Raw genomic sequence first — 115,343 nt, 5'->3', positions numbered from 1 at the left:
CGGCGTGGGCAAGGCCTCTGGCGCCCGTCCGGAAGAGCGCGTGGCGATGACCCGCGTGCGCAAGACCATCGCCAAGCGCCTGATGGAGTCCAAGAACTCCACCGCGATGCTGACCACCTTCAACGAGGTCAATCTCGCCAAGGTGTCGGCCGCGCGCAAGGAGCTACAGGACGAATTCCAGAAGGCGCACGGCATCAAGCTCGGTTTCATGAGCTTCTTCGTTAAGGCCGCTGCCAACGCGCTGCAGCGCTTCCCGCTGGTCAATGCCTCGATCGACGGCGACGACATCATCTATCACGGCTACAGCGACATCTCGATCGCGGTATCGACCGAGAAGGGCCTGGTCACGCCGGTGTTGCGTAACGTCGAGCGCCAGTCGTTCGCTGAAGTGGAACAGGGCATCGCCGACTACGCCGCCAAGGCGCGCGCCGGCAAGCTGGGCCTGGACGACCTGCAGGGCGGTACCTTCACCATCACCAACGGCGGCACCTTCGGCTCGCTGCTGTCCACCCCGATCATCAACCCGCCGCAGAGCGCCATCCTGGGCATGCACGCGATCAAGGAACGTCCGATCGCCGAGAACGGCCAGGTCGTGATCGCGCCGATGATGTATCTGGCGCTGTCCTACGACCACCGCATCATCGACGGCAAGGATTCGGTGCAGTTCCTGGTGGACATCAAGAACCAGCTGGAAAACCCGGGCCGGATGTTGTTCGGCCTGTAAGCCTTGCAGCCCCTCTCCCATCGGGAGGGGGGTTGGTTTGAGGGGACGGCCGCACTTGCATCGCACGGTGTCCGCCCCAAACCCAAGCAGCACCAGTCGGCAGCGCCATCTCCGCTCCGCCGCACCCTCATCCGGCGCTACGCGCCACCTTCTCCCGACGGGAGAAGGGAAAGGCAAAGGACTTTAGAAATGGCTGAAAACTACGACGTCGTCGTCATCGGTGCCGGTCCGGCCGGTTATCACGCCGCCATCCGTGCGGCCCAGCTGGGCATGAAGGTCGCCTGCATCGACGCGGCACTCGGCAAGGACGGCAAGCCCGCCCTTGGCGGTACCTGCCTGCGCGTGGGCTGCATTCCGTCCAAGGCGCTGCTGGATTCCTCGCGCCAGTTCTGGAACATGGGCCATCTGTTCGGCGACCACGGCATCAGCTTCAACGACGCCAAGATGGACGTGCCCACCATGATCGGCCGCAAGGACAAGATCGTGAAGCAGTTCACCGGCGGCATCGCGATGCTGTTCAAGGCGAACAAGATCACCCCGTACTACGGCTTCGGCCAGCTGCTGCCGGGCAACATCGTCAAGGTCGCCCAGCACGAAGGCGGCGAGATCGAGCTCAAGGGCACCAACGTGATCCTGGCCCCGGGCTCGGAGTCGATCGAGCTGCCGTTCGCCAAGTTCGAAGGCGACACCATCGTCGACAACGTCGGCGGCCTGGACTTCACCGCCGTGCCCAAGCGCATGGCAGTGATCGGCGCCGGCGTGATCGGCCTGGAACTGGGCAGCGTGTGGAAGCGTCTGGGCGCCGAGGTCACGATCCTCGAAGCGCTGCCTGACTTCCTGGCCCTGGCCGATGCCGAAGTGGCAAAGACCGCACTGAAGGAATTCAAGAAGCAGGGCCTGGATATCAAGCTCGGCGCCAAGGTCAGCAAGACCGAAATCACCGGCAGCGGCGATGCCAAGCAGGTGGTGGTCAGCTACACCGACGGCGCTGGCGAACAGACCCTCACCGTGGACAAGTTGCTGGTGGCAGTGGGCCGCAAGGCTGCGACCAAGAACCTGCTGGCCGACGGTACTGGCGTCAAGCTCAACGAGCGTGGCCAGATCGAAGTGGACGCGCATTGCCACACCGGCGTCGATGGCGTGTGGGCGGTCGGCGACTGCGTGCGCGGCCCGATGCTGGCGCACAAGGGCTTCGAGGAAGGCATTTCGGTGGCCGAACTGATCGCCGGCCTGCCCGGTCACGTCAACTTCGACACCATTCCGTGGGTCATCTACACCGAGCCGGAGATTGCCTGGGTCGGCAAGACCGAGCAGCAGTTGAAGGCCGAGGGCGTCGCCTACAAGGCCGGCAGCTTCCCGTTCGCGGCGATCGGCCGTGCGGTGGCCATGGGCGAGCCGGCCGGCTTCGTCAAGGTGATCGCCGATGCCGAAACCGACCGCGTGCTGGGCATGCACCTGGTGGGCGTGGGCGTGTCCGAGCTGGTGCACGAAGGTGTGCTGACAATGGAGTTCAACGGCTCGGCCGACGATCTGGCCCGCATCTGCCATGCGCACCCGACGCTGTCCGAAGCGATCCACGATGCCGCAATGGCAGTGAGCAAGCGCGCGATTCATAAGGCGAACTGATCGGGAGTGGTGGATTCGGGATTGGGGATTCGCAACGGCGGCTCCCGGTCCCGACCCCTTCCGGCAATGACATGGCGCCGGGTGAAAACCCGGCGTTATGTTTTTCAAGCCTGGCAAGAACTTCAGACACATCAGCGCGGGCCTGTGCCGACAGCACCACGTGCAATCAGCGCAACGCCGCCCTCGCTTCAACCAATCCCCAATCAACTCCCGAATCCCATGAAATCCATCTGCGTCTACTGCGGTTCCAATGCCGGCAACAAACCCGCCTACGCCGAGCGCGCCACCGCGCTGGGTCAGCGCATCGCCGAGCAGGGCTTGCGCCTGGTCTATGGCGGCGGCAACGTGGGCCTGATGGGCACGGTGGCCAATGCGGTGCTGGCGGCGGGCGGCGAAGTCACCGGGGTGATTCCGCAGCAGTTGGCCGATTGGGAAGTGGCGCATCGCGGGCTGACCACGCTGGAAATCGTCGGCTCCATGCATGAGCGCAAGATGCGCATGTTCGAGCTGTCCGATGCCTTCGTCGCCCTGCCCGGCGGCTTCGGCACCATGGAAGAGATCTTCGAGATGCTGACCTGGCGCCAGCTTGGCATCGGCAACAAGCCCTGCGCGTTTCTGGATATCGAGGGCTTTTACGCACCGCTGATCGGCATGATCGATCGCATGGTCGAAGAGCGCTTCCTGCATCCGGACCAGCGCACCGACCTGTGGTACGGCAACGATCTGGCGCAGATGCTGGAGTGGATGCAGCACTACACGCCGGCGCAGGCATCCAAGTGGATCGACGAGAAGCGCCGCTCCACACTGGTGTAATCGACTGCTGTCCTTGACCGATGTGATCGGGCTGCACGAGGTGCGCCGTGCAACCGCATGTGCGCGCAAGCTGCCAGCTTGCAACCGTAGTCACACTGGCCGCAGCGATAGGCATCACCGGCTCGCATAGAATGGCGACGATGCTCGATACCCTTGCCGCTGACGCGCACCACAGCCTGGACATCAAGCACAGTCGCTTTCTGGCCAACGCTGCTGCATTGGATGCTCCTGCGCATGCGCTGGAGATCGTGCAGCGCGTGTCTGTTGCAGATGCCACCCACAACTGCTGGGCGTACCGGTTTGGGCAGGAGTACCGCTCCAGCGACGACGGCGAGCCTAGCGGCACTGCCGGGCGGCCGATCCTGGCCGCCATCGATGGTCAGGGCTTTGATCGCGTCGTGGTGGTGGTCACACGCTGGTACGGCGGCATCAAACTGGGCGCCGGTGGGCTGGTACGCGCCTACGGCGGCGCGGCGGCCGAATGCCTGCGGCTGGCGACACGACAGCCATTGATCGCGTTGTCGCTGCTCGAACTGCAGTGCCAGTTCGACGACCTGGGCCTGGTGCATGCCGCACTGAGTGCGTTCCATGCCGACAAGCTGGATGAACATTTCGACGCCAATGGCGCCGCGCTACGCGTGCAATTGCCTGCCGATCAACTGGCCGGCTTGAAAACCCGCCTGTGCGACGCCACTCGCAACCGTGTCCACCTCTTAACACCGGAAGCCGCATGAACCAGCCAGCCGCCAGGCCCAACCCATTGCGGAAGCTCGGCAGCCTGCGCACCTTGTGGCCGTTCGTACAACGCCAGCGCGGGTTGTTCGCCGCCTGGCTGATCGCGCTGGCAGTGTCTTCGGCCGCCACGCTGAGCCTACCGGCAGCGGTCAAGCAGATGATCGACCACGGTTTCTCCGGCGGTTCGCAGATCAATCAGGCCTTCGCGCTGTTGTTTGCGGTGGCGGTGGTGCTGGCATTGGCCACGGCCGCGCGCTTTTACTTCGTCGCGTTGCTAGGCGAAAAAGTCGTCGCCGATCTGCGCGGCCGGTTGTATGCGCATCTGATCGGGCTGGACGCGGGCTTTCATGATCGCAGCCGCAGCGGCGAGCTGGTCTCGCGCCTGTCGGCCGACAGCGAGCTGCTGCGTGGGGTGATCGGCACCACCATGTCGGTAGCCTTGCGCAGCTCGGTAACGGTGATCGGCAGCATGGTGATGCTGTTCGTCACCAGCCCGCGGCTGGCCGGGTTCACGCTGATCGGCATCCCGCTGGCGGTGCTGCCGATCGTGCTGGGCGCACGCCGCCTGCAGAAGATCTCGCGCGCGAGCCAGGACCGTGTGGCCGACGCCAACACGCTGGCCGCCGAAACGCTGGGCGCCGTGCGCACCGTGCAGGCGCATGCGCGCGAAGGCTACGAAAGCCACCGTTTCAGCCAGGCCTTGTTGGCGGCGATCGAAACCGCGCGGCTGCGCATCCGCACCCAGGCCACCGTGACTGCGGTGGCGATCATGCTGATCTTCGGGGCGATCGTCGGGGTGCTGTGGCTGGGTGCGCACGATGTGATCGGCGGGCGCATGACGCCCGGTACGCTGGGGCAATTCGTGTTGTACGCGTTGATCGGCGGTGGTTCGGTCGGCGCATTGGCCGAGGTCTGGAACGAGTTGCAGCGCGCGGCCGGCGGCATGGGCCGCGTTGGCGAATTGCTCGACGAGCAACCGGCCATCCTCGCACCGGCCACGCCGCAGCCATTGCCGCAGCCGCTGCGCGGCGCGATCCATTTCGATCAGGTGGTGTTTCATTATCCGCAGCGCCCCGATGCGCCTGCCCTGGATCACTTCGATCTGCATGTCCTTCCGGGCGAAACCGTGGCGCTGGTCGGGCCCTCCGGTGCCGGCAAGAGCACGGTGCTGTCGATGTTGCTGCGTTTCCACGACCCGGTCAGCGGCAAGCTGCGCATCGACGATGTGGATCTGCGCGACACCGATCCGGTGCTGCTGCGCGAACGCATTGCCTTGGTGCCGCAGCAACCCACGCTGTTTGCCGCAAGCGCTGCCGACAACATCCGTTATGGGCGCCTGGAAGCGAGCGATGCGCAAGTGGAAGCCGCTGCCGTTGCCGCCGAAGCCGATGTCTTCATCCGCGCCCTGCCGCAGGGCTATGCCAGCGAACTGGGCGAACGCGGCGCACGCCTGTCCGGCGGCCAGCAGCAGCGTGTGGCGATCGCGCGTGCATTGCTCAAGGACGCGCCGATCCTGCTGCTGGACGAGGCCACCAGCGCACTGGACGCGCAGAGCGAGCGTGCCGTGCAGCAAGCGCTGGACCGGTTGATGGAAGGCCGCACCACGCTGGTCATCGCCCATCGCCTGGCCACCGTGCTCAAGGCCGACCGCATCGTTGTGATGGATGCCGGCCGCATCGTTGCGCAGGGCACGCATGCGCAATTGATTGCCGAAGGCGGCCTGTATGCAGAGCTGGCGCGGCTACAGTTCATCGATCAGTGACGCCTGGATGCGCTGTTGCCTGAGTGACATGGCGGTACGTTTCGCTCACCGGCGCATTGCCGGTGGTGCGCTCCGAGCACTCCCGAAGTAACGCTGTGACGGTAACGAAGTGACGCATGCCCCGCCCTAGAACCACCATTCGCCAGCTCAGTTATTTCGTCGCGCTCGCCGACACCGGAAGCTTCACCCGCGCCGCCGAGCAGATGGGCGTGTCGCAACCCTCGCTGTCGCAGCAGATTCGCGCCTTCGAAACCATCATCGGTGCAGCGCTGTTCGAACGCGGCGTGCCGGCGATATTGACACCGCTGGGACGCGATCTGCTCGACCGCGCGCGCAGCATCCTGCTCGACATCACCGACCTGGAAGAAGTGCGCGCCACCTCGGCCGACACGCTGATCGGCACCATCCGGCTCGGCGTGTCGCCCACGCTCGGCGCGTATTTGATGCCTAGCCTGGTCGCGCGCCTGCACCGCGAGCACCCTGCGCTGCGCGTGCATGTGCGCGAAGGCTTGCCGACGGTGCTGGCCGCAGGCCTGGCCAGCGGTCTGCATGACGTGATCCTTGCGCAATTGCCGGTCGCCGGGCGCGGCCTGCATAGCGAGCGGCTGTTTCGCGAACCGCTGCACGTGACCATGGCCGCCGATCACCCGTTGCGTGCCAAAACCTTCATCACACCGGTCGATCTGCGCGGCGCCAATCTGCTGACCCTGATGCCGGAATACCGCCTGGCCGAACAGATTGCCGCGATTGCCATGGACGTCGGCGCCACCGTCCTGCGCGATTACGAAGGCACCAGCCTGGATGCGATCCGTCAGATGGCAGGGATGGGCATGGGTCTTGCACTATTGCCAGACCTGTATGTGCGCCAGGAAATCCGCGAGGGCGACGACGTCGTCGTTCGGCCGATCAAAGGCGGACGCTACTATAGGGAGATCGGGCTGTTGTGGCGGCAAGGCGCAGGACGCGCGCCGGCCTTCGGGTTGATCGCCGATCTGCTGCGTGCGGTGGCCGCATAGGAAAATCCTATGCGTCAAATAAGCGCTGCGGCCTTGTTCGTTACCTGCAACTCGTCAATGCTTCATTGAACTCATCAACGGAAATCGAATGGCGGGCAAGCAGATCGGATGGCGGGAAGCGGGAGCCTGGCTGGCGGAGATCGTCGGGCCGGACATGCCGTATGTGCGTCTGGCCATGGTGTATGGCGTGGCGATCAGCCTGCTGTCGCTGGCCACGCCGATCTCGGTGCAGTTGCTGATCAACAGCGTAGCCAACACCGCGCTGCCCGCGCCGCTGTGGACGCTGTCGAGCCTGCTACTGGGGCTGTTGCTGCTGGTGGCCGGCCTGAGCGCGATGCGGGTGTGGGTCATGGCGCTGTTCGAGCGCCGCCTGTTTGCGCGCGTGGTCTCGGAGATCACGGTGCGCGCGGTGCATGCGCAAAATCCGTTCTTCGCCGATCAGAACCGCGGCGACATGTTCAATCGTTACTTCGATCTGGTGGTGGTGCAGAAAGCCGTGCCCAGTCTGGCGATCGGCGCTTTCACCATCGTGCTGCAATCGGCGGTCGGGCTGATACTCACCAGTTTCTACCATCCGTTTTTCCTCGGCTTCAACGCATTGTTGCTGCTGGTCATCTTCGGCATCTGGATGATCTGGTCGCGCGGTTCGATCCGCACCGCGGTCGATCTGAGCCATGCCAAGCACGAGGCCGCACGCTGGCTGGAAAGTGTCGGCGGCTCGAACGGTTTCTATAAATCCAGCCGCCATCTCAATTTCGCGATGGACCGCTCCGAAGCCGTCACTGCAGCTTATGTCGACCGGCACCGGCGCCATTTCCGCTACAGCTTCACGCAGACGGTGGCGTTTTTGCTGGTCTACGCGGTAGCCAGCGCAGCGTTGCTGGCGCTGGGCGGCAACCTGATCCTGCGCGGCGAGCTGTCGATCGGCCAGCTGGTCGCGGCCGAACTGATCCTCAGCGCGGTCTTTTACGGCATCTCGCAACTCGGTGGTTATCTGGACGCGTTTTACGACCTGGTGGCGAGCTCGGAAGAGCTGTCGCTGCTGTTTGCAATCCCGCAGGAACGCGCCGTGGTTGCGCGCGGCAAAACGCCCGGCAACAGCGCGGTGCGCCTGGATGGCGTGGTGATCGACGGCGCACGTTTCGATTTTTCGCTGGCCGCTGGCGAGCAGCTGGTGACGATCGCCGATGGCGGTGCGGAGCGGCTGTTGGCGATGATCCTCAAGCGCCACGTGGTGCCCGATCGTGGGCTGGTGATGGTGGGCGGCGCAGACATGGCCACTTTCGACATGTATCTGCTGCGCTCGGAAGTGACGGTGCTCGACCGGCCGACCATTGTCGAGGTCACCATCCGCGAATATCTGGCGCTGGCGTCTGCCGATGTAACCTCCGAAGCGATGCTGGAAGCGATCGATGCGGTGGGGCTGCGCAGCCGCATCGCCGCACTTCCGCACGGTCTGGATACGCGCCTGGCCGCATCGGGCTACCCGTTGTGGATCGGCGAAGTGATGGCGTTGAAGCTGGCCAATGCGCTGCTGGTGCGCCCGCGCGTGCTGATGCTGGCGCAGTTGTACGATCTGATTCCCGCCGATCGGCTGACCGATGTCTTGCGTCGCCTGAAAGAGGCCGGCACCACGGTGCTGCTGTGCACCGGCAGGCCGGAAGACATCACCCTGGATGGCTGGTTCCACCTGCAACCCGAGCGGCAGCAGCGCTTCGCCACGCGCGCCGAATTGATCGCATCGACGCAGGAGGCGAACGATGCAGCACGCTCCTGATCGCAACACGCACTTCCCCACCCTGGCGGCGATGCGCCCACCCAGCATCGCCAAGGCGCTGGCATGGATGCTGCTGATCGGCATTGCCATTGCCAGCGCGATCCTGGCGCTGGCGCCGTGGGTGCAGACCGCCAGCGGCAAGGGCCAGGTGGTGGCGCTGGATCCGGGCGACCGCCAGCAACAGGTCACCGCCTTCGTGCCCGGCCGGGTCGAGCGTTGGTATGTGCACGACGGCCAGCATGTCTCGCGCGGCGATCCGATCGCGCGCGTCGGCGATCTGGATCCGGACCTGCTCACTCGCCTGGCCAGCGAACGTGCGCAGGTGCAGGCCGAAATCGCCGCGATCCAGCAATCGCGCGCGGTTGCCAGCATCGACGTGGCACGTAGCAGGCAATTGCTCGCCGAAGGGCTGGCCGGCCGCCGCGACTTCGAGCTGACCCAGATCAAGGTCGCCGAGGCCGACGCCAAGCTGGCCGAATCGCGTGCCAAGCTGACCCGCATCGATATCCAGTTGAATCGTCAGTCCGCGCAATTGGTGCGCGCACCGCGCGACGGCCGCGTGCAGCAGCTCAACGCCGCCAGCGGCAGCGCGATGGTCTCGCCCGGCACGGTGCTGGCGGTGATCGCGCCGGAGCGGGTGGAGCGCGCGGTCGAGCTGTACATCGACGGCCGCGACGTGCCGTTGATCCGCCCCGGCCGCCCGGTGCGGCTGGAGTTCGAAGGCTGGCCGGCGATCCAGTTCAGCGGCTGGCCGTCGGTGGCGCATGGCATGTTCGACGGCCGCGTGCGCGCGATCGACCCCAACGCCGCGCCCGATGGCTTGTTCCGCATCCTGGTCGAACCGCAGCCGGGCAAGCCGGCCTGGCCGGCGCGCGAGTTCGCCCGCCAGGGCGGCAAGGTGCGCGGCTGGGTGCAGGGCGAAACGGTGAAGGTCGGCTACGAATTGTGGCGCCAGCTCAACAACTTCCCGCTAGAATTCGGCCGGCGCCCGGCAGCGGCGACGCAGGATGAGGGCAAAGCCAAACAGGCAGCGTCCAAGGCCGAAGACGACGAGACCGGCAAAAAATGATCCGCCGTCTTGTCTTCTTGCTGATCGCGTTCGCGCCGGGCGCGGCGGCGGCCCAAACCACTGCGCTGACCCTGGACGAAGTGCTGCGGTCCTCGGCCCGATCTGCGCCGCAGATTGTCGAATCGCTGGCCAAGGTCCGTCAGGCCGAAGGCAAGGGCATCTCGGCCGATGGCGCGTTCGATACCGTGTTCGATATCGACGGCCGTTCGCGCGAGGCTGGCTATTACGACGGCAGCGCGATCGAAAGCACGGTCAAGCGGCCGTTCGATAACAACGGCGGCTATTACTACGGCGGTTACCGCTCTTCGCGTGGTTCGTTCCCGGTCTACGAAGACAAGTCATACACCGACCGCGGCGGCGAAGTGAAAGTGGGCGCGCTGTATGCGCTGCTGCGCGATCGCGTGGTCGACGAGCGCCGCACCAAGCGCAGCGTTGCCAGCGCCGACATCAATGTCGCCCAGTACGAAGCCGAAATGGTGGCCATTGGCGTGCAGCGACGCGCGGTGGACGCGTACCAGAGCTGGGTCGCTGCGGGCCTGAAACTGCGCGCGTACAACGACCTGCTGCAACTGGCCGAGCAACGCCGCAACGCGATTTCGCGGCAGGTGACGCTGGGCGCGCGGCCGACCATCCTGCTGACCGAAAACGACCAGAACCTGGTACGCCGACGTGCGCTGGTGGTGCGTTCGGAGCAGGACTTCGCCAATGCGGCCAATGCCTTGTCGCTGTATCTGCGCGACGACACCGGCATGCCACTGATCGTCTCCAGCGAGCGCCTGCCGGCCGATACCTCCGCACTGGAAGGCCTGGCCGGCGCCAGCAAGATCACCGCACCGGTGGAGCGCCCAGATTACCGCGCCGTGCTGACCCGCATCGACCAGGCCACCGCGCGGCTGATGCTGGCGCAGAACGACCTGAAACCGCGCCTGGATGTGAGCCTGGAAGTCAGCAAGGATCTGGGCGAACCCGGTGTGGGTGGCCCGAACCGCTCGCCCACCGATGCCATCATCGGCTTCCGTTTCAGCGTGCCGTTGGAAAACCGTGCCGCCAAGGGCCGCGTTGCCGAAGCGCGCGCCGAGATCGAAGCGCTGGATCAACGCAGCCGTTACCTGCGCGACCAGATCTCGGTGGAGGTCGAGTCGGTGGTCATCTCGCTCAACGCCGCCGAGCGCCTGGCCAAGATCGCCGACGAAGAACGCAGCCTGGCCGACCGTCTCGCTGCCGCCGAGCGGCGCCGCTTCGAGTTGGGATCGGGCGACTTCTTCCTGGTCAATCAGCGCGAAGAAACCGCCAACGACGCACGCGTGCGTTTGATCGATGCACAGGCGCGGATTGCCTCGGCCCGCGCGGAGCTGGCAGCGGCCACGGCTGATCGGGATGCATTGCAGCTGAGTCGTTGAGCCGGCGTCGTTCGAACTTTTCCGCATCGCGCAATGACGCCCGGGTAACACGTGCCTGCGCATGCTCGCCTCCACCGGCCCGGCGCCGGTCGTGCGGTCCCTGGCGGTTCGCACTGCGACCTTGGAATCTTTCGGAGGTGCGTATGTCTTTTCGGCAATTTCCCGCAGTCGGTGCAGATGGCGAGTCTTACGTCATCATCGAATTCCGCGACGAGCTCGAATCCCCCGACGCGCAGCAATCCCGCACGAACGCGCACGCTGCGCCACGTTACGAACTTCCCGATGGCCGCCACCTGCAACGGCAAGGCCAACGCTTCGTCACCCAGGGTGGCGAGTTGCGGCTTTCGACGTCCTGAGATGGCACTGGTCATTTTTTGACCACCCAAGCCGCAGCCGTTGCAGCGCAATGGCTGCGCGCAGTTATCCACATGCTTGTGCAGATTTCATCCACACCCTGTGTGGATGAAATGTATGTTGTGGGTGCGCGGCATTGCGCCAAGCGCCAATCAACCAAGCGACAATCACTCGCGACGTCGACTCCTCGCCTACGGCTGCAGTCAAACAGCACGTAGTTGCTGCTGACACATCTGCAGCCTGCTACCACATCGACACCGGCCAACCACCGCACGCCTACCCTGCACTACCGCTACCCCACACTACCCAACGCGATCGGAGCGCTCCAGCACACGCCCGATCCCGCTGCGATCGATCTCGCTGGCAGCGTGCGCCAACGCCGCACGATCGCTGTTCGGCTCGAAGCCGATCCGGAAATGCAGCTCGCCCACCGGCGTGCGCGAGGAGTGGATCGACGACAGATTCACCCCATGCTGCTCGAACACGTGCAGCAGTGCGCGCAGCGAACCGGGTTGATCTTCCGGCAGATAAACGCTCAAGGTCAGCGGCTCGGTGAGATCGGCCAACAGATAACCCACGCGCTCATAGGTGTAGTTGCCCGCTGCAAGCGACGCGCTTTGCAGTGCCTGTGCGTTGTCGTCCAGAAATCGACTGCGAAATTGCATACGCGCGGCGTCGTCGCCTTGCGCGACCAGGGTGCGCAATTCCTGTAGTTGCAGCAGCAGGCGATCGAGCATCTCGCCCACGTACGGATTACCGAACTGGATGTCTTCGTAGATCGACGGATTGAGCGAGAGAATGCGCGCGATCACTGCAGTATCCAGCTCGAACGAGGCCGAGCGATACGGCATCAGCGCGCGCAGTTCGCCGAGCAGCGGCGCGTAGTCGCGCAAGGTGCCGGCCTGCGCCAGATGGGTGGCGTGCACCATTGCCTGCACCAGGGCCATCACACGGTCATGGTGCTCGGGGCTGGCGTACACGCACTCGGCCTGCAGCGCGCTATAGAGCGTCTGCACCCACGTAGACCAACGCTGCAAACGCGCCTCGCAAACCACCATCACCCGCCCCTTCAAGGTCGGCGACTTGGGCGGTGCGGTCATCGGATGCAGGCCGACGACCTCAGCCTGCGAGGCCAGCATGGCGGCCACCGGCGCCTGCTTGATCGAGGTGACATCCATCCACAGCTGCAACGTCGCGCGGCGCCCAGCGAGTTCGACATAGCGCTCGATCAACGCAGCGGTATGGCGAATCGGCGCGGAAAAAATCAGCACATCCGCACGCTGTGCCAGGGTAGCCTCGTCCATGCCGCCGACCTCGGCCGGATCGAAGCCGATCACCTCCAGCTGCATGCGCGTGCGCAGAAACTGCGCCAGCCAGCGACCGTAAGCGCCGGCGATGCCGACAATGCCGATCACCGGCTGCGCGATCATGCCAAGCGCTCGACGGCAAAGCGCGGTGCACCCGCCAGCGCGGCCGGAGCGGCGGCCAACACATCGAACTCCTCAAAGCCTGCAGCCAGTGTCGCTTCCAATGCGCTATGCACACCGCTGAGCGCATGCCCCACTGCCTGCTCGAACGGCACATCGCGCAACAGGAAACCGATCAGCAACGCCATCAGCACATCGCCGGTGCCGGCCACATCCACCGGCAAATGCGGTGTGGCCCAGCGATACACCGCCGCATTGCTGACCGCCAACGTCACCAGCTCGCCGGCCGCGCCGGCCACGCTGTGCGCAAGCACCCATTGCGGGCCGCGTGCCAGCAATGCACGCGCGGCGACGATGGCATCGTCCTGTTCCAGACTCGGCAAACCGGTCAATCGCCCAAGCTCGAAGGCATTCGGCGTCACCAGCCAGGCATGCGGCAATAGCCGCTCGGCGAATACGCGTTCCAGTCCGGGTTCGACATACGGGCCGGTGTGCGTGTCGCCGATGACCGGATCCAGGCAATAACGCAGCTGCGGCGCCTGCGGCAAGGTCTGCTCCAGCCAGTCGGCAAAGACTTCGCCATTGGCCAGACTGCCGAAATAGCCCGATACCAGGATGCGCGCGCGTTGCGGCAGCCCACGTTCGCTCGCACCCAGCAACAGATCGGCCAGCCAATCGGCCGGCAGAATGCGCCCGCGCAAGGTGGCGTAAAACGGCGCATTGCTCAGCAGCGTGGTGGGCACTTCCGCCACCCGTAGCCCGAGCGCGCGCAACGGCGGCACTGCCGCGCTGTTGCCGGCATGCCCATAGACCAGTTGCGATTGCACCGAGATCACATCGATCGGCGAAGGACCATCCGGGCGCTGGCGGCGACCGTGGACGAGGTGGCTGTCGGGGGCATTGTTCATCGCCGCATTTTACGCCAGCGCCACCGCGCGCCCAGCGTCGATCGATGCGACCGTCGTCCGCTCGCCACTGCGCGCACCGCCGCCAGATCGGTCTGTGCGCTGGCAGCAGTCGCTATCGCCCTTACCTCTGTGGGCTCCCGCCGCACAAACGTAAATGCCGGCCCCTAGGGCCGGCATTCATAGGGAGAACCTCGCTCAGCCGTGCAGGTCTCCGGGCATTCGGAAGCGGGCATCCGCTCCCACGAATCCCGAATCGCCACACTGGCGCACTACCCCGGCAGGCCGGGCCACACCGCCCTTACGATTCCCCAATCCCGACTCCCGACTCCCGGCCTCAGGACGTCATCCGATCCCAGAACCCCTTGACGCCATCGATGAACGTGGCCGACTTGGGCGAATGCTTGCGTGCATCCTCACCGGTAAAGGTGGACTCGAACTGCTGCAGCAACTCGCGCTGATCGGCGGTCAGATTGACCGGCGTTTCGACCACCACGCGGCAGTACAGATCGCCTTCGGTGCGACTACGCACCGAACGCACGCCCTTGCCGCGCAGACGGAACAGCTTACCGGTCTGGGTCTCGGCCGGAATACGGATTTCTGCCTCGCCCCCCAGCGTTGCCACACGCACGGTGTCGCCGAGCGCCGCCTGCGAAATGCGGATCGGCACTTCGCAATGCAGGTCGTCGCCATCGCGCTGGAAGATCGCATGCTCGCGCACGCGCACTTCCACATACAGATCGCCCGGCGGTGTACCGGCGGGGCCGGCTTCGCCCTCGCCTGCCAGACGGATGCGGTCGCCGGTATCCACACCGGCAGGCACCTTGATCGACAGCACCTTGTCTTCTTCCACACGGCCGGCGCCGTGGCAGACCTTGCACGGATTCTGGATCAGCGTGCCACGCCCATCGCAATGCGGGCAGCTCTGCTGCATTGCAAAGATGCCGCGCTGGATGCGCACCTGGCCACGTCCGTGACAGGTACCGCACACCTCCACCTTGCCGTCTTCCGACCCGCTGCCGTGGCAGGGATCGCATTCGATCAGGGTTGGAATCTCGATGCGTCGCTCGATGCCGGCGACGGCTTCTTCCAGATCCAGTTCCAGCACGTAACCGACGTCGGCGCCACGTCGCGCAGCGCGCGGACCAGCGGCGCCACCGCCGAAAATATTGCCGAAGATATCGCCAAAGATATCTCCCATGTCCGGGCCACCCGGCCCACCGCCACCACCGCCCATGCCGTGCTCGAACGCAGCGTGGCCATGCGCATCGTAGGCGCGGCGCTTGTTGCCGTCCGACAACACTTCGTAGGCTTCCTTGCAGTCCTTGAAGGTCGCCTCGGCCGCGGCATCGCCAGGATTACGGTCCGGGTGATACTTCATCGCACAGCGCCGATACGCCTTCTTCAGCTCCTCGTCGCTGGCGCCACGGGCAACGCCCAGCACTTCGTAGTAATCGCGTTTGCTCATGACAGGGAATCGGGAATCGGGAGACGGGAATCGTTCAAAGCGCACATCCTCAGTAAATCGCAATCGAAAGTGGAAGGGTCAGACAACGGGAAGGAGCGATGCCGTAGCACCGCTCCTCCCATTCTCGATTCCCTATTCCCCACTCACGCCTTCTTGTCGTCCTTGACCTCGGTGAACTCGGCGTCCACCACGTCATCGGCCGCCTTGGACGCCTGCGCATTGCCGCTGGCTGCATCGGCGTTGCCGCCCTGCTCTGCCGCGGCGGCTGCCGCGTACAGCGACTGGCCAGCTTCTTCCAAGGTCTTGCTGCGCGCTTCGATCTGCGCCTTGTCGTCGCCCTTCATGGCCTTTTCCAGATCCGACAGCGCCGCTTCCACCTTGCCGATCACATCGCCGCCAACCTTGCTGCCATGCTCGGTGATCGCGGTGCGGGTGGCGTGGATCAGGCCATCGGCCTGGTTGCGGGTCTGCACCAGCTCCTGGAACTTCTTGTCTTCTTCGCGGTTGGCTTCCGCGTCGGCGACCATGCGCTGGATCTCTTCGTCCGACAGGCCCGAACCGGCCTTGATCTCGACCTTCTGTTCCTTGTTGGTCTTCTTGTCCTTGGCCGACACGTGCAGGATGCCGTTGGCGTCGATGTCGAAGGACACCTCCACCTGCGGCATGCCGCGCGGCGCCGGCTCGATGCCGGACAGGTCGAACTTGGCCAGCGACTTGTTGAAGCGGGCCTGCTCGCGCTCACCCTGCAACACGTGCACGGTCACGGCCGACTGGTTGTCTTCGGCGGTGGAGAAGGTCTGCGAGGCCTTGGTCGGGATGGTGGTGTTCTTTTCGATGATCTTGGTGAACACGCCGCCCATGGTTTCAATACCCAGCGACAGCGGGGTCACGTCCAGCAGCAGTACGTCCTTGACGTCGCCGGCCAGCACGCCGCCCTGGATCGCAGCGCCCACGGCCACGGCTTCGTCCGGGTTGACGTCCTTGCGCGGTTCCTTGCCGAAGAAATCGGCAACCGCCTGCTGCACCTTCGGCATACGGGTCTGACCGCCGACCAGGATCACCTCATTGACGTCGCTGGCACGCAGGCCGGCGTCGTTCAACGCGGTGCGGCACGGCTCGATCGACTTCTTGACCAGGTCTTCCACCAGCGCTTCGAGCTTGGCACGGGTCAACTTGATGTTGAGGTGCTTCGGGCCCGAGGCATCGGCGGTGACGTATGGCAGGTTCACTTCGGTCTGCTGGCTGGTCGACAGCTCGATCTTGGCGCGCTCTGCGGCATCTTTCAGGCGCTGCAGCGCCAACGGATCCTTACGCAGATCGATGCCCTGATCCTTGTTGAATTCGTCGACCAGATACTCGATGACGCGGTTGTCGAAGTCTTCGCCGCCGAGGAAGGTGTCGCCATTGGTGGCCAGCACTTCGAACTGCTTTTCGCCATCGACTTCGGCGATTTCGATGATCGACACGTCGAAGGTGCCGCCGCCCAGGTCGTACACGGCAATCTTGCGGTCGCCGCCGTTCTTGTCCAGGCCATAGGCCAGGGCTGCAGCGGTCGGCTCGTTGATGATGCGCTTGACGTCCAGACCGGCGATGCGGCCGGCGTCCTTGGTGGCCTGACGCTGGCTGTCGTTGAAGTACGCCGGCACCGTGATCACGGCCTCGGTGACCTTCTCGCCCAGGAAATCCTCGGCGGTCTTCTTCATCTTTTCCAGCACGCGCGCAGAGATTTCCTGCGGCGCCATACGCTTGCCATCGCTGGTCTGCACCCAGGCATCGCCATTGTCGTGGGCGAGGATGCCGTACGGCACGTGCGAGATGTCCTTCTGCACTTCGGCGTCGGTGAACTTGCGGCCGATCAGGCGCTTCACCGCGTAGAAGGTGTTCTTCGGGTTGGTGACCGCCTGGCGCTTGGCCGAGGCACCGACCAGCACTTCGCCGTCCTTGGTGTAGGCGACGATCGAAGGCGTGGTGCGATCGCCCTCGGAATTTTCGATGACGCGGGCCTTGCCGCCGTCCATGATCGACACGCACGAGTTCGTGGTGCCGAGGTCAATACCAATGATCTTGCCCATGGATACGCTCCTGATGATTCTGTAGCTGTTTCCGGCGACGCCGGGTCTGGCTGAGATGTGGGGGTGGTGCGCAGGTGTTCAAGCCACCTGTACGAATCTGCGTTCCGCGTCCGCGCCGGCCAGTTCAGCCGGCAGCAGCCTTCAGTCGTGCTTGGCCACGACCACCAGGGCCGGGCGCAGCAGGCGATCGTTGAGCAGATAGCCTTTCTGGAACACCTGCACCACGTGGCCCGGTGCGATGCCCTCGGCCTCGCCCTGGCTGATCGCCTGGTGCTGGTCCGGGTTGAACGGCTGGCCGACCGGATCTAGCAGGGTCAAACCATTGTCCGCAGCGACCTTGAGCAACTGCTTGTAGGTCATGTCCAGACCGTCGCGCAGCGGGCTGGGCTGGCTGCCGGCGGCGGTCAGGCCCGCATCCAGGCTGTCGAACACCGGCAGCAGCTCGCCCAGCAGCTTCTCGTTGGCGAACTTGCGTGCATTGTCGACATCGCGGGCGATGCGCTTGCGCTGGTTTTCCAGATCGGCGCGCTCGCGCAGGGCGTCGGCCTTGACCAGCGCGATCTCGCTGCGCAGCGATTCGATCTCGGCCTTGAGCGGATCGGTCTCGGGTGGGTTCTGGGACAGGTCTTCGGAGTCGAATTCGGAGTGGTCTTGGTTCATGTGCACAGTTCCCGGGCCGGCGGAACGCCCGCCCCAACGTCACCCCGTATGTGGGCGCCTGCGCGCGTTTCAAGCAAAACGATTGCCCCGATCGACTCCGGTTATCGCGATGCGGGCGGTTCCATGGCCGCGCCCAGCACCTGGGCGGCGGTCTGCACCAGCGGAATCAGGCGGTCGTAGGCCATGCGTTTGGGCCCGATCACCCCCAGCACGCCCAGCACCTGGCCATTGGCGGCATACGGTGCGGTGACCAGCGAGACGTCTTCCAGCGACACCATGCCGGTCTCCTCGCCGATGAAGATGCGCACGCCAGGGGCCTGGATGGTGCGCTCGAGCAGCTGCAGTATCTCGCGCTTGCTGGCGAAGGCTTCGAACAGCTCGCGCAGGCGATCCAGGTCGGACAGGTCCTGCACACCCATCAGCCGGGTCTGCCCGGCCATCACCATGTCGTCCGCCTCGGCCGGCACCAGCGCCTCGTTGGCCAGATCCACGCTGTGCGCCAGCAGCTGCTCCATCTCGTTCTTGGCCACGCGCAGCTCGCGCAGCAGCGAGGCGCGGATATCCGATAGCGCGCGCCCGGCAAACTGCGCATTGAGGTAATTGGCCACCCGCTCCAGCTCGGCGGGCTCGTAGGCGCGGCGCGGCTCGATCACCCGGTTCTGCACCTCGTTGTCGGCAAACACCAGAATCGCCAGTACCCGCCGCGCATCCAGCGGCACGAAGTCGATATGCCGGAAGGCGAACTGCTCGCGCCGCGGCGCGCTGACCACGCCGACGAAGTGGCTCATCGCCGACAGCATCTGCGAGGCGCTGCCCAGCAACGATTGAGTCCCGTTGCCGCTGGCAAGCTCGGCGCGCAGGCGGCGCACTTCTTCCTCGCCCGGCGGCTGCATCTGCACCAGGCTATCGACGAACACGCGGTAGCCGTGTGCGGTAGGAATACGCCCGGCCGAGGTATGCGGAGAGCTGAGCAGCCCCACATCTTCCAGGTCGGCCAGAATATTGCGGATGGTAGCCGGGCTGACATCCAGCCCCGCATGCTGGGCCAGCGTCTTGGAGCCCACCGGCTCGCCGTCGCGGATGTAGCGGGCAATCAGCGTCCGTAGCAACTGGCGTGCGCGGGGGTCGAGCGTTGGGGACTGTGACGCGCGCATGGGATCATCCGGTGAGACTGGGCATAGATAATCTCTGGCCCCGTGATTGGCAAGGGTCTCATTCCCTCGCCGCCCCTCCCACCCTAAGCTTGCCCAAAGCGTTCACACTCGATCCCATGCTAAGACACCTCTCCATCAAGGATTTCGCCGTCGTCCGCGCCACCGAACTGGAATTCGGGCCGGGCATGACCGTGGTCTCCGGCGAAACCGGCGCCGGCAAGTCGCTGATGGTGGATGCGCTGGGCTTTCTGTCCGGCCTGCGCGCCGACAGCGGCGTGGTGCGCCACGGCGCCGACCGCGCCGAGCTCTCGGCCGAATTCCAGCTGCCCAGCGAACACCCCGGCCTGACCTGGCTGGCCGACAACGAGCTGGACGACGACGCGCAATGCCAGCTGCGCCGCATCATCCGCGCCGATGGCGGCTCGCGCGCCTGGATCAACGGCCGCCCGGTCACCTCTTCGCAACTGTCCGAGCTGGCGTCACGGCTGGTGGAAATCCACGGCCAGCACGAGCACCAGGCCTTGATGGCCCGCCACAGCCAGCTCACCCTGCTCGATGCCTATGCGCGCAACAGCGCGCAGCGCGAACAGGTGCGCCAGGCAAGCCGGCAGTGGCAGGCGTTGCTGGACGAGCGCGATGCGCTCTCGGCGCAGGGCGACGTCTCCGACCGCATCGGCTTTCTCGAACACCAGTTGGGCGAACTCGAACGCGAAGACCTGGACCCGGCCGCAATTGCCGCGCTGGACGTCAATCATCGTCGTCAGGCGCACGCCACCGCGCTGATCGGCGCCTGTGAAAGCGTCGTCCAGCAGCTCAACGGCGACGATGGCGCATCGGCGCTGGGCCTGCTGCAAGGCAGCCGCCACGACCTGGCCCGCGTCGCCGAACACGAGCCGCGCCTTGGGGAGGTGGACGCACTGCTGGACAGTGCCGCAATCCAGATCGACGAAGCGCTGGCCCTGCTCGACCGCGTACGCGACGACCTGGATGCCGACCCGGCCCAGTTCGAAGCCATGGAACGCCGGCTCGGCCGTCTGCACGATCTGGCGCGCAAGCACCGCGTGACCCCGGACGAACTGGCCGCGCAGCGCGACCGCATGAGCCAGGAAGTGGAAAGCCTGCGCGGCGCAGACGAACGCCTGCAGCAGCTGGACAAGCACATCGCCACCGCAACCGACGTCTGGCGCAACGCCGCCGCCGCCCTCAGCGCCAGCCGTACCACCGCGGCAGACTCCTTGTCGGCCGCCACCACCACGCTGATCGGCGAGCTGGGCATGGGCGGCGGGCAGTTCCTGATCCAGTTGCAGCCGCAGGACACCCTGCGCCCGGACCCGAACGGCGCCGAGCGGGTGGAATTCCTGGTCGCCGCCAATGCCGGGCAACCGCCGCGCGCGTTGCGCAAGGTCGCCTCCGGCGGCGAGCTGTCGCGGATTTCGCTGGCGATCGAAGTCGCCGCACTCGGGCTGGACAGCGTGCCGACCATGGTCTTCGACGAAGTCGATTCCGGTATCGGCGGCGCGGTAGCCGACATCGTCGGGCAAAAGCTGCGCGCTCTGGGCGAAGAGCGCCAGGTGCTATGCGTCACCCACTTGCCGCAGGTCGCCGCCAAGGGCCACGCCCATTACCGGGTCAGCAAGGCGCCGGTGGACGGCATGACCCAGAGCGCGGTCGAACTGCTCGGCCCGCAGGCCCGTCAGGAAGAACTGGCGCGCATGCTGGGCGGCGTGGAAGTGAGCAAAGAGGCTCGCGCGGCCGCACGCAAGCTGCTGCAGAGCGCGTAATCGGCTGGATTGCCGGGCGACACGTTCGGCGTTGTCGAGGCGGCTACCGTCTACAAACGCACAAGGCGGCCGAAGCCGCCTTGTCGTTGCCGCCGTGCTGCGCGCCGGGTTTAGCGCACGCGCTTCTTGCGCACGTACAGCACCAACGAATGCTCTTCCAGCTCGTAACCGTGCTGGGCGGCGATCTGGCGCTGCAACGCCTCGATCTCTTCGCTTTCGAACTCGATCACGTGGCCGGTGTCCACATCGACCATATGGTCGTGGTGGCCACCGCGATCCAGCTCATAGACGGCCTGGCCGCCTTCGAAATTGTGCTTCAGCACCAGGCCGGCAGCCTCGAACTGGGTCAGCACCCGATACACGGTGGCCAGACCGATTTCGTCGCCGTGGTCGAGTAGCTGGCGATAGATGTCTTCTGCGCTGAGGTGATGGTGATTGCTCTTTTGTTCGAGCAATTCCAGTATCCGCATCCGCGGATGGGTCACCTTGAGCCCGACTTTGCGCAGGTCGTGGGTTTCCATACGTTCTCCGTTCATTGGCGATTTAGCGCCAGCTGCCTTCAAACGGGTCGCGGCGACCGGGGGGAGTGTATCATCGGCGTGATTTCCTCAGCACTTAATCCCCGATGCGCAATCTCCTGCTGGTCGCCGCCGTTGCTCTTTCCACCGCTGGCTGCGGCATCATCTACAAGCAGCCGATCTACCAGGGCAATCTGATCAAACAGAATGCCGTGGAGCAACTCCAGGTCGGCCAGAGCAAGCAGCAGGTCAGCGCGTTGCTGGGCACTCCTTCGATCCCCGACCCGTTCCATGCGCAGCGCTGGGACTACACGTCCACCCAGCGCGTAGACCGTCTGGCGCACACCGAGGTCAAGAACTTCGTCGTGTACTTCGAAAACGAGCAGGTTACCCGTTGGGAGGGCGATTATTTCCCGGCCCAGGACGAGCAGCTCGCCAAGTCGGCACCCAAGCAGTTCGGCCGCAATCTGGCGCGCGACAAGAAGAAGCAGCGCGGCCGTTGATGCGGCTGCTCGGCGATTTTGCGATCGTCTGAGTGTTGGCAGGACCAGAGAACGCATCCCTTTGAACGGATGCGTTTTTTAGTTTTGACTGGTCGGAAAGACGTGTTCGATCAAGGACCGCAGCGCGGGCCCTGACAGCGACTGCGCGTTTTCTGTCGGCTGCGTCGTGTCCACAGGCGCTTGTCCGAACCAACGGCTACGTTCGGCTTCTCGGGACAGTTACCGGAAGAGTTCGCTGTGCCGCACCGCGCACGTGCGTCGCAGCGCTGGCAAACGACTAGGCGTTGGGGCCGGCTTTTTTGCTGGGTCCGGCACGGCGGCGACGCGCCTCTTTCGGATCCAGCAACAGCGGCCTGAGCAATTCGACCCGGTCGCCATCGCGCAGCACCTGATCCGGTCGCGCAATTACCCCGTGAATCGCCTGTGCTGCGATTGACTGATCCACCGCCAGACCAGAGGCGGCAATCGCCTCGGCTACCGTGGCGCCGTCAGGCAGATCCAGTTGCATCGAGCTGTAGCGATCCGGCCAGGCCAGCACCACTTCGACCTGCATGGCTTACACGTCGCCGCGATCGGCGACCCGCACGAAATCGTTGACCATGCGATCGGCCAGCCCCTGAAAGCCCAGCGCCAGCGCCGGACCCAGCAGCCGCGAGCTGGTCTCCACTTCCATCGTCAAACTGACCTTGCAGGCGTTTTCGCCGAGCGACTGAAATTCCCACAGGCCTTCCAGACGCTTGAACGGGCCGTCGCGCAGATGCATGACGATGCGTTCCGGGCGCTCAAGCCGATTTTCGGTGGTGAACCAGGTGCGGAACGACCCCAGCCCCAGATCCAGGCGCGCCACGATATGCGCCTGGTCCTGCTCAAGCACATGGGCAGCATCGCACCAGCCGAAACGGCGCGGATAAGCGGCGACATCATTGACCAGATCGAACATGCGGGTGGCGCTGTGTTCGACCAGTGCGCTGCGACGGATGGTAGGCATTCTCTAACTTGTGAAAGACAGAAGATCGTTTGAAGACACCGAATCGGCGACAATAGCGGCATGAGCAAGAAACCAGCCAAGGATAAAGCAAACGGCGCGACGGCCACGAAAACCATCGCGTTGAACAAGCGTGCGCGCCACGAATACCACCTGGAAGAGCGCTACGAAGCCGGCCTGGCCCTGCAGGGCTGGGAGGTCAAGGCGATTCGCGCCGGCCGCGCCAATATCATCGACGGCTACGCGTATGTGCGCTCCGGCGAGATTTTCCTGATCGGCGCGCAGATCACACCGCTGATCCAGGCCTCCAGTCACACCGTGCCGGTGGAACGCCGCGACCGCAAGCTGCTGCTGCATCGTCGGGAAATCGACAAGGTGCTGAGCAGCGTCGAACGCGACGGCTACACCCTGGTGCCCACTGCGCTGTACTGGAGCAACAACAAGGTCAAGCTGGAAATCGCACTGGCCAAGGGCAAGCAGAATCACGACAAGCGCGACGCCGCCAAAGACCGCGACTGGCAGCGCGACAAGCAGCGCGTGATGCGGCGGCATAATCGCGATGCGTGAGGGGCCGGGATTGGAGAGTCGGCATTGGGGATTCGTAACCGCAGATGCTGCTTGCTGATTCAGATGTAGCGCCCCCTTTGCGCCATCCACACGACGCGAGCCACCAGCGTTCTGACGTGCTTTTGCCAATCCCGACTCCCGACTCACGTCTTCCCAAGCATCCGCATCAGATTAGGCACCCCCCTGCCCTGCACATAGCGATCGCGTTGCAGGTCGGTACTGGTCTCCAGCAGCAGTTGCTTGACCCGATCCGGAAAGCCGATGAACTCGCGGCGTGCGGAAAGAAATCCGGCCAGCACGCCGGAGACATGCGGTGCGGCCATACTGGTACCGCTCATCTCCACCATCAGGCTGGCCGCATCGTTCGGGTCGAAGTCGTAATAGGCCGACAGGATCTTTTCGCCTGGTGCGACCACATCGGGCTTGCCGCGACCATCGGCGGTCGGCCCGCGCGACGAAAAATACGACACGCCGTAATTGTGCGGGCTGCTCTTGTGCACCGAGCCGACCACGATGGCGTCCTCCAGATTGCCCGGGTCGCTGATCGACAGATCCATGTTGGCCGGATACGCATCGCCATCGTTACGCATCAGCCAGGCCATGCCCTCGTTGCCAGCGGCAACGACAACCAGTACGCCTTGCCGCCATAGCCGGCGCAACTCGTTGCACAACGGCGTAAAACCGCAGCCGTAACTCTCCGGGTCGAAGTAGCCGCCCAGGCTCAGATTGACCCCGTGGATGACCAACTCACCTGCGCGCTCGTTGATCGCCGCCACTTGCTGCACCGCCTTGATCATCCACGAATCGCGGCCGTTTCCGGCATCATCCAGCACCTTGAATCCATATAACTGCGTGTCGGGCGCCATGCCGGCGAACTCCTGTGGTTTACCGGGATTGCCCTCCACGTCCGCGATCACCGCGCGAGATTGGCCGGCGATGATGCCGGCGATATGGGTGCCGTGCCCATGCCGATCGAGCCTGGTAAATGCATCGCCATCTGCGCGCGTCAATCGTTTAGGCGCGCCACGCCGCGTGCAATCCCATTGCGCCACCACACTGTCACGCTCGCCCTTCACGAAGAAATGCGGATGACTGGCCGCGATGCCGGTGTCTAGCACCGCCCAGCCGATCTGCTGACCGCGCGCGCGATACGCGGTGCGCGCAGCATCGGCATGCAAGACGTTGCCGGAGACGTTGATCAGCGCGCGCTTGCCGGCATCGCGCCACACGCGCCGGAATCCGAGTGCACGGTAGCGATCCTGCAATGACTCGATCTCGAAGCGCGTCAGCCGCGCCGAGACGAAACGCTGCAAGCCGTCTTCCAGTTCGATCGCCTCATCCAATGCGTCGCCCCTCAAGCCAGTGCTGCGTGCCGCGGTCTCGCGCAACTGCGCCAGCAGCAGCGCACGCGTGGCAGCCGGGTCGTTGCCGAGCAGGCGACGATCCAGTTCGATCAGCACTTCGTGCCGATGCTCGGACCCATGCGCTTCCAGCTGCTCGCTGAGATCCTTGATCAGCACCGCGTTGGACACCGGCTGATCGAAGCCCATGCCGACGGCCTCACGCACCGCCGCACGCACTTGCGGAATCGACAGATAGCCCGAGCCCGAATGCGGGTTGTGCTGCCAATCCGGATTTAAGCGTGCGTCCGAGAGGTTTTCGAAACGTCCCTTGGCATTGGCGATGTCGTCGGTGAGATCCGGGTCCAGCGCGATCGGGTCGCGTGTTTCGGCCACGTTGATCCAGCGCCGCACGCACTCGGGAAACGGCAGCTTGCGCGTGCCGGTCCAGCGTTTGAACATGCTGCGTACTTGCGGCAAGCCCAGCGGCGAGCCCAGGGTCAGGAACAAGCTGACCTCGCACTCGGCGGCTTGCAGCTGGCGCAGCACATCGAAGGCGATCATCGAGCCCTGGCTGTGCGCCACCACCACGAACGGCCCGCCGCCCGAGCGCAAGCGCTGCGCCAGGCTTTCGCGCATCAACGCCGCACGCTCGGGCACGAAGAACAGATCGTGCACGTCCTGCAGCAACGCGGCAGAGATCAAGCGCAGCAGCACGCGGTTGATCGCATCGATCGGGCCTTTCGCCTGCACGTCACCAACGGCAGGCGTGGCGGACGCCGTGTCCAGTTCGTCCAGCAAGCGATGCAGATCGCTGCGTTCCTGCTCGCTCTGCGCCAACGCATCGGCCAACAGATGCAGATCCTGCTCGCCTGGCACCAACCCAAGCGTACTCAAGGCGCGCTGCACACTCTGATTGAGCGCGGGGCCGACATCGCGCGCCTCGCAACTGCCGGGCTCGGCGACCGGATACCGCTCGCGATTGACCCAGTACGCCAGGCGCGTGCGCTCGCCCATCGGCCGTCCGAACAAGGCCTTGTCCCATTGGCAGCGCAACACCTCGGCCGGCGGCTTGTTGCCGATGCCATGGATGTAGATCACCGTGCGCGCCTTGTCCTGCACGCGGCTCTTCGCCGTGGTCTGCGGCTGCGCGCTGCGCGCTGCACGTTTGCGCGCGGGTCGATCGGCAGTGACCGCTGGTTTGCGGGGCGCTGCACGCGCCGGCCGTGGACGTGGGGGCTTGCTGGTCGCCATCGCTTCGCTCCTTCGTTTACAGATTGTTCCGTTCGGTACGGGACTGAAGCCACTGTAAGCGCTGCGTATCTCACCACTTGTGACAGGGCGCGCCGATCCCTACACTGGGCATGTCAGCGTTTTGATGCTTTCCCCGGGGGTGCACTGGTTTCGACGGGGGTCGCGAAGTCGCTTGGCGCATGCCGAGGGGGCAGCTTTCCTCGTTAATCCAGCAGCAAACTTTTAGTTGCCAACGATGACAACTACGGTTCGGACTACGCTATCGCCGCTTAACTGGCTTTAGTTTTAGTTCTACAGCCGCCTAAGGCGAACCCCCGAACCTACTTGTGCCCGTGCTCGTAGATGTAGGGTCATTATCACGGAACCGTCGGTAGTGGCTGCCTGTCAGCTACCGGTTAGATAAAGCAGGCTGGTTTCCAGGTGCGCTTTGCCAACCGTGCTGCCTGGAAATGAGATCTAACGGAGGGCTAAGCATGTAGTGCTGGGGATGGAGTGCTTCCGGACGGCGGTTCGATTCCGCCCACCTCCACCAAACAACGGTCCTAAGACGACCGACTAAGGCCGGGACTCTCGATGCAGAGGGTTCCCGGCCTTTTTCATGGGCGCTGCAAAGTCGTCGGATCGATGGCCCATCCAATGAAGCACGGCTGTCTACGCTGCGTATTGCGTCAGATAGTGACGTGACCTGTCTGTTCGGAGGCCATGGTCGGCGCGACCGCGATCTGTGGCGAGCTCGCCTCTGCGGGCAAGGCATCGCCGCGCAATCGATCGAAAAGCTGCAGTAATTCGGTGGCTTCTTGCTGCAGCAGGACCAGGGCGCTCTTGTTGGGCTCTTCCATCTCACGCTCCTCTGGAGACACTCCCCAGCATCTGATGCAGTGAGAGCAAACCTCGTGCCAGCGTCGTGGCTGCAGGCATCCGTGAGCTGTAGTTGCACCACACAGAATCCGTGACATAAGCGCGGCGCGCCGAGCACAAGCACAATCGACGGGCAGCAGCATCCAACGAGTGACCAAGACGTGTTGGCGGCGCCAACGTGCCACGCGATATCGACGCACCGTTCTCGGCACGCGCCTCACTGTCACTACCGGAATTCTGAACGAACGGCCAAACGAGGTGAAGCGTAGGCACGCGCTTTGCATCAGCCTCTACCAGACGATCAGTGTTGGGGAACACGGTGTTGACCAAAAAAGCAAAACGCCATGCTGCCGGGGCTTTACTGCTCGGTGGGGTGATCTTCGTGCTGATCGGTGTGGGCGGTTATTTCACCACGCAGCGTTCGCTCTCCGACGCCGGCTGGGTAACGCATACGCAGGAAGTGATCGCCGCCATCGATGAAATCCAGGCCGGCATGCTGTCGGCGGAGTCGTCTGTGCGTGGCTATGTGCTAACCGATAACGAGGCATTTCTGGGCGTGTATGCCGATGCGATCGGACGCCTGCCCGAACGCATCGTGCGGCTGGAAGCGCTGGTACAGGACAACGTGGCGCAGGAGCGCAATGTCGTGCTGCTGCGGCGGTTGATGGACACGCGCCTGGTGCAGATCAACGACTTGCTGCACAGCTACCGCGCAAGCGGTCTGGATGGCGCGCGCGCATCGATTGCGCGCGGGGTGTTTCAGACCTCCTCCACGCTGCGTCGCCAGGTGCAGACCATGACCGAGCTGGAACGCCGCCAGTTGGTGACGCGTACAGAGACCAACCAGACCAGCGCGCAGTGGGTGCTGCGTAGCACCGTGATCGGCATCATCAGCGGACTGTTGGTGATGTTGCTTGCCTACCGCCTGCTGTCGCGCGAACTGGAACGACGCGTGCGTGCCGAGGACGAGGCCAGCAGCACCAGCGAGCGACTGGTGGAGTCGTTCGCCGCACTCGAACGCACTTCCGCCGGACTGGAGGCGCTGTCGCGCTATTCGGGGCTGCTGCAGAACTGTCGCGATGCCGAAGAAGCGCTGGAAATCACCGCGCGCACGATTGCGCCGTTGATCCCCGGTGCCTCTGGCGCGGTCTACCTGCTGCGCGCCTCGCGTGATCGCGCCGAGCCGGTGGTCACCTGGGGCGCGATGGCCGACGACCACAGTGCCAGCATTGCGCCGCATGACTGTTGGGCGCTGCGTCGCGATCGCACGCATGTGGTGGAGGACACCAGCCAGGGCATGGTCTGCCAACATGCCGGCGCCAATCTTCCGGCGCATGCGAGCACGGTCTGCATTCCGTTGTCGGCGCAGGGCACGCAATTGGGCATGCTGGCGTTGCGCAGCGAGGATCCGCGCGAACTGACCTCGTTAACCGTGGCCGAAGCGGCCGCAGAACAACTGTCGCTGGCGCTGCACAACCTGCGTTTGCGCGAGACGCTGCGTCAGCAATCCATCCGCGATCCGCTGACCGGTCTGTACAACCGCCGCTATCTGGAAGAGGCGCTCAACCACGAACTGGCGCGCTGCACGCGCCGGGCGCTGCCGTTGTCGGTATTGATGCTGGACGTGGACCATTTCAAACAGTTCAACGATCTGCATGGGCACAGTGGTGGCGATCGCGTGCTGGCGGCGATTGGCGAATTCCTGCTGACGCAGATGCGCGGCGAAGACATCTGCTGCCGCTATGGTGGCGAAGAATTGACCATCATCCTGCCGGAAGTGGATCTCCCCACCGCCAGCAAGATGGCCGAGAAGTTGCGCGTGGGCATCGAGGCCTTGCAAGTCATGGCCGATGGCGTGTCGCTACCCAAGATCACCGCATCGTTTGGTGCGGCCAGCTTCCCCGAGCATGCGGGCAATGCAACGCAGCTGCTGCGGCGTGCGGACGAGGCGCTGTACCGGGCCAAACAGGCTGGGCGCAATCAGGTGGTGAGCGCGGGCGCTTCGACTGCCGCAGTGTAATCGTCGATCAGCTGCAACAAGGCGCACTGTCGCCAGGAATGCGATCTGCAGATGCTGCCTCGCGGTCGGGTCGCGCCTACCTGGCTGCCGTACCCTCGTATTGCCAATCATGCAGAGCAAGACTCAAACGCAGGCCTGTCCGTCGTCGTCGGTTGGAATCAGGCCGGCGCCGGCCAGCATGCCATCGACGCGGGTCCGCACGTAGGCGGCCTCTTCGGGCTCGACGCTGCTCAGCAGGGCTTCCGCGCGTGCCTGGAAATCGAGATAGTCGAAATCCGCATCTTCATCGGCCGACAGCTGCGGCAATGCATCCTGCAACGCATCCAGGCGCGTCTCGAGTTCTTCGCGGGTAGGCATGGCAGACTCCAATGGCAAAGCGGACACGGTTGCGGCAAGGCCGTCAACAAGGTGCGAAGTCCTGCCCTGCAATGCTTCATCTTCCTACCCGATGCAGCGGCGCTGCACGCTCAATTTCCACAGTGCGCAGCCGATAATGATGCCGACTCCTATAGAACCTTCCCTGTGATCCTCCACCTGCGGCGGGATTTCCGCCTCGGCATCGTCAAGATGCTTGGGCCAATCACCGCGCTGTTGCTCTGCCTCTATGCGGTGTACCTGGCCATGACCGGTCAGGTCGTCGCCTGCCTGATCACCGCAACGCTCGGTGTGCTTGCGGTATGGCGCGGCTGGCAGATGCGCAGCGCCGACCGCACCGGTGTGGGCGGGGTGTGGCTGGCATCGATCAATGTGAGCGGGTGTCTGGTGGCGTGCTGGACAGGCGGCGATGGCGCGCTGCCCTGGCTGTTTCCGGTGCTGGCGACCAATTATTTTCTATGCGGGCCGCAACGTGCGGTGCTGCTCAGCCTGCCGCTGTTGGCGGCCCTGCTGTTGTTGCCCGGTTTGATCGTCAGCCCTGGTCAAGGCGTGTCGACGGTCGTGGTGACCTTGGTGACGCTGACGGTGGGGTATGCGTTTTCGCTGCGCATGCAGGACGACCGCGTGCATCTGGAAGAGCTGGCCTCGCTGGATGCGCTCACTGGCTTGCCCAATCGACGCATGCTCGAACGTGCGCTCACCCATCAGATCGATCAACGGCAACCGCACGATCGGCTCAACAGCCTGATCATCCTGGATCTGGATCATTTCAAGGAGGTCAACGATCTGTACGGGCATGCCGCAGGCGATGCCGCACTCTCGGATCTGGCCACCATCCTGCGCTACGAGGTACGCGATCCGCATCAGGTGTTCCGCTTCGGCGGCGAAGAATTCGTGGTGTTGTTGCGCGCCGGCTCGCTGCAGGAACTGGAAGCGGCGACCGAGCGCCTGCGCAAGGTCATTCGCAATGGCCTGCGCGGCCCGGGTGGACGTATCACGGTGTCGCTGGGTGCGGCCCGCCACGATGGCGAGACGCATTGGCAGGACTGGTTTTCACGCGCCGATGCGGCGCTGTATCTGGCCAAGAACGGCGGCCGCGATAGCGTGCGGGTTGCCGACTGACCCACCGGTTGCGGGGCGACACCTTGGCCGCCCCGCATGCCTGCTTCAACGATTGACTACAGCCACCGGTACCGCAGGCGCTTCGCCCTGCTTCCAGCCGCCCAGCGCTTTGTAGACACCGACCACACCAACATTCACTGCCGCTTCGGCCTGTGCCAACGCATCGTCTGCGGCCAGTTGGGTGCGTTGTGCATCCAGCAGCGTGAGGAAGTCTTCCGAGCCCTCGCGGTAGCGGATCTGCGCCAACTGTTCGGCACGCCGTGCGGCGTTGGCCTGCTCTACCACGATCGCCAGACGCGCCTGCTGGCGGCCGTAGCCGATCAGTGCGTTCTCGGTGTCTTCCAACGCCAGCAACACGGCCTGCTGGTATTGCGCCAACGCGCCTTCGGCCTGCGCCTTGCTGGCACGCAGGCGCGCACGCACGGTGCCGAAGTCGAACGCCGCCCAGCTGATCGACGGGGTGATCGACCAGGCCTTGCCACTGCCCTCGGTCAGCCTGGCCGCATCGCCGGACAGGAAGCCGACAAAGCCGCTCACGCTGATGCGCGGGAAAAGGTCGGCAGTCGCAACGCCAACCTGCGCGGTGGCTGCCGCCAGGCGACGTTCTGCACTGCGCACGTCCGGTCGCTGACGCAGCAGCCCGGCGGTGTCGCCCAGCGGCAACGCACGTGCGAACGCGGGCGTGGTGCGAGGTACCAGGGTGGCATCCAGCGCGTCCGGCGCCTGGCCGAGCAACACGGCCAGACGGTGGCGGTATTGCGCCTCGGCGGTTTCCAGCAACGGAATATCCGCCTCGATCGCCTTCAGCCGCGCCAGGCTGCTCTGCACTTCCAGCTCGCTGCCGGCGCCTAGGTCCCAACGCGTCTGCGTCAGTTTCTGGGTGTCGTGCAGGTTGATCAGCGTGCGCTTGGAGACATCCAGCTGCTTCTGCGTACCGCGCAACTCGAAATAGTTGCGGGCCACTTCGGCTGCGACCGTGACCTGCACGTCGAGCAAACCGGCTTGCTCGGCTTCCAGATCGGCACGCGCCGCTTCCGACGCACGTCGCTGACGACCGAATAGATCCAGCTCCCAGGCCGCATCCAGACCCAGGGTGGTCTGTTCGGTGAGGAAACGCTGATTGCCGGCAATCACCTGCTGTTGTTCGCGCCGATCGAAGCTGCCCTGCGCGGTGATATGCGGGGCCTGGTCCAGACGACGTTCGACGAACACCGCACGCGCCTGCTTGACGCGCGAGACGGCGATGCGCAGATCGTGGTTGGCAAACAAGCCATCGCGTACCAGTTGCTCCAGCACCGGGTCGTCGAACTGCGACCACCAGTTGCCGACTGGCGACTCGGCACTGTAGGCCGCGTCCTGCGCGCCCTGCAGCGTTACCGCGGCGGGCGGGTCGGGCCGGTAATCCGGGCCGACCGCACAACCGCTGAGCACCAGCGCGGCCAGTGCCACGCTCAAGAATGTCCTTACCATGGCAACACGTCTCCCAAATACGTAAAGCTGCCGGTGGCGCCGTGCGCGTCGAGCAGCGCCATCTGCACGCTGCTGTGCGCGCCCTGCTCCACTTCGATCTCACCGTTACCAGCGTTCATATCGGTTTTGACATAGCCCGGATGCACGCTGTTGACCTTGATGGCGGTGTCGCGCAGCTCATAGGCCAGATGCACGGTCCAGCTGTTCAGCGCGCTCTTGGAGGCGTTGTACGCGGGAACCTTGGCGTCGTAGATCGGCGAGCCCGGTTGGCTGTGCAAGGTCAGCGAGCCGAGCTGGCTCGATACGTTGACGATGCGCCCGGCCAGCGAGCGACGCAGCAGCGGCAGAAAGGCCTTGGTCACGCCGACCACGGCGAACAGATTGGTGTCGAAGGTGCGCTTCCACACCTCCAGACTCTGCTGCGACGGCGTGCGCTGCATGTCGTCGATCATGATGCCGGCGTTGTTGATCAGGATGTCCAGGTGGCCATGACGCTGTTCCACCGTGCCCACGGCTGCGGCGATGCTGATGTCGTCGTTGACGTCGAGCTGGATGGCTTCCACCGGCAGGCCCTCGCCCTGCAGCTTGAGTGCGGCAGCGACCGCGTCATCGCGCTTGCGGCCGGCCAGCAGCGTGTGCACGCCGGCCTGGGCCAATTGCCGAACGGTTTCCAGGCCGATGCCGCGGGTGGCACCGGTGACCAGTGCAATTTTGCTGTTGCTCATTTCAAATTCCTTCGAATGGATGGAATGCACCGCGGCGCTTACGCCTTGACGGGTTCATGCGAGACGGCAGCCGGCGCGGCGGGTTGTTCGCCACGGGTCACCCACTTGCGCAGGGCCACGTAGAACACCGGAGTCAGGAACAGGCCGAACAGGGTCACACCGAGCATGCCGGCGAACACGGTGATGCCGGTGACCGAGCGCACTTCGGCGCCAGCGCCATGGCCGAACACCAACGGCACGGTGCCGGCGATGAAGGCGATGGAGGTCATCACGATCGGGCGCAGACGCAGGCGGCAGGCTTCCAGCGCGGCTTCGACGATGCCCTTGCCGTGCATTTCGAGTTCGCGGGCGAACTCCACGATCAGGATCGCGTTCTTGCACGCCAGGCCCATCAGCACTACCAACCCCACCTGCACGAACACGTTGTTGTCGCCACCGGTGAGCCACACGCCGAACAAGGCGGATAGCAAGGTCATCGGCACGATCAGGATCACCGCCAACGGCAAGGTCCAGCTCTCGTACAAGGCGGCCAGCACCAGGAACGCCAGCAACACCGCCATCGGGAACACGATCAACGCCGAGTTGCCCTGGATCGACTGCTGATAGCTCAGATCGGTCCATTCGATGTTCATGCCGTTGGGCAACACCTTCGGCGCCATGCCGGCCAGCGTCTGCATCGCCTGTGTGGACGAGAGCACACGCGGATCGGCTTCACCGATCAGATCGGCGGCCGGATAGCCGTTGTAGCGGATCACCGGATCCGGGCCGTAGGTCTGGCCCAGCGTGACCATGCTGCCGATCGGCACCATCTGCCCGCGATCGTTGCGGGTGCGCAGGTTGGCGATGTCTTCGACGCTGTCGCGGAACTGTCCATCGGCCTGGGCGATCACCTGGTAGGTGCGACCGAAGCGATTGAAGTCGTTGATGTACGACGAACCCAGATAAGTCTGCAGCGTGTCGAACAGATTGGTCAGCGGCACGCCCTGCGCCTTGGCCTTGTCGCGATCGACCTTGGCGTCGAGCTGCGGCACGTTGGCCTGATACGTGCCGATCGGGAACTGCATGCCCGGCGTCTGCGAGATCGCACCGGACATCGCATTGACCGCACTCTGCAACTGGCCATAGCCCAGACCGGCACGGTCCTGGATATACAGCGAGTAGCCCGAGCCCTGCCCCAGACCCAGAATCGGCGGCGGCATGAACGCAAACGCAAAGCCCTGCTGGATCTGGCTGATGCGTGCGTTGATCTCCGCATTGATCTGCTCGGCCGTGCGGCTGCGCTGGCTAAACGGCTTGAGGGTGAGGAACACCGTGCCGGTGTTGGGCGTGTTGGTGAACTGCAGCGGATTCAGGCCCGGGAACGCAATCGCGTGGTCCACGCCTTCGGTCTGCAGCGCGATCTGGGTGATCTGACGGATCACCTCGTTGGTGCGCTCCAGCGAGGCGCCTTCCGGCAATTTGGTACCGGCGATCAGGTACAGCTTGTCCTGAGTCGGAATGAAGCCGCCCGGCACCACCTTGAACATGAAACCGGTGGCCACCAGCAGCAGCAGATACACCATGAACACCGCACCGCGCTTGCCCAGCGCACGCGACACCGCGCCCTGATACTTGTTGGAGCTGGTGTTGAAGAAGCGATTGAACGGACGGAACAACCAGCCGAACAAACGATCGATCAATCGCGTCGGGCCATCCTTGGGTGCGTCGTGGGCCTTGAGCAACATGGCCGCCAATGCCGGCGACAGCGTCAACGAGTTGATCGCCGAGATCACCGTGGAGATCGCGATGGTCACCGCGAACTGCTTGTAGAACTGGCCGGTCACGCCCGACAGGAACGCCATCGGCACGAACACCGCGCACAGCACCAGCGCGATGGCGATGATCGGCCCGGACACTTCGCGCATCGCCTGATGCGCAGCGGCCAACGGGCTCAGGCCTTCTTCGATATTGCGCTCGACGTTTTCCACCACCACGATCGCGTCGTCGACCACGATGCCGATCGCCAGCACCAGCCCGAACAGGCTCAGCGTGTTGATCGAAAAACCCAGCAGATACAGTGCGGCAAACGTACCGACCACCGACACCGGCACCGCCAGCAACGGGATGATCGAAGCACGCCAGGTCTGCAGGAACAGGATCACCACCAGCACCACCAGCAGCACCGCTTCCAGCAGCGTGCTGACCACCGCACTGATCGAGTCGCGCACGAACACGGTCGGGTCATACGCAGCCGACCACGCCATGTCCTGCGGGAACTGCTTTTCCAGCTCCGCCATCTTGGCGCGCACCGCATCGGACAATTCGATCGCGTTGGCACCCGGCGACTGGAACACGCCCATGCCCACCGCGTTCTGGTTGTCCAGCTGCGAGCGCAAGGTGTAGTTGCCGGCACCCAGTTCCAGACGCGCCACATCCGACAGGCGCACGATCTCGCCGCTGTTGCCGCTGCGGATCACGATGTTGCCGAACTCTTCTTCGGTGGTGAGGCGGCCCTGCGCGTTGATCGAGAGCAGGAAATCGCTCTTGTTGGGCATCGGCTCGGCACCGAGCTGACCGGCGGAGACCTGCACGTTCTGCTCGCGGATCGCGGCGACCACGTCGCTGGCAGTGAGCCCGCGTGCGGCGACCTTGTCCGGATCCAGCCAGATGCGCATGGCGTAATCGCCCGCACCGAAGATCTGGATCTGGCCCACGCCCGGCAGGCGCGACAGCTCGTCCTTGACCTTCAGCAACGCGTAGTTGCTCAGGTACAACGAGTTGTACTTGCCTTTGGGCGAGGTCAGATGCACGACCATGGTCAGCGTCGGCGACTGCTTCTGGGTGGTGACACCCTGGCGCCGTACGTCCTCGGGCAGACGCGCCTGCGCCTGGCTGACGCGGTTCTGCACCTGCACCTGCGCCTGGTCCGGATCGGTGCCCGGCTTGAAGGTCACGGTGACCACCAGCACGCCATCGGAGCCGGCGACCGACTTCATGTACATCATGTCTTCCACGCCGTTGATGGCTTCCTCAAGCGGCGTGGCGACGGTCTCGGCGATGACCTTGGGATTGGCGCCCGGATACACCGCACGCACCTGCACGCTCGGCGGCACCACTTCCGGGTACTCGCTGATGGGCAATAGCGGCATGGCGATCAGGCCGGCAGCGAAAATGATGATCGACAGCACCGCGGCAAAGATCGGCCGGTCGATGAAAAAACGGGAAAAGTCCATTGGGGTGGTCCTGAAAGAGGTTGCCGCCAGGTGGCGGCGCGGCACAGCGGCCCCGAACCGGCCTTTTAGAAAGACCGGTGCTCATGGGTGCGATGCAGCGATGAATCAGTTCGACGCGGTGCGCTTGTCCGAGGTGGGCACCATCGCCACGGCCTTGGCATCGACCGGCATGCCAGGCATGAAGATCTTCTGCACGCCGTCGACCACCACGCGGTCGCCAACGACCAGTCCCTTGCGCACGATGCGCAGACCATCGGCAGTGCGGCCGAGCTCCACATCGCGCCGCTGCGCCTTGCCGTCCTTCTCGACCACATACACGTACTTGCGGTCCTGGTCGGTCAGCACCGCCTTTTCGTCGACCAGCATGGCCTTGAACTGGCCGCTGCCCAGCAATTGCACGTGGGCATACAGGCCAGGCGTGAACTGCCGCTGCGCGTTGTCCAGCACCGCGCGCACGCGGATGGTGCCGGTGCTGCGGGTGACCTGGTTATCCAGGAAATCCACGCGCCCGGCATGCGGGAAACCCTGCTCGCCGACCAGGCCGATGCGCACCGGCAACTCGCCGCCACGCGCGTCCGGACGCTCGCCATCGCGGGTCATCTGCGAGTAGCGCAGGAAGGTGCCTTCGTCGGCATCGAAGTAGACGAACATCTTGTCCAGCGACACCAACGTGGTCAGCACACTGGCGCTGTCGCTGGCCGTAACCAGGTTGCCGGCAGTGACCAGTGCACGCCCGGCGCGGCCGTCGATCGGTGCGCGCACGCGGGTCCAGTCAAGATTGAGCTTGGCGGTATCCACCGCAGCCTGCGCGGCCAGCACCTCGGCATCGGCCTGGTCGCCAGCGGCGCGACGCTGCTCCCAGGTTTCGGTGGAAATGGCCTGCTGCTCAGACAACTTGCGCGCACGTGCCGCTTCGCTGCGGGCCAGGTTGGCCTGCGTGCGGGCACGCACCAGCGCCGCATTGGCGCGTGCGAATTCGGCACGGTAACTGCGGTCATCGATGCTGAAGAGCACATCGCCCTTCTTCACTTCGGCGCCTTCGACATAGTTGACCTTGTCGATATAGCCGGACACGCGCGGGCGCAGCTCGACGCTTTCCACCGGCTCGATGCGGCCGCTGAATTCGTCCCACTGGCTGATTTCCTTGCTCAGCACCGGGGCGACGCTGACGCTGGGCGGCGGCGGTGCACCGGTCTCGGCGGCCTGGCTGCCGCAACCGGCCAACACGATCGCCAGTACGGCGCCCGTCAATACGGTACGCAAGGGAAAACGGAACGGGGTGGCGTTCGTAGTCATGGGGAAATCTCTCGGGTGGGGATGGGGAAATGCAGACCAGCCAGCCGGTCCGCCGACGGAGCGGCATGCAGGCGACGACTGACGGTCACGACAGGTTGTCCGGGCTGGCCAGGCCCGACGATCAACGACACGGCGGCGCGACCGACATCCACGGCGCGGATCCACTCCGGACACGCATCCTTGGCACGGCCGGGCGTACACACCGGTTGCTCGATCGACAGCAGGTGGACACGCACGCCCAGCGGCTTGGCTTCTTCGTGCAGCACCTGGGCGAGCATGCGGGTGGCCGCAGCGGCAATGGAAATATCGCCATGCGCGGCCCAAGCGCGCAGCGGGCTGCCGAGCAAGAGATAGCGGCCGCCGCCATCGGCCTCGCTCAGCAGCGGCAACAGATGGCGGGCAGCAGCCAGATGCGGCAGCACGTCGCGCTCCAGGCGGCGACGCAACGCGGTGACCGGGCGGTCCAGCAAGCGGCCGGCCTTGAGCGGGCTGCCCAGGCTGGCGATCACTGCCGTCAACGGATGTGGGCGTTGCGCCAGTTCGGTCGCCAGCGCCTGCGCGGAGGTGTCATCGGCCACCGAGCCTTGCAGGGTGTCCAACAGGGGAGAGTTGCCATGCTCCGCGCGTAGCGCATCGAGCTTGGCAGCATCGCGTCCAATCACGAGTACCCGCATGCCGGCGTCGAGCAGCGCGGCGACGATACCGGCGCCCACGTTGCCCGCGCCACCGATGACAGCCGTCTCGGATTGAACCATCCCATTCATGGGACTTTCACTCCCGACATCGGGACAATTCCGCTCTGCATCCAGCGCTCGGGCAGTCCAGCCCGTTTGGCCGGCGCACCGCCGGCCTGACGCTTCGGCGACGCTGCGAATGTGCGCGAAACACCGGCACGCGGGCTTTTCGCCGACGAAATCACTGGATCGAAGGCACCTTCAATCGCGTTGCGTGAGGTGGAGGACAAACCGAAAACGTCGCACAACCACATGGCCGTGCTCCTGCATGGAGGGGATGACGTACAAGTTAGGCCTCAAAGCAGGACTTGATTAGTCCTGATTTAGGGGAATAATCGTCCCGTAAGCGGTCCAATCCTCCTGACCCCCTGGAAGGCACCCCCATGATCCACGATCTCAACGACACCCTGATCTTCGTCAAGGTGGTCGAGCAAGGTAGTTTCATCGCCGCCGCCAACGCGCTCGGTCTGCCCAAGACCACCGTCAGTCGCAAGGTGCAGGAACTCGAAACCCGGCTCGGCGCGCGCCTGCTGCATCGAACCACGCGCCGGATCGGCCTGACCGAAGCCGGCTCGGTGTATCACGAACATTGCCAACGCATCGCCCGCGAACTGGAAGAAGCCGAAAGCGCGGTCGGGCAATTGCAGTCAGGCCCGCGCGGCTGGTTGCGCTTTACCGTGCCCTACTCGCTCGGCATCACCTGGATCGCACCGTTGCTGGGCGAATTCCATGCGCAATATCCCGAGATCCAGCTGGACATGCACCTGGGCAACGAAAAGCTGGACCTGATCGGCGGCGAAGCCGATCTGGCGCTGCGTGTCGGTGCGCTGCCGGATTCGAATCTGGTCGCACGCAAACTCGGCAGTCTGCGCACGCAGGTCTTCGCCAGCCCGTCCTATATCGAACGCTATGGCGAACCGCTGCATCCGGACGAGCTGCAGTTCCATCGCACGCTGGCACTGCGCAAGAACCGCAACGTGCACAACAACCGCTTTTTCTGGTCGCTCAGCGACGGCAGCGACGTGCGCGACTTCCCGGTCAATCCGCTGATGGTGGCCAACGATCCGGCCGCGCTCAACGGTGCAGTACTCTGCGGCGAAGGCCTGCTATTGACTGGCGATGTAATGGCCAAACCGTTCGTGCAATCGGGCCTGGTACGCCGCGTGCTCGCTGGTTGGACAGGCCCGGAGGTCGACTTCAACGCAGTGTTTGCCGGCGGCCGCTTGGTCTCGCCAAAAGTGCGCGCCTTCGTGGACTTTCTGGTCACACGGATGAACTTCGACGCCGACTACATGATGGCGCAGTGCCCGGCACGGTTGGCAGCGCAGAAAGCAGACAACGATGCGAAAGTGGAGGTGGTCACAGAGGCGAAATTGCGCGCCGAAGGCAAGCGCATCCTGGAAAACGTCACCGCGTAATACCGAATCAAGCAGCCGCCCAACGGAGTAACCCTTCTCCCTCCGGGAGAAGGTGCCCGAAGGGCGGATGAGGGTACGGTTGCACGTTTAGACGCAGTCAACATTTAGGTCAAAAGCCTAGCTACAGGTCAAAAGCCGAGTTAGTCGAGGGCGCGGTGCCCTCACCGCTCGCGGGACACGCCGCAAGTACGTCCGTGTAGGCTCGGTGGCGGCATCCATGCCGCCACACGGTCCCGCAATCGGTGAGGACACCGCACCAGAGAGTCTGCAGGCTATTTCGTTGAAAGCCTGCCTGTGGTTTGGCTTGCGCTGAGAAGCTGATCGGACACGCAGTCATTCAATCAACGCACGTCATATCCTGCTTGCAACCATATACACCGGCAATCTCGACAGGCCTTGCCCGCCCACCGTCGCGGGACCTTACGCGGCATGGATGCCGCGTAAGAGCCTACACGGACGTACTTGCGGCGTGTCCCGCGATGATGGGCGGGCAAGGGCCCTGCAGCAAACCCGCAGATCAGCCGCTCTGCAATTGATCTATCCGCACTGTCCAGTCACTACAAGACAATCGAGATGTCGATTCGTAGCGTCGTTTAGATGCAATCAAATTCTAAGTCACAAGCCGAGTCGGTTGAGGGTGCGGCACCCTCGCCAGACAGTTGGCAAGTTGCTTTATTGAAAACATGCACACCGACCATCTCGACCGGTCCTTGCCCGCCCACCGTCGCGGGACCTTACGCGGCATGGATGCCGCGTAAGAGCCTACACGGACGTACTTGCGGCGTGTCCCGCGACGGTGGGCGGGCAAGGGCCCTGCAGCCAAGTCTCAGATCAGCCGCACTTAACCAACAAAATCCGTAGCGCAAAAAAAACAGGCCGCTTTCGCGACGTGTTTTTTTTGACATCGCGGTTTCGTCAATCGACTCGCCGCGATCCACTGCGTCAAACTCAACGCATACCCGTGTTGTTACCAGTGCCCTCAGAGCGCAGCGGAATCAAACGGATTTCCACGCGACGGTTCTGTGCGCGACCGGCATCGGTGTTGTTGTCGGCGATCGGGTAACGCTTGCCGGCACCCATCGTTTCCATGCGCTCGCGCTGCACGCCTTGCGCGGTCAGATATTGCGCAACTGCGCCGGCACGCTCTTCGGACAGACGCTGGTTCACCGCATCGCTGCCGACGCTGTCGGTATGACCCACCACTTCCACCATGGTCTGGTTGTACTCGCGCAACGTAGACGCCACACCATTGAGCGCGCTGTAAAACTGCGGCTTCAATGCCGACTTGCCGAAGTCGAAGGTGATGCCATCGGGCAGGTTCAAGGTGATGTTGTCGCCCTGGCGCTGCACTTCGATACCGGTGTTGGCAGTACGCTCGCGCAGCGCACGCTCCTGACGATCCTGGTACTGGCCCACGGCCGCGCCACTCAACGCGCCGATACCTGCGCCGACCATCGCGTGCTGACGGCGTTCGGTGGCGCTGTCGCCGGTGAGCAACCCTGCAGCGACACCAATGGCGGTACCGATCAGCGCATTGCGGCCGGTGCGGTTCTGCTGTTGGGTCTGATCGCCGTACTGGTCGCGCTGCACATACGAGCCGCCGGTCGCGCAAGCGGACAGCGCAATGGCGCTGGCCAGGGCAACGGCCAGACTCTTGGTAGCTGCTGGGGACATGGTGTTCTCCTGTGGCCGGACCATCCGGCACTCAATCGTGTCGGCGAGGATAAACAGACCAACGCGACTGGCACATGATGAAAGCGGCCGCAGATTGCCTGCGACAGGTACTGCATTCAGGAAAACGGTTCCGGTTATCCCCGCGTCTTCGCATACGCCGCCAACGCCGCGTCGCGGCCTTCGGCCAAGCCAATGATCGGCGTGCGCGGGTACTCCGGTGCGAATCGCGCCAACGATAATGGAGACAACCACGGCGCGAAACGCTCCTTCACCGCAAGCTTGCCCAGCTCCGGCACCCAGCGTGTGATGTAAGCCGCCTGGGGATCGAATTTCTCCGCCTGCGTCACCGGATTGAACACGCGAAAATACGGCGCCGCATCGGCACCGGTACCAGCGACCCATTGCCAACCCAAGGTGTTGTTGGCCAGGTCCGCATCCACCAGCGTGTCCCAGAACCAGCGCGCCCCTTCGATCCAGTGGATGCGCAAATGCTTGCACAACAGACTCGCCACGATCATACGCACACGGTTGTGCATCCAGCCGGTGTGCCAGAGCTGACGCATGCCGGCATCGACGATCGGAATGCCGGTGCGGCCGCGCTGCCAGGCCTGCAACGCGACCGGGTCGACCTTGGCCCAATCGAAGCCTTCGAAGCGCGGATTGAGATTCTGGTTGGTTGTATCGGGAAAGTGATGCAACAAGTGGTACGCAAAATCGCGCCAGCCCAACTGGCGGATGTAACCATCGATCTCTGCGCTGTTGCGCGCGTTGCGGTTGGCTTCCAGCGTGCTGGCGATCCGCCATGGCGCGATCTCGCCGAAATGCAGATGCGGCGACAGCTGCGAGGTGCCGACCCGATCGGGCCGATCGCGGTTTTCGCGATAGCCCGACAGCGCGCCGTCGATGAAAATCTCCAGCATCTCGTGCGCCCCGGCCTCGCCAGGCTGCCAGTGCTCCCAGAAACCCTGATCCCAGTCCAGCTTCGGCACTAACTCCAGCGTCTCCAGCGCAGCGCTTTTCAACGTCGCAGGCAGCGCTGGCAGGCTGCGTGGCGCAGCAACTGCAGCGGGCAACTGCAGTTGCGTGAGTGCGTTGCGCCAGTACGGAGTGAAGACCTTGTACGGGCCGCCCTGCTGCGTCGACAACTGCCACGGCTCCATCAACAGCGCGGCATTGCAGCTCTGCACCTCGACGCCGCGCTCGCGCAAGCTGCGCTTGATCTGCGCATCGCGCGGTTGGGTGGCCGGTTCGTACTTGCGGTTCCAATACACCGCCACCGCACCGGTCTGGGCGATCACCTCATCCAGCACCTGGGCGCTGTCGCCCGCGCGAATCACCAGGCCGCTGCCGAGCGCGCGCAATGCAGCGTCCAAGGCAGCCAACGAGCGATGCCGCCAACTGCGCGAAGCGGCACCGGGCGTCCACTCGCCTTCTTCGTGCGGCGCATCGATATACAGCGGAATCGGGGCATGCCCGGCATCCAGCGCAGCGCGCAAAGCCGGGTTGTCCTGAAGGCGCAGATCGCGACGGAACCAGACGATGGCGTAGGACATACGAACTCGGCAGCGACGATAGGGCTGCGCAGCATAAGCCAGCAGGTGCAACGATGGCGCGATGCAGAGGCGAGCCCCCCCTCGCCCGTCTGAGAGCAGCCAACAAACCCTCTCGAACGCTGTAGCGATGGCGGTAACGTGTTGGCCACGCTCGCCTTCGTTGACGAGTGAACTGATGTCGGGAATGGCAGCGACATCGATCGGATCGAAAGGCGCCGATCAGACCGCACCGCATCGACCGGCCGCATGCACTGCTGGCAACCATGCACACCGATGCTCTTGACTGGTCCTTGCCCGCCCACCGTCGCGGGACCTTACGCGGCATGGATGCCGCGTAAGAGCTTACAAGGATGTACTTGCAGCGTGTCCCGCGATGGTGGGCGGGCAAGGGCCCTGCAGCCAAGCCACAGATCAACCGCTCCACACCTGATCTATCCGCGCTGTCTGACTACTCAAGACAACCGAGTTATCGAGTCATCGTGTCGTGTGGATGCAGTCAAAAGCTGAGTCGGTCGAGGGCGCGATGGCCTTACCGTCCCTGGGGGCTCGGTGGCGGCATCCATGCCGCCACACGGTCCCGCAAGCGGTAAGGCCATTGCGCCTGCCAACATTGTCGTGGACTGACGGGAACCACAAAGCCGGCCGCACCCGCCTTACAGTGAACGTGGTCGGTTCTGTCAGCGACACTAAACGCAGATCCGCTTACTCGAAACTGCCCACCGAATCGTGCGCCAGATTGTCGAAACGGGTGTATTCGCCGAAGAATTTGAGCTTGCACGAGCCGGTAGGACCACCGCGGTGCTTGCCGATGATGATCTCGGCCAGGCCCTTGTCCGGCGAGTTTTCCTTGTTGTAATAATCGTCGCGGTAGATGAACACGATCATGTCGGCGTCCTGCTCGATTGCGCCGGATTCGCGCAAGTCGGCCATCACCGGGCGCTTGTCGGTCCGCGTTTCCAGCGAGCGATTGAGCTGCGACAACGCAATCACCGGCACATTGAGTTCTTTGGCCAGTCCCTTGAGACCACGCGAAATCTCCGAGATTTCGGTCGCGCGGTTTTCGCTGTTGCCCGGCACCGACATCAGCTGCAGATAGTCGATGACGATCAGGCCCAGATCGTGCTCGCGCTTGAGCCGGCGGCACTTGGAGCGCAGCACTTCCGGCGACACGCCCGGCGTGTCGTCGATGAAGATCTTAGTTTCCTTCAACATCTTGATCGCACCGGTCACGCGCGCCCAATCCTCGTCTTCCAGCGCACCGGTACGCAGGCGCTGAGCGTTGATGCGGCCATTGGACGAGATCAAGCGCATCGCCAGCTGCGAGGCCGACATTTCCATCGAAAACACCGCAACGCCTTTCTTGGACTTGATCGCGGCGTATTCGGCAATGTTCAACGCCAGCGTGGTCTTGCCCATCGCAGGACGTGCGGCCAGGATGATCAGATCGGTCGGCTGCAGGCCGGCGGTCATCGCATCGAAATCGGTGTAACCGGTCGGCAGGCCAGTGATGTTGCCGCCGTTTTCGAAACGGTTACGCAGCTCTTCGAACGCATCTTTCAAGGCGCCCGGCATCGCCACGAAGTCGGTGCGCCCGCGTGCGCCGGCTTCGGCGATCTTGAACACCGCTTTTTCCGCCGACGCCAACAGCTCCACGCTTTCGCGGCCTTCCGGCTGGAAGCCATCGTTGACGATGGTGGTGCCGACCTCGATCAGCTGCCGCAACACCGCCTTGTCGCGCACGATTTCGGCATAGGCGGCGATGTTGGCCGCCGACGGCGTGGTGCTGGCCAGCTCGATCAGATAGGCGCCATCGGCCACCTGCTCCAGCTTGCCTTGCGATTCGAACCATTCGCCCAGCGTCACCGCATCGAACGGGCGGTCTTTCTCGTTCAACTCGCGAATCGCGCGGTAGATCAGCCGGTGGTCGCGGCGGTAGAAATCGTTGTCGGTGAGCTGGTCGTTGACCCGGTCGAACGCCTCCGGCGCCAGCATCAACCCGCCAAGCACAGCCTGCTCGGCCTCGACCGAATGCGGCGGCACACGCAGCTGGTCCAGCCGCGGCTCGGGACGATCGTAATCGTCGTCGTCGCGATCGCGATTGCGTTTGGAACGGAAACCAGGACGAGCGGACATGGACAAACAGACCTGACGCTAGGGAGACGAGGGCAGGAAGCATAGTCATCGACGGCGTCGACGACCATGCACAACTCTGTGGATAACCGGTGCACAGCCGGTGCATCACGTTCTACGCGCCGGCTGTCGCAGCAGCCGCGACCCCTGCCCCGCCTGCGTTTTGGCCGCGTGGCCGGGTCCGCCCGGCGCAGTGCGTCAGGCGGACCACATCACCTACGACTCAGCGCTTGAGCTGCTCGATCAAGCCCAGGAACGAGTCGATAAAGCCCTGCAGAAACGCGCGGCTGTCGGCGTTGGCGATCTGATCGTCGGCACCGAACAAGCCTTCCTTGTACTGCAGGAACACTTCCGGCTGGCCGAGCACATGCATGTTCAGATACGACAGCACATTGCGCAGATGCTGCTGCGCGGTCGCCGTACCGATCGCTCCGACCGAGATGCCGACCACCGCCGCCGGCTTGCCGGAGAACGCGCTATCGCCATACGGCCGCGAGCCGGTGTCGATGGCATTCTTGAGCACGCCGGGGATCGAACGGTTGTATTCGGGGGTCACGAACAACACCGCGTCGGCGGCACGCACCTGCTGCTTGAAACGGGTGCCCTGAGCCGGGAAATCCGCATCGTTGTCCTGGTTGTACAGCGGAATATCGCCGATCTCCAGATACTCGAACACCGCCTTGTCGCCGGCCAGGTGCTCCAGCGCGCGCGCCAACTGGCGGTTGTAGGACGCTGCGCGCAGGCTGCCGACCAGGACGGCGATGGTGATCTTGCTCATGGGGGACGCTCCGTGGAAACAGGGCCCCACCCTACCCAGCGCGATGCTCAGAGTCGGTGAAGTGCCGCCCGGCACCGGGCGATCAACCGCAGATGCATGCACACGGCGGCGTCTCAATCTGCAAGGCGTTAACGCCCCTACCCGGCCTGATGTCCGAGCGGCAGCTTCAAGCGTCAGAAACAACTCGGCAACGGCAGCGCGGTCTCGAACACCGCGCAATGGTTGGTCGCCGCGCGCAAGATCAACACGTTGACCGAGATCAGCGCGTCATCGCCGCCCGCTGCGCACGCCAGTGCGCCTGCCAGGCCTGGAACATCAGCACTGTCCACAGATGCGTATGCCATTTGCGCTCGCCGCGGTTGAAGTCGCGCCACAGCCCGGCCACGGTGTCGGCAGCGAACACACCCTCGCGCTCCAGCGTGCCGTGCGCCAGCAGATCGTCGGCCCAGCCGTTCAGATCGCCGCGCAGCCACGCGCTGACCGGCGCGCCAAAGCCGCGCTTGCCGCGGTAGACCATCGGGTCGGGCAGATAGCGGCACAGCACGCGCTTGAGCAGGTATTTGCTGACCCCGTCGCGGTACTTCAACGACAACGGCAGCGACCAGGCGAACTCTGCCACGCGCCAATCCAGCAACGGCGCACGCGCTTCCAGCCCCACCGCCATGGTGGTGCGGTCCACCTTGCACAGCAGATCGTCGGGCAGATAGGCGGCGAAGTCGGCCAGCATCATCGCGTCGGCCGGTGTGCCGGAGCCATGCAACGGGTCGGCCAGGCTGTAGAAACTGTCGGGTTCGGTCGCGCCCAGCACCACCGCGGCCGGGTCGCGCCAGCGCGAAATGCGATTGCGATAAATATCCCCGATGCCGCGTGCGCCGGCTTCGGCTACCAGCGCGGCCAGACCACCGGTGCGCGAGGATTCGCCATTGCGACGCGCCGCCAACGCCATCAGCTTTCGCAGCGGGCCCGGCACCAGCCCATGCATGCGCCAATTGCGCAGCGCGCGCTGGTAACGCCCGTAGCCGAAGAACAACTCGTCGCCACCGTCGCCGGACAGCGCCACCGTTACCCGGCCACGCGCCAGCCGTGCGACCAGTGCAGTGGGCACCTGCGAGGCATCGGCAAACGGCTCGTCGAACATGTCCGGCAAGCTCGGCACCACCGCCAAGGCGTCGGCACCGCTAACGTAGAGCTCGGTGTGGTCGGTGTGCAGGTGCGTGGCCACTTCGCGCGCCAGCGGTGCTTCGTCGTGGTGCGAGCCTTCGAATCCGATGCTGAAGGTGTGCACCGGCTGGCTGCTCTGCGCCTGCATCATCGCGGTGACGATCGACGAGTCGGTGCCGCCGGACAGGAATACGCCCACCGGCACATCCGCCACCATGCGCAGCGCCACCGCATCGCGCAGCACCGCATCGAGTTGTTCTTCGGCCTGCGCGTCGCTGCCGGTGAACGGCGCAGCCAGGGCGCGCTGCATCGCTTCGCGCGCGTTCCAGAACGGTTGCTGCGCCTGATCCGGCCGATGTGCCGCCGCGCCGGCCGCCACCGCCTGCGCATCCAGCCGAAGCACCCGGCCGGGCATCAGCTTGAAGGTGCGCTCATGGATGCAGGCCGGCGCCGGGATGTAACCCAGCCGCAGCAGCAAGGTCAGCGCATCGCGGTCCACGCCGTTGTCGAAATCGGGGTGCTGCCACAGCGCCTTGAGTTCAGACCCGAACACCAGCGTGTCGCCGGCCCAGCCGTAGTACAGCGGCTTCTTGCCGACGCGGTCGCGCGCCAGCGACAGGCAGGTGTCGCGTTCGTCCCACAGGGCGAGTGCGAACATGCCGTTGCAGCGGGTCAGGGTGTCGTCCAAGCCCCACTCCACCACCGCAGCCAACAGCACTTCGGTATCGGAGTGGCCACGGAAACGATGCCCGAGCGCCGACAGGGCCGCACGCAGCTGCGCGAAGTTGTAGATCTCGCCGTTGTAGGCCAGTACGTAACGGCCGTCGGCCGAGCGCATCGGCTGATGGCCGAGCGGCGACAGATCCAGAATGCTCAGCCGCTGATGCGCCAGCGCCACGCCCGCCTGTGCATCGCACCAGGTGCCAGCATCGTCGGGCCCGCGATGGCGCAAGGCCGCACCCATCGGCCGCACCAGCGCGTCGAGCTGTTCGCCATGCAGGCGCGGCGACGCCAGCAGCAGTCCTGCCAATCCGCACATCGTCAGTGCTCCTGCAGCTTGCGCATCGCGCGCGCGCCGCTCATGCCGGCACCGAGGCGGATGCAGGCGCCGGCATCGCGATGAAACCGGGCAAGGCCTGCACGCGCTGCAGCCAGGCGCCGATCGCCGGCCAGCGTTCCAGATCGAAGCCGCCGTCTTCGGCGCAATGGGTGTAGGCGAACAGCGCGATATCGGCGATGCCGTACTCGCCACCGGTAAACCAGGCGTGCTGCTGCAGATGCTGTTCCATCACCGCCAGCGCCTGCTCGCCACGTGCGCGCAGCTGCGGCAGTTCGGCCCGGCGCGCCGCATCGCGCGGCGTCCACAGGCTGATGAAACGCGCCACCGCCACATATGGCTCATGGCTGTACTGCTCGAAGAACATCCAGCTCAAGGCCTGCGCGCGCTGCCACGCGTCGGTGGGCAGGTAGGGCGTGCCTTCGGCCAGCCAGAACAGGATCGCATTGGATTCGGTCAGCACACGGCCGTCGTTGCGCTCCACCATCGGCACCTTGCCGTTAGGATTTTTGGCCAGATACTCGGGCGTGCGGGTCTGCCCCGCGGCGCTGTCGACCTCGACCCAGTGATAGCGGCTGCCCAGTTGCTCCAGCAACAGCCGCACCTTGTAGCAGTTGCCGGAACTGGACATGCCATGGACGGTCAACGGGGGACGCACGGTCGACATCAAGCTGGCTCCGCGGCAACAACGAGGGGGCTGGCAGTGTCACAGCCCGGCGCATCTTTGCAAAGCCCTGCCGGATTGCGCGACACAGCCGCACAACGGTTACCTGGACCGATGCATCTACTGGCGGGCGCGCCAGCGCTGACGAGTACGCAACGCAGACCATGCCGACACGTCCGCAGTGTGACCAGGGCATCCGATTGCCGCATGCCGAAGCCGCAGACGGCTCGGCACACCGCCGCCGACACGATGGGATGCAAGCGCAACGTGTCAGTACATCGCCACCAAGGCTACCGGCACACCCAGCACCGCAATCAGCACGCCCAGCGCCGACAGCGTCAATGCCACTGCGCCGAATGCGCGTGCACGCCCGCAGCCGGCCGCACCCGCCACCGCCTGCACCGCGCACACCGACCACCACAGCACGCCCAGCATCAGCAACAGCGCGCACATCGCCAGCTGCGCCACGCCGGCCGGATCGCTTGCGCCGGTATGCAGCAACGCAATATTGCCGGCGAGTGCGACCAACGCCGCGAGCAGGCAGACCAGCCACGGCAAGGCGCAGCCCAGCACGGCCGGCAACAACCGCCCGACCTGCGCCACGCACCCCATCCAGCGCAGCACCTGCCTGAGCAACACGCAGCTCAGCACGGCGATCGCCACCACCGCCAAGACACCTAGCCCCTTCGCCCACCACGGCAAGGCATGCAGCCCCATCCATGCCGACAACAGCGTGGCCAGCGCAAACACGCTCCAGGCGCTCCAGCGCAAACCGGCCTGCTGCGGCATGCGCTGCGCGGTGGCGTATGGATCGAACACCATCCCGCCCAGTCCGCCGCCGCGCCACCACACCAGGCACGCCAGCAGCAACACGATCAACACCAGCAGCCCGGCCGCCGGATAGCTCAGCGCACTCCAGTCGGCCTCAGGCCTGCGCCGCTGCGGCTTGAAATCGTGATTGAAGTACAGCAGGTCGCGCGCACGCTCCATGTCGGCCGCTGCGCGCGCCACGCCATCGGCGGGGATGCGGTCGGTGAACCGCTGCCATTCGCCCACGATGACGATGCGCCCATCGTGCATGGAGACCGTGCGCGAGAACCGGAACCACGGGTTGGCGACGATCTGTTCTTCCGGTTTCACCCGTATCACCGGATCGGTCTGCACCCGTACGGTCTGCCGCGCCCGTTGCGGCCCGCCCAGCGCCAATGGCCGCTTGCGCGCCTGTTTCGGCAAGGCATCCATCCACTCGCCGAGCTGAAACAGCGGGAAGCCGACCTCGTCGCCCTCCTCTGCCGGCCACTCCAGGCGATAGGTTTCGTGCGTGCGCACATCGAGCGCATCGGCATCGTCGATGCTGGGTAAGTCGACCTGGGTCAGCGCGGTGTAGTACTTCTGCATGAACTCCAGATAGTGCTCACCAACCGTTTCTGCGCCATGGTCTTCGAAGCTGGCAGACACGCGATCGCCGCGGCCTTGGCGATAACGCGTGTCCACGGTAAAGCTCGCCACGCGCTGCGGTTTGCGCAGTGAGATCGCCACCTCCTCGTTCACTTCGATCTGCGGCAGCGTCGGCATCGGCGATGGCACTGCGACCAATCCGCTCTGCCCGGCCAGCACCGGCAACCCGCGCACGAACGGCAATGGCCGGCGCTGGGCCAGCGCGCCGTCTTCGCGATCGCGCGTGGCATCCACCCAGACCTCGCCCTGCGGCAGATGCGCGCGCACCACCACATGATCGAACGCGTAGGGACTGGGCAGCCGTGCATCCAGGCCATGGCCCTGGTCGCTGTTGACCAGCACCGGTTCGGCGCGAATGCCGGCCAGTTGCAGCAGCGCGATCAACAGCGTCGCCTTGTCCTTGCAGTCGCCATAGCGATTGCGCAGCGTCACTTCCGGTGCGTGTGGCGCGTGCGAGTTCTCGCCCATGTCCAGGCCGACGTAGCGGATCTCGCCCTGCACGAACGCCACCGCGCGCAACAACGCATCCTGCGGGTCGTCGCTGCGCAGTTGCAGACTGCGCACCATGCTGGCGGCAACCTGCGCATCCTTGAACGCGCGCGGATACAGCTGCGCTGCCCATGCCGCCACCGCTTCCCAATTGCCGGCGGTGGAGAGTTCGATCAAGCCATAGGCATCGACATCGTCCGGCGCGTCTTTTTCTTCCTGCACTGCTGCGATATTGCGTGCGGCGATCTCCAGCGAGGCCACCTCACCGGCGCGGCTGACGTTGCGGCTGAAGCCCGGCGCGCTCACCCGCCACTGCAACGGCATGGCGGCGGGATACCGCACGCGCACGCGGCGCTCGCCCAGCGCCACGCCATAGCGCGCCTCGAACACGTCGTAATAGCCCTTGCCGAACACCGGATTGCTGCCGGTGGTGGTCACGGCATAGTCGACCCGGTCGCCGACGCGCAGGTCCGGCAAGGTAATCGACAGCGTCAGCGCGCCATCGATCAAGCCTTGTTCCAGCCCGCTCTCGCGACGCAACCTGGCGTAGTGCGCCCGACTGCGCATGTCGATGCGCTTGCCGTCGCGCCAGACATCCAGGCTGTTGAGTTCCAGGCGCTGGTATTGCGGCTGGTAATCGATGGAAATCTGCCCGGCTTCGTCCAGGCTTTTGGCGCGCTGCACGCTGTAGCTGAGCCGGCGATACGCCTGCGGCGCGGCGCCGGTGAGATCGATCTGATCGGACACCAGCTCATAACGCATGCCATTGGCGCCAGGCACCTTGTCGGGCACTGCATCGGCCACCACCCAGGCCGGCGGCGGCGCCATGTTCGGCGCCTCGTTGGCCTGCACCGGCGCGACCATCGCGATGGCAGCGATCACACACAGCATCCAGAACACGCCTCGCAGGCGTCGCCTCACATCCTTGCTGATCAACATCCACTCCTTGTCAGAACGCATTGAGTCCGGTCAGCGCACGCCCCACCACCAACTGATGCACGGTTTCGGTGCCCTCGTAGGTGATCACCGATTCCAGGTTCAGCGCATGCCGGATCGCCACATGCTCGGTGGTGATGCCGGCCGCGCCCAGCAGATCGCGGCACTCGCGTGCCACGTCCAGCGCCATGCGGCAATTATTCCATTTTGCCAGCGAGATCTGTTCCGGCCGCAGCGTACCGGCTTCTTTCAGGCGCCCCAGCTGCAACGCCAGCAATTGCGCGGTGGAAATCCGCCGGGCCATGTCGGCCAGTTTGATCTGCGCGCTTTGCGTGGCCGCCAGCGGCCGGCCGAACAGAATGCGCTGCCCGCTATAAGCCAGTGCTTCGCGCAGACAAGCCACCGCCGCACCGATCGCGCCCCAGGCAATGCCGTAACGCGCCTGATTGAGGCAACCCAGCGGCGCCTTCAAACCGGCCGCGTTCGGCAGCCGCATCTGCTCCGGCACGTAGACATTGTCCAGGAACAAACCCGAGGTCACCGACGCGCGCAGGCTCATCTTGTGGGCGATGTCCTGCGCACTGAAACCGGCGCTACTGGTCTCGACCAGAAAGCCGCACACGCCATCGTCGGTATGCGCCCAGATGATCGCAAGGCCAGCGATGCTGCCGTTGGTGATCCACATCTTGGACCCGTTCAAGCGCCAGCCATCGCCCTCGCGCACCGCACGGGTGGTCATCGCCGCCGGATCCGAGCCGCCCTGCGCTTCGCTCAATCCGAAGCAGCCGATCAAACGGCCCGCCGCCATCTCCGGCAACCAGCGTTGCCGCTGTTCGTCGCTGCCGTAGGCATGGATCGGATACATGCACAGCGACGATTGCACGCTGACGAAACTGCGCAGGCCGCTGTCGCCGCGCTCCAGTTCCTGGCAGATCAGCCCGTAGGCCACCGCACCCAGACCGGCGCCACCATCGCGCACTGGCAGGCTGGCGCCCAGCAATCCCAGCTCTGCCAGTTCCGGCACCCATTCGCTGGGGAAGCGCCCCGCATCGAAGGCATCGCCGATCGCCGGCAACACCCGTGTGTCGGTGAAGCGGGCCACCGCGTCCTGCACCGCGCGTTCCTCGTCGGTCAGCAGCGCGCGTACATCGAACAGATCATCAGGGCGCACCGGCATGCTGGCTTCCACCACAGGAGAAGCGGCGATTATCTGCCAGTTGCCTGCCGAACATTGCATCGCCTTACTCAGCGCGTCCGCCTGCATGCGCTGGTCGCAGGCAGTGCCTGAAAACGAAAAGAGCCGGCAATGCCGGCTCTTTTCTTGCTATCGCAGCGATCCTGGGCGGATGACTGCCAGCGATTTACTGACGCGTGCTGCCCGCATCCACACGAACGCCCTTGTCACTGGCCGTCGAAGCGGTCTGGGTCACCAGCTGACCGTCGACCACCGGCAGACGATCGCTGGCCGGCTTGTCGTTCATACGCACGGTCTTCTCGAAACCGTCGTAGCGGTAGGTTACGTCGTAGGCCACCACGTTGTCGGCATCGCCCAGCGAGATGCGCTCGCCCGGCTTGCTGTCCATGCGCATGGTGCCGGTAGTGCCATCGGCGTTGCGGTAGGTCACGTCATAGCCGACCACACGCGAGGACTGCGAGTTGGCGTTTTCGGTATGGCACTGGCGCTCGGTGCGGTCCACCACGCGGCCACCGACATGATTGCGGTCCACACGGTTGCCGACCATGCCGCCACCGACTGCACCGGCCACCGTGGCCAGCTTGCGGCCATTGCCGCCGCCGACCTGGTTACCCAGCAGGCCGCCGATCACCGCGCCAGCGACGGTGCCGCCGACATTGCCGTCGCGCTCGGGCAGACGTTCCTGCACCACTACGTCGCGGCAGACTTCGCGCGGCGAGGAGCTGGTGGTGGTTTCGCGGATGGCGGCGCTGTTGACGACCTGCGCGTACTGCGGCTCGCGCTCGGTGATCGGGGCGACCTTGACCACGTCGGCGTATTCCAGACCACGCGGTGCCGGCTCGCCGTTGGCGACGAAATCGCCGGACGACGGGCGATTGTTCATGAAGGCGGCCGTGGCCACGCCTCCGACCAGCAACGCACCAGCAGCGACCAGTATAGTTGTCGTATTGCTCTTCATGATCCAGCTCCGTGCGGACACGCCGCGTTGTTGACGGCGTGATTCCAGCACGCGAACCCTGAACGAAAACGCCCTCGCTCATGAATGCCGTCGTTAAGTTCAGCTAGCGGTTACTTCATGCACTTCTAACAGCCGGAGCATTCGCATGCGAAATCCCCTGACCTCGCGCGCCCTGGACTGGGCCAGCAAGCTGCGCTACCCCACCTTGTTCAAGTTGGCGGCCGCGCTGTTTCTGGTGGACTTGGTGATCCCGGACCCGATCCCGTTCCTGGACGAACTGTTGTTCGGCCTGACCACGCTGCTGTTGGCCAACTGGAAAACGCGCAAGGCGCCCCTGCCCGCGCCGGTGCGCCGCGATTGATGCAGCTGGTCGATAGCCACTGCCACCTGGATGCCGGCGAGTTCGACCACGATCGCGGCGCCGTGATCGCACGTGCGCAGGCCGCCGGTGTCGGGCAGCAGGTGATCCCGGCGATCACCGCCGCCAGTTGGCCCGACCTGCGCACCGTCTGCACCCAGGCGCCGGGGCTTTATCCCGCCTATGGGCTGCATCCGATCTTTCTGGATCAGCATCGTCCCGAGCATCTGGAGCTGCTGGCCGAGTGGATCGAGCGCGAGCGCCCCTGCGCCATCGGCGAGTGCGGGCTGGATTTCTATCTTGAGGGACTGGATGCGCAACTGCAGCGCGATTACTTCGAAGGCCAATTGCAGTTGGCCAGGCGCTTCGATCTGCCGCTGATCGTGCACGCGCGCCGCGCTACCGAAGAAGTCATCGCACGCATCAAGGCAGTTGGCGGCCTGCGCGGCGTGGTGCACAGCTTTGCCGGCAGCCCCGAACAGGCGCAGCAACTGTGGAAGCTGGATTTCATGATCGGCCTGGGCGGCCCGGTGACCTACCCGCGCGCCAACCGCCTGCGCGGTCTGGCCGCAACGATGCCGCTGGACTATCTGCTGCTGGAAACCGATGCGCCGGATCAGCCCGACGCCGGCATCCGCGGCCAACGCAACGAGCCGGCCTACCTGCGCACGGTGCTGGCCTGCATCGCGCAGCTACGCGGCGAGCCGGAAGAGCGCATTGCCGCGCAGACCAGCGCCAACGCGCGGCAGCTGTTCGGATTGCCTGACCTGGCTTTGCCCGGCTGATGCCGGCGCGCTGCCGAAGCGCGCCATGTACAAACGTTACGAACTTGCAGCCACCTCGGCGGCCGGCGACGCAGCGGCGGCAACCACCTTTGGCTTGAGCAACATCTCCAACGCCTTGCCCACTGCCACAAACGCGAAGGTGCCGGTGATATGCGTGGCGGCGCCCAGCCCTGCCCCGCAATCCAGCTTGAGCGTGGCATCGGCATCCAATTGCGGGCGAATGCCGCACACGCTGCCGTCGGCCTGCGGGTATTTGACGTTTTCCAGCGAGTACACCGCCGGCACGCCGAAGTAACGCTGCGGATTCTTGGGGAAATTGAACTCGCTGCGCAGCTTCTTGCGGATCAGCGCCAGCATCGCATCGTGCTCGGTGCGCGAGACATCGCGCACCCGCACCAGCGTGGGGTCGGTGCGCCCACCAGCGGCGCCCACCGTGAGCAAGGGCAACTTGCGCCGGCGGCACCAGGCGATGGTTTCCACTTTCACCCGGAAGCTATCGCAGGCATCGATCACCAGATCGAAGTCATCGCCAAGCAGGCTTCCGATATTGCCGGCGGTGAGAAACGACTCCACCGCATCGGCGGCGATCTCCGGATTGATCGCCACACAGCGCTCGGCCATCGCGCGCGCCTTGTTGCGTCCGTATTGCCCGGCCAATGCCGGCAATTGTCGATTGGTGTTGGACACGCACAGGTCGTCGGCATCGATCAGGCGGATGTGCCCGACGCCGGTACGCGCCAGCGCCTCCACCACCCACGAGCCCACGCCCCCCATCCCGACCACCGCCACACGGCAGGCCGACAGCCGCTCCACCGTGCCGACTCCGTACAGCCGGTCGATACCGGCAAAGCGTTCACGCCATTGTGCTTTCATCGGCCTATTTTACGCGCGCCGCTCAACAAGCGCTTGCTTACCCCCGCGCCCTCACCGGGCCTTCAGTGGAGCCGCCATGTCCGCCACACCCCCTCACCAATCACGTGCGTCCCGCTACGCCTTCATGTTGATACTTGGCTCGTTGATCGGCCTGGTCTGCAGCGTGATGGTGGCGCGCGCGCTGCAGGCCAGGCGCAACCCGGTGCCGGACAGCCTGATGCAGGTGATGGCCTACCAACTGCGCTCTTTACAAGCCGGTGCCGGCGAGGTCTGCAACCCGACGCAACAGCAAGCACGACTGCAATCGCTACGTCTGCTTGCAGACGAACTGGAACCCGCATTTGCAGACATCGGCGAAGACCGCCGCTTTGGCGAGCATGCGCAGGCGCTGCGTGCCGCATTGGATCAGGCGCAGCGCGCGCCATTGCACGATTGCGCCGCGATTGCTGCAGTCAAAACACCGCTGTCGGACGCCTGCGACGCCTGCCACCGTGACTTTCGATGAAGAACGCGCTCGGGTTTCGTTAAGCCTGGAGCGATCCAGTTGGCAGACCGTTCACCTGGACCACCACAGGATGACGTCGCCGCGGCCCTGACCGCTTTTCGAACCACCCCGGAGAGATTTCATGAAGACCCGACTGCTCGTCATTGGCCTGGCTGCAACCACCACCCTGGTTGGCTGCGCCACCTCTCAACCTCAGTACGGCAGCTATCGCGGCGACCGCGGTTACGACCAGGGGCAGTCGCAGCAGGCGCGCTGCGTGGATTGCGGCATCGTGACCCGCATCGATGAAGTCGGCCCCACCCGCAGCGCGCCCACCGGCACCGGCGCAGTGCTCGGCGGCATCGTCGGCGCGGTGGCCGGCCGTCAGATCTCCAAGGAGACAGGCGGCAGCAAGGGCAACAAGAACGTCTCGGCCGTGGCCGGTGCCGCCGCCGGCGCGCTGGCAGGCAACGCGATCCAGAACAACGTCACCAGCGACAGCTTCGATGTGCAGGTGCGCATGGACGATGGGCGCGTCATCGTGGTGAACCAGCGCGACCTGGCCGGCGTGCGCGAAAACGCCTATGTGCGCGTGGTCAACGGCAAGGTCGTGCTGCGCTGATCGGCTTACCCGCTGAGTGACATGACAGAAAGGCCCGGCAACGGGCCTTTCTGCTGTTTGCGTGGTGGCTTGAAGGTGCTGCGCTGCGCTCTAGACCACCTGTACCGCATCGGCCTGTAGGCCTTTCTGCCCTTGCACGACGGTGAAGCTGACCTTCTGACCTTCCTTGAGACTCTTGAAACCCTGGATCTGGATCGCGCGGAAATGGACGAACACGTCCTCGCCGTTTTCGCGACTAATGAATCCAAAACCCTTGGCATCGTTGAACCACTTCACGACACCATTCTCGCGTTCGATGTTGGACATCTCGACTGACTCCCTACGACACTGTGGTGGACTGGCGGTGGTCGCTGTGATTGCAAGGAGGAGCCGAGGTACAAGGATGTAGCGGATCGAACGATCTACCGCATCAGGCCACGATTCACGGTGACCGTTGCAAACAGCAGCGCTGGCAACTTAACCCGCACAAAACGATTTTTCAAGAACCCCTTGCGCATTTTTGTCAAGCCTGAAACGGGATATTTCTAAACCATATGGACACCACCGTCGTTTATTACATCCTGGCCGGCGTGCTGGTGCTGATCGGTCTGGCCGGAGTCATCCTGCCCGCGCTACCGGGCCTGCCATTGGTGTTCGTGGGGTTGCTGGTGGCTGCCTGGGCCGATGGCTTCGTCCACGTCGGCTGGATCGCGCTGGTGATCCTCGGCCTGATCACCGCGCTGTCGTTCGCGATCGACTTTCTGGCCACCGTGTACGGCGCAAAGCGCGTCGGCGCCAGCAAGATGGCGTTATGGGGATCGGTGATCGGCTCGATCATTGGCATCTTCTTCATGCCGATCGGCTTGTTTATCGGCCCGTTTGCCGGGGCGTGGATCGGCGAATACTGGCAGACCCGCAAATCCGACCAGGCCACCAAGGTCGGCATCGGCACCTGGATCGGCATCATGCTGGGCACCGCGAGCAAGCTGGCGCTGGGTCTGTGCATGCTTGGCGTGTTTGCGATCGCCTGGTTTTTCTAGTCAGTCGCTCTAGCGACCACTGACGTTGGTGGCGCCAGACGGTTGTTTGAGCTAGACGGCTGCTTCGGTGTTGGCAGCGCGGGCAGGTATTGATCTGTCGCTGCCCCGCCGACGTAGCCGCCTGATCGAATGTTATGCCGCCGTGTACACACCGCGTATGCAGGCGCGACCGTTAAGCTACAGCCCTCTGCGCCTGCCTGGCGCCTTCATTCGGCCAGACTGCCCATGTCAAAGCACCGCACCCGTCCCTTGATGCTGATTGCGCTGGCGGCCGCGCCGCTGGCGCACGCGCAGGAAATCGCCGCAACCCCCGCCTCGCCGCAGGCCTGCACCTCCGTCACCTCGGATGCGGCGCGGCTGGCGTGCTACGACCAGGCGCTGGGCTACACGCCGCAGCTGACCGCAGAAGCCGACGCCGCCGCGCAACTGGCCAAGCAGAAAGAGGCCAAGCCACAGGACGAACGCGCCATCAGCCGCGTCGGCGATTTCTTCCGCGCCGATGGACAGGACCAACCCAAGGCCGAGGCGGTCGCCAATGCCGGCCGTGGCTCGCTGCTGGATCGCCGCTGGGAGCTGGCCAAGGATTCCAAGCTGGGCACATTCCAGCTGCGCGGCTACAAGCCGGTGTATCTGTTGCCGGCGTTCTGGACCAGCGACTCCAACCGCACCCCGCAGTCGCCCAACCCGGCCAACTCGGTGTCCACACCGCAGCAACTGGACAGTGCCGAGCTGAAGTTCCAGCTCAGCTTCAAGACCAAGGTGGTCGAGGATCTGTTCGGCGACAACGGCGATATCTGGATGGGCTACACCCAGAGCTCGCGTTGGCAGGCTTACAACACCGATGCCTCGCGCCCGTTCCGCGAAACCAACTACGAGCCGGAGGCGATGTTGGTGTTCCGCAACAACTACAGCCTGTTCGGCTGGAAGGGCCGCATGAGCGGCATCAGCATCAATCACATGTCCAACGGCCGCGAGGACCCGCTGTCGCGTTCCTGGAACCGGGTGATCCTCAACATCGGTCTGGATCGCGAGAACTGGGCACTGACGCTGCGTCCGTGGTTCCGCATCAAGGAAGATCGCGCCGACGACAACAATCCCGATATCGAGGATTACATGGGCCGCGGCGACGCGACCCTGGTCTACAACAAGGACGGCCACGAATTCGCATTGATCGCACGGCATTCGCTGCGTGGTGGCGATCGCTCGCACGGCTCGGTGCAGCTGGACTACGGTTTCCCGATCACCAACCTGCTGCGCGGCCATGTGCAGGTGTTCGACGGCTACGGTGAAAGCCTGATCGACTACAACCACAAGGCGACCTATATCGGCCTGGGTGTGTCGTTGCTGGAGTGGTTTTAACCGCTTGCCGTTTCACTGGCCGGCGCAGTGCCGGCCAGTCGCCAGCGTCGACGTTTGATCGGAGCTGGCGTGCCCGTCGCAAAACGCTTGCGGCCGAGCACGCGTACTGGGAGCATGGATGCACGCACTCCGTGCACGGCCAAGCAGGCCGCCCCGTCGACAGGACGTCCCATGGCTCGCCCGCACCGCTCCTTCTTCGCCCATGCCTCTGCGCTGCTGGGCGTGCTCAGTCTGATGGGTGTGGTGTGTTTCCACTTTCCCGATCTGTTGACCAGCCGCGAGTTCCGCGCCGCCTATAACGAGCAGTTCGCACGCCATCTCCTGCTGGTCGGGCTGGTTGCCGCGTTCCTGCTGGGTACCTTCGCCATTCTGCGCGACCGCAACAAGCGCATTGCGATGGTTGGTGTGGGCAGCGCAACGTTGGCGGTGTTGTTCGGTGGCACCAACGTGCAGTTCGATACGATCGGGCGCACGCCCTATTCGCTTGGCCTGGACTGGTTTGTGATTTCGCTGTTCTTCTCGGCGCTGGTGTTCGTGCCGCTGGAACGCTATCTGGGCAAGCGCCGCATTTCGCCGCTACGTCCGGGCTGGCGCACCGATATCGGCTACTTCTTCATGAGCCATGTGCTGGTGCAGTTCATCCTGATCCTGGTCACCGCCTCCACGTCGAGTATCGCCGGGCTGGCCGCGTTTCCATCGCTGAAAGCGGCAATCCAGTCCCTGCCGGTGTGGGGACAGTTTCTGATCGCAGTCTTCGTTGCCGACATGGCGCAGGCATCGCTGCATCGGGCGTATCACAACATTCCGTGGCTGTGGCGATTCCACGCGGTGCATCACTCCAGCCGGGAGATGGACTGGCTGGCCGGGTCACGCATCCATTTTGTGGAAATCGTGCTGACCCGCAGTGCGGTGCTGCTGCCACTGTTGATTCTCGGTTTTTCGACACCGGCAGTGAATGCGTACGTGATTCTGGTCGGCCTGCAGGCGGTGCTCGCACATTCCAACCTCGGCCTGCGTTTTGGCTGGCTGGAATACGTGCTGGTCTTGCCGCGTTATCACCATTGGCATCATGCGCGCCAGCAGGACTATATCGACGTCAACTACGCCATCCATCTGCCCTTGGTGGACATGTTGATGGGCACGTTCAAACTACCACCGAGTCGCGATGCGTGGCCGCAGGAATATGGCGTCATGAAACTGGAAACGGTGCCCAAGGGGCTGATGCGCCAGCACCTGATGCCATTCCGTCGGCGCAAGACGTTCGACGATTATGTGGACTAAAACTCGAGATACGGTTTGCGTTGAAGTGTCTGCCCAGCGCGGATAATCATGTGCAGAACGGCTGATCTGCCACTTGGCTGCAGGGCCCTTGCCCGCCCACCATCGCGGGACACGCCGCAAGTACGTCCCTGTAGGCTCTTACGCGGCATCCATGCCGCGTAAGGTCCCGCGATGGTGGGCGGGCAAGGACCAGTCGGGATGGTCGGTCTGCATGGTTGCTAGCAGTGCATGCGGCGCGGCTGTCCGATGAGCTGCGGTTTGATCAGCGCCTGTGGATTTGATCGATGTTGCGACCATTCCAGACATCACGCCATTCGGTCAACGAACGCGACACGTTGCTGCCATCGATACAGTGTTCGGGCGGTTGTGTCAGAGCTAACGACAGCGCTGCACCGCACATATGAAAACAGCGCAGGAGATCATCCTGCGCTGTCATTGCCGAACAATCGCAATAACCATCAGACGTCGAAGAAATCCACCTTGCCGTCTTTCAGGGTGTAATACGCACCGACCACGCGGACATTGCCTGCGCGCAGCGGTTCCAGCAGTGCCGGCTCGGAAGCGGCACGCAGGCGGTCGACGGTGCGCTTGACGTTGGCCTTGACTGAGGCGGCCAGCAGGTCAGCGCCGCCCTTGCTCTTGGCAGTCAGCACGGCGGGGACGATCGGCTCGATCATCGAGCCGATCGCGCCGGGGAAGAACGCGCCCTGCTCCACCACCGACACCGCAGCGGCAACCGCGCCGCAACTCTCGTGGCCCATCACCACCACCAGCGGCACGCCGAGCTGACTCACCGCATATTCGATCGAACCCAATGCAGTGGTATCGACGGTATTGCCGGCGTTGCGCACGATGAACATCTCGCCAAGGCCGCGACCAAACAGCAGTTCCGGCGGCACGCGCGAATCCGAGCACGACACCAGAATCACGAACGGGGTCTGGCCCAGCGCCAGCTCCAGCCGGCGCTTGCCGTCGGAGATCACCTTCTTGGGACGGTTCTCGACAAACGCAGCGTTGCCGTCACGCAGGGTCTGCAACGCCTGCTCGGCGTTTAGATCGGTTTTCTTCGACGGCGCGGCGCGCACAGCGAATGGCAGTGACGCGGCTGCGGCCGCGACCGGCGCGCAACAGGCGCATTGCAGCAATTTTCGACGGGATGCGGAATGCGACATGGACGAGCCCCTGCTCTCTGGTTGGTGTCGCGATCGTACTACGCGGCAAGCGCGGCGGAACGCTTTGAAGCGCGCTGATGGACGCCGCACAACGCCTGCTGCGGCTGGAGATTCAGGTCCAGTCCGTTAGACCCTCGCGGCGATAGGTTTCCTGAAACGCCGGCCGGGCTTTCATTCGCTGCGCATGCGCGTGCAGCGCCGGCCAGGTATCGCTGGGCCGGGGCATATTGCGCGACCAGCGCATCATCATGGTCAGCATGAAATCGGCTGCCGACAACGTCTGGCCGAGCAGATACGGACCATTGGCTTGCAGGTGCGCATCGACCTGGGTCCAGGCCGCTTCGAGTTTTTGCCGTGCCTGCGCCTGCGCCGCATCGCTGTGCGCGGCACCGGCCGGCTCGCCCGGGTAGAACCAGGCGCGATACGCCGGCTGCAAGGTGTTGGCGCAGAAGAACATCCACCTGTAGTAGTGCGCACGCGCAGGCGTGCCGACCGGCGGCGCCAATCCAGACTGCGGATACAGGTCGGCCAGATGCAGCACGATTGCTGCAGCTTCGGTCAACACCTGGCCCTCCAGCACCAGCGTCGGCACCACGCCGGCCGGATTGAGTGCCAGATATTCAGGCGATTTCTGCTCGGCGCGATCGAAATCCAGCGGCTGCAGCACGTGCGGCACATCCAGTTCGATCAGCAGCCAATGCACGACCAGGGCTGCGGTGCTGGGGGAGTGATAAAGCGTTGTGGTCATACGGATTCCTGAAGTCAGTTGGTGCAGGCGCGCAGGCAGGCGAGCTTGCGTGGTTCACAGCGATTGTCGTCACTCTGTTGGCTGCAATCGAAGACCTGCGCGAGGCAATTGGCCCGCTGTGCCGGATTCTGCACGTCATCGCAGCGTTTTCCCCGCGGCGCCACCGAGGCGCTGCAACTGCTCTCGCTAGGCCGATCGGCGCGGCATTGCCTGGCACTCTGATTGCACTGCGCGATGCAACGGTCCGACGCTACGGGCCCGCTGAATCGTGTGGAGGGCTCGCTTGGCCTGAGTGGCTTTTTTTCTTCAAACGGCACCGGCGCGGCTGGTCTCGGTGCGTAGTTGCCGGAAGGAAACAGCACCGTCGGTGCTGTCTTCTGCTGCGCTGCCACACCCTGGCTGAGGCAGACCAACAACGCGATGCAGATGAGTCGGAGCATTCCTGTTCTCCTGTGACCGTCAGTACGCCGAGCATATCGGGTTGTCGTTCGGCGTTGCCTGCCGCGTGGTCGATCCGGCAGGCCGTCTTCATCCCGATAGACAGACACCGGCTGATGACGGGGACCTACGCGTATTAACTTGGTTGCGGGACGCGGCGACGCAGTGCAGTTGCGTCGCCGCTCCTGGCCAAGCTTATTCCACCACCACCGGAATCTTGCCGATGCGCGACTGCCACAAACGCGGCCCGGTCTTGTGCACCGACTCGCCGGTGGAATCCACAGCGACTGTGACCGGCATGTCCTTGACCTCGAATTCGTAGATCGCCTCCATGCCCAGATCTTCGAACGCCAGCACGCGCGCAGCCTTGATCGCCTTGGACACCAGATACGCCGAGCCGCCGACTGCCATCAGATACACAGCCTTGTTATCGCGGATCGCGTCGATCGCCGCATCGCCGCGCTCGGACTTGCCGACCATGCCGAGCAGGCCGGTTTGTTCCAGCATCTGGCGGGTGAACTTGTCCATGCGGGTGGCAGTGGTCGGGCCAGCCGGGCCCACCACTTCATCGCGCACCGGGTCGACCGGGCCGACGTAATAGATGAAGCGGTTGGTGAAGTCGACCGGCAAGGTTTCGCCCTTGTTGAGCATGTCGATCATGCGCTTGTGCGCGGCGTCGCGGCCGGTCAGCAGCTTGCCGTTGAGCAGCACCACTTCGCCGGGCTTGAAGCTGGCGACCTCTTCGCGGGTGATGGTGTCCAGATTCACCCGGCGCGCGTTGGTCGGGTTGTAGGTCAGCTTGGGCCAGTCTTCCAGCGACGGCGGCTCCAGCATCACCGGGCCGCTGCCGTCCAGGGTGAAGTGCGCGTGGCGGGTGGCGGCGCAGTTGGGAATCAGCGCCACCGGCAGGTTGGCGGCGTGGGTCGGGTAATCCTTGACCTTGATGTCCAGCACCGTGGTCAGGCCGCCCAGGCCTTGCGCGCCGATGCCGAGCGCGTTGACCTTTTCGTACAACTCCAGCCGCAGTTCCTCGGCGCGGTTGGAGGCGCCACGCGCCTGCAGGTCGACGATGTCGATCGGCTCCATCAACGCTTCCTTGGCCAGCAGCATGGCCTTTTCGGCGGTGCCGCCGATGCCGATGCCGAGCATGCCCGGCGGGCACCAGCCGGCGCCCATGGTGGGCACGGTCTTGAGCACCCAGTCGACGATGGAGTCGGACGGGTTGAGCATGGCGAACTTGCTCTTGGCCTCCGAGCCGCCGCCCTTGGCCGCGACGATCACCTCGACATGGTGGCCGGGCACGATCTTGGTGTTGACCACCGCCGGGGTGTTGTCGCGGGTGTTGGTCCGCTTGCCGGCCGGGTCGGCCAGCACGCTGGCGCGCAGCTTGTTGTCGGGGTGGTTGTAGGCGCGGCGCACGCCTTCGTTGACCATGTCTTCCACACCCATGGTGGCGTCGTCCCAGCGCACCTGCATGCCGATTTCCAGGAACACGGTAACGATGCCGGTGTCCTGGCAGATCGGGCGATGGCCTTCGGCGCACATGCGCGAGTTGATCAGGATCTGCGCGATGGCGTCCTTGGCGGCCGGCGATTCTTCGCGCTCGTAAGCGGCGGACAGATTCTTGATGTAGTCGACCGGGTGGTAATAGCTGATGTACTGCAGCGCGTCGGCGACGGACTGGATGAGGTCTTCCTGCTTGATCGAGGTCACGGCTGGCTCTACGGCTGGCGGGGGCAATCCGGGCATTTTAGTCCAAACTTCCAGCGCGTCCTGCGGCCGCGTCAATGGCTGCGATTGACCAGGCCAAGGATTGCGTGGCGCCCGACCCAACGCCCGGGCGCCCTGCGATACACCGGCCGCACCGATTTGCTAGTGCGCAGTCAGCGACAGAGCAGCTATCGCGCGCCAATGCAGGGATGCGCACTGGCGCCTTCCAACACTTCACGCCTACGCAAAGCGCTGCACACTAGTGCGATGTCAGCATCCCGTTCCGGCGCCACCGCGCCCGCCGCACCCCGTACCGGCCCCACCCTGCGCGAGCGCTTGAATGCGCTGCGTAACCTGCCACCGTTTCTGCGCCAGATCTGGCAGACCAGCCGCTGGCTGAGCGCCAGCAGCATCGGCCTGCGCGTACTGCGCGCGTTGATGCCGGTGGCTTCGCTGTATATCGGCAAATTGATCATCGACGAGGCGATCCATCTGGTCGGTCAACCGCCGGCCTTCGATTCGCTGACCCAGGCACTGGGCAGCGGCCGCCTGAACCGGCTGCTGGAATTGCTGGCGCTGGAACTGGCGCTGGCAATCGGTTCGGACCTGCTCGGCCGGCTGGTCGGCTACGCCGATGCGCTGCTGTCGGAACTGTTCAACAACGCCGCCAGCGTGCGCCTGATGGAACACGCCGCGCAGCTGGATCTGGAGGACTTCGAAGATCCCGACCGCCAGGACAAGCTGGATCGTGCGCGGCGCCAGACCATGAACCGCATGAACCTGATGAGCCAGCTGTTTGGCCAGGTGCAGGACGCCATTACCGTGGTCAGCCTGGCGGTGGGCCTGGTGGTGTATGCACCGTGGTTGATCCTGCTGCTGGCGATTGCCCTGATCCCGGCGTTTATCGGCGAGGCGCATTTCAATGCGCTGGGCTACTCGCTCAACTTCCAGTGGACGCCGGAGCGGCGCCAGCTCGATTACCTGCGCCAGGTCGGCGCCAGCGTCGAGACCGCAAAAGAAGTCAAGATCCTCAACCTGCACCGCTTTTTGATCGCACGCTATCGCCGGCTGGCCGACAAGTTCTTCCAGGCCAATCGCGCATTGGCGCGCAAGCGTGCGTTGTGGGGCGCGCTGCTGGCTGCGCTGGGCACCTTGGGTTACTACATGGCCTATGGCTATATCGCATGGCGCACCGTGCGCGGCGATTTCAGCATCGGCGATCTGACCTTTCTGGCCGGCAGTTTCCTGCGGCTGCGCCAGTTGCTGGAAGGCCTGCTGATCGGGTTCTCGCAGGTCGCCGGGCAGGCCTTGTATCTGGACGATCTGTATTCGTTCTTCAACATCGTGCCGGAAATCCGCTCGCGCCCGAATGCGCTGCCGGTGCCGCGACCGATCCGCCAGGGCTTCGTGTTCGAGGATGTGGGTTTTCGCTATCCGGACGCCGAACAATGGACGGTGCGGCACCTGGATTTCGAGCTGCGGGCGGGCGAAGTGCTGGCCCTGGTCGGCGAAAACGGCGCCGGCAAGACCACCCTGGTCAAGCTGCTGGCACGGCTGTACGACCCGGACGAAGGCCGCATCCTGCTCGATGGGCAAGACCTGCGCGATTACGATCTGGACGATCTGCGCGCCAACCTGGGCGTGATCTTTCAGGACTTCGTGCGCTATCACTTAAGCGTTGGCGAGAACATCGGCGTTGGCCAGGTCGATGCCATGGGCGATGCACCGCGCATCCGCGCCGCCGCCCAGCGCGCGATGGCCGGCGAGCTCATCGACAGCCTGCCCGATGGCTACGATCAATTGATCGGCCGACGCTTCAAGAACAGCGTGGATCTGTCCGGCGGGCAATGGCAGAAGATCGCCATCGCACGCGCCTACATGCGCGATGCGCAGCTGATGATCCTGGACGAACCCACCGCCGCACTGGATGCACGCAGCGAGTTTGAGGTATTCCAGCGTTTCAAGGAATTGTCGGACAACCGCACCGCGGTGCTGATCTCGCACCGTTTCTCCAGCGTGCGCATGGCCGACCGCATCCTGGTGCTGGCCGCTGGCCGCATCGAGGCCAACGGCACGCATGCGGAGTTGATGGCGCAGGGTGGCCGGTATGCGGAGTTGTTCGAGCTGCAGGCGGCGGGGTATCGGTGAGGCCGGGATTCGGGATTGGAGATTTGGGATTGGCCTGAGCTGCCGGTCCATCGCGGGCCCGAGAACGTCCAGGCCCCAAGGATCCGCTCTTGCGAATCACCAATCCCGACTCCCGAATCCCGGCCACCTAAATGAGAGTTCATCTCATTTGGCCGGTTTGAGGTAGAATTGGCAGGTACTCTTCCCACGATACTCACCGGCATGTCTTCCGCTTTCGGCGCCCAAACGGTGCTCGAGGTCCGTCACTGGACCGACGCCTACTTCAGCTTCACCACGACCCGCGATGCCGGTTTCCGTTTCGAGAACGGCCAGTTCGTGATGATCGGCCTGGAAACCGAGACGCGCCCGTTGCTGCGTGCGTACTCGATCGCCAGCGCCAACTGGGAAGAACATCTGGAGTTCTTCAGTATCAAGGTGCCGGACGGCCCGCTCACCTCGCGGCTGCAGCACATCAAACCGGGCGATCAGGTACTGGTCGGCAAGAAGCCCACCGGCACGCTGCTGATCAGCGACCTGCACCCGGGCCGTAACCTGTATCTACTGGGCACCGGTACCGGTCTGGCGCCGTGGTTGTCGGTGATCAAGGACCCGGAAACCTACGAGCGTTTCGACAAGGTGATCCTGACCCAGGGCGTGCGCTTCGTGCAGGATCTGGCCTACCGCGACTACTTCGAGCGCGAGCTGCCGCAGCATGAGTTTCTCGGCGACCTCCTGCGCGACAAGTTGCTATATTACCCGGCGGTGACGCGCGAAGACTTCGCCAACCGGGGCCGCCTGACCGAGCTGATGGAAGACGGCCGCATGCAGCAGACGCTGGGCTTGCCGCCGCTGGATCCGGCCAACGACCGCTTCATGATCTGCGGCAGTCCGCAGATGCTGGCCGACCTGCGCAACGTGCTGGATGCGCGCGGTTTTGAAACCTCGCCACGCATCGGCACGCCGGGGCATTACGTCTTCGAGCGCGCGTTCGTCGAGAAGTGATGCGGCGCGCGTGAAACGCCAGCGATGGTGCGGCGTTTTACGTAGACCGCATCGCCAGCGCGCGTGCGTCGTAGGAGCGCCCCTGGGCGCGATGAAGCATTCCCGGTAACGCCTCATCGCGCCCAAGGGCGCTCCTACGTTTGAGCAACACGCCCTGCAAGATCACGCGCCCAGCGCGCGCTCGATATCTGCAGCCAACGCTTCCGGCTTGGTGGTCGGCGCATAACGCTCCAACACGCGGCCATCGCGGCCGATCAGGAACTTGGTGAAGTTCCACTTGATCGCTTCCGAGCCCAGGACGCCGCGCTGTTCGTGCTTGAGGTGCTGCCACAGCGGATGCGCGCCGCTGCCATTGACCTCGATCTTCTCGGCCAGCGGAAAATCCACCGAATAATCGAGCGAGCAGAACTGGCGGATCTGCGCCGCATCGCCCGGCTCCTGATGGCCGAACTGATCGCACGGGAATCCGATCACCACCAAGCCACGTTCGCGATAGCGCTGCCACAGCGCCTGCAGGCCTGCGTATTGCGGCGTAAAGCCGCATTTCGAAGCGACATTCACCACCAGCAGCACCTTGCCGGCGTAGTCGCGCATCGACTGCGTGCGACCGTCCAGGTCGGTGAATTCAAACGTGGAGATGTCGCTCATGGCGTGCTCGGATGCTCAGGGAAACGGCAGCGTAGCCCAGCTGTCGGCATTGCGGCACTGCATCCGCACTGCGCGTGCTCAGCACGCGCATTGCCAGCAGAAAGGCGCGCCAGATCGACGCTCTGTTGGAGCCATCCCCACATTTCATCCAATGTCTCCGGATCATTGTTGGCGCCGCAAGTGAAACGCCAGGCGGCCTCACAAAGCGAACGAGACCCAAGCGAGCAATCATTGGACCAGCCCAGATGGCGCACTTCGCCGCAGCGTTTGACTACGGCATTTCACGGCAGCGCAGTGTCTTGCGAGTCGCGGTCCAGCGGCGCCAGCTAACGGCAGAGCCCGCGTGCACTGCCGCCGACCAGCTGGTCGAGCTCGGCCTCGTCCACCGGCCACGTTCGCGGATTGGCTACACGATGACCTTGCAGCCATGCCTTTTGTCACACGCCTGTCCGGCCCGGCTGGGTTAGCCTCGGCGGTTCGCACTTTGGAGCCACTCTCTTGACCACCCGTCTCGCCTTTGCCCTGGCCGCTTCCCTGGGACTTGCCATGCCGTCCTACAGCATCGCCGCACCTGCCGCCACGCAGGCCGCCACCCAAGCCAACCCGTTCTTCGCCGACAGCACGCTGCCGCTGCATTACCCGCAGTTCGACAAGATCACCGACAGCGATTTTGCTCCCGCCTTCGACGCCGGCATGACCGAGCAGTTGAAGGAAGTGGAAAAGATCGCCAACCAGAAAGCCAAGCCGAGCTTCGACAACACCATCATTGCGCTGGAAAAAAGCGGCGCCACGCTGGATCGCGCCACCACGGTGTTCTTCAACCTGGTCGGTGCCGACACCAACGATGCGCGCAAGAAACTGCAGGCCGATTATTCGGCGAAATTCGCCGCGCACCGCGACGCGATCTCGCTCAATAGCAAGCTGTTTGCGCGCATCCAGACCTTGTACGACCAACGCAGCAAACTGGGCCTGGACGCGCAAGGCCTGCGCCTGGTCGAGAAGTACCACAGCGATTTCGTGCGCGATGGCGCCAAGCTCTCCGATGCCGACAAGACCACGCTCAAGGCGATGAATGCCGAGCTGGCCAACCTGGGCACCACCTTCAGCCAGAACGTGCTGGCCGAAGTGAATGCCGCCGCCGTTGTCGTCGATGACGTCAAGCAGCTCGATGGCCTGTCAGATGAGCAGATTGCCTCCGCCGCCGAAGCCGCCAAGGCGCGCAAGCTCGACGGCAAGTACGTGATCGCACTGCTCAACACCACCGGCCAGCCGCCGCTGACCCAGCTGAAGAATCGCGAACTGCGCAAGAAGATCTACGACGCTTCGGTGTCGCGTGGCAGCCACGGCGGCCAGTACGACAACACCGCACTGGTCGCACGCATCATGAAGCTGCGCGCAGACAAGGCCAAGCTGCTCGGCTTCCCCACCTACGCCGCCTACTCGCTGGAAAACCAGACCGCCAAGACCCCCGAGGCGGTCAACGCGATGCTGGGCAAACTGGCACCGGCCGCAGTGGCCAACGCCAAGCGCGAAGCGGCCGATCTGCAGGCGATGATCGACAAGGAACAAAAGGCCGCGCGCAAGCCCACCTTCAAGCTCGAAGCCTGGGATTGGGCCTACTACAGCGAGAAGGTGCGCCAGGCCAAGTACAACTTCGACGAGTCGCAGCTCAAGCCATATTTCGAGCTGAAGAACGTGCTGGAAAACGGCGTGTTCTATGCAGCCAATCAGGAATACGGTCTGACCTTCAAGCAGCGCACCGACCTGCCCACCTATCGCGACGACATCACCGTCTACGACGTGTTCGATGCCGACGGCAAGCAGCTGGCGATCTTCATCGCCGACATGTACGCACGCGAATCCAAGCGCGGCGGCGCGTGGATGAACTCGTATGTCTCGCAATCGGATCTGACCGGTTTCAAGCCGGTGGTGGCCAATCACCTCAACATTCCCAAACCGCCGGCCGGACAGCCCACGTTGCTGACCTGGGATGAAGTGACCACCATGTTCCATGAGTTCGGCCATGCGCTGCACGGCATGTTCTCGGACGTCAAATACCCGTATTTCTCCGGCACCAGCGTGCCGCGCGACTTCGTCGAGTTCCCCTCGCAGGTCAACGAAATGTGGGCCGACGAGCCGTCCATCCTGAAGAACTACGCCAAGCATTATCAGAATGGCACGCCGATGCCGCAGGCGCTGCTGGATAAGGTGATTGCGGCCTCCAAGTTCAACCAGGGCTTTGCCACCACCGAGTATCTGGGTGCGGCGATGCTGGATCAGAACTGGCACCAAGTCAGCGCCAACCAGGTGCCCGACGCAGCCGGCGTGATGGCCTTCGAAGCCAAGGCCCTGCAGCAGGACGGCATTGCCTACGCGCCGGTGCCGCCGCGCTACAAGACGCCATATTTCAGCCACATCATGGGTGGTTACGCGGCGGGCTACTACGCCTACATCTGGTCCGAAGTGCTGGACGCAAACACCCAGCAGTGGTTCAAGCAGCATGGCGGGTTGAGCCGCGCCAATGGCGATCGTTTCCGCCAGACCCTGCTCTCGCGTGGCGGCAGCGTGGATGCGATGGAGCTGTTCCAGAACTTTGCCGGGCATGCGCCGCAGATCGAGCCCCTGCTCGAAAAGCGCGGCCTAAGCGCGCAAGGCGGCGATGGTGCAACGCCGGAAGCACCGCAGTCCAAGCCGTAATCGGGACCTGCGGGAAATAAAAACGCCGCCCGGAGTGATCCGGGCGGCGTTTTTCATGCGTGCAGTGGCGCGTACTGCGGCAAGCCAGACGCCTGTCGTTCAGAGCTCGACAGCATCCACACCTTCCAACAGTTTCCTCAGCAGTTTTTCCAGACGCACCTGCTCTGCCTCGCTCATGCAGGCAGTTTCTGCATTCAACAGCGTGCAGGCATCGGGAAGCAGACTGTTGATCAAGGCCAGGCCTGCCGGCTGCAACGTCAGCACGATCTTGCGCCGATCGTCGGGGCTGCTGCCGCGCGCGATCAAGCCCTTTTCGCAGAGCTGATCGGTGAGCCGGGTGATGTTGGCCGGCTTCTCGCTGGCCGCTTCGGCCACTTCGGTAGGCGTGATCGCCTGCTCCGGCGTGCCGTAGAGCATCATCAGAATTTCGTATTCCGGTGGACTGATCCCATACGGCTTGAGCGTTATACAGCCCTGCGTATGCAGCCGCTTGTAGAGATGCTTGATCAACCTCACCAGGACAGCCGGCTCCCGTGGGAACGCCGGGTAACGCACGCAGGTGTGGTCCACGCGACTTGCGGTTGGATCGAAACTACTCATATCACCCGTTTGATTACATTACTGAATGGCCAAGCCATTCAATCACATCATCTGCGGGGTGACATCTCAGCGAGCGAAGAGATGTGCATATTCCGGCGCGACCCAAGCCAACAATGTGGAGGCAGCGACATCGGCGGTCTGCGTGCCATCCGAATACGGCCCCACCTGATACGGCGGAAACACGAACCGTAGCGCAGTGATCTGCCCTGCCGGGTTCAGTACCGGCACGAACTGCGCAAAGTTGTCGACCTGTGCCGCGGTGCCTTCGGCAATCATGCGATCGGCCGAGGCCACCTGTTCGGCCTGCTCCTCGACCGGTACGCGATCGGCTTCCACGCGCTGGGCGGCAGCGTTGTGCAACTGCGCGGCGACCTCGCGTGCGATCTTTTCCCAGCCCGCCGGGTCGGGAATCAGCGCCTGCGCCGTCAATTGCTTGCGCTCCTTGACCAACCAGACGAAGCGCGCCACCAGCGGCTCGCCATGCGCGCCGCCGGTGTAGCGGCTGCCATCGGCAGACACCACGATCAGATCGGCAGTCTGCAGCACGGTCTCGAACGCCAGCGACAGCTCATAGGGTGCGGCCGGTTTGTCGTTACCAAGACCAGAGACGGCTTCCATCAGTTCGGTGCGCGCGTCCTGCGAATAGCTGCGGATCAGCGCGGCCAGTTCCGGGTACGCATCCAGCCCACGTGGATAGCTGATGCCGACCATATAGGCAGGCGCATGCTCGATCACATCTTCCAATGGGCCGCTCTGGACGACAACGGGCTCCGGAGGCGGCACCGCTTGCGCTGTTGCGTCCGCTGCCGGCTCCGTCGTTTCTGCCGTTGTAGGTGCGCGCTGTGTACACCCCGCCAGCAGAGCCAGCATCAGCACGCCCCGCATTCCATTCACTGCAAACAACCGCCCCATCCCACCTGCCCCTCATCGAAGTCACGCTGCAAAGACACGCTGCCGGCGATCAGGCCAGCAGATCCTGAAACTGTTGATGCCGACGTACATACGCCTCGGCGTAGCTGCACTCGGGTACGACCTTCCACCCCGCCTGGCGCGCGTAATGCAAAGCGGCCTCGACCAGCACGGCAGCGATACCGCGCCCACCGATCGCCTCCGGCACATGCGTATGCGTGATGGTCATGCGCTCGCCCTCAAGACGGTAGGCCAGTTCGGCGCGTTGTCCATCGGTGTCTACGCTGAAGCGTTGCTGGGTCGGATCGTGTTCTGCCTGCACTGTCGCGGCCTCCATCATGGTCTGCGTCTGGCAGTGAATGTGGCGATGAGTGTGACCAGCGCGGCGCCGCGCCTGCGTGAAAATGAATCGATGCTGTGACACGTAGCGCAGCGCGTCGAAGGCGCACTTAAGTTCGTTCGCGTAGCGCCGATAGCTGAGCCGAAGGCATTCGCTGCGCATGGCCGGCTGGCACGGGTTGCCGGCCATCTGCCGACGTCTTCGCCTTACCTACGAGGAGTCACCGCATGAACAACGATTCGGCAGGACACAGCACAGACAGCGATAGCTCGTTGCTGGAGGGCTTGTTCCAGTTCGCCATCAACGGCGATACCCACAACCCGGACTTCGCGCAGCTCAACGATACGGTGTACGAGCGCTTGCAGCAGGCCTACGGCAGCACTGCCGTTGCCGACCAGGAACGCAACGCGGCCTGAGCCACGCGTCGCGTTAACCGCCAGGGCCAATCGCATCAGTGGCCCTGGCCGGTTGCCTCAGGCAACCCCGCCATCAACATTTCCGATCACCGCCGCGCCACCTGATGGCCACGCCGTCCTTCGGCAATCCGGCTCAATCGACGCGCTCAACCGACGCGCTTATCCGAAGCGCGGATTGGACAGCTGCTCCAGAAACACCTGCCACACCCGCGGCTCCATGATCAGCATGAACATCACACCGAAGGCCGCACCGGCCAGATGCGCGCTGTGGTTGATGCGATCGCCGCCACGGCGGTCCATCCATAAGCTGTAGCCCACGTAGAACACCGCATAGATGATCGCCGGCGCCGGAATGAACAGCACCAGGATGATCGTCCACGGCTTGAGCAGGATGAAGGCGAACAACACCGCCGACACCGCGCCGGAGGCGCCCAGGCTGAGGTAATTGGGGTTCTTCTGATTCTTCAGATAGCTGGGCAGGATCGACACCACCAGCGCGCTCAGATAGAACAGCGGATAGGTCAGCACGCTGCCGCTCAGCCGCGTCATCACGTCTTCGATGTACCGGCCGAAGAAGAACAGCGTGATCATGTTGAAGACCAGATGGCCCAGGTCGGCATGGATGAAGCCGTAGGTCACCAGGCGGTCGTATTGCTTTTGCTTGTCCAGCGCCGGCGGCCACAGCACCAGCCGGTCGGCCAGCTTGCGGTTGTTGAACGCCATCCACGAGACGATGCCGGTGATGGCGATCAGGATCAGGGTAATCATGCGGACCTCAGGCAGAACGGTAATTGTCGACCATGCGATACCGGCGTGCGTACAGGCCGAAGGCCAGTGCCGCCAGAAACGCGAAGGCCGCGAAGAAGAACATCAAAAATGCCGCTTCGCTGAGTCCAGTATCGGCGATATGCGCGGTCACCGTCTCGTTGCGCACCGCCACGTTCGACAACAGCACCCAGAGATTGCCCACCGTGGTGGTCAGGTACCAGAAGCTCATCACCACGCCCTTCATCGACGGCGGCGCCTGGCTATAAGCGAATTCGATACCGGTGGCCGACACCAGCACCTCGCCAAAAGTCAGCAGCGCGTACGGCAGAATCTGCCAGGCGATATGCATCGGCTCGCCACCATCCATGCCGATCTGGATGGCGCCGACCGCGATCCAGGCCAGGCCGCTGAAGGCGATGCCGCAGGTCATGCGCCGCAGCGCTGTCGGCTCCCAGCCGCCACGGCGCAATAGCGGATACAACACCAGATTGTTGAACGGAATCAGCAGCATCACCAGCAGCGGATTGAGCGCCTGCATCTGCGAGGCGGTGAACCAGGCCGGCATCGTCATCTCGCGTCCCTGCAGCACCCAGGTCGAGGCCTTCTGGTCGAACAGCGAGAAGAACGGCGTCACCAGCGCGAAGATCACCAGCACCCGCAGCAACGCACGCACGCCTTCGACCGCGGTATCGGGATGGATACCGCGTGCACGCTCCAGCTGCCACCAGGTGCCGCCACCGATGCCCGCCAGCAGCAACACCAGCGCCATGCACAGGCAGATGACGATGCCGAGCTGTTCGACCAGCGCGAAGCAGGCCAGCGCCAGCAGTACCGACACCACTGCCAGCATCAGGCCGGGACGGCCCTGCCCCGGCGCATGCGCCAGCAAAGCGGTGCGCATCACCGCACCGAAGCCATGCGGATCCTTCGGTGGCAGCGGCACCCGCACGTAACGCTTGCGGCCCAGCCAGAACACCAGCGTGGCCACGAACATCAGTATGCCGGGAATGCCGAACGCCCACGCCGGGCCCAGATGTTTCAGCGCCAGCGGAATCAACAACGAAGCGAACAACGAGCCGAAGTTGATGATCCAGTAAAAGGCGTCGAAGACCACCTTGGCCCGGTGCTTGTTGGACTGGTCGAACTGGTCGCCCATGAACGAGGCCACCAGCGGCTTGATGCCGCCCGCACCCAATGCGATCAGCCCCAGCCCGACGAAAAATCCGTTGCGGCTGCCTTCGAACAGCGCCAGGCACGCATGGCCGGCGCAGTACACCAGGCTGAACCACACAATGGTGTTGTATTTGCCGAAGAAGCGATCGGCCAACCAGCCACCGAGCAGCGGAAAGAAAAACACCCCGATCATGAAGCTGTGCAGGATGTGCTTGGCCTCGGCCTCACGGCCGGGCCCGCCGACTTCCTGCAACAGCAGCGAGGTGATCAGGAACTGCACCAGGATGTTGCGCATCCCGTAGAAGCTGAAACGCTCGCAGGCCTCGTTGCCGATGATGAAAGGAATCTGGCGCGGCAGCCGCGCCCCGGCAGTAGAGCCCGGCAAGGTGGTAGTGGTCAAAGGCAGTCCGGTCGAGCAGAAAACACGCGCTATCGTACCGGCGGCTGCGGGTTGGCCGCCATCGCGACCATTGGATAAGGCATCGGTGTAGGACGTTGCATGCGTCGACCCCGCTGCGGCCGTTGCTACGGTCGTGGCTCGGTTCGGAAAGTCGTCCGGCCAGGCGCATGCTGAAAAACACGTATCGAAACCCCGCCGCCAAGCCGATCACGCACAAGTCATGACGCAGTGCAGATTGGCCTGCTGCGCCGGCTCGGCTACATTGCAAACGTTTTCCTGGAACACTGGACCGCTGGATGCCCCGCTTCACCCGCCTGGCCCTGAGCCTGTTGCTGCTGACCACCGCCCCCGCCGCACTGGCCGCCGAACCGCTGACCACCCAGGCCGAGCGCAGCGGCTTTGCGCAAACCGGACGCTACGATGAAGTCATCGCACTGTGCGATGCCTTCGCCCAGCGCTACCCGCAGGCGGTGCGCTGCATCGAGTTCGGCACCACCCCGGAAGGCCGGCTGATGAAGGCGCTGATCGTCTCCACCAGCGGCGCGCTGGATGCGGCCAGTGCCGCGCAGCGCAAGTTGCCGGTGGTGCTGGTGCAAGGCGGCATCCATGCTGGAGAGATCGACGGCAAAGATGCGGGCTTTCTGGCACTGCGCGAATTGCTGGACGGCAAAACCGGCAAAGGCGTGCTCGACAAACTGGTCTGGGTATTCGTGCCGGTGTTCAACGTCGACGGACACGAACGCTTCGGCGCCTGGAACCGCCCCAATCAACGCGGCCCCGAACAGATGGGCTGGCGCACCACCGCGCAGAACCTCAATCTCAATCGCGACTACCTCAAGGCCGACGCGCCCGAAATGCAGGCGATGCTGCGGCTGGTGCAGCAGTGGGATCCGTTGATGTATGTGGACCTGCATGTCACCGATGGCGCCAAGTTCGAACACGATGTCTCGGTGCAGGTGGAGCCGGTGCATGCCGGCGATGCCATGCTGCAACGCGACGGTACGCGCTGGCGCGATGCGGTGATTGCCGATCTGGCCAAACAGGGCTCGCTGCCGCTGCCGTATTACCCCTCGTTCGTGCACGAAGACGACCCGACCTCCGGCTTTGCCGACGACGTGTCGCCGCCGCGTTTTTCGCATGGCTATTTCCTACTGCGCAACCGCTTCGGCATGCTGGTGGAAACGCATTCGTGGAAGACCTACCCGGTGCGTGTGCGCGTCACCCGCAACGCGATCGTGTCAGTGCTGCAGCAGACCGCGCGCAACGGTGCGAAGTGGCGCGCCGATGCGCTGGCGGCCGATCAGCGTGCCACCAAACTGGCTGGCGAAATGGAGCCGTTGAGCTTCGCTGCCGGCCCGGCCGCACGCACTGTTGCCTTCCGCGGCTACGCCTACACGCGCACGCCTTCGCCGATTTCCGGCGCGTTGATGACGCGCTACGACGAGACCAAACCGCAGATCTGGAAGGTGCCGTTACGCGATCAGATCACCCCCGACGTGGTGATCGATGCGCCACGCGGCGGCTATCTGGTGCCTGCCGCGCAGGCCGCGCTGGTGGCGGAAAAACTACGCCTGCACGGCATCGCCTTCGACACCATCGCCACTGCAGGCGCGTATCCGGTGCAGAGCTTCCGGGCCGACAAGGCAACGTTTGCCGCACGCTCCAATGAAGGCCATCAGAACCTGGAGATCACCGGGCAGTGGCGCGATGAAACCCGCAGCGTACCGGCCGGCTCGTTGTTCGTCCCGATCGCCCAGGCCAGGTCGCGCCTGGTGATGGCGATGCTGGAACCGCAGGCGCCAGATTCGCTGCTGCAGTGGGGTTTGTTCAACACCGCATTCGAGCGCAAGGAATACATGGAGGACTACGTCGCCGAGGATGTCGCCCGCGACATGCTCGAACGCGACCCGGCAGTGAAGGCGCAATTCGAACAACGCCTGGCCAGCGATGCCGCCTTCGCCGCCGACCCGAAGGCAAGGCTGGAATTCTTCGCCCGCCTGCATTCCTCCTGGGACGAGCGCTATCGCTTGTATCCGGTGTTGCGCACGGCACAGACGCAGTTCTGATACCGCGCTCGATTACGGCAACCCCCTGACTCGGCGCGCACGCGCGCCATTCGAACTTGGGCACTGCGGTGCCCTCCCCTGATTGCAACCGCACCACAAGGACCACCACGTGCCACACCCCGATATGAAAACGTTTACACGCGCCACGCCGCGCCGTCTCGCGCTCGCCATTGCACTCGGCATGAGCGTCGCGTTTGCCGCCCCGCTCAGCGCACAACCCGCCGCTGCAGCGCAGCCGTGGATGGACACCGCGTTGACTGCGGACCAGCGCGCCGACCGCCTGCTGGCGCAGATGAGCGAAGACGAAAAATTCCAGATGCTGCGCAGCTACTTCGGCCTGGGCACCGACAAGATTCCCAAGCCCGAAGGCGCGCTGGGCTCGGCCGGCTACGTGCCCGGCATCCCGCGCCTGGGCATCCCGGCGCAGCAGCTGGCCGACGCTGGCGTGGGCGTGACCAATCCGGGCGGCATTCGCAAGGGCGACTTCGCCACTGCGATGCCATCCGGCCCGTCCACGGCATCGAGCTGGAATCCGCAGCTGGCCTATGCCGGCGGCAAGACCATGGGCCGCGAATCCTGGCAGCAAGGCTTCAATGTCTTGCTGGCCGGCAGCGTCAACCTGCAGCGCGACCCGCGCAACGGGCGCAATTTCGAATATGCCGGCGAAGACCCGCTGCTGGCCGGCACCATGGTCGGCGAATCGATTCGCGGCGTGCAGAGCGAGCACGTGCTGTCGACGATGAAGCACTTCGCGCTCAACGATATGGAAACGCGGCGCAACTTCCATAGCGCCGAGATCGGCGAGCAGGCGATGCACGAATCGGACCTGCTGGCGTTCGAGATCGCATTGAAGATCGGCGACCCCGCATCGGTGATGTGCTCCTACAACAAGATCAACGGTATCTACGGCTGCGAGCACGATTACCTGCTCAACCAGGTGCTCAAGCAGGAATGGAAATACCCCGGCTACGTGATGTCCGATTGGGGCGGCGTGCACAGCGGCTCCAAGGCGGCGTTGGCCGGGCTGGATCAGCAATCGGCCGGCGAAGTATTCGATGCGGCAGTGTTCTTCGATGCCCCGTTGCGCATGGCGGTGTCGGCCGGCGTGGTGCCGCGCGCGCGCTTCGACGATATGGTCAAGCGCGTGCTGCGCAGCCTGTTCGCGCATGGCGCGTTCGATCACCCAACCCAGCGCCAGCCGATCGATGGCAAGGCCGGGCTGCTGGCCGCGCAACATGTCGCCGAAGAAGGCAGCGTGCTGCTGCGTAACGAGCAGGCGACCCTGCCGTTGTCCAAGGATGTGCGCCGCATCGCGGTGATCGGTGGGTACGCCGACAAGGGCGTGATGTCCGGCGGCGGTTCCTCGCGGGTGGACTACACCATCAACGGCGGCAACGCGGTGCCCGGCCTCACCCCGACCACCTGGCCCGGCCCGGTGATCATCCATCCGTCCTCGCCGTTGCAGGCGCTGCGCGCCGCATTGCCGAATGTGCAGATCGATTATGTCGACGGCAAGGACCGCGCTGCCGCAGCACGCGCGGCCAAGGCCGCCGATGTGGCCATCGTGTTCGCCACCCAATGGGCAGCCGAATCGGTGGACCTGCCGGACATGCAACTGCCCGACAACCAGGACGCACTGATCGAAGCGGTGGCCAAGGCCAACCCCAAGACCACCGTGGTGCTGGAAACCAACGGCCCGGTGCGCATGCCGTGGGCCGAACGCGTGCCGGCGGTGTTGCAGGCGTGGTATCCGGGTATCGGCGGAGGCGAGGCGATCGCCAACCTGCTGACAGGCGCCGTCAATCCGTCCGGCCATCTGCCGGTGACCTGGCCGGTGGACGAATCGCAGCTGCCGCGCCCGTCGATTCCGGGCCTGGGCTTCAAGCCGGCCAAGCCGGGCGAAGACAGCATCGACTACGCCATCGAAGGTGCCAATGTCGGCTACAAGTGGTTCGCCGCGCGCAAGCTGACCCCGCGTTACCCGTTCGGCCACGGCCTGTCGTACACCCAGTTCCGCATGGGCGAGCTGCGCGTGGAGGCCAACGGCAGCAAGCTCACGGCGACCTTCGAAGTGGAAAACATCGGCCCGCGCGAAGGCGCCGCCGTGCCGCAGCTCTACGTCACCTTGCCCGACGGCCACGCCACCCCACTGCGCCTGATCGGCTGGCAGAAGCTCACGCTCAAGCCTGGCGAAAAGCGCAACGTGCAGGTGATCGCTGAACCCAAGACGCTGGCCGACTTCGATGCCAAGGCACGTCACTGGAACATCGCGGCCGGCACCTACCGCGTGCAGTTGGCGCGTTCGGCAAGCGAACCGGTGCAGAGTGCGGAGGTCACGTTGCAGGCGGCGCAACTGCCGTAATCCGGCGTCGCGGCGGGCGTGCATTGCGCGCGTCCGCCACGCCGTCTTCTCACGTCGCCGGCAGGCGCCAGCGATCAGGAAAAAATTGTGCGAGATGCGTTGACAGCTTCATGCGCAACTTGCACAATTCGCCTCCTGAGTCGCCCAGGTGGCGGAATTGGTAGACGCACTAGCTTCAGGTGCTAGCGGGGGCAACTTCGTGGAGGTTCGAGTCCTCTCCTGGGCACCACGACTCACGGTAGATCGTAAAAAACCTCGCTCGGGCGGGGTTTTTTGCGTTTGGTCCATACGATTGGACGATGGTCTGTCGGCATTGCTGAGCATGCCGATAGGCAGCGCCAGGACTGCGCTGGCAGTGACTTTCGACACGCGACCACCTGTTGCGGCTTTGGCGACGATGCTTGACGCCCTCACGACCGCAGCACGCTCCATGCGCACCCTCCTCTGGCTTGCCTTGCTAGCTGCCGTTTTCAGCCCGAATGCACGGGCAGACCAGACCGACAAGCACGATGCTCCTCGCCATCGCGCGCATGTGTCTTCGCACCAATGCGGTCTCAGCACGCCGTTCAATGTGCTCGCCGACAGCGGCGGTATCTGGCTTTACCGCGACAGCGATTGGCCGCGCGAAATTTTCTTCCACGGCGGCGGACTGAGCATCGACCACAAGGTGCAGCAGATCAGTGCGGCCGATGCACGACGCTTGTGGGAGATGGAGCAGCAGACCCGCGCACTGATGCCGCAGGTCGCCGGCATTGCGCACGACGTGATCGACCTCAGTTACGACGCACTCGGCGGTGTCATCGAGGTCATGACAGGCAGCGCGCTCAATGCCCGCAAGATCGAGAGGCTGCGCAAACGCGCAAGCGCCTATGTCGATGGCACTCTGGGCAAAGGGCGTTGGGATCAGAAGGCATTCGGCGGCAACTTCGCGAACTACGTCGAACATGAAGCCGAAGAGTTCAAAGGCAGCATCGCGCGCCATATGCTCTGGCAGATCGTCACTGGGCGCTCGGACGGAATCGACAAACGCGCCCAGCAGATGGAAGGCCAACTGGATGCAAGGCTCGACGCCCAAGCATCCACCATCGAGGCCAACGCAAACGCGCTTTGCACACACGTGCAAGCATTGCACCAGTTACAAGACGCGCTTGAGTTCCGCTATCAAGGCAAGCCGCTGCAAATGCTTGCACCGCTGCAGCAATACAAGTCGCGCAATGACACCGGGAATTCAGGATCCCCATCCGACAACGGCGACGCACCGCCGGACAAGGCAATCGAAGTGCAACCGATAACGAACTGATGATGTCTTACGCAATCGGCTCAGGCACATCATTGATTGCCAGGCGTGGCAGATATGCTCTTGATGGTCTGCCTGATGGCGCTCGAACGGATGAGATCCCCATTTGCCTCATATGCCTCGGCAAGGCTGTCCAGCGCATTGCTGGACGTTGGAAACAGCAGCACATTCAGTGCAAACACACGAATCGCCGCTTCTGCGCCGAGATTGGACAGAACGGTGTAGCCCGTCGTGTTGACCACAGCCTCGAGTTGATTCAGGGGGATGCTGTTGTCGGCACGCAGCGCATCAGCCACCAGCTGCGTGTCGTGATCGACAGGCGACTGCAGCGCAAAGGCAATGAGCTTCTCCGACACGGCTTCGGCAGGAAAAGTCTGTGGCGCGATGGTGGCCATGATGCTGTCGACCAGCACCCTGGACCACACACCACGCGCGCTGCCATTGGTCAGGTAAAGGATGGTGTAGCCATCGTCATCCAGAGAACCGGCGAACAGCAGCCGCACTCTCACCATCGCGCCGCCATCATGACCAACATACTGGTAGGCATCACTTGCCCCACGCTCCCAGCCGCTGGCAAACCAGCCACGCCGTCCGTTGGGCAACACCTGCGGTTGCCAGAGCTGTTGCAGCGTTGCCTTGCCGACTAATTTCCCGGTACGTATCGCGTCCATGAAGATGGCCAGATCGTCGATGCCGGTGTACAGCTCGGCATGCCCGAGGGCGTAATCGGGCCAGGCGATCTCTGGCTGTTTCTGCAGCGTTCCGTCTTTGCCAACGTAAGCACTGACCACCTCATCAGCCGGTAATCGGGAGCGTCCGAGGAAGGTATGCGCCAGCTGTAACGGCTCGATGATCCGCTCGGACACGATCTGCGAATACGGCTTGCGGTAATGCGCCTGGAGCAGCTGCGACAGCACCAGATAATTGGTGTTGATGTAGCGCGTGTCGCTGCCGGGTGGAAAGAGCAACGGTTGCCTGCCCAGCGCCGCAAGGACGGCGTGCGCAGTTGCAGGAAACGATGCGTTGGCCTCCGGCGAGCCGCTCATTTGCTCCTGGGTAAAGTACTCGGGCAACCCGGAGGTGTGGTTGAGTAGCTGGCGCACCGTGATCTTGTTCCAGCGCTGCGGCAACTCTGGCAAGTAGACCCGTGCAGGTCGATCCAGATCGATCTGGTCAGCTTCGACCAGCTGCATGATCAGCGTGCTGACCAACAGCTTGCTTACCGAGAACACTGGAAAGATCTGCTCGCGCGTGACCGGCTGTTGGCTATCGAGATCGGCAAGCCCATCGCCACCGCGAAACAGCAGCTTCCCGTTGTGGGCGACGTACACGGCCTGACCCACGATGCCGTAGCGCTGCCGATTGAGCTGCATCTGCTGCATTACGTTGTCGGCCAATGCATCGGCCGCCGCGATCAACGGCAAACACAGCGACAGAAGGAGCACAGTCTGCAACAGACGTCCCATCGCCGTCGCTGCAGGTTGTAACTCACGATGACGATGGACCTCTTGATCCAGCGTGAGCCTGCCTTGGCGCTGCATCGCATCCATGAGGCAGAAGGACTGCGGTAAACCGGTCTTAGAAGGCGTCACTGCCATTGGACTGCTCCCACTTGGAGAGCGTCAGTCTAGTGGGTGTTGACAGGCACAGCACGATTATTAGAGCGGCTCACAAACCTTAGCGAGCGACCGACTAGTGGTGGGTGAGCACAGTGGTTTTGTCAGCTGCCTTTCATTGGATGCAGTCAGAAGCCACGTCAAATACGGCGTCGGTCAAGGCCGCGATGCCCTCACCGCTCCAAACGGTTTGCTGGTTGCTTTGAGAAGCGCTACGCACACCGACCATCTCGACTGGTCCTTGCCCGCCCACCGTCGCGGGACCTTACGCGGCATGGATGCCGCGTAAGAGCCTACACGGACGTACTTGCGGCGTGTCCCGCGAGGGTGGGCGGGCAAGGGCCCTGCAGCCAACTCACAAATCATCCGCTCTGCAGTAGAAAAGCGTGTAGTCGTTTTCTTAGCCGCTCGTAATACAGCTGCGCCCTTGTCACCCGCGCTCAATGCCCACCAGCAGCCGCAGCACCACCGGCACCCGCACCAAACGGCGGTTTGGCCAGCCACAGGAAGAAGATGATCGCCAGGAACGTCCAGCCGAGCAGGTAGAAGATGTCGTTGAAGCCCATCTGCGAGGCCTGGTGGTTGATCATGTTGTTGAGCGAGGCCGCGCCGCGTTGCAGGTCGCCCTGCCCCATTGCGGCGACCTGTTCCTGCATGCCCGGCGTGTACACCGAAATGTGCTCGGTGATGTGCGCGTGGTGCACCTGGGTGCGACGTGCCCACAGATAGGTGGTCAACGATGCGGCAAAGCTGCCGCCCAAGGTGCGCAGGAAGGTGGCAAGGCCCGAGCCTGCCGCGATCTCGCGCCCGTCCAGATCCGACAGCAGAATCTGCAGCACCGGCATGAAGAACAACGCCACGCCCACGCCCATCACCAACTGCACGGTGGCCACGTGATTGAAGTCCACCTGCAGGTTGAAGTTGGAGCGCAGGAAGCTGGTGAACGACAGAAAGATGAAGGCCACGGTGGCGAGCATGCGCAGATCGAACCGCAGCGCGTACTTGCCCACAAATGGCGTCATCAGCACCGGCAGGATGCCGATCGGCGCGGTGGCCAGGCCAGCCCAGATCGCCGTGTAGCCCATGTCGCGCTGCAGCCATTGCGGGATCAGCAGACTCACACTGAAGAACGCCGCATACGCCACCACCATCGCTAATGTCCCGGCGCGAAAATTGCGATGCCGGAACAGCTTGAGATCGACGATGGGGTCCTTGTCGGTGAGCTCCCAGATCACGAATATCACCAGCGCCACCGCAGCGACGCAGGCCAGCACCACGATCTTGTCGGAGGAGAACCAATCCTCGTCGTTGCCCAGATCAAGCACCAGCTGCAGCGCGCCGACACCAACCACTAGCAGGATCAGACCGATGTAATCCATGCGCGGCTTTTCAAGTTGCTCGGGGCGATGGCGCAACTGCGAACCCACGATGCTGCTGGCGATGATGCCTAGCGGCACGTTGATCAGAAAGATCCATTCCCAACTGTAGTTGTCGGTGATCCAGCCGCCCAGGATCGGGCCGGCGATCGGTGCCACCACGGTGATCATCGCCAGCAAGGCGAGCGCCTGCCCGCGTTTTTCGCGTGGATAGATCGACACCAGCAGACTCTGGGTGATCGGGTACATTGGCCCGGCAACAAATCCCTGCAGCGCACGCGACACCACCAGCATGCCCATGCTCTGGGCCAGCCCGCATAGCAACGAAGCAACGGTGAAGGCCAGTGTCGACCACACGAACAACTTGGTCTCGCCAAAACGCCGACTCAGCCAACCGGTCAGCGGCAAGGCAATCGCGGTGCTGACCGCAAACGAGGTGATGACCCAGGTGGCCTGCTGCGAACTGGCACCGAGATTGCCGGCGATGGTCGGCAACGACACGTTGGCGATGGTGGTGTCCAGCACCTGCATGAACGAGGCCATCGCCAGGCCCACGGTGCACAACGCCACGCTCGCCGGGCGAAAGCCGGCGGCGGGCGCAGGCGCCGAGGGGCCGCCGGGCGCGGTGGGAGCTTGCGAAGACATGCTGGCTTAGCCCGCCTTGGAAACAGCCTGCGCGGGCAGGTTGTCCTGGATGATGCGTTGGATATCCGCGTCGGCAGCCTGCAACTGCTGCGCATACACGTCGGTGGAAAATACCGCGCCGTTGGCGAACTTGGTCGGCAACACGCTGCCCTGCTGATCGTGCAGATTGACCTCGACCTTCATCGACAAGCCAATGCGCAAGGGATTGCCGGCCAGTTGCTTGGCATCCACCGCAATGCGCACCGGCACGCGCTGCACGATCTTGATCCAGTTGCCACTGGCGTTTTGCGCCGGCAACAGCGAGAACGCGCTGCCGGTGCCCAGGCCCAGGCTTTCGATCCGGCCGGTGTAGTTCACGCCGCCGCCGTACAGATCCGAATGCAATTCCACCGGCTGGCCCAGACGCATGTGCTTGAGCTGAGTTTCCTTGAAATTGGCTTCCACCCACACCTGCTCCAGCGGCACCACCGCCATCAGCACGCTACCGGGCTGCACACGCTGGCCGAGCTGCGCCGAACGACGCGCCACGTAACCGGACACCGGCGCAATCACACCGGTGCGCGCATGGTTGAGATAAGCTTGACGCAGCTGCGCGGCAGCCGTCTGCACGTCTGGCTGATTCGCCACCGCGCTGTCATCCACCAATGCGCGATTACGCTCGAAGCTCTCGCGCGAACCGCTCACCGCCGCTTCGGCCGCAGCGAGTTCTTCGCGGGCATGCGCCAGTTCTTCGTTGGAAATCGCGCCGCTGGCCGCCAGATCCTTACGCCGTGCGAAGTCGGCGCGTGCACTGCGCAACGTGACCTCGCGCGAGGACAATTCGGCCTGCGCGCCTTCCACACTGCGATACAGACCGCGCACCTGACGCACGGTCTTGGCCAGGTTGGCTTCGGCCTGCTGCAAGGCGACGGCAGTATCGGCCGGGTCCAGCTGCACCAGCAACTGGCCGCGCTCCACGCGCATGCCGTCTTCGGCGCCGATGCTGACCACGGTGCCGCCCACCATCGGGGTGATCTGCACCTGGTTGCCCTGCACATACGCGTCGTCGGTGTCTTCGTGCCAGCGGCCGACCAGGAAGTACCACACCACAAGACCGATGATCGCCAGGATCACCACAATGGCCACGATGCGCAGCGCCGCACGGCGCTTGCTGGGCGCGGCCGGCGCAGGTTGGGAAGAAGTTGCAGTCGTCTGGCTCATCGTTGCTGTCTCAGGAATTCGGTTGTGCGGAAGTGGTCGCGGCGTGTGCGGTGTCGCGCGCAGGTTCCGGCGTGAATCCGCCGCCCAAGGCGCGCTGCAACCTCACCGAGGCCAACAGTTGTTGCGATTGCAGGCTGGCCATGCGCTGGCGTGCGAGCAGCAATTGCTCCTGCACGCTGAGCACTTCCAGATAGCTGCCGATGCCGGCGCGGTAGCGCTGTTGTGCGAGATCGAAGGCGGCAGTGACGGTCTGCACTGCCTCGTCCTGCGAGCGTGCGCGCTGCTCCAGCGAACGCACTGCGTTGACCTGGTCGGCCACCTCGCGCAGCGCATCGAGCACCTTCTGGTTGTAGTCGGCCACCGCCAGGTCGTATTGCGCATCGCTGCCGGCCAGATTGGCGCGCAGCTTGCCGCCATCGAAGATCGGCAAGCTCAAGGCCGGGGCGACCACGCCAAACAGCGATGCACTTTCCAGCAACTGGCCGACATCCCGGTTCACCAGCCCGCCCAACGCGGTGATGTTGAAGCTGGGATAGAAGCGCGTCTTGGCGACCGCAATGTTTTTATCTGCCGCTTCAACGCGCCAGCGCGCGGCGACCACATCGGGGCGATGACCCAACAACTCGGCCGGCAATGCACTTGGCAATTGCAGCGCGCCTGCGCTGCTCAAGGTGGGGCGCGCGATATCCAGCCCGCGGTCCGGGCCCTGCCCGACCAACGCGGCCAACGCCGTGCGCGCTTCGTCGATCTGCTGCTGCGCCGATTGCAGCTGCTGTTGCGCAGCCGGCACGCGTGCCTGCGACTGACGCACCTGCAATTCACTATCGATGCCGGCGCCGCGACGTTGCCGAGTCAAATCCAGGGTCTTCTGCGCGCGCATCAGCTCATCGTTGGCCACATCGTGCAAACGCCACGCGTAATCGAGCTGGGCATAGGCTTCGGCGATCGCCGCCGACAGGTTCAAACGTGCCGCCTGCGCATCCACATCGGCCGCATGCGCCTGGTCCACTGCGGCTTCCCAGGCGGCGCGCTTGCCGCCCCACAGGTCCACGCCGTAGCGGAAATCCAGCACTACCTGGCCGTTGCCGCCGAACTTGCCGCCGCGTTCCTCGCCCACCACCGATTCGGGCAACTGCACGCCGGCATAGCCACCGGACACCGACAGGCTCGGGCCGCGGTCGGCCTGCGCGGTGCCGATGCCTGCCTGCGCCTGGCGCAGGCGCGCATCGGCCGCCGCCAGGCTGGGGCTGCGCTGCAGGCCTTCGGCAATCAGCGCGTTCAATTGCGGATCGCCCAAGGCGCGCCACCAATCGCTGGCCGGCCACGCCGCCGGGCTCAGGGTGGTTTGCGCCAGCATGCGCTCGGCATGCAGCGCGCCCGGTTCCAGCACGGCACCTTGCGGGGCCAGACCACGACTGCTGGCGCAGGCGGCCAATGCCAGCGTCAAGGCGGTCAGCACAAGCGGCCGCGCAAAGCGCGTTGAGCGCAGGCGCAACATCTGGATCGAGGAACTAGCAGCGTTCATGAGTTGAGTGCATCGCGGACACGGATGAGAAGAGAGGTGAGTTGTTCGCGCTCGGGCGCGGCCAGATCGCGCAGACCGTGCTCGATGGCGCGTTCGCCGCGCAGCTTCAGGCGCTCCCACAAGGCCACGCCCTGTTCGGTCATGACGATCTGCAGCGCGCGCCGGTCTTGCGCATGCGGCTCCCGCCGCACTGCGCCCAGCGCTTCAAGCTTGTCGAGCAGCCGGGTCACCGCGCTCGGGGTCTGGTCCAACGCAAGCGCCAGTTCGTTGGCCGTACACGGCGAACGCACTGCCAGAATCTTCAAGCCGACGTAGTGGCTGAAACCGAAGTCGGGCAGTTCGCCCTTCATCTCGGCATCGAGCTGCCGCATCAGCGCGTCGCGCACCTGGCGCAGCAACAAGCCGAACGACGGCGAGGTGGAGGAGAGATCGTTCATGGCCGGCTATTTTCTTCCGGAATATATATTTGTCAATGCAAATATGTCGAAAGGGATTAAACCGCCTGCAAGGATCGCCACGATACGCGCGGGTCTGCCTGGCCTGGTAATACAATTGCGCCAATGACTATCGAAAACCCGCCAACGACGGTCGATGCCTTGCCTCCGGGCGTGCGCGCCAGCTTCGAGTGGGCCGATGGTCCGGAAGTGATCGCTTTTTTGGCCGATCTGCATGCGGTATGGGCGCCGGAGACCGCCCCGCACGCGCATGTGCGCGGCCAGCTGATGTATGTGGAGCACGGCGTGCTGACCGTGCATACCGAACAGGGCACCCTCTCATTGCCGCCGGGCTGCGCCGGCTGGATGCCGCCCGGCCAGCAGCACACCGTGGAGCTGGCCGGGCCGATGCGCGGCTGGGGCGTGGTGGTGCGGCCGGATGTCTGTGCCGCCCTGCCCGCCCAGGGCGGCGTGATTCGCCTGACCGGGCTTGCGCGCGAAGTCATCATGCGCGCAGCAGGCTGGCCGCTGGACCAGCCGCTGGATGCCGCCCGGCAACGGCTGGCCGCCGTGCTGCTGGACGAGCTGTGCCAGGTGCAGATCGACCACCTGCACCTGCCGATGCCAGCCGACCGCCGGCTGCTGCGCATCGCCCGTCAGTTGCTCGACACCCCCGCCGACCCGCGCCCGCTGGATGCCTGGGCCGATTGGGGCGGGCTGTCGCCGCGCAGCCTGAGCCGGCACTTCCGCAGCGAGACCGGGCTGAGTTTCGCGCAGTGGCGGCAGCAGGCCAGGCTCGCCGAAGGCCTGCGGCGCTTGAGTCAGGGCAGCGCGGTGGCACAGGTCGCCGACCAGCTCGGCTACAGCAGCCCCAGCGCTTTCGTCAGCGTGTTCCACCGCCATTTCGGCGCCCCGCCCACGCGTTATCTGGCCGGTGGCCACGCGCGCGGCTTGGCATCCCCCGCCGCATCCGGATAATCGGCGCTCTTCGAGCTCGCGCCTGGCGCGCGGGTTCCTCTTTCGTAGGACCTGGCTTCGCAATGACCGATCTGACCCGCCCCACCTTCCATGGCTTCGAGCAGCTGCCGCTGCGCGAGTACGCCGAACGCGCCTACCTCGACTATTCGATGTACGTGGTGCTCGACCGCGCCCTGCCGTTCCTGGGTGACGGCTTGAAGCCGGTGCAGCGGCGCATCATCTTCGCGATGAGCGAGCTGGGCCTGAACGCCGCCGCCAAGCCGAAGAAATCCGCACGCACCGTGGGCGATGTGATCGGTAAGTACCATCCGCACGGCGACAGCGCGTGCTACGAAGCGCTGGTGCTGATGGCGCAGCCGTTTTCGTACCGTTACCCGCTGATCGAAGGCCAGGGCAACTTCGGTTCCACCGACGATCCGAAGTCGTTCGCGGCGATGCGCTACACCGAATCCAAGCTGACCCCGATCGCCGAAGTGCTGCTGGGCGAAATCAGCCAAGGCACCACCGATTGGGCCGCCAACTTCGACGGCACCCTGGAAGAGCCGACCTGGCTGCCGGCGCGCCTGCCGCACCTGCTGCTCAACGGCACCACCGGCATTGCGGTGGGCATGGCCACCGACGTGCCGCCGCACAACCTCAACGAGATCGTCAGCGCGCTGCTGCGCCTGCTCGACAACCCCGATGCCACGGTCGCCGAACTGTGCGAGCACGTGCTCGGCCCGGACTACCCGACCACCGCCGAAATCATCACCCCGGTGGCCGACCTGCGCGCCATCTACGAGACCGGCCATGGCAGCGTGCGTGCGCGCGCCACCTACAAGAAAGAACACGCGAACATTGTCATCGACGCGCTGCCGTACCAGGTCTCGCCGTCCAAGGTGATCGAGCAGATCGCCCAGCAGATGCGCGCCAAGAAGCTGCCGTGGCTGGAAGACATCCGCGACGAATCCGACCACACCAGCCCGGTGCGGGTAGTGCTGGTGCCGCGCTCCAACCGCGTCGATGCCGAGCAGTTGATGGGCCACCTGTTCGTCACCACCGACCTTGAGCGCAGCTACCGCGTCAATCTCAATGTGATCGGCCTGGATGGCCGGCCGCAGGTGAAGAATCTGCGCCAGTTGCTGAGCGAGTGGCTGACCTTCCGCAGCGATACCGTCACCCGCCGCCTCAACCATCGCCTGCAAAAGGTCGAGCGCCGCCTGCACCTGTTGGAAGGCTTGTTGATCGCCTTCCTCAACCTGGACGAAGTGATCCGCATCGTCCGCAGCGAGGACGAACCCAAGCCGGTGTTGATGGCCAAGTTCGCACTCAGCGAGGAACAGGCCGAATACATTCTGGAAACCAAGCTGCGCCAGCTGGCGCGCCTGGAAGAAATGAAGATCCGCGGCGAGCAGGAAGCCCTCGCCAAGGAACGCGCGCAGATCCTAGCCATTCTCGAAAGCAAGACCAAGCTGAAGAAGCTGATCAAGGACGAACTGACCGCCGATGCCAAGAAGTTCGGCGACGCACGTCGCTCGCCACTGGTGCAGCGTGGCGCGGCGCAGGCGATCGACGAAACGGAGATGGTCGCCAGCGAACCGATGACCGTGGTGTTGTCGGAAAAGGGCTGGGTGCGCGCGGCCAAGGGCCACGAAGTGGATCCGGCCGGCATGTCCTACCGCGATGGCGACAGCCTGCTGGCCGCAGTGCGCAGCCGCAGCACCCATCAAGTGGCGTTCCTGGATTCGGAAGGCCGCGCCTACTCCACCGCAGTGCACACCCTTCCCTCGGCGCGAGGCAATGGCGAGCCGTTGACCGGGCGGTTCTCGCCCGCTTCCGGCGCGTCGTTCCAGGTCATGGCCAGCGCCGACAACGCCACCCGCTTCGTGCTGGCCTCATCGCACGGCTATGGCTTCGTCACCCGCTTCGAAAACCTCACCGGTCGCAACAAGGCCGGCAAGGCGATGCTCAATCTGACCACCGGCGCGCAAGTGCTCACGCCGGCGCAAGTGATCAACCCGCAGAGCGATCGCATTGTCGCGGTCACCAGCGCCGGCAATCTGCTGGCGGTGGCGGCCAGCGATGTGCCTGAGCTGGACAAGGGCAAAGGCAACAAGATCATCGAGATCCCCAAGGCCAAGCTCGGCACCGAGCGCGTGGTGGCGGTGGTGGCGGTGGCGCCGGGCAACACGCTGCTGGTACGCAGCGGAGCACGCACCATGAGCCTGTCGTTCAAGGATCTGGATACGTATGTGGGCGCGCGTGCGAGCCGCGGGGCGTTGTTGCCGCGCGGGTGGCAGAAAGTAGATGGGCTGGAAGTGCAGTAACGCTTGTTCACCTAAGCGGCGCGCGGCGGCGCGTTCGATGCTGTCGTCGCGCCCTCGATTAGTTCGGCTTGGAACATCCAAACGACGCTGAAGTTCAAGCTCTGCGTCGTCTTGAGAGGTCATCGAACGGTGCGGATGCGTCGGTTGTAGAGCGGATGATCTGCGGCTTGGCTGCAGGGTCCTTGCCGGCCCACCATCGCGGGACACGCCGCAAGTACATCCATGTAGGCTCTTACGCGGCATCCATGCCGCGTAAGGTCCCGCGATGGTGGGCGGGCAAGGACCAATCAAGATGGTCGGTGTGCGTGGTTGCGCGCGGTGTCTGCCAGGCAGCTGTGCGATGAGTTGCGGTCTGATCAGCTCCTTTCGAGCGGCAATATCACTCCTATTTTCGCCATCACATCACTGGTCAACGCAAGACAACAAGACAACATCATGGACACAGATTTCTGGCTGCAGCGGTGGCAGGACGGTCAGACCGGCTTCCATCAGGACGAGGTGATGCCGCTGCTGCAAAAGCATTGGCCGGCGTTGCAGTTGCCGAAGGCTGCCCGCGTGCTGGTGCCGTTGTGCGGCAAGACACTGGATATGCATTGGTTGGCCGCGCAAGGCCATCGCGTGCTGGGTGTGGAAGTATCGCCGTTGGCAGTCACGCAGTTCTTCGATGACGCAGGCCTGCAACCGCAGCGACACACCAGCAGCGCCGGCGAGCACTTTATTGCCGGCCCGATCGAAATCATATGCGGCGATGCCTTTGCACTGGACGTAAGCGTGCTGGCCGATTGCAGCGCTGTCTATGACCGCGCTGCATTGATCGCCCTGCCTGCGGCGCTACGTCGGCGCTATCTGGAGACCGTCTATGCGCACCTGCCCACAGGCTGCTGCGGTCTATTGATCACGCTGGAGTATCCGCAAGCCGAAAAAGCCGGCCCACCCTTCTCGGTGGATGCTGCCGAGGTGCACGCATTGTTCGACGCGCAGTGGCAGGTGCAGGCGTTGGAACACCGCGACATCCTGGATCAGGAGCCGCGCTTCCGTGCCGATGGCGTTACCGCACTGTCGACCGGGGTGTATCGCCTGCAACGCAACTGACGATCGCGTTCGAACGCGCTGTCGCGCCCGAACGCCGTCTTCGCATCAGTCGGCCGCTGCATGTTTCGCACAATGCGCGAGTCGCAATCCAATCGAGACCGCGTGACCTTGCACCACGCGGTGGTTATGCACACGCGCGCAATGCGCCAAGCAAGACACCGCAGCAGACGGTCGGTAGATGACGCAAGCAGCGCAGCAATCGCGATGCACAGCGCGGCACCTGCCGACTGCGAAGCTGTGCTGCGCCAGCTCTTCGGCTGCGCAGCGCCCAGTCGCCCGACTCAGCCGGCCACGTGACCCTTGTCGATCTTCGAGGTCTGGTACAACTCCAGGCCAATGCGCTTGATCAGGCCGAGCTGCTGCTCCAGCCACCAGGCGTGGTCTTCTTCGGTGTCCTGCAGCTGCTTGAGCAGCATGTCGCGGCTGACGTAGTCGCCATGTTCTTCGCACAGCTTCATGCCGGCGGCGAGCGCAGCGCGCACTTCGTATTCCACCACCAGATCGCGCTCGAGCATCTCCACCACGGTCTTGCCGGGCGCAAACTCAGACGGCCGCATGTCCGGGTCGCCTTCCAGGAACAGGATGCGCCGCAGCAGCGCGTCGGCGTGCTCGGTCTCTTCCTGCATCTCGTGATTGATGCGCTCGTACAGCGCCATCAGGCCCTGATCTTCGTAACGGCGCGAATGCAGGAAATACTGGTCGCGTGCCGCCAGCTCGCCGCGCAGCAGCTGCTTGAGGTAATCGACGACTTCGGGATGGCCTTTCATGGTGTGCTCCAGCGACGCAATGCGCGCATGGTGCCCTAAGCCGCCGGGCAATGATCTAATCGGAATCACTTTCAGTTGCGTTGCCACCAGACCCGCCACCGTCATGACGGCGCACCACACTTTGACCGAGCTCAAGGAATCGACAATGCGCAAATGGCTGGGCCGGCTGCTGCTGGCAATCGTGGTGTTGGGCGTGGCGGCCGTGTTGGCCGTGTATCTGTTGATGCGTGGCAGCCTGCCGCAGCTGGACGGCAATAACGCACTGCACGGCCTGGCGGCGCCGGTCAGCGTGCAGCGCGACCGGTTGGGCGTGGTCACCATCGATGCGGCCAGCCAGGTCGATGCCATGCGCGCGCTCGGCTATGTGCACGCGCAGGAGCGCTATTTCGAGATGGATCTGATGCGCCGCGCGCCGGCCGGTGAACTCTCCGAGCTGTTTGGCGCCGCAGCGCTGGACCTGGACAAACGCAATCGCGTGCATCGGTTGCGTGCACGCGTGCATGCCAGCCTGGACATTGCTGCAGGCAGCCAGCGCGCAGCATTGCAGGCCTATACCGACGGCGTGAATGCGGGGCTGGCGACCTTGCGCGTGCGTCCATGGCCGTACCTGCTGCTGCGGCAGACACCGCGCGCGTGGACGCTGGACGATTCCATCCTGACCGGCATGGCGATGTACGCCGACCTGCAGGACAACGACAACCAGACCGAACTGGCCATCGCACGCATCCGCGCGGTGGTGCCGCCCGCACTGGCGGCGCTGCTCGATCATCAGGGCTCCAGCTGGGATGCACCGCTGTTCGGGCCGGCACTGGGCGATGCGGCGCTTCCGGATGCGGCAACGCTGGATCTGCGGCGTTTGCCGCATCCAGCCGCTGCACCACGCGCCGAACAACCGACCCCGGGCAGCAACAACTTCGCCGTGGACGGCAGCCTCACCCGCGATGGTCGCGCCATCGTCGCCGACGACATGCACCTGGGCCTGCGTGCGCCCAACATCTGGTTCCGCGCGCGCTTGCGGTATCCGGATACCAGCGCGCCCGAGGGCAAGGTGGATGTCACCGGCTTCACCCTGCCCGGCCTGCCGGCGGTGGTGGTCGGCAGCAATGGGCACGTGGCCTGGGCGTTCACCAACAGCTATATCGATACAGCAGATTTTGCGCGGATTGCGCCAGCCACGCCCGGGCATCCGCAAGCGCTCACCACGCATGTCGAAACGATTCTTGTGGCAGGCGCTGCACCGGTAAGTTTTCCTGTCCGCGAGGCGATCTGGGGCCCGATCCTGCACGAGAATGCCGACGGCAGTTTGCTCGCGCTGCGCTGGGCCGCGCAGCTTCCCGGCGCAATCCGCCTGGATTTCGCGCAGATGAGTAGCGCGGCGGATCTGCAGGCGGCCTTTGCGGTGGCGGATCGCTCGGGCATTCCCGCGCAAAATCTCGTACTGGCCGATCGCAGCGGGCGCATCGCCTGGCGGGTGATCGGCGCGCGTCCGGCACGCAATGCGGGGTGCAGCCCGAGCGGTATTGCCGAACTTGCAACCTCGGCGCAGGAGTCGAACGAGGCATTGCCTGCGGCTGCTGGCGCGGTCGCTTCCGAACCTGCGCCGACCGGCTGCGTGCCATGGCCCGTGCGCAGCGACGATGCACCCGCCTTGATCGACCCACCCACGCACCGGCTCTGGACTGCCAACAGCCGCATCGTCGATGCGCAACAGCTGGCGACACTCGGCAATGCCGGCTACGACCTGGGCGCGCGCGCGCAGCAGATTCGCGACGACTTGTTCGCAAAACAGCGTTTCAACGAACTGGATCTGCTTGCCATCCAGCTCGACGATCGCGCCGTGCTGCTCACGCGGTGGTGGCAGTTGTTGCGCAGCGTGGTCGAACACAGCAAGGACCCGGCGCTGCAACAGATCGAAGTCGCCACGCGGCAGTGGGACGGGCATGCGTCCACCGGCTCGGTGAGCTATCGCATCGTGCGCGGTTTTCGCAGCATGACCATCGATGCCGTGGAAGCCGGACTGCTGGCACCGGCAAACGCTGCGCTTGGCGATGACTTCGTGCCGCCGCGTCGCGCGCAGTTGGAAGGCATCGTCTGGCCGATGCTGCAGCAGCGCCCTGCACATTTGTTGCCGCCCACGTACACCAGTTGGGATCAGCTGCTTGCCGATGCTGCACGCGGTGCGCAGACGGATTTAGCTGCGCAGGACGGCCCCTTGAGCGAGCGCACCTGGGGCGAGCGCAATACCGCCGCGATCTGCCACCCGATCGCGCGCGCCTTGCCTGCCCTCGCCAAGCGCTGGCTGTGCATGCCGCCCGATCAACTGCCCGGCGATCGCGACATGCCGCGCGTGCAAGGCCCGGCCTTCGGCGCCTCCGAACGCATGGTGGTCTCGCCAGGCCACGAACGCGACGGCATCGTGCATATGCCGGGCGGCCAGAGCGGACATCCGTTGTCGCCGTTCTGGGGCGCGGGGCATGACGATTGGGTGCATGGCCGGCCGACCCCGTTTTTGCCGACGGCTACGCGTTACACGCTGCGATTGCAGCCGAATTAGGCGTGATTGCGTTGTCAGATCTGTCGGGTACGGGTCTCGGCGGAAGCGTAGAAAAAGAAGCACAGAAATGAAGCGCAGGAAGAGGTGGGCTGCAGTAGCCCCTCTCCCGCCGGGAGAGGGGTTGGGGTGAGGGTACGGGCGCATGCCATGCAACCGATGGCATGCGATGCAGCTCATCCTGCACTAGCTTCAAGGGGCTCCCTGCATGACAGACGGCACGATGCTGCGCCCGTACCCTCATCCGCCCTTCGGGCACCTTCTCCCGGCGGGAGAAGGGATGCGCTGCGCGTCTGCGTGTCCATATGTCTGAATTTCTGCGTTCTGCGTTCTACAAATTCTGCACGTCTGCAAATCTCCACCCTGCACCTCTCAACACCTACGCCCGGCTCAACACCTACACCCGGCCACCTCTAGCGGTCCACGCAGCGAAGCGAGCACATCATGCTAAGATGCATTTGATAACCATTCCCATTAGTGACCAATGCGCCCCACGCTCCTTGTCACCGCGCTTACCGCTGCGCTCGCCCTGCACTCGCCATCCGCTTTCGCTCAGCACACCAGCACCTCAGCAACTGTCACCGAGCTGGATGGCGTCGATGTCATCGGCCGTGCGCAAACGCTCTACAAGTCCGAAGACGCCGCAGTGGCCACACGCACCGATACGCCGCTGGCGCTGGTGCCGCAGTCGGTGCAGGTGCTGCCGCGCGAGTTGATCGACGACCAGGCGGCGCGGCAGATCACCGACCTGTATCGCAGCATCAGCGGCATCAGTTTCTTCAGCTATGCCGGTGTCACCCTGCGCGGATTCCGCCAGGAAAACGTGTTGTACGACGGATTGCGCGGCGACCCGTATGCCGGCTTCTCGGTGCCGCAGCTGTTCAATATCGAACGCGTGGAAGTGCTCAAGGGCCCGGCCGGTGCGTTGTATGGCGGCGGCGAACCCGGTGGCGTCATCAATTACGTCACCCGCAAGCCCGGTCATCAGACCGCGCGTCGAGTGGAGCTGCAGGTAGGCAATCAATCCTTCGCTGCGGCCTCGTTCGAAGCCACCGGCCCGGCACGCGACGATGGGCGCATCCGTTACCGCATCGGTGCTTATGCCGATGGCGAGAATGGTTTTCGCTGGAACACCGATAGCCAGAGCCAGATCGGCGATGCGTCGGTGGCGTTCGACATCGGCCAGACCGGCGAGCTCACGCTGCAGTACACCGACATCACCCAGAACCTGGGCGGCAATCGCCTGCGTGGCGTGCCGGTGGACGACAACGGCAACTTCCTCACCGATCGTCGCTGGAATCACAACGAGCCCACCGACTTTCTCGACATGCGCGCCAAGGTGGCCTTCGCGCAGTACCGCTTTGCGCCGTCGGATGCGTGGGACGTGGACATGGCGCTGCGCTGGTTCAAGAACGACGAGCATCAGATCTATCACGAGCCGATGGGCTTGATCGACCGCGATGGCGACGGCACCGCCGAATGGATGACGCGGCAGTTGCGCAATCAGTTCCGCGACAACGATGCGATCTCCAGCAACGTCAACGCGATCTTCCGCGCCAGCATCGGCGCGATCGAACACAAGCTGCTGATGGGCGCGGATTACTACCGGCTGGATGCGGATTTCCGCGCGCAGACCGCCAACACCGCCGATACCGGACGCACGCGCGGCCCGGTGCCGGGCATCGATCTGCTCAACCCGGTGTACGGGCGCAGCGGCTTTTACGACTATGGTCTGGACAGCCTGCCCTGGCGGGCTACCAGCACCCGCAGTCAGCGTTATGGCGCGTATCTGCAGGACGAACTCACGCTGACGCCGCGCTGGTATGCGATGGCCGGGTTGCGCTGGGACGGCTTCAAGGACGACAACCTGCTGGATGGCTCGCGCGTCACCGGCAACGATCTCAGTTGGCGCGTGGGCAGCACCTTCGTGTTGCGCGATGGCGTCAATGCCTACGCAAGTTATGCCAGCGGTTTTCTGCCGCAGGATGCGGCAAATCAGGACAGCAGCGTCGGCGGGCCATTCGATCCCGAGCGCAGCACGCAATGGGAAGTCGGTCTGAAAACCGCGCTCAACGATGGCGGGCTCACGCTCAATACTGCGCTGTACCGCATCGAACGCAGCAATATCGTGCAAGCCAACGGCAGCATCGTCGATGGCGTCAATCAGCTCTCCGCCCTCGGCCTGGTGCGCAGCGAAGGTCTGGAAGTGGATCTGCTGGCCGACCTCACCGAGCGCTGGGTGCTCAACCTGACCTACGCCTACAACGATGCGCGCGTGCTCGATGCAGGCACCAACGGCATCACCAATGCCTCCGGGGACCGCTTCGCCAATGCACCGCGCAACACCTTCGGCCTATGGACGCGCTATGACCTGCCGGCCTGGAAATCGGCAATCGCCTTTGGTGCCGATTACGTGGGCGAGCGGGTCAGCCTGGAAGGCCAGCGCGTCAAACCGTATGCGATCTTCGACATCAGTTGGCAGACGCAGTGGGATGCGTGGAAGCTGCAGGTCAACGTCAAGAACCTGTTCGACAAGGTCTATGCGGTGAGCGGTTTCACCGAACGCACCGGGCATTTCCCGGGCGAACCGCGTCGCATCTATGCGCAGCTGGCTTACAGTTTTTAAGCGTGGCAACCGCGCACGTGCTCAGATCTTGATCGCTACGCTCAACTGTGACGTTCGTCAGCCGCTCCGGCGTGCCGCACACGCCGTTGCAGCCTCGACCACAGCAATGCAATGAACCTGCGCAGAATCGCGCATGCCGGAATCAGCCAGACCTTAACGTTCGGTGGGACACACTAGAGGCCGTCGCGATGTGGAGTTCATCTCCACACCATCGCTCCCCTCCCCTCACTGACCGGAATCCGCATGCCTCAGCTTGCCCGCTCCGTTTCCGCCCTGTTGCCATTGTTCATTGCCACTGCCTGCTCGGCCGCGCCACCCGCACAAGCCGGCCCACCGGACGCGCCCGTCGCCGCGTGCACCGCCAAAGTGCGCCCCGGCCAGGATCTGCAAAAAGCCATCGACAAGCTTCCGCAAAGCGATACGCCTGCGGTGTTGTGCCTGGAAAAAGGCGAATTTCCGCTCAACGGCCTGGTCTCGATCCACCGCGGCAATCTCACCTTGCGCGGCAAGGGACCGACCACCGTGCTGCGCATGGCCGATGGCGTGCAGCAGCCGGCGCTGGTGGTCGGCGATTACGAAAATCAGCAGCCGATCGGTGTGATCCGCAACGTCAGCATCGAAGACATGCAGATCGTCGCCAGCACCGGCGACAAGGAATTCATGCCCGAGCGCCCGTATCTGAGCAATAGCGCGGTGGTGGTGCGTTCCGGCCAGGGCATCAGGCTTGCCGGCCTGCAGGTCAACAAGTGCCGCAGCGCCTGCCTGCTGAGCGAGTACGACACGCGCGAGATCACCATCGAAAACAACGACGTCTCCGGTGCGATCTGGGATGGCGTGTCGTTCAACCGCACCGCCAAAGTCACCATGGTCAACAACTACATCCACGACAACGTGGCGGCAGGCCTGACCACCGAGCACCTGGAAGACAGCGAAATCCGCAACAACCGCTTCGAGCGCAATGGCAGCCAGGGCATCTATCTGTCGGATGCGCGGCGCAACCGCTTCAGCAACAATCAGTTCGAAGGCAACAAGGTCGCCGGCATCTTTCTGGCCTGCGCGATTCGCTACCGCACCCCGGAAATCCTGTGCTGGGACAACAGCATGAGCCAGGACAACGTGTTCGAGAACAACCGCTTTGCCAGCAATCCGTTCACCTACACCATCGGCGTGGACCGCGCCGCCAACTGCACTGCGGGCGACTTCAAGCCGAACCTGTGGCGCAACAACCAGGCCGATGTGGCCGGTGTGGATATCGAGCCGCAGCGCTACGGCTATTGCGTGCGCCACGAGTGATCGCAACAGTGGCCGGCAGTGCGTGAGCGCATGCCGGCCACTGCAGTTGTAGCGACGTTACGAAGCCAACGCCTGTTCGTGCACGCCGGCAATCGCACGGCCGGACGGGTCGGCCATCGCGGCAAAACTCGCATCCCAGGCAATCGCGGTCGGCGACGAACACGCGATCGACTTGCCGCCCGGCACCGTCTCCGCAGCCGCCTGGCTGGGGAAGAACTGCGCAAACAGCGTGCGATAGAAATACGCTTCCTTGGTCTGCGGTGGATTGACCGGATAGCGCTTGTCGGCCGCAGCCAGCTCGCGATCGCTCACATGCGCTTCGGCATGCGCCTTGAGTCCATCGATCCAGCCATAGCCCACGCCATCGCTGAACTGCTCTTTCTGTCGCCACAGAATCGACTCGGGCAGATAGCCGGCGAAGGCTTCGCGCAACACGCCCTTTTCCATGCGCATGGCGCCGCTGCTGGTCTTGTCGATCATCTTGAAACTGGCATCCATGCGCATCGCCACATCCAGGAACTCGCGATCCAGGAACGGCACGCGCGGCTCCACACCCCAGGCCATCATCGACTTGTTGGCGCGCAGGCAATCGAAGTTGTTGAGCGCGTCGAGCTTGCGCACCAATTCCTCATGGAATTCGCGCGCGTTCGGCGCCTTGTGGAAGTACAGATAGCCGCCGAAAATTTCGTCGCTGCCTTCGCCGGAGAGCACCATCTTGACGCCCATCGCCTTGATCCGTCGCGCCAGCAGAAACATCGGGGTGGATGCGCGAATGGTGGTGACGTCGTAGGTTTCGATGTGGCGGATGACTTCGGGCAATGCATCCAGGCCTTCTTCGAAGGTGTATTCGAAGCCGTGATGCACGGTGCCCAGCGCGGCGGCGGCGACTTCGGCGGCGGCCAGATCCGGCGAGCCTTTCAAGCCGATCGCGAACGAATGCAGGCGCGGCCACCAGGCTTCGGTGGTGTCGTTCTCTTCGATGCGATGGCGTGCGTAGCGCGCGGCAACGGCAGCGACCAGCGACGAATCCAGACCGCCAGACAGCAATACGCCGTACGGCACGTCGGTCATCAACTGGCGATGCACTGCACGCTCGAACGCCTCGCGCAATTCCTGCAACTGCACCTGCACGCCTTCCACTTCGGCATATTCGCGCCAGGCGCGCTCGTAGTAGCGGCTCAATGCGCCGGTGGCGCTGTCGTACCAATGGCCGGGCGGGAACTGCGCGGCATCGGCGCAATCGTCGACCAGCGATTTCAGTTCGGAGGCCACCCGCAAGCGGCCTTCGCGATCATGGCCCCAGTACAGCGGCACTACACCGATCGGGTCGCGCGCGATGATCACCCGCCCGGCGGCCTTGTCCCATAGCGCGAACGCAAAGATGCCGTTGAGGCGGTTGAGATACGAGGCCGGCGCATCTTCGCGATACAGCGCGTTGATCACCTCGCAATCGGAGCCGGTCTGGAACGCGTACGGCTGCGTCAGCTCCTGCTTGAGCTCGCGATGGTTGTAGATCTCACCGTTCACGGCGAGGGCGAGCTGCCCATCTTCGGACAGCAACGGCTGCGAACCACCGGCCGGGTCGACGATGGCCAGGCGCTCATGCACCAGGATCGCGCCGGTATCGACATACACGCCGCTCCAGTCGGGACCGCGATGGCGCTGCCGTTGCGAACATTCCAGTGCCTGCCGGCGCAATGCCTGCAGATCGTCACCGGGTTGCAGGCCGAAAATACCGAAGATGGAACACATGGAAACACTCCTGAAAAAACTGCGGGGGTTGGCGGCCGGTGGAAGAGCGTGCTGCACGAGAATGACACCCATAAAAAAACCCGCATCGGCCGATGCGGGTTTTCTGATTCCTGGGCGTTTGCTGTACTTCGCCTAGTCGCAGATCCGCATCGGCCGCGCACGATTATTCGCGCGCAGATTGTTGCGGTTGGCGTTATTGACGAGGTTTGGCAGGAGCGAGGACATGACTCGACCGTATCCCGCTTTCGACGGCGGCGCAACTGTTGCGATGGCAACCAAGCCCGGCATCGCAGACCACGCCGCGGTCGCACCGGCGTATTGCGAGGATAATGACCGCCCCAACAATCGGCAGTAATGGAATGACCCCACGCATCGGACGCATGCCGCCCCTGGCCCTGTTGCTTGCAGTGTTGCTGCAGGCCTGCAGCAGCGCCCCTCCGCGCACCGATCCAGTCTATCTGCAACAGCTGGAACAACAGGCGGCCGATGGCAGTTTCGACAGCGCGTGGAATGCGGCCGAACGCCTGGAGGCACGCAACGACCCGCGCGCCGTCCACTGGTACGAACGTGCCGCGGCGATCACCCCGTGGACGTTCCGCAACACCCGCGCCGAACTGGCGCTGGGACGAATCTGGGCAAGCGGGACGCTCTTCCATCCCGACAGCCCGTACATCGACCAGCGCGTCGCATTACGCGCGTCGCCGCGCAAGGGCGAGCGCTGGTACCTGGCAGCGGCCATGCATGGAAACCCGTATGCCATCGCCGAGCTCGCCAAGTTCCACCGCGACCGTGGGGAGGCGGCTGCAGCGTTGCGCTGGGATCTGCGCGCGACGATCTATGAGCGCTCCGCATCAGGATCGTCGGGGCTTCCCGCCGCCATCGCGCCAAGTGGCGGTGCATTGCACCCGCTGGTACGCGACATCCAGCGCCGCGCCCGTAACGGCGATGCTGAGGCGCAGGTCGATCTTGGCGCGCTGCATGAAAAAGGAATGGGTGGCGTGGACAGAGACGGTACGGAGGCGCTGCGCTGGTACCGGCGCGCGGCGGACCAGGGCAATGTGTATGGCCAGTATTTTTCTGGCCTGCTGCTCGGACGCGGCAGCAGCGGCGTGACGCGCGACGTGGAGACGGCGGCAACCTGGTTTGCCAAGGCGTCCGCACAGACGTTCTATATCGCGGACGAATCGCATTGGCGCGAGGCGATCAAACCGCCGTTCTGGACGTTCGACTAGCCCCCGAGCCTTGTGCGTCCATGCCGCCTGGCAGCGCAATGCAAGCGAGATGCTGCTGCAATCCGAGAGGTCTTAGCGCAGCTTGGCGATGCCCGCGTCGCGCAGCAGCATCGGCATGCCGCAGGTGACCGCATGCCGTGGCGCTGGCTGCGTAGTGTGCAAACCAGCGCGTGGCATGGGCATGGCCCGGCAATTCAGACCAGCAGGCGTTCGATCAGCGTGCGGTACAACGCCGGCAGCGCTTCCAGATCGGCCACGCGCACATGCTCATCGACCTGGTGGATGCTGGCGTTGACCGGGCCGACCTCGATGCATTGCGCGCCCAGCGGCGCGATGAAGCGCGCATCGGAGGTGCCGCCGCCAGTGCTCTCTTCCGGTGGCGCGCCGGCAAACTGCCCCAATACCTCGCGCGCGACGCTGCGCAGGCGCCCTTCCGGGGTGTAGAACGGCTCGCCGCTGCGATGCCAGCGCAGCGAATACTCCAGCGCGTGGCGATCCAGCACTGCGGCAATCTCAGCTTCCAATCGCGGCGCATCCCAATGAGGGGTGTAACGCAGATTGAAGGCCACCTGCAGCTCGCCGGGGATCACGTTGTTGGCGCCGGTGCCGGCATGGATATTGGAGATCTGCAGGCTGGTCGGCGGAAAACTTTCGAAGCCATCGTCCCATTGCCGTGCGACCAACTCTGCCAATGCAGGTGCTGCCAGATGGATCGGATTGCGCGCCTTGTGCGGATACGCCACATGCCCCTGCACGCCTTTCACCGTCAGCGTGCCGGACAGGCTGCCGCGGCGGCCGACCCGCAACAGATCGCCCAGCCGCTCGGTAGACGACGGCTCGCCGGTGATGCACCAATCGATCGCCTGCCCACGTTCGCGGAACAGCTCGGCCACACGCCGCACGCCATCGATGGCATCGCCTTCTTCGTCGGAGGTCAGCAGCAGCGCCAACGTGCCGGTGTGCTGCGGATATGCGGCAACGAACTGTTCGGCGGCGACCACGAAGGCGGCCACTCCACTTTTCATGTCGGCGGCGCCGCGCCCGTACAGCACACCATCGCGAATCTGCGGCTCGAACGGATCGCTTGTCCACGCCTCGCGCGGCCCCGGCGGCACCACATCGGTATGCCCGAGCAGCACCAGCACCGGCGCACCGCTGCCGTGCGTGGCCCATAGATTGTCCACCTCGCCCAGGCGCAGGTGTTCGATAGCAAAGCCGGCGCGCGCCAGCCGCTGCGCGATCAGTTCCTGGCAGCCGGCATCGTCCGGCGTCACCGACGGGCGGGAGATCAGTTCACAGGTGAGGTCAACAATGTCGGACATGATCGGGTATCACTGGAGAAGTTGGGAGCTGCGGCAGCACCGGATCACGCAACGTCAAAGCGCTGCTTGAAACCGTTGTCCGAAAATCCCTGGCTGAGCTGGCCGTCATCGGTGATGACCACCGGGCGGCGGATCAGTTGCGGATACTCGCGTAGCAGCAGTTTCCATTCGGCTGCGCTGGCTGCAGCCTTGCGGTTGTCCGGCAGTTGCCGCCAGGTGGTCGACGACTTGTTGATCAGTGCATCGAATCCGCCGGCCTGCTCGGCCCACGCCACCAGCGTCTCCGGCTCGGGCTTGTGATCGCGGTAATCGACGAAGGTGTAGGCGACATCGAAGCGGTCCAGCCACTTGGTGGCTTTTTTGCAGGTGTCGCAGTTTTTGAGTCCGTATAGCGTGGTCATGTCATGCAGCTCCTGTGGTTGCGCGGCGCGCATCGGCGCGCGCCATCAGGTCGGTGGCAAGCAGTTCGGGCGACCGGCCGTGGGCAGGCAGGAAGATCACCGGTGCGTCGCCGGCCTGCACCTGCAGTGCCAGGCGCACCGGCGGAATCAGCCAGGCCGGCTCGACTGCGCGCAAGTCACGCAGGTCGATGCGCTGCCGCCGTCCCTGGCGCTCGACCAACAAGGCATCGCCGGCGTCGTACACCTGCGCCCAGCGCGCCGGTTGCCGCAGCCAACGCAGGGCCATCGCCACCACCAGCGCCGGCACGATCCAATGCCACGGCCCGCCGGTTGTGACCCTAGGATCGCGGGTCAGCACACCGACCGTGTAAAGCACGCCCCAGCCCAGCCAGAATGCCGGGATGCCCCACCTCACCCAGCGCGATGCGGCCCTGGACAGGATGTCCTGGTGCACGTTCGGTTGCGTGCTCAATCGGCAAGGCCACGCAGCAGCTCATTGACGCTGGTCTTGCTGCGCGTCTTGGCATCCACCTGCTTGACGATCACCGCGCAATACAGCGAGTGCGAGCCATCCTTGGACGGCAGCTGCCCGGACACCACCACGCTATACGGCGGCACATAGCCATACGAGATTTCGCCGGTGGCACGGTTGTAGATGCGCGTGCTCTGGCCGATGAACACGCCCATGCCGATCACGCTGTGATGGCCCACCACCACGCCTTCCACCACCTCCGAACGCGCGCCGATGAAGCAATGATCTTCGATGATGGTCGGGCTGGCCTGCAGCGGTTCCAGCACCCCGCCGATGCCCGCGCCGCCGGACAGATGGCAGTGCTTACCGATCTGCGCGCACGAACCCACCGTGGCCCAGGTGTCGACCATGCTGCCTTCGCCGACGTACGCGCCGATATTGGTGAAGCTCGGCATCAGCACCACGTCCTTGCCGAAATAGCTGCCGCGACGCGCCACCGCACCCGGCACCACACGCACACCGGCCTTGCGGAACTCGGCCTCGTTGAAGCCGGCAAAACGCGATTCCACCTTGTCCCAGAACGGCGCCGGCTGCGCCTCGATCACCGCCATCTCGTTGACACGGAAATACAGCAGCACGGCCTTCTTCAACCACTCGTTGACGGTCCAGCCGCCCTGCCCGTCCGGCTCGGCGACGCGGAACTCGCCGCTCTCCAATCCGTCGATGACGCGAGTGACGATGGCGCGGGTGGAGCCGTCGATTTCGTCGATGGTCAAGCTGGCGCGGCGCTCGAATGCACTCTCGATACCGAATTTGAGTTCGTCAGTGCCCACCTGCGCGGCAACGCTGTGCACGGCCTTTTCGGCGATCGGCAGTTTCTTCGCAGCGGCAGCCTTTTTGGCCGCCGGCGCAGACACCACGCTGGTCGGCTGCTTGGCCACGCGCGGTGCGCTGGCGGCGACTTTCTTTGCAACGCTTTTCTTGGCAGCAGCCTTGGTGTCGGCAGCTGCAAGAACGGTGGCGTTGCGCGCAACAGGCAGCTTGCCAGGCTTACTGACCGACTTGACCGCCTTACTTACCGGCTTGCCGACGGACTTGTTGTCACTCGGCTTGCCGCTCGCCTTGCTGCTCTTTGCGGTCGCGCGCGCAGGCGCTGCGCTGGTCGTGGTCGCGCTCTGCTTGCGCGCAGTCTTCTTGGTAGCCATGGGGGTCTCCGGAGGTGCTAGGTGGGATCGAGACAGGCGCACAGCGCATCGCGCAGCGCCTGCCGGGCGGATTCGGACAACGGGCGGTCGTGCTCGTCGGTGATCTGGAACTGGTCTTCGGCGCGCTCGCCAAACGTGGCGATGCGCGCGTCGTGCACGCGCAGGTGTTGCAGGCGCAGCACGTTGGCCACGTCGGCCAGCAAGCCGGGGCGATCGGGGGCGACCAGGCTGATGCGGGTGCGGCGGCCGCCAGCGCTTTCGCTGAATTCCACGCGCGGCGCAAAGCGGAAATGGCGCAGCTGGCGCGGCACCGCACGCCGCGAGGGACGCACCTTCTGCAGGTCGCCGGCCAGCACCTGCCGCAAGGCCGCAGCCAGACGCTGCGGGTCGCCATCGGCAGAGCTGTCCTGCGGCAGCACTTCGAACACGTCGAAGATGGCATCGTTGGGTGCATCCAGCACGCGGGCGCGGTGGATGCCGTAACCCTTGCGATCCAGCGTGGAGACGATCGCCGAGAACAACCCGTCACGGTCGCGCGAGTACACGAACACTTCCAGTGCGTCGTTGTCCGGCACTGCGCGACGCGCCTTGACCGTGGTCTGGCCGATCTGCACTTCGATCAGCGAGACCGCCTGCCAGGCCAGTTGCTCCGGACGGAAACGCAGGAAATTCTCGTCCGGCATGCCGGCGAACTGACGATCGATGGTGGCATCGTCGTGGCCTTGCGCCTGCATCAGCGCACGCGCGGACTCGCGCGCTTCGCGCAGGCGTTCTTCGCGCGGCGGCGGATGCTCCAGACCTTCGCGCAAGGCGCGGCGCGCAGCGAAATACAGATCGGCCAGCAGCCGGTCCTTCCAGGCATTCCACAACTTGGGGCTGGTGCCGGCAATGTCGGCGCAGGTCAGCAGATACAGATAGTCCAGCCGCTCGCGCGTGCCCACCAGCGTGGCGAAACGATGGATCACCTCCGGGTCGGAGATGTCCTGCTTCTGCGCGGTCACCGACATGCGCAGATGCTGCTCCACCAGCCAGGCCACCAAGGCGGTATCGCCTTCGCTGAGCCGATGCGCCTGGCAGAACGCACGCGCATCCACCGCACCCAGCTCGGAATGATCGCCGCCACGGCCCTTGGCGATGTCGTGAAACAGGCCGGCCAGCAGCAGCAATTCCGGCTTGCGCAAGCGCGGCCAGACTTCATGCGTGATCGAAAAACGCTCGTCGGCGCGACCGGCCGCAAACAGCGCGATATTCCGCAACACCATCAGCGTGTGCTGGTCCACCGTGTAGACATGAAACAGGTCGAACTGCATGCGCCCGGACACGCTGGCGAATGCCGGAATCCACTGGCCCAACACGCCCAGGCGCGCCATGCGATTGAGCGTTTCCATCGCACGCGGGCCGCGCAGCAGCGCCATGAAACGGTCGCGCGCGGTGGCGTCGGCCACGTCGTAAGCCGGCAACTCGCGCAGCACCTCGGCCAGCGCGCGCGCGGTCAGCGAATGCAGGCCGCGCACCTCGCGATGCGCCGCCCACTGCGCAAACAACGCGAATACCTGCAGCACATCGCCGGCCGGCCAATCATCCGCGTCGGCCGCCAGATAGCCGCGGCGCAGACTGAAGCCGCCACCGAGCGGTTCCGGTACCGCTTCACCATCGAACTGCTCTTCGAAGCGCTGCAACAACCGGTCGCTGATGCGGCGGATCAATGCAGCGCTGCGATAGAAGCGCTGCATCATCTTTTCCACGCCCAGGCTTTCCGGGTCGTCGGCAAACCCCAGCCGCTGCGCCAGGGTCTTTTGATAGTCGAAGCGCAGGCGTTCTTCCGGCCGGTTGGCGACGATGTGCAAACCGAACCGCAGCCGCGCCAGTTCTTCGCGCTCGCGCCGCAGCGCCGCAGCCTCGTCGAAGCCGACATGGCCGAGCCCGACCAGCGCTTCCAGATCCTTGACGCCGAAGGCGCGCAGCGCCATCCAGCCCAGCGTCTGCAGATCGCGCAAGCCGCCAGGGCCGTCCTTGATGTCTGGTTCCAGATTGTCGGCAGTGTCGCCAAAGCGCTGATGCCGCGCCAGCAGTTCTTCGCGCTTGGCCTGGAAGAATTCGCGCGCCGGCCAGACCCGTTGCGGGGCGATCGCTGCGGCCAGTGCCGCGCGCGCCTCGCTCCCTGCAACCAGCGGGCGCGATTCGATCAATGCGGTCAGCACGGTCTGGTCGGCTGCAGCGGCGGTGCACTGCGCAGCGGAGCGCACCGCATGACTGATCGGCAGGCCCACATCCCACAGCAACGCGAACAAGCGCGCCAGGGCCTGCTCGTGCTGTTGCTGCACCGCGCTTTCGCCCAGCACCAGCACATCCACGTCCGAACGCGGAAACAGTTCACCGCGCCCGTAACCGCCAACCGCATGCAACGACAACCCGGCATCGCCCGGGATGCAGCGCGTCCAGGCATTGCGCATCAATTGGTCGACCGCGCGTGCGCGCAAGGCCACCAGGCGTTCGATCGGTTCACCCTGATCGAAGCGCTTGCACAACCGCATGTCCGCATGCACCAGCAGCGGACGGGCCTGCGCGGCCCACTCGGCATCGCCGGCGACACCCGGGTCGGGTCGATCCGCCGGCGTGGCCGTCATACCGGGGCGGGCGCGTTCGGCGACAGCGTCAGCACATCCACGCCGTCTTCGGTCACCGCGACCATGTGTTCCCACTGCGCGGACAACTTGCGGTCCTTGGTGACCACGGTCCAGCCATCGGGCAGCGTCTTATGGTGGTAGGTGCCTTCGTTGATCATCGGCTCGATGGTGAAGGTCATGCCGGGCTTGAGCACCAGGCCTTCGCCGGGACGGCCGTAATGCATCACCTGCGGCTCGTCGTGATAGACCTTGCCGATGCCGTGGCCGCAGTAATCGCGCACCACGCTGAAGCGCTCGGCCTCGGCATACTTCTGGATCGCATGGCCCACATCGCCCAGCGTCGCGCCCGGCTTGACCGCACGGATGCCGCGCCACATCGCTTCGTAGGTGGTGTCGACCAGGCGCTTGGCCATCACCGACGGCGTGCCGACGTAATACATACGGCTGGTATCGCCGTGCCAGCCGTCCTTGATGACGGTGACATCGATATTGACGATGTCGCCTTCCTTCAGGACTTTGGCCGCGCTCGGGATGCCGTGACAGATCACGTTATTGACCGAGGTGCACACGCTCTTGGGGAAGCCGCGATAACCGACATTGGCAGGAATGGTCCCCTGCACGTTGACGATGTGGTCGTGGCAGATGCGGTCCAGCTCGGCAGTGGTCACGCCCGGTTGCACGTGCGGGGCCACGATGTCGAGCACCTCGGCGGCCAGACGGCCGGCGACGCGCATCAGTTCGATTTCTTCTTTGGTTTTTAGATTGACGCTCATGGTCCGGATTATCGCCGATTCGGGCTGAATCTGAACGACCCGCGCAGCCGTTTTTTGCAAAACACGCCGTTACGGCGGAAGCGGACGGTGCAGCAAAAAACTGGCGTCACCGCGCATTCATGTGTGACATAGTTCAGAAAGCGTCAAATTCTCCATTAACGGAGTCATCCGCAGGACATCCCAATTTTACGAAAAGAACCAGATTAAACAGCTAGATAGCGCGTGAATTCGGCGTTATCGTTTGGCACAGCTGATGCATTGGAGGAAGGGCGACACGTCGTCGCGTCACCAATGACCAGACCGGTCAAGGAAATGTCCATGCGTACTGTCCGTCCTGTCCTGCTGTCCCTCGGCCTGCTCTCGACCATTGGCGTTGCCACAGCAGCCGATACCACCACATTCAACGTCAAGATCGCCGTCACCAAGGCCTGCACCATCACGGCGGCGTCGGCGACGGACGTCGACTTCGGCTCGGTGTTGTCCACCTCGACCGCCAATGCCGACGCCAACGGCAGCGTGACCGCGCAGTGCACTGCGTTGACGCCGTACAACATCGCCTTGAGCGCAGGCAGCAATGCCGGCACCGCCAACGACGTCACCACCCGCCGCATGAAGAACACCGATGCGCTGGTCACCACCAACAACTTCATCGCCTACCAGCTGTACCAGGATCTGGGACGCAGCACGGTGTGGGGCAGCACCAGCGGCACCAATACGCTGAGCCGTACCGCCACCGGCATCAACCAGGTCTATCCGGTCTACGGCCGTGTGACCAACCCGTCCGCCAACAATCCGGCAACCGGTGCGTACCAGGACACGATCACCGCCACGATCGTCTATTGAGCGCGCGCATGCCCTTGCACCACCGCCTGTCGTCTCGCATGCCGGCGTGGCTGGTCACGACCGGAATGGTCTTGACGCTCGCACTGAGCAGCGCCTGGCCGCTGCTATCGGCGCGCGCAGCCAGCCTGCAATTGGCACCGACCTCGCTGACGCTGAGCGCAGAACAGTCCGCCGACGGGCTGTGGCTGAGCAACAGCGGCGGCGTGCCGGTGCAGGTGCAGACCCGCGCCTATCGCTGGACCCAGCGCGACGGGCAGGACCAGCTCGACCCGACCCAGGAACTGCTGGTCAGCCCACCGATGCGGACCCTGGCCGCCGGCGAGCGCCAGCTGATCCGGGTGATCCGCGCCGGGCCTGCGCCGACCAGCCAGGAAGTCTGCTACCGCATCATCGTCGACGAATTGCCCAACGCCGATGCCGACCGCAAGGGCATGCAGTTCGTGCTGCGCTACTCGGTGCCGATCTTCGTGCTGCCGCCCGGAAAAGCCGAGCCCACGCCGACCTTGAGCACGCAAGTGGTGGCCGGCAGCGACGGCAATGCGCAGATCCAGATCAGCAACACCGGCAATGGGCATGCCCAGGTCGCCGACCTGCAGCATCGGGTCGATGGCGCGACCAAGACCACATTGAACGGACTGGTGGGCTATGTGCTGCCCGGCCAGACCATGCGCTGGTCGCTGGGTGCACCGCTGGCGCAGTTCGCCCGCGGCACCATCATCGCAAGGATCAATGGTGAGGCGGACGAACGCACCCTGTTGGCAACGCCGACAGCGCCGTGACACGGCCCGGCTGGCGATGACGCTGCTCGCGACCGCCACCTGCCTGGGAAGCGCCGCGGCTGTCGATCTGGCCGACGTTGCCGCGCTGCCCGATCAAATCCCGCAAAGCGCCAGCGCACTGCCGCAGACGCTGTACCTGGATGTCACCCTGAATCAGGCCGACCGCGGCCTGGCGCCGTTCGAACTGGTGGACGGCCACCTGCGCGGATCGGTCGAAACGCTGCGCAAACTCGGCTTCATCCTTGCCGAGCGCAGCGCCGGCGAGCTGGTCGATCTGGATCGCCTGCCCGATGTGGAAGTGCGCTACGACGCCGCGCTGCAGCGGCTGGCGCTGCAGGTACCGCTGGCGCAATTGTCACTCTCCACCACGGTGTTGAAAGCCGAAGAAGTCGCCCCGCCCAGCGCCACCGCCTCCCCAGGCATGCTGCTCAATTACGACGTCTATGCCACGCGCAATGCCGGTGCCAGCAGCGTGTCGTTGGCGACCGAACTGCGCGGCTTCGGCATCGGCCGCGGCATGGTCGACACCACCGCCGTGTTCCTGGCCTACGACCGCCCGCAGGACCAGCGCTGGCGCAGCGAAGCGGTGCGTCTGGACAGCGCCTGGCAGATGGATTTCCCGGATACCGCCACCAGCCTGACGGTCGGCGATTTCTACAGCGGCTTTGTCGACTGGAGCCGCTCGATCCGCCTGGGCGGCGTGCAGATCGGCCGCAATTACGCCTTGCAGCCCTATCGCGTGCTGACGCCGACGCCGAGTTTTCTGGGCGAAGCGGCGGTGCCTTCGACCATCGAGCTGTATGTCGATGGCCTGCGCCAATACAGCGGCCAGGTGCCGGCCGGGCCGTTTCAGCTGGCCGCACAACCGGGCATCAGCGGCACCGGCCAGGCGCAGATCGTGGTGACCGATGCGTTCGGCCGCGTGCGCCGGCTGGACTTCGCGTTCTACGGCACCCCGCAACTGCTGGCGCGCGGCATTTCCGAATGGTCGGCCGGGATCGGCCACCTGCGCCAGGACTACGGCGTGCGCTCGTTTTCCTACGATGCGCGCACGGTCGCCAGCGCCACCCTGCGCAAGGGCCTGCGCGACGATTTCACCATCGAGGCGCATGCCGAAGCCGGCGGCGGCGTGGTCAATGCCGGTGCCGGCGGGATATGGCTGCTCGGCGTGGGCGGGGTGTTCAACCTCGCCTATGCGCATAGCCAGATGGATGCGCTGCGTGGCGGCCAGTACGTGCTGGGCTATGCCTGGAACAACCGTCGCTTCAACTTCAATCTCGGCACCCAGCGCACCCACGGCGACTACCGCGACCTGGGCGCGCTGCAGGGCGCATTGCCGGCACGCATCAGCGACCGCGCGGTGTTCGGCGTCAACGTCGCTCCGATCGGCTCGCTCGGCACCAGCTACGTGCGGCTGAGCTACCCGCAAGGCGACACCTCGCGCTATGCCAGCGTGTTCTGGTCGCGCAGTTTCGGGCGCAACTGGGCCGCCAATCTGTCCGGCAATCAGAACCTGGACGTGCGCAGCGATCGCAGCCTGTATCTGTCGCTATCGACCACCTTCGGCGAGCTGCGTCAGGCCAGCGCCTCGATGCAGCGCAACGGCAACCGCACCGGATTTGTGGCCGATGTCAGCCAGCCGTTGCCGGGCGACGGCGACCTGGGCGGCATCGGCTGGCGCCTGCAGGGGCGTGCCGGCGACGATGCCAGCGGCGGCTTGGCCGAACTTGGCTGGTTGAACCGGGTCGGCCGTTACAACCTCGGCGCGGCCAATCAGGATGGCGACAACTTCGGCTATGCCAGCGCCAGCGGCAGCCTGGTGTGGATGAACGGGCGTGGCTTTGCCGCACGCGATATCCAGGATGCCTTTGCGGTGGTGTCCACCGACGGCCAGGCCGGCATTCCGGTACGGCTGGAAAATCGCCTGATCGGCGTCACCGATGCGCGCGGCACGCTGCTGGTCACCCCGCTGCAATCGTGGCAGCGCAACCAGTTGTCGATCGACACCTTGAACCTGCCGGCAGATCTGCGCGTGGACCGCGTCGATACCGCAGTGACGCCGCGCCAGCAATCCGGCGTCGCGGTGCGCTTCGGCATCACCCGCGTGCGTGCGGCGATCATCGTATTGCACGACGCACAAGGCGCCCCGCTGCCGGTGGGCAGCGTGGTGCAGCGCGAGGGCGATGCCGAACGCGTCGTGGTCGGCTACGACGGCGAAACCTATCTGGACAATCTGCAGAGCGACAACCGCCTACTGGTCGACTTGCCGCAGGGCCGCTGCAGCGCGCAGTTCACCTATCCGGCCAACCCGAGCGGCATTCCGCGGGTGGGACCACTGCAATGCGTCACCGAGCAGAAAACGCCATGAACCTGCACGGCCTCTGGCGCCTGGTGCTTGCACTGGCTATCGCGATGTTATGGCTGGCACCAAGCCAGCGCGCGCAGGCCGACACCACATGTACCGTCACGCTGGGCACGCCGTTGGCGTTCGGCAATGTGGCAGCCAATGGCACCACCGATGCAGTGGCAACGCTCAACGTCTCCTGCGCAACCGCCGCGCTCAGCGTCCTGGGCTATGCACAAGTGAGCCTTTGCCTGGACCTGGGGCCAGGCAGCGCCAGCAGCGGGCTGTATGCACCACGCCGCATGCTCAACTCCACCAGCGACAGCCTGGACTTCCAGGTCTATAGCGATGCCACGCGTACCCAGATCTGGGGCGCCACGGGATCCACAACGCCATCGCCGCGCACCTTGACGCTCTCGTACGGCGTCCCGGTGATCACCGGTGGCTCGCAGACGGCCACCATCACGCTGTACGGACGCATTCCGGCTAACCAGATCCTGTCGGTCGGCAACCACACCAGCAGTTTCGGCGGCGCCGACACCGTGCTGCGATATGCCTACAACGAAAGCATCATCGGCATCCCACCGCTTCCGGGCAGTTGCATGGCCGGCGGCAGCGGCGCCAAGACCGCCAGCAACGCCTTCCCGTTCACCGCCTCGGCCAACGTGCCGGCACGCTGCAATACCTACGTCACCACCGACCTGGATTTCGGCAGCATTGCCGGCACCATCAACACCGCCATCGACCGCAGCTCCACCATCAGCCTGACCTGCACCAACCGCACCGCCTGGAACATCGGCCTGGGCGACGGCATCAACGCCACGGGCAGTCTCCGACGCATGCGGCATTCCAGCAGCGCCAATTACATCGCCTATGAGCTCTACAGAGACGTCGGCCGCGGCAGCCGTTGGGGGACCAGCATCGGCGTCGATACGCTCAGCGGCACCGGCAACGGAGTGGCCCAGACGGTGACCGTTTACGGCCGCGCGCCCGCACCGCAACTCCCCATCGCAGGCGACTACAACGACACGGTGACCGTCTCCATCACTTATTGACAGTTAATCAAGTTCGTATCCGGGGCGTCGCTATTTGTTACGTCTCCAATGCAAACGATTGCCTTCATGATGCCGGTCACCCTCCTGAAGCGCCTGATGCTGCTTGCTCTGTTCTGCAGCGCGTCTGTGGCAAACGCTGCCGCCAGCCGCGGCCCGGAAAATTCCACCCTGCACATCGGCCTGCGCCTGCTCAACGGTTGCGAGCTGCGCACCACGCCCCCGCGCGCCAGTTGTTCCAGGGGCACGCCGATGGCGATTGCCCAGCCGGCGCGTGCCGCCGAAACACCGGCCATCGCCAGCACCGGCCAGGATGCCAGCGCATTGGCAGGCCCGGCGCCGGCCACCGCCGCACGCATCACCACGATCGCGTTCTGACCATGGCCACGCGACGCTCCCTTCATTGCTGGCTCGCAGTTGCGCTGGCCTGTGTCGCAATCGACGGCGCCGCCGTCGCTGCCGAGATCGCCATCGCACCGACCACTGCGCATATCCCGGCCGATAGCGATCAGGCAACGGTCTGGCTCTACAACCAGGCCGCGCTGCCATGGCGCGCCGAAGCCAAGCTCTACCGCTGGCGGCAGGATGGCGAGCGCGAAGTACTTGAGCCCGCCACCGGCGCCACGGTCAGCCCGAATCATTTCGAGATCCCGTCGCAAGGGCGCCAGCTGTTGCGGGTGATCCGGCTCGGCCCCAGCCCGGTGCAGACCGAAGACAGCTATCGACTGGTGGTGACCCAACACGCCACCGGCGACGAAACCGAGTTGCTGCGTTATTCCACCCCGGTATTCGCCCTGCCCAGCCAGCCCGCCGCGCCAAATCCGGTGCTGCGGACCACCCTGTCCGGCCACGGCGGCGGACGCGCACTGAGCGTGCACAATGCCGGGCTCAGCCATGCACGGCTGGCAGATCTGGCCTACATCGATGCCGGCGGTACCCGCCGCAGCATCCGCGATGATCTGGCCGGTTACGTGTTGCCAGGCCAAACCCGCCAATGGGCACTGCCGGCCAACCTGCCCGCCGGCAGCGGCCGCTTCGTGGCGCGCATCAACAGCGACATCGAGACCACGCTGACGCTTGAGCCGTGAATCGGGAATCGGGAATCGGGGCAGCATTAGAGTGGCTGAAGAAACCGCTCAGTTGTTTGGATCGAACTGAGCTGATCAGGCCGCACCGCATCTGACCGCCGCGTCGCATTCACTGCTCGCAACCATGCACACCAGCCATCTCCACTGGTCCTTGCCCGCCCACCGTCGCGGGACCTTACGCGGCATGGATGCCGCAG

At 64.4% G+C, this 115,343-nt stretch carries 95 protein-coding genes, 1 tRNA gene and 1 other RNA gene (1 of these 97 running past the window's edge); 45 read left to right on the top strand and 52 right to left on the bottom strand.

The annotated features are described in order from the left end of the window. The 10 genes from sucB to AC1KVG_RS11125 form a co-directional block, all read left to right on the top strand. Positions 1-724: the 3' portion of a dihydrolipoyllysine-residue succinyltransferase gene (gene sucB, locus AC1KVG_RS11170; protein ID WP_183086828.1), read on the top strand. Its footprint begins 488 nt before the window's first position; only the last 724 of its 1,212 coding nucleotides appear in the window; the start codon falls outside the window, past its left edge; the stop codon is at positions 722-724. 189 nt (positions 725-913) lie between these two features. Next, the gene (gene lpdA, locus AC1KVG_RS11165) at positions 914-2,350 is read left to right on the top strand and encodes a dihydrolipoyl dehydrogenase (protein WP_481094446.1); all 1,437 of its coding nucleotides are present in this window, start codon (positions 914-916) and stop codon (positions 2,348-2,350) included. 219 nt (positions 2,351-2,569) lie between these two features. After that, positions 2,570-3,163, top strand: a complete 594-nt coding sequence (locus AC1KVG_RS11160; protein WP_006449471.1) for an LOG family protein — start codon at positions 2,570-2,572, stop codon at positions 3,161-3,163. A gap of 131 nt (positions 3,164-3,294) precedes the next feature. Next, complete coding sequence (locus tag AC1KVG_RS11155; RefSeq protein WP_481094445.1) at positions 3,295-3,897, top strand: IMPACT family protein; 603 nt, start codon at positions 3,295-3,297, stop codon at positions 3,895-3,897. Next, positions 3,894-5,660: an ABC transporter transmembrane domain-containing protein gene (locus tag AC1KVG_RS11150; RefSeq protein WP_481094444.1), complete on the top strand. Its 1,767-nt coding sequence runs from the start codon at positions 3,894-3,896 to the stop codon at positions 5,658-5,660. Before AC1KVG_RS11155 ends, AC1KVG_RS11150 begins: the two co-directional genes overlap by 4 nt. A 116-nt stretch (positions 5,661-5,776) precedes the next feature. Beyond that, positions 5,777-6,676, top strand: a complete 900-nt coding sequence (locus tag AC1KVG_RS11145; protein WP_481094443.1) for a hydrogen peroxide-inducible genes activator — start codon at positions 5,777-5,779, stop codon at positions 6,674-6,676. Between the two features lie 88 nt (positions 6,677-6,764). Next, a complete protein-coding gene (locus AC1KVG_RS11140) occupies positions 6,765-8,453 on the top strand; it encodes an ATP-binding cassette domain-containing protein (protein WP_006449467.1) in 1,689 nt (562 codons plus the stop codon). Further along, the gene (locus AC1KVG_RS11135) at positions 8,437-9,522 is read left to right on the top strand and encodes an efflux RND transporter periplasmic adaptor subunit (protein WP_481094442.1); all 1,086 of its coding nucleotides are present in this window, start codon (positions 8,437-8,439) and stop codon (positions 9,520-9,522) included. The genes AC1KVG_RS11140 and AC1KVG_RS11135 overlap by 17 nt, the downstream gene beginning before the upstream one ends. Beyond that, positions 9,519-10,922: a TolC family protein gene (locus AC1KVG_RS11130; protein ID WP_481094441.1), complete on the top strand. Its 1,404-nt coding sequence runs from the start codon at positions 9,519-9,521 to the stop codon at positions 10,920-10,922. Before AC1KVG_RS11135 ends, AC1KVG_RS11130 begins: the two co-directional genes overlap by 4 nt. A gap of 143 nt (positions 10,923-11,065) precedes the next feature. Then, the gene (locus tag AC1KVG_RS11125) at positions 11,066-11,278 is read left to right on the top strand and encodes a hypothetical protein (RefSeq protein ID WP_481094440.1); all 213 of its coding nucleotides are present in this window, start codon (positions 11,066-11,068) and stop codon (positions 11,276-11,278) included. Between the two features lie 300 nt (positions 11,279-11,578). Here the strand turns inward: AC1KVG_RS11125 and AC1KVG_RS11120 are convergent, their stop codons facing one another. The 6 genes from AC1KVG_RS11120 to hrcA all read right to left on the bottom strand — a co-directional run bounded on the left by AC1KVG_RS11120 (position 11,579) and on the right by hrcA (position 18,962). Beyond that, positions 11,579-12,706: a prephenate dehydrogenase gene (locus AC1KVG_RS11120; RefSeq protein ID WP_481094439.1), complete on the bottom strand. Its 1,128-nt coding sequence runs from the start codon at positions 12,704-12,706 to the stop codon at positions 11,579-11,581. Continuing rightward, positions 12,703-13,611: a pyridoxal kinase gene (pdxY, locus tag AC1KVG_RS11115; RefSeq protein WP_481094438.1), complete on the bottom strand. Its 909-nt coding sequence runs from the start codon at positions 13,609-13,611 to the stop codon at positions 12,703-12,705. The genes AC1KVG_RS11120 and pdxY overlap by 4 nt, the downstream gene beginning before the upstream one ends. A gap of 334 nt (positions 13,612-13,945) precedes the next feature. After that, positions 13,946-15,076: a molecular chaperone DnaJ gene (gene dnaJ, locus AC1KVG_RS11110; protein WP_481094437.1), complete on the bottom strand. Its 1,131-nt coding sequence runs from the start codon at positions 15,074-15,076 to the stop codon at positions 13,946-13,948. Between the two features lie 143 nt (positions 15,077-15,219). Continuing rightward, positions 15,220-17,148, bottom strand: coding sequence for a molecular chaperone DnaK (gene dnaK / locus AC1KVG_RS11105; RefSeq protein ID WP_481094436.1), 1,929 nt, complete (start codon positions 17,146-17,148; stop codon positions 15,220-15,222). A 141-nt stretch (positions 17,149-17,289) separates the two neighbouring features. Next, positions 17,290-17,808 (bottom strand): nucleotide exchange factor GrpE, encoded by a 519-nt coding sequence (grpE, locus tag AC1KVG_RS11100; RefSeq protein WP_023903539.1) that lies wholly within the window; start codon positions 17,806-17,808, stop codon positions 17,290-17,292. 101 nt (positions 17,809-17,909) lie between these two features. Continuing rightward, a complete protein-coding gene (hrcA, locus tag AC1KVG_RS11095; RefSeq protein WP_481094435.1) occupies positions 17,910-18,962 on the bottom strand; it encodes a heat-inducible transcriptional repressor HrcA in 1,053 nt (350 codons plus the stop codon). Positions 18,963-19,078: 116 nt separating this feature from the next. On the opposite strand from hrcA, the gene recN reads away from it, so the two are divergent. After that, positions 19,079-20,743, top strand: coding sequence for a DNA repair protein RecN (gene recN / locus AC1KVG_RS11090; protein WP_043889748.1), 1,665 nt, complete (start codon positions 19,079-19,081; stop codon positions 20,741-20,743). Positions 20,744-20,853: 110 nt separating this feature from the next. On the opposite strand, the gene fur is transcribed toward recN, so the two are convergent. Further along, entirely contained in the window at positions 20,854-21,264 is a 411-nt protein-coding gene (gene fur, locus AC1KVG_RS11085; RefSeq protein WP_006449456.1) for a ferric iron uptake transcriptional regulator, read from the bottom strand. 104 nt (positions 21,265-21,368) lie between these two features. Between fur and AC1KVG_RS11080 the strand changes: the two genes are divergently transcribed. After that, the gene (locus tag AC1KVG_RS11080; protein ID WP_006449455.1) at positions 21,369-21,764 is read left to right on the top strand and encodes an outer membrane protein assembly factor BamE; all 396 of its coding nucleotides are present in this window, start codon (positions 21,369-21,371) and stop codon (positions 21,762-21,764) included. Between the two features lie 277 nt (positions 21,765-22,041). On the opposite strand, the gene AC1KVG_RS11075 is transcribed toward AC1KVG_RS11080, so the two are convergent. Further along, positions 22,042-22,317, bottom strand: a complete 276-nt coding sequence (locus tag AC1KVG_RS11075) for an RnfH family protein (RefSeq protein ID WP_481094434.1) — start codon at positions 22,315-22,317, stop codon at positions 22,042-22,044. A 3-nt stretch (positions 22,318-22,320) separates the two neighbouring features. Beyond that, positions 22,321-22,752 carry a type II toxin-antitoxin system RatA family toxin gene (locus tag AC1KVG_RS11070; protein ID WP_006449453.1) on the bottom strand — a complete coding sequence of 144 codons (432 nt, stop codon included), beginning with the start codon at positions 22,750-22,752 and terminating at the stop codon, positions 22,321-22,323. 60 nt (positions 22,753-22,812) lie between these two features. On the opposite strand from AC1KVG_RS11070, the gene smpB reads away from it, so the two are divergent. Then, positions 22,813-23,316, top strand: a complete 504-nt coding sequence (smpB, locus tag AC1KVG_RS11065; RefSeq protein WP_006449452.1) for an SsrA-binding protein SmpB — start codon at positions 22,813-22,815, stop codon at positions 23,314-23,316. Between the two features lie 143 nt (positions 23,317-23,459). On the opposite strand, the gene AC1KVG_RS11060 is transcribed toward smpB, so the two are convergent. Continuing rightward, positions 23,460-25,910 carry a S8 family serine peptidase gene (locus tag AC1KVG_RS11060; protein ID WP_481094433.1) on the bottom strand — a complete coding sequence of 817 codons (2,451 nt, stop codon included), beginning with the start codon at positions 25,908-25,910 and terminating at the stop codon, positions 23,460-23,462. A gap of 135 nt (positions 25,911-26,045) precedes the next feature. Between AC1KVG_RS11060 and ssrA the strand changes: the two genes are divergently transcribed. Beyond that, positions 26,046-26,442: a transfer-messenger RNA gene (ssrA, locus tag AC1KVG_RS11055) on the top strand. Positions 26,443-26,578: 136 nt separating this feature from the next. Here ssrA and AC1KVG_RS11050 read toward each other — a convergent pair. Further along, positions 26,579-26,749: a hypothetical protein gene (locus AC1KVG_RS11050; protein ID WP_268212061.1), complete on the bottom strand. Its 171-nt coding sequence runs from the start codon at positions 26,747-26,749 to the stop codon at positions 26,579-26,581. Positions 26,750-27,087: 338 nt separating this feature from the next. Between AC1KVG_RS11050 and AC1KVG_RS11045 the strand changes: the two genes are divergently transcribed. Continuing rightward, positions 27,088-28,788, top strand: coding sequence for a sensor domain-containing diguanylate cyclase (locus AC1KVG_RS11045; RefSeq protein ID WP_481094432.1), 1,701 nt, complete (start codon positions 27,088-27,090; stop codon positions 28,786-28,788). A 123-nt stretch (positions 28,789-28,911) separates the two neighbouring features. On the opposite strand, the gene AC1KVG_RS11040 is transcribed toward AC1KVG_RS11045, so the two are convergent. After that, the gene (locus AC1KVG_RS11040; RefSeq protein ID WP_481094431.1) at positions 28,912-29,217 is read right to left on the bottom strand and encodes a hypothetical protein; all 306 of its coding nucleotides are present in this window, start codon (positions 29,215-29,217) and stop codon (positions 28,912-28,914) included. Positions 29,218-29,310: 93 nt separating this feature from the next. Here AC1KVG_RS11040 and AC1KVG_RS11035 point away from each other — a divergent pair, with 93 nt between their 5' ends. Next, complete coding sequence (locus AC1KVG_RS11035) at positions 29,311-30,285, top strand: GGDEF domain-containing protein (RefSeq protein ID WP_023903522.1); 975 nt, start codon at positions 29,311-29,313, stop codon at positions 30,283-30,285. 45 nt (positions 30,286-30,330) lie between these two features. Here AC1KVG_RS11035 and AC1KVG_RS11030 read toward each other — a convergent pair whose 3' ends face one another. The 6 genes from AC1KVG_RS11030 to AC1KVG_RS11005 all read right to left on the bottom strand — a co-directional run bounded on the left by AC1KVG_RS11030 (position 30,331) and on the right by AC1KVG_RS11005 (position 37,976). Continuing rightward, positions 30,331-31,755: an efflux transporter outer membrane subunit gene (locus tag AC1KVG_RS11030; protein WP_481094430.1), complete on the bottom strand. Its 1,425-nt coding sequence runs from the start codon at positions 31,753-31,755 to the stop codon at positions 30,331-30,333. Further along, entirely contained in the window at positions 31,749-32,480 is a 732-nt protein-coding gene (locus AC1KVG_RS11025; protein ID WP_481094429.1) for an SDR family oxidoreductase, read from the bottom strand. Before AC1KVG_RS11025 ends, AC1KVG_RS11030 begins: the two co-directional genes overlap by 7 nt. 38 nt (positions 32,481-32,518) lie before the next feature. Next, positions 32,519-35,692: an efflux RND transporter permease subunit gene (locus tag AC1KVG_RS11020; protein ID WP_074057850.1), complete on the bottom strand. Its 3,174-nt coding sequence runs from the start codon at positions 35,690-35,692 to the stop codon at positions 32,519-32,521. A gap of 105 nt (positions 35,693-35,797) precedes the next feature. Further along, positions 35,798-36,988 carry an efflux RND transporter periplasmic adaptor subunit gene (locus AC1KVG_RS11015; protein ID WP_481094428.1) on the bottom strand — a complete coding sequence of 397 codons (1,191 nt, stop codon included), beginning with the start codon at positions 36,986-36,988 and terminating at the stop codon, positions 35,798-35,800. Beyond that, complete coding sequence (locus tag AC1KVG_RS11010; protein ID WP_481094427.1) at positions 36,985-37,752, bottom strand: SDR family oxidoreductase; 768 nt, start codon at positions 37,750-37,752, stop codon at positions 36,985-36,987. The genes AC1KVG_RS11015 and AC1KVG_RS11010 overlap by 4 nt, the downstream gene beginning before the upstream one ends. Next, on the bottom strand, positions 37,749-37,976 hold the full coding sequence (locus AC1KVG_RS11005) for a hypothetical protein (protein WP_481094426.1): 228 nt from the start codon (positions 37,974-37,976) through the stop codon (positions 37,749-37,751). Before AC1KVG_RS11005 ends, AC1KVG_RS11010 begins: the two co-directional genes overlap by 4 nt. Before the next feature lie 129 nt (positions 37,977-38,105). On the opposite strand from AC1KVG_RS11005, the gene AC1KVG_RS11000 reads away from it, so the two are divergent. Next, a complete protein-coding gene (locus tag AC1KVG_RS11000; RefSeq protein ID WP_023903516.1) occupies positions 38,106-39,140 on the top strand; it encodes an XC_2801 family transcriptional regulator in 1,035 nt (344 codons plus the stop codon). Between the two features lie 948 nt (positions 39,141-40,088). Here AC1KVG_RS11000 and AC1KVG_RS10995 read toward each other — a convergent pair. From AC1KVG_RS10995 to AC1KVG_RS10955, 9 genes are all read right to left on the bottom strand, one after another. Continuing rightward, positions 40,089-40,814, bottom strand: a complete 726-nt coding sequence (locus tag AC1KVG_RS10995) for a YiaD family glycine zipper/OmpA-like lipoprotein (RefSeq protein WP_180315857.1) — start codon at positions 40,812-40,814, stop codon at positions 40,089-40,091. A gap of 134 nt (positions 40,815-40,948) precedes the next feature. Next, positions 40,949-42,367 (bottom strand): cryptochrome/photolyase family protein, encoded by a 1,419-nt coding sequence (locus tag AC1KVG_RS10990; RefSeq protein ID WP_481094425.1) that lies wholly within the window; start codon positions 42,365-42,367, stop codon positions 40,949-40,951. A gap of 702 nt (positions 42,368-43,069) precedes the next feature. After that, the gene (locus tag AC1KVG_RS10985) at positions 43,070-44,500 is read right to left on the bottom strand and encodes a replicative DNA helicase (RefSeq protein ID WP_006451927.1); all 1,431 of its coding nucleotides are present in this window, start codon (positions 44,498-44,500) and stop codon (positions 43,070-43,072) included. A gap of 220 nt (positions 44,501-44,720) precedes the next feature. Further along, positions 44,721-45,275 carry an NADPH-dependent FMN reductase gene (locus tag AC1KVG_RS10980; protein ID WP_268212076.1) on the bottom strand — a complete coding sequence of 185 codons (555 nt, stop codon included), beginning with the start codon at positions 45,273-45,275 and terminating at the stop codon, positions 44,721-44,723. A gap of 259 nt (positions 45,276-45,534) precedes the next feature. After that, the gene (gene asnB / locus AC1KVG_RS10975; protein ID WP_481094424.1) at positions 45,535-47,475 is read right to left on the bottom strand and encodes an asparagine synthase (glutamine-hydrolyzing); all 1,941 of its coding nucleotides are present in this window, start codon (positions 47,473-47,475) and stop codon (positions 45,535-45,537) included. Between the two features lie 40 nt (positions 47,476-47,515). Continuing rightward, positions 47,516-48,160 carry a glutathione S-transferase family protein gene (locus AC1KVG_RS10970; RefSeq protein ID WP_481094423.1) on the bottom strand — a complete coding sequence of 215 codons (645 nt, stop codon included), beginning with the start codon at positions 48,158-48,160 and terminating at the stop codon, positions 47,516-47,518. A 267-nt stretch (positions 48,161-48,427) separates the two neighbouring features. Next, on the bottom strand, positions 48,428-50,995 hold the full coding sequence (locus tag AC1KVG_RS10965; RefSeq protein ID WP_481094518.1) for a DUF3857 domain-containing transglutaminase family protein: 2,568 nt from the start codon (positions 50,993-50,995) through the stop codon (positions 48,428-48,430). A 58-nt stretch (positions 50,996-51,053) separates the two neighbouring features. Continuing rightward, a complete protein-coding gene (locus AC1KVG_RS10960; RefSeq protein WP_176340532.1) occupies positions 51,054-52,229 on the bottom strand; it encodes an acyl-CoA dehydrogenase family protein in 1,176 nt (391 codons plus the stop codon). A gap of 172 nt (positions 52,230-52,401) precedes the next feature. Then, a complete protein-coding gene (locus tag AC1KVG_RS10955) occupies positions 52,402-53,193 on the bottom strand; it encodes a glycine zipper 2TM domain-containing protein (protein ID WP_023903490.1) in 792 nt (263 codons plus the stop codon). 145 nt (positions 53,194-53,338) lie between these two features. Here AC1KVG_RS10955 and AC1KVG_RS10950 point away from each other — a divergent pair, with 145 nt between their 5' ends. After that, positions 53,339-53,554 carry a DUF6116 family protein gene (locus AC1KVG_RS10950; protein WP_006451920.1) on the top strand — a complete coding sequence of 72 codons (216 nt, stop codon included), beginning with the start codon at positions 53,339-53,341 and terminating at the stop codon, positions 53,552-53,554. Further along, positions 53,554-54,336, top strand: coding sequence for a TatD family hydrolase (locus AC1KVG_RS10945; RefSeq protein WP_481094422.1), 783 nt, complete (start codon positions 53,554-53,556; stop codon positions 54,334-54,336). Before AC1KVG_RS10950 ends, AC1KVG_RS10945 begins: the two co-directional genes overlap by 1 nt. 36 nt (positions 54,337-54,372) lie before the next feature. Here the strand turns inward: AC1KVG_RS10945 and AC1KVG_RS10940 are convergent, their stop codons facing one another. After that, positions 54,373-55,209: a tRNA threonylcarbamoyladenosine dehydratase gene (locus AC1KVG_RS10940; RefSeq protein ID WP_481094421.1), complete on the bottom strand. Its 837-nt coding sequence runs from the start codon at positions 55,207-55,209 to the stop codon at positions 54,373-54,375. A 76-nt stretch (positions 55,210-55,285) separates the two neighbouring features. Here AC1KVG_RS10940 and AC1KVG_RS10935 point away from each other — a divergent pair, with 76 nt between their 5' ends. After that, positions 55,286-55,714: a hypothetical protein gene (locus AC1KVG_RS10935; RefSeq protein ID WP_481094420.1), complete on the top strand. Its 429-nt coding sequence runs from the start codon at positions 55,286-55,288 to the stop codon at positions 55,712-55,714. Between the two features lie 121 nt (positions 55,715-55,835). Continuing rightward, positions 55,836-56,315 carry an outer membrane lipoprotein gene (locus AC1KVG_RS10930; RefSeq protein WP_180315864.1) on the top strand — a complete coding sequence of 160 codons (480 nt, stop codon included), beginning with the start codon at positions 55,836-55,838 and terminating at the stop codon, positions 56,313-56,315. Positions 56,316-56,405: 90 nt separating this feature from the next. Here the strand turns inward: AC1KVG_RS10930 and AC1KVG_RS10925 are convergent, their stop codons facing one another. Beyond that, a complete protein-coding gene (locus AC1KVG_RS10925) occupies positions 56,406-56,621 on the bottom strand; it encodes a cold-shock protein (protein WP_003483561.1) in 216 nt (71 codons plus the stop codon). Between the two features lie 227 nt (positions 56,622-56,848). Here AC1KVG_RS10925 and AC1KVG_RS10920 point away from each other — a divergent pair, with 227 nt between their 5' ends. From AC1KVG_RS10920 to AC1KVG_RS10910, 3 genes are all read left to right on the top strand, one after another. Then, positions 56,849-57,334, top strand: a complete 486-nt coding sequence (locus AC1KVG_RS10920; protein ID WP_481094419.1) for a DUF456 domain-containing protein — start codon at positions 56,849-56,851, stop codon at positions 57,332-57,334. A 225-nt stretch (positions 57,335-57,559) separates the two neighbouring features. Continuing rightward, the gene (locus tag AC1KVG_RS10915; protein ID WP_074057080.1) at positions 57,560-58,693 is read left to right on the top strand and encodes a phospholipase A; all 1,134 of its coding nucleotides are present in this window, start codon (positions 57,560-57,562) and stop codon (positions 58,691-58,693) included. A gap of 171 nt (positions 58,694-58,864) precedes the next feature. Next, a complete protein-coding gene (locus AC1KVG_RS10910) occupies positions 58,865-59,974 on the top strand; it encodes a sterol desaturase family protein (protein WP_115036566.1) in 1,110 nt (369 codons plus the stop codon). 458 nt (positions 59,975-60,432) lie between these two features. On the opposite strand, the gene AC1KVG_RS10905 is transcribed toward AC1KVG_RS10910, so the two are convergent. The 4 genes from AC1KVG_RS10905 to AC1KVG_RS10890 all read right to left on the bottom strand — a co-directional run bounded on the left by AC1KVG_RS10905 (position 60,433) and on the right by AC1KVG_RS10890 (position 64,045). Continuing rightward, a complete protein-coding gene (locus tag AC1KVG_RS10905) occupies positions 60,433-61,071 on the bottom strand; it encodes a carbonic anhydrase (protein ID WP_205394883.1) in 639 nt (212 codons plus the stop codon). A gap of 187 nt (positions 61,072-61,258) precedes the next feature. Further along, positions 61,259-61,894: a glutathione S-transferase family protein gene (locus tag AC1KVG_RS10900; protein WP_481094418.1), complete on the bottom strand. Its 636-nt coding sequence runs from the start codon at positions 61,892-61,894 to the stop codon at positions 61,259-61,261. 14 nt (positions 61,895-61,908) lie between these two features. After that, entirely contained in the window at positions 61,909-62,334 is a 426-nt protein-coding gene (locus AC1KVG_RS10895; RefSeq protein ID WP_481094417.1) for a hypothetical protein, read from the bottom strand. A 193-nt stretch (positions 62,335-62,527) separates the two neighbouring features. Continuing rightward, positions 62,528-64,045, bottom strand: coding sequence for a fumarate hydratase (locus AC1KVG_RS10890; protein ID WP_481094416.1), 1,518 nt, complete (start codon positions 64,043-64,045; stop codon positions 62,528-62,530). A gap of 264 nt (positions 64,046-64,309) precedes the next feature. Here AC1KVG_RS10890 and AC1KVG_RS10885 point away from each other — a divergent pair, with 264 nt between their 5' ends. Both AC1KVG_RS10885 and AC1KVG_RS10880 read left to right on the top strand, forming a co-directional pair. Next, positions 64,310-66,190, top strand: coding sequence for an ABC transporter ATP-binding protein (locus AC1KVG_RS10885; protein WP_481094415.1), 1,881 nt, complete (start codon positions 64,310-64,312; stop codon positions 66,188-66,190). 201 nt (positions 66,191-66,391) lie between these two features. After that, positions 66,392-67,171 (top strand): ferredoxin--NADP reductase, encoded by a 780-nt coding sequence (locus AC1KVG_RS10880; protein WP_023903476.1) that lies wholly within the window; start codon positions 66,392-66,394, stop codon positions 67,169-67,171. A 162-nt stretch (positions 67,172-67,333) separates the two neighbouring features. Here the strand turns inward: AC1KVG_RS10880 and AC1KVG_RS10875 are convergent, their stop codons facing one another. After that, on the bottom strand, positions 67,334-67,819 hold the full coding sequence (locus AC1KVG_RS10875; RefSeq protein WP_481094414.1) for a glutathione peroxidase: 486 nt from the start codon (positions 67,817-67,819) through the stop codon (positions 67,334-67,336). Between the two features lie 498 nt (positions 67,820-68,317). Between AC1KVG_RS10875 and AC1KVG_RS10870 the strand changes: the two genes are divergently transcribed. After that, complete coding sequence (locus AC1KVG_RS10870) at positions 68,318-70,516, top strand: M3 family metallopeptidase (protein WP_481094413.1); 2,199 nt, start codon at positions 68,318-68,320, stop codon at positions 70,514-70,516. 99 nt (positions 70,517-70,615) lie between these two features. On the opposite strand, the gene AC1KVG_RS10865 is transcribed toward AC1KVG_RS10870, so the two are convergent. The 3 genes from AC1KVG_RS10865 to AC1KVG_RS10855 all read right to left on the bottom strand — a co-directional run bounded on the left by AC1KVG_RS10865 (position 70,616) and on the right by AC1KVG_RS10855 (position 72,365). Then, positions 70,616-71,116: a MarR family winged helix-turn-helix transcriptional regulator gene (locus AC1KVG_RS10865; RefSeq protein ID WP_115038071.1), complete on the bottom strand. Its 501-nt coding sequence runs from the start codon at positions 71,114-71,116 to the stop codon at positions 70,616-70,618. A 66-nt stretch (positions 71,117-71,182) separates the two neighbouring features. Further along, positions 71,183-72,028 carry a DUF3298 and DUF4163 domain-containing protein gene (locus AC1KVG_RS10860; RefSeq protein WP_481094412.1) on the bottom strand — a complete coding sequence of 282 codons (846 nt, stop codon included), beginning with the start codon at positions 72,026-72,028 and terminating at the stop codon, positions 71,183-71,185. Positions 72,029-72,077: 49 nt separating this feature from the next. Beyond that, positions 72,078-72,365: a GNAT family N-acetyltransferase gene (locus tag AC1KVG_RS10855; RefSeq protein ID WP_115038067.1), complete on the bottom strand. Its 288-nt coding sequence runs from the start codon at positions 72,363-72,365 to the stop codon at positions 72,078-72,080. Positions 72,366-72,592: 227 nt separating this feature from the next. Between AC1KVG_RS10855 and AC1KVG_RS10850 the strand changes: the two genes are divergently transcribed. Beyond that, positions 72,593-72,781 carry a hypothetical protein gene (locus AC1KVG_RS10850; RefSeq protein WP_006450869.1) on the top strand — a complete coding sequence of 63 codons (189 nt, stop codon included), beginning with the start codon at positions 72,593-72,595 and terminating at the stop codon, positions 72,779-72,781. 159 nt (positions 72,782-72,940) lie between these two features. Here AC1KVG_RS10850 and AC1KVG_RS10845 read toward each other — a convergent pair whose 3' ends face one another. Together AC1KVG_RS10845 and AC1KVG_RS10840 are read right to left on the bottom strand one after the other, a co-directional pair. Beyond that, entirely contained in the window at positions 72,941-73,549 is a 609-nt protein-coding gene (locus tag AC1KVG_RS10845; RefSeq protein ID WP_006450868.1) for a rhomboid family intramembrane serine protease, read from the bottom strand. A gap of 7 nt (positions 73,550-73,556) precedes the next feature. Further along, entirely contained in the window at positions 73,557-75,122 is a 1,566-nt protein-coding gene (locus tag AC1KVG_RS10840) for a POT-type proton-dependent oligopeptide transporter (RefSeq protein WP_481094411.1), read from the bottom strand. Positions 75,123-75,418: 296 nt separating this feature from the next. On the opposite strand from AC1KVG_RS10840, the gene AC1KVG_RS10835 reads away from it, so the two are divergent. The 4 genes from AC1KVG_RS10835 (at position 75,419) to AC1KVG_RS10820 (ending at position 80,850) form a co-directional block, all read left to right on the top strand. Next, a complete protein-coding gene (locus AC1KVG_RS10835) occupies positions 75,419-77,188 on the top strand; it encodes a M14 family metallopeptidase (protein WP_481094410.1) in 1,770 nt (589 codons plus the stop codon). Positions 77,189-77,369: 181 nt separating this feature from the next. Beyond that, positions 77,370-79,550 carry a beta-glucosidase family protein gene (locus tag AC1KVG_RS10830; protein ID WP_481094517.1) on the top strand — a complete coding sequence of 727 codons (2,181 nt, stop codon included), beginning with the start codon at positions 77,370-77,372 and terminating at the stop codon, positions 79,548-79,550. A 142-nt stretch (positions 79,551-79,692) separates the two neighbouring features. Continuing rightward, positions 79,693-79,779: transfer RNA gene (locus AC1KVG_RS10825), tRNA-Leu, on the top strand. A 201-nt stretch (positions 79,780-79,980) separates the two neighbouring features. Beyond that, the gene (locus AC1KVG_RS10820; RefSeq protein WP_481094409.1) at positions 79,981-80,850 is read left to right on the top strand and encodes a DUF2884 family protein; all 870 of its coding nucleotides are present in this window, start codon (positions 79,981-79,983) and stop codon (positions 80,848-80,850) included. 29 nt (positions 80,851-80,879) lie between these two features. Here AC1KVG_RS10820 and AC1KVG_RS10815 read toward each other — a convergent pair whose 3' ends face one another. From AC1KVG_RS10815 to AC1KVG_RS10795, 5 genes are all read right to left on the bottom strand, one after another. Further along, the gene (locus AC1KVG_RS10815; RefSeq protein ID WP_481094408.1) at positions 80,880-82,445 is read right to left on the bottom strand and encodes a serine hydrolase domain-containing protein; all 1,566 of its coding nucleotides are present in this window, start codon (positions 82,443-82,445) and stop codon (positions 80,880-80,882) included. A gap of 458 nt (positions 82,446-82,903) precedes the next feature. Next, a complete protein-coding gene (locus AC1KVG_RS10810) occupies positions 82,904-84,484 on the bottom strand; it encodes a DHA2 family efflux MFS transporter permease subunit (RefSeq protein WP_115038057.1) in 1,581 nt (526 codons plus the stop codon). 6 nt (positions 84,485-84,490) lie between these two features. Beyond that, positions 84,491-85,684: an HlyD/EmrA/EmrK family protein gene (locus AC1KVG_RS10805; protein WP_115038055.1), complete on the bottom strand. Its 1,194-nt coding sequence runs from the start codon at positions 85,682-85,684 to the stop codon at positions 84,491-84,493. Between the two features lie 10 nt (positions 85,685-85,694). Further along, a complete protein-coding gene (locus tag AC1KVG_RS10800) occupies positions 85,695-87,182 on the bottom strand; it encodes an AdeC/AdeK/OprM family multidrug efflux complex outer membrane factor (RefSeq protein WP_481094516.1) in 1,488 nt (495 codons plus the stop codon). 23 nt (positions 87,183-87,205) lie between these two features. Further along, positions 87,206-87,646 (bottom strand): MarR family winged helix-turn-helix transcriptional regulator, encoded by a 441-nt coding sequence (locus AC1KVG_RS10795; RefSeq protein ID WP_006453275.1) that lies wholly within the window; start codon positions 87,644-87,646, stop codon positions 87,206-87,208. 123 nt (positions 87,647-87,769) lie between these two features. Here AC1KVG_RS10795 and AC1KVG_RS10790 point away from each other — a divergent pair, with 123 nt between their 5' ends. The 3 genes from AC1KVG_RS10790 to AC1KVG_RS10780 all read left to right on the top strand — a co-directional run bounded on the left by AC1KVG_RS10790 (position 87,770) and on the right by AC1KVG_RS10780 (position 92,019). After that, entirely contained in the window at positions 87,770-88,621 is an 852-nt protein-coding gene (locus tag AC1KVG_RS10790; RefSeq protein ID WP_481094407.1) for an AraC family transcriptional regulator, read from the top strand. 62 nt (positions 88,622-88,683) lie between these two features. After that, complete coding sequence (gene parC / locus AC1KVG_RS10785) at positions 88,684-90,927, top strand: DNA topoisomerase IV subunit A (protein WP_023903461.1); 2,244 nt, start codon at positions 88,684-88,686, stop codon at positions 90,925-90,927. Positions 90,928-91,362: 435 nt separating this feature from the next. Further along, on the top strand, positions 91,363-92,019 hold the full coding sequence (locus AC1KVG_RS10780) for a thiopurine S-methyltransferase (RefSeq protein WP_481094406.1): 657 nt from the start codon (positions 91,363-91,365) through the stop codon (positions 92,017-92,019). A gap of 281 nt (positions 92,020-92,300) precedes the next feature. Here the strand turns inward: AC1KVG_RS10780 and bfr are convergent, their stop codons facing one another. Further along, entirely contained in the window at positions 92,301-92,786 is a 486-nt protein-coding gene (gene bfr / locus AC1KVG_RS10775; protein ID WP_043889738.1) for a bacterioferritin, read from the bottom strand. Between the two features lie 145 nt (positions 92,787-92,931). Between bfr and AC1KVG_RS10770 the strand changes: the two genes are divergently transcribed. The 3 genes from AC1KVG_RS10770 (at position 92,932) to hpaM (ending at position 99,256) form a co-directional block, all read left to right on the top strand. Then, complete coding sequence (locus AC1KVG_RS10770) at positions 92,932-95,340, top strand: penicillin acylase family protein (RefSeq protein WP_481094405.1); 2,409 nt, start codon at positions 92,932-92,934, stop codon at positions 95,338-95,340. 481 nt (positions 95,341-95,821) lie between these two features. After that, positions 95,822-97,963 carry a TonB-dependent siderophore receptor gene (locus AC1KVG_RS10765; RefSeq protein WP_481094404.1) on the top strand — a complete coding sequence of 714 codons (2,142 nt, stop codon included), beginning with the start codon at positions 95,822-95,824 and terminating at the stop codon, positions 97,961-97,963. Positions 97,964-98,206: 243 nt separating this feature from the next. Further along, positions 98,207-99,256, top strand: a complete 1,050-nt coding sequence (hpaM, locus tag AC1KVG_RS10760) for a type III secretion-associated outer membrane-bound protein HpaM (protein ID WP_104551760.1) — start codon at positions 98,207-98,209, stop codon at positions 99,254-99,256. A 57-nt stretch (positions 99,257-99,313) separates the two neighbouring features. On the opposite strand, the gene asnB (AC1KVG_RS10755) is transcribed toward hpaM, so the two are convergent. Beyond that, positions 99,314-101,008, bottom strand: coding sequence for an asparagine synthase B (asnB, locus tag AC1KVG_RS10755; RefSeq protein ID WP_481094403.1), 1,695 nt, complete (start codon positions 101,006-101,008; stop codon positions 99,314-99,316). A 359-nt stretch (positions 101,009-101,367) separates the two neighbouring features. Between asnB (AC1KVG_RS10755) and AC1KVG_RS10750 the strand changes: the two genes are divergently transcribed. Next, a complete protein-coding gene (locus AC1KVG_RS10750) occupies positions 101,368-102,240 on the top strand; it encodes a tetratricopeptide repeat protein (protein ID WP_481094402.1) in 873 nt (290 codons plus the stop codon). Positions 102,241-102,434: 194 nt separating this feature from the next. Here the strand turns inward: AC1KVG_RS10750 and dapE are convergent, their stop codons facing one another. Genes dapE through map form a run of 6 tightly spaced genes read right to left on the bottom strand, consistent with a single transcriptional unit; the run spans position 102,435 to position 109,040 of the window. After that, a complete protein-coding gene (gene dapE, locus AC1KVG_RS10745; RefSeq protein WP_481094401.1) occupies positions 102,435-103,562 on the bottom strand; it encodes a succinyl-diaminopimelate desuccinylase in 1,128 nt (375 codons plus the stop codon). 44 nt (positions 103,563-103,606) lie between these two features. Beyond that, positions 103,607-103,963, bottom strand: a complete 357-nt coding sequence (locus tag AC1KVG_RS10740; protein WP_481094400.1) for an arsenate reductase — start codon at positions 103,961-103,963, stop codon at positions 103,607-103,609. A gap of 1 nt (position 103,964) precedes the next feature. Further along, on the bottom strand, positions 103,965-104,417 hold the full coding sequence (locus AC1KVG_RS10735) for a hypothetical protein (RefSeq protein WP_481094399.1): 453 nt from the start codon (positions 104,415-104,417) through the stop codon (positions 103,965-103,967). Between the two features lie 14 nt (positions 104,418-104,431). Continuing rightward, positions 104,432-105,640 carry a 2,3,4,5-tetrahydropyridine-2,6-dicarboxylate N-succinyltransferase gene (gene dapD / locus AC1KVG_RS10730; RefSeq protein ID WP_481094398.1) on the bottom strand — a complete coding sequence of 403 codons (1,209 nt, stop codon included), beginning with the start codon at positions 105,638-105,640 and terminating at the stop codon, positions 104,432-104,434. A gap of 17 nt (positions 105,641-105,657) precedes the next feature. Then, positions 105,658-108,267 carry a [protein-PII] uridylyltransferase gene (locus AC1KVG_RS10725; protein ID WP_481094397.1) on the bottom strand — a complete coding sequence of 870 codons (2,610 nt, stop codon included), beginning with the start codon at positions 108,265-108,267 and terminating at the stop codon, positions 105,658-105,660. Continuing rightward, a complete protein-coding gene (map, locus tag AC1KVG_RS10720) occupies positions 108,264-109,040 on the bottom strand; it encodes a type I methionyl aminopeptidase (RefSeq protein WP_043889100.1) in 777 nt (258 codons plus the stop codon). The genes AC1KVG_RS10725 and map overlap by 4 nt, the downstream gene beginning before the upstream one ends. Before the next feature lie 318 nt (positions 109,041-109,358). Between map and AC1KVG_RS10715 the strand changes: the two genes are divergently transcribed. Genes AC1KVG_RS10715 through AC1KVG_RS10690 form a run of 6 tightly spaced genes read left to right on the top strand, consistent with a single transcriptional unit; the run spans position 109,359 to position 115,146 of the window. Then, entirely contained in the window at positions 109,359-109,883 is a 525-nt protein-coding gene (locus AC1KVG_RS10715) for a Csu type fimbrial protein (protein ID WP_043909063.1), read from the top strand. 8 nt (positions 109,884-109,891) lie between these two features. After that, complete coding sequence (locus tag AC1KVG_RS10710; protein ID WP_115038081.1) at positions 109,892-110,662, top strand: fimbrial biogenesis chaperone; 771 nt, start codon at positions 109,892-109,894, stop codon at positions 110,660-110,662. A 16-nt stretch (positions 110,663-110,678) separates the two neighbouring features. After that, positions 110,679-113,030: a fimbria/pilus outer membrane usher protein gene (locus AC1KVG_RS10705; protein ID WP_481094396.1), complete on the top strand. Its 2,352-nt coding sequence runs from the start codon at positions 110,679-110,681 to the stop codon at positions 113,028-113,030. Continuing rightward, positions 113,027-114,061, top strand: coding sequence for a Csu type fimbrial protein (locus tag AC1KVG_RS10700; RefSeq protein WP_481094395.1), 1,035 nt, complete (start codon positions 113,027-113,029; stop codon positions 114,059-114,061). Before AC1KVG_RS10705 ends, AC1KVG_RS10700 begins: the two co-directional genes overlap by 4 nt. 48 nt (positions 114,062-114,109) lie before the next feature. Continuing rightward, entirely contained in the window at positions 114,110-114,436 is a 327-nt protein-coding gene (locus AC1KVG_RS10695; RefSeq protein WP_481094394.1) for a hypothetical protein, read from the top strand. Between the two features lie 2 nt (positions 114,437-114,438). After that, positions 114,439-115,146, top strand: a complete 708-nt coding sequence (locus AC1KVG_RS10690) for a fimbrial biogenesis chaperone (protein ID WP_481094393.1) — start codon at positions 114,439-114,441, stop codon at positions 115,144-115,146. The last annotated feature ends 197 nt before the right edge of the window (positions 115,147-115,343 follow it).

This window comes from Xanthomonas sp. NCPPB 3959 (assembly GCF_056675575.1).
Note: the sequence above shows the minus strand (reverse complement) of the source record. Positions and strands in the feature narration are given on the sequence as shown.

Excerpts from the sequence above, each read along its gene's own strand:
- lpdA (WP_481094446.1), top strand. The coding sequence starts at position 914 with ATGGCTGAAAACTACGACGTCGTCGTCATCGGTGCCGGTCCGGCCGGT.
- AC1KVG_RS11160 (WP_006449471.1), top strand. The coding sequence starts at position 2,570 with ATGAAATCCATCTGCGTCTACTGCGGTTCCAATGCCGGCAACAAACCC.
- AC1KVG_RS11155 (WP_481094445.1), top strand. The coding sequence starts at position 3,295 with ATGGCGACGATGCTCGATACCCTTGCCGCTGACGCGCACCACAGCCTG.
- AC1KVG_RS11150 (WP_481094444.1), top strand. The coding sequence starts at position 3,894 with ATGAACCAGCCAGCCGCCAGGCCCAACCCATTGCGGAAGCTCGGCAGC.
- AC1KVG_RS11145 (WP_481094443.1), top strand. The coding sequence starts at position 5,777 with ATGCCCCGCCCTAGAACCACCATTCGCCAGCTCAGTTATTTCGTCGCG.
- AC1KVG_RS11140 (WP_006449467.1), top strand. The coding sequence starts at position 6,765 with ATGGCGGGCAAGCAGATCGGATGGCGGGAAGCGGGAGCCTGGCTGGCG.
- AC1KVG_RS11135 (WP_481094442.1), top strand. The coding sequence starts at position 8,437 with ATGCAGCACGCTCCTGATCGCAACACGCACTTCCCCACCCTGGCGGCG.
- AC1KVG_RS11130 (WP_481094441.1), top strand. The coding sequence starts at position 9,519 with ATGATCCGCCGTCTTGTCTTCTTGCTGATCGCGTTCGCGCCGGGCGCG.
- AC1KVG_RS11125 (WP_481094440.1), top strand. The coding sequence starts at position 11,066 with ATGTCTTTTCGGCAATTTCCCGCAGTCGGTGCAGATGGCGAGTCTTAC.
- AC1KVG_RS11120 (WP_481094439.1), bottom strand. The coding sequence starts at position 12,706 with ATGATCGCGCAGCCGGTGATCGGCATTGTCGGCATCGCCGGCGCTTAC.
- pdxY (WP_481094438.1), bottom strand. The coding sequence starts at position 13,611 with ATGAACAATGCCCCCGACAGCCACCTCGTCCACGGTCGCCGCCAGCGC.
- dnaJ (WP_481094437.1), bottom strand. The coding sequence starts at position 15,076 with ATGAGCAAACGCGATTACTACGAAGTGCTGGGCGTTGCCCGTGGCGCC.
- dnaK (WP_481094436.1), bottom strand. The coding sequence starts at position 17,148 with ATGGGCAAGATCATTGGTATTGACCTCGGCACCACGAACTCGTGCGTG.
- grpE (WP_023903539.1), bottom strand. The coding sequence starts at position 17,808 with ATGAACCAAGACCACTCCGAATTCGACTCCGAAGACCTGTCCCAGAAC.
- hrcA (WP_481094435.1), bottom strand. The coding sequence starts at position 18,962 with ATGCGCGCGTCACAGTCCCCAACGCTCGACCCCCGCGCACGCCAGTTG.
- recN (WP_043889748.1), top strand. The coding sequence starts at position 19,079 with ATGCTAAGACACCTCTCCATCAAGGATTTCGCCGTCGTCCGCGCCACC.
- fur (WP_006449456.1), bottom strand. The coding sequence starts at position 21,264 with ATGGAAACCCACGACCTGCGCAAAGTCGGGCTCAAGGTGACCCATCCG.
- AC1KVG_RS11080 (WP_006449455.1), top strand. The coding sequence starts at position 21,369 with ATGCGCAATCTCCTGCTGGTCGCCGCCGTTGCTCTTTCCACCGCTGGC.
- AC1KVG_RS11075 (WP_481094434.1), bottom strand. The coding sequence starts at position 22,317 with ATGCAGGTCGAAGTGGTGCTGGCCTGGCCGGATCGCTACAGCTCGATG.
- AC1KVG_RS11070 (WP_006449453.1), bottom strand. The coding sequence starts at position 22,752 with ATGCCTACCATCCGTCGCAGCGCACTGGTCGAACACAGCGCCACCCGC.
- smpB (WP_006449452.1), top strand. The coding sequence starts at position 22,813 with ATGAGCAAGAAACCAGCCAAGGATAAAGCAAACGGCGCGACGGCCACG.
- AC1KVG_RS11060 (WP_481094433.1), bottom strand. The coding sequence starts at position 25,910 with ATGGCGACCAGCAAGCCCCCACGTCCACGGCCGGCGCGTGCAGCGCCC.
- AC1KVG_RS11050 (WP_268212061.1), bottom strand. The coding sequence starts at position 26,749 with ATGGAAGAGCCCAACAAGAGCGCCCTGGTCCTGCTGCAGCAAGAAGCC.
- AC1KVG_RS11030 (WP_481094430.1), bottom strand. The coding sequence starts at position 31,755 with ATGGTAAGGACATTCTTGAGCGTGGCACTGGCCGCGCTGGTGCTCAGC.
- AC1KVG_RS11025 (WP_481094429.1), bottom strand. The coding sequence starts at position 32,480 with ATGAGCAACAGCAAAATTGCACTGGTCACCGGTGCCACCCGCGGCATC.
- AC1KVG_RS11020 (WP_074057850.1), bottom strand. The coding sequence starts at position 35,692 with ATGGACTTTTCCCGTTTTTTCATCGACCGGCCGATCTTTGCCGCGGTG.
- AC1KVG_RS11015 (WP_481094428.1), bottom strand. The coding sequence starts at position 36,988 with ATGACTACGAACGCCACCCCGTTCCGTTTTCCCTTGCGTACCGTATTG.
- AC1KVG_RS11010 (WP_481094427.1), bottom strand. The coding sequence starts at position 37,752 with ATGAATGGGATGGTTCAATCCGAGACGGCTGTCATCGGTGGCGCGGGC.
- AC1KVG_RS11005 (WP_481094426.1), bottom strand. The coding sequence starts at position 37,976 with ATGTGGTTGTGCGACGTTTTCGGTTTGTCCTCCACCTCACGCAACGCG.
- AC1KVG_RS11000 (WP_023903516.1), top strand. The coding sequence starts at position 38,106 with ATGATCCACGATCTCAACGACACCCTGATCTTCGTCAAGGTGGTCGAG.
- AC1KVG_RS10995 (WP_180315857.1), bottom strand. The coding sequence starts at position 40,814 with ATGTCCCCAGCAGCTACCAAGAGTCTGGCCGTTGCCCTGGCCAGCGCC.
- AC1KVG_RS10990 (WP_481094425.1), bottom strand. The coding sequence starts at position 42,367 with ATGTCCTACGCCATCGTCTGGTTCCGTCGCGATCTGCGCCTTCAGGAC.
- AC1KVG_RS10985 (WP_006451927.1), bottom strand. The coding sequence starts at position 44,500 with ATGTCCGCTCGTCCTGGTTTCCGTTCCAAACGCAATCGCGATCGCGAC.
- AC1KVG_RS10980 (WP_268212076.1), bottom strand. The coding sequence starts at position 45,275 with ATGAGCAAGATCACCATCGCCGTCCTGGTCGGCAGCCTGCGCGCAGCG.
- asnB (WP_481094424.1), bottom strand. The coding sequence starts at position 47,475 with ATGTGCGGATTGGCAGGACTGCTGCTGGCGTCGCCGCGCCTGCATGGC.
- AC1KVG_RS10970 (WP_481094423.1), bottom strand. The coding sequence starts at position 48,160 with ATGTCGACCGTGCGTCCCCCGTTGACCGTCCATGGCATGTCCAGTTCC.
- AC1KVG_RS10965 (WP_481094518.1), bottom strand. The coding sequence starts at position 50,995 with ATGCTGTGTGTGATCGCTGCCATCGCGATGGTCGCGCCGGTGCAGGCC.
- AC1KVG_RS10955 (WP_023903490.1), bottom strand. The coding sequence starts at position 53,193 with ATGAAGAGCAATACGACAACTATACTGGTCGCTGCTGGTGCGTTGCTG.
- AC1KVG_RS10950 (WP_006451920.1), top strand. The coding sequence starts at position 53,339 with ATGCGAAATCCCCTGACCTCGCGCGCCCTGGACTGGGCCAGCAAGCTG.
- AC1KVG_RS10945 (WP_481094422.1), top strand. The coding sequence starts at position 53,554 with ATGCAGCTGGTCGATAGCCACTGCCACCTGGATGCCGGCGAGTTCGAC.
- AC1KVG_RS10940 (WP_481094421.1), bottom strand. The coding sequence starts at position 55,209 with ATGAAAGCACAATGGCGTGAACGCTTTGCCGGTATCGACCGGCTGTAC.
- AC1KVG_RS10935 (WP_481094420.1), top strand. The coding sequence starts at position 55,286 with ATGTCCGCCACACCCCCTCACCAATCACGTGCGTCCCGCTACGCCTTC.
- AC1KVG_RS10930 (WP_180315864.1), top strand. The coding sequence starts at position 55,836 with ATGAAGACCCGACTGCTCGTCATTGGCCTGGCTGCAACCACCACCCTG.
- AC1KVG_RS10925 (WP_003483561.1), bottom strand. The coding sequence starts at position 56,621 with ATGTCCAACATCGAACGCGAGAATGGTGTCGTGAAGTGGTTCAACGAT.
- AC1KVG_RS10920 (WP_481094419.1), top strand. The coding sequence starts at position 56,849 with ATGGACACCACCGTCGTTTATTACATCCTGGCCGGCGTGCTGGTGCTG.
- AC1KVG_RS10915 (WP_074057080.1), top strand. The coding sequence starts at position 57,560 with ATGTCAAAGCACCGCACCCGTCCCTTGATGCTGATTGCGCTGGCGGCC.
- AC1KVG_RS10910 (WP_115036566.1), top strand. The coding sequence starts at position 58,865 with ATGGCTCGCCCGCACCGCTCCTTCTTCGCCCATGCCTCTGCGCTGCTG.
- AC1KVG_RS10900 (WP_481094418.1), bottom strand. The coding sequence starts at position 61,894 with ATGACCACAACGCTTTATCACTCCCCCAGCACCGCAGCCCTGGTCGTG.
- AC1KVG_RS10895 (WP_481094417.1), bottom strand. The coding sequence starts at position 62,334 with ATGCTCCGACTCATCTGCATCGCGTTGTTGGTCTGCCTCAGCCAGGGT.
- AC1KVG_RS10885 (WP_481094415.1), top strand. The coding sequence starts at position 64,310 with ATGTCAGCATCCCGTTCCGGCGCCACCGCGCCCGCCGCACCCCGTACC.
- AC1KVG_RS10880 (WP_023903476.1), top strand. The coding sequence starts at position 66,392 with ATGTCTTCCGCTTTCGGCGCCCAAACGGTGCTCGAGGTCCGTCACTGG.
- AC1KVG_RS10875 (WP_481094414.1), bottom strand. The coding sequence starts at position 67,819 with ATGAGCGACATCTCCACGTTTGAATTCACCGACCTGGACGGTCGCACG.
- AC1KVG_RS10865 (WP_115038071.1), bottom strand. The coding sequence starts at position 71,116 with ATGAGTAGTTTCGATCCAACCGCAAGTCGCGTGGACCACACCTGCGTG.
- AC1KVG_RS10860 (WP_481094412.1), bottom strand. The coding sequence starts at position 72,028 with ATGGGGCGGTTGTTTGCAGTGAATGGAATGCGGGGCGTGCTGATGCTG.
- AC1KVG_RS10855 (WP_115038067.1), bottom strand. The coding sequence starts at position 72,365 with ATGATGGAGGCCGCGACAGTGCAGGCAGAACACGATCCGACCCAGCAA.
- AC1KVG_RS10850 (WP_006450869.1), top strand. The coding sequence starts at position 72,593 with ATGAACAACGATTCGGCAGGACACAGCACAGACAGCGATAGCTCGTTG.
- AC1KVG_RS10845 (WP_006450868.1), bottom strand. The coding sequence starts at position 73,549 with ATGATTACCCTGATCCTGATCGCCATCACCGGCATCGTCTCGTGGATG.
- AC1KVG_RS10835 (WP_481094410.1), top strand. The coding sequence starts at position 75,419 with ATGCCCCGCTTCACCCGCCTGGCCCTGAGCCTGTTGCTGCTGACCACC.
- AC1KVG_RS10830 (WP_481094517.1), top strand. The coding sequence starts at position 77,370 with ATGAGCGTCGCGTTTGCCGCCCCGCTCAGCGCACAACCCGCCGCTGCA.
- AC1KVG_RS10820 (WP_481094409.1), top strand. The coding sequence starts at position 79,981 with ATGCGCACCCTCCTCTGGCTTGCCTTGCTAGCTGCCGTTTTCAGCCCG.
- AC1KVG_RS10815 (WP_481094408.1), bottom strand. The coding sequence starts at position 82,445 with ATGGCAGTGACGCCTTCTAAGACCGGTTTACCGCAGTCCTTCTGCCTC.
- AC1KVG_RS10810 (WP_115038057.1), bottom strand. The coding sequence starts at position 84,484 with ATGTCTTCGCAAGCTCCCACCGCGCCCGGCGGCCCCTCGGCGCCTGCG.
- AC1KVG_RS10805 (WP_115038055.1), bottom strand. The coding sequence starts at position 85,684 with ATGAGCCAGACGACTGCAACTTCTTCCCAACCTGCGCCGGCCGCGCCC.
- AC1KVG_RS10800 (WP_481094516.1), bottom strand. The coding sequence starts at position 87,182 with ATGTTGCGCCTGCGCTCAACGCGCTTTGCGCGGCCGCTTGTGCTGACC.
- AC1KVG_RS10795 (WP_006453275.1), bottom strand. The coding sequence starts at position 87,646 with ATGAACGATCTCTCCTCCACCTCGCCGTCGTTCGGCTTGTTGCTGCGC.
- AC1KVG_RS10790 (WP_481094407.1), top strand. The coding sequence starts at position 87,770 with ATGACTATCGAAAACCCGCCAACGACGGTCGATGCCTTGCCTCCGGGC.
- parC (WP_023903461.1), top strand. The coding sequence starts at position 88,684 with ATGACCGATCTGACCCGCCCCACCTTCCATGGCTTCGAGCAGCTGCCG.
- AC1KVG_RS10780 (WP_481094406.1), top strand. The coding sequence starts at position 91,363 with ATGGACACAGATTTCTGGCTGCAGCGGTGGCAGGACGGTCAGACCGGC.
- bfr (WP_043889738.1), bottom strand. The coding sequence starts at position 92,786 with ATGAAAGGCCATCCCGAAGTCGTCGATTACCTCAAGCAGCTGCTGCGC.
- AC1KVG_RS10770 (WP_481094405.1), top strand. The coding sequence starts at position 92,932 with ATGCGCAAATGGCTGGGCCGGCTGCTGCTGGCAATCGTGGTGTTGGGC.
- AC1KVG_RS10765 (WP_481094404.1), top strand. The coding sequence starts at position 95,822 with ATGCGCCCCACGCTCCTTGTCACCGCGCTTACCGCTGCGCTCGCCCTG.
- hpaM (WP_104551760.1), top strand. The coding sequence starts at position 98,207 with ATGCCTCAGCTTGCCCGCTCCGTTTCCGCCCTGTTGCCATTGTTCATT.
- asnB (WP_481094403.1), bottom strand. The coding sequence starts at position 101,008 with ATGTGTTCCATCTTCGGTATTTTCGGCCTGCAACCCGGTGACGATCTG.
- AC1KVG_RS10750 (WP_481094402.1), top strand. The coding sequence starts at position 101,368 with ATGACCCCACGCATCGGACGCATGCCGCCCCTGGCCCTGTTGCTTGCA.
- dapE (WP_481094401.1), bottom strand. The coding sequence starts at position 103,562 with ATGTCCGACATTGTTGACCTCACCTGTGAACTGATCTCCCGCCCGTCG.
- AC1KVG_RS10740 (WP_481094400.1), bottom strand. The coding sequence starts at position 103,963 with ATGACCACGCTATACGGACTCAAAAACTGCGACACCTGCAAAAAAGCC.
- dapD (WP_481094398.1), bottom strand. The coding sequence starts at position 105,640 with ATGGCTACCAAGAAGACTGCGCGCAAGCAGAGCGCGACCACGACCAGC.
- AC1KVG_RS10725 (WP_481094397.1), bottom strand. The coding sequence starts at position 108,267 with ATGACGGCCACGCCGGCGGATCGACCCGACCCGGGTGTCGCCGGCGAT.
- map (WP_043889100.1), bottom strand. The coding sequence starts at position 109,040 with ATGAGCGTCAATCTAAAAACCAAAGAAGAAATCGAACTGATGCGCGTC.
- AC1KVG_RS10715 (WP_043909063.1), top strand. The coding sequence starts at position 109,359 with ATGCGTACTGTCCGTCCTGTCCTGCTGTCCCTCGGCCTGCTCTCGACC.
- AC1KVG_RS10710 (WP_115038081.1), top strand. The coding sequence starts at position 109,892 with ATGCCCTTGCACCACCGCCTGTCGTCTCGCATGCCGGCGTGGCTGGTC.
- AC1KVG_RS10705 (WP_481094396.1), top strand. The coding sequence starts at position 110,679 with ATGACGCTGCTCGCGACCGCCACCTGCCTGGGAAGCGCCGCGGCTGTC.
- AC1KVG_RS10700 (WP_481094395.1), top strand. The coding sequence starts at position 113,027 with ATGAACCTGCACGGCCTCTGGCGCCTGGTGCTTGCACTGGCTATCGCG.
- AC1KVG_RS10695 (WP_481094394.1), top strand. The coding sequence starts at position 114,110 with ATGCAAACGATTGCCTTCATGATGCCGGTCACCCTCCTGAAGCGCCTG.
- AC1KVG_RS10690 (WP_481094393.1), top strand. The coding sequence starts at position 114,439 with ATGGCCACGCGACGCTCCCTTCATTGCTGGCTCGCAGTTGCGCTGGCC.